The organism is Paenibacillus sp. NRS-1781 (genome assembly GCF_050467745.1).
GTDB classification, from domain to species: Bacteria; Bacillota; Bacilli; order Paenibacillales; family Paenibacillaceae; genus Paenibacillus; species Paenibacillus terrae_A.
Window position 1 is genome coordinate 1 of record NZ_JBITPI010000076.1, and the last position, 86,039, is coordinate 86,039.

At 47.2% G+C, this 86,039-nt stretch carries 72 protein-coding genes, 1 tRNA gene, 2 pseudogenes, 2 riboswitches and 1 other annotated feature; of the genes and pseudogenes, 64 read left to right on the forward strand and 11 right to left on the reverse strand.

The annotated features are described in order from the left end of the window. Nucleotides 1-676: 676 nt before the first annotated feature. The 3 genes from ACIFO6_RS22735 to ACIFO6_RS22745 all read left to right on the forward strand — a co-directional run bounded on the left by ACIFO6_RS22735 (nt 677) and on the right by ACIFO6_RS22745 (nt 1,717). The gene (locus tag ACIFO6_RS22735) at nt 677-1,084 is read left to right on the forward strand and encodes a hypothetical protein (RefSeq protein ID WP_430044164.1); all 408 of its coding nucleotides are present in this window, start codon (nt 677-679) and stop codon (nt 1,082-1,084) included. Nucleotides 1,085-1,296: 212 nt separating this feature from the next. Then, complete coding sequence (locus ACIFO6_RS22740; RefSeq protein ID WP_430044166.1) at nt 1,297-1,464, forward strand: aspartyl-phosphate phosphatase Spo0E family protein; 168 nt, start codon at nt 1,297-1,299, stop codon at nt 1,462-1,464. Nucleotides 1,465-1,522: 58 nt separating this feature from the next. After that, nucleotides 1,523-1,717 (forward strand): XRE family transcriptional regulator, encoded by a 195-nt coding sequence (locus ACIFO6_RS22745; protein ID WP_430044168.1) that lies wholly within the window; start codon nt 1,523-1,525, stop codon nt 1,715-1,717. Nucleotides 1,718-1,770: 53 nt separating this feature from the next. Here ACIFO6_RS22745 and ACIFO6_RS22750 read toward each other — a convergent pair. Both ACIFO6_RS22750 and ACIFO6_RS22755 read right to left on the reverse strand, forming a co-directional pair. Beyond that, nucleotides 1,771-1,902: pseudogene (locus ACIFO6_RS22750) on the reverse strand (AEC family transporter); the annotation flags it as partial. Nucleotides 1,903-2,110: 208 nt separating this feature from the next. Continuing rightward, nucleotides 2,111-3,832, reverse strand: coding sequence for an NAD-dependent malic enzyme (locus tag ACIFO6_RS22755; protein WP_430044170.1), 1,722 nt, complete (start codon nt 3,830-3,832; stop codon nt 2,111-2,113). Between the two features lie 399 nt (nt 3,833-4,231). Between ACIFO6_RS22755 and ACIFO6_RS22760 the strand changes: the two genes are divergently transcribed. Genes ACIFO6_RS22760 through ACIFO6_RS22775 form a run of 4 tightly spaced genes read left to right on the forward strand, consistent with a single transcriptional unit; the run spans nt 4,232 to nt 8,704 of the window. Then, the gene (locus tag ACIFO6_RS22760) at nt 4,232-5,353 is read left to right on the forward strand and encodes a glycosyltransferase family 2 protein (RefSeq protein WP_430044172.1); all 1,122 of its coding nucleotides are present in this window, start codon (nt 4,232-4,234) and stop codon (nt 5,351-5,353) included. Nucleotides 5,354-5,357: 4 nt separating this feature from the next. Continuing rightward, the gene (locus ACIFO6_RS22765; protein ID WP_430044174.1) at nt 5,358-6,623 is read left to right on the forward strand and encodes a transporter; all 1,266 of its coding nucleotides are present in this window, start codon (nt 5,358-5,360) and stop codon (nt 6,621-6,623) included. Beyond that, nucleotides 6,607-7,833 carry a glycosyltransferase family 4 protein gene (locus tag ACIFO6_RS22770; protein WP_430044175.1) on the forward strand — a complete coding sequence of 409 codons (1,227 nt, stop codon included), beginning with the start codon at nt 6,607-6,609 and terminating at the stop codon, nt 7,831-7,833. Before ACIFO6_RS22765 ends, ACIFO6_RS22770 begins: the two co-directional genes overlap by 17 nt. Beyond that, a complete protein-coding gene (locus ACIFO6_RS22775) occupies nt 7,793-8,704 on the forward strand; it encodes a glycosyltransferase family A protein (protein WP_430044177.1) in 912 nt (303 codons plus the stop codon). The genes ACIFO6_RS22770 and ACIFO6_RS22775 overlap by 41 nt, the downstream gene beginning before the upstream one ends. On the opposite strand, the gene ACIFO6_RS22780 is transcribed toward ACIFO6_RS22775, so the two are convergent. Next, nucleotides 8,672-9,376 carry a response regulator gene (locus tag ACIFO6_RS22780; protein ID WP_430044179.1) on the reverse strand — a complete coding sequence of 235 codons (705 nt, stop codon included), beginning with the start codon at nt 9,374-9,376 and terminating at the stop codon, nt 8,672-8,674. The two genes, ACIFO6_RS22775 and ACIFO6_RS22780, sit on opposite strands and share 33 nt — an antisense overlap. A gap of 45 nt (nt 9,377-9,421) precedes the next feature. Here ACIFO6_RS22780 and ACIFO6_RS22785 point away from each other — a divergent pair, with 45 nt between their 5' ends. Genes ACIFO6_RS22785 through ACIFO6_RS22795 form a run of 3 tightly spaced genes read left to right on the forward strand, consistent with a single transcriptional unit; the run spans nt 9,422 to nt 16,084 of the window. Next, a complete protein-coding gene (locus ACIFO6_RS22785) occupies nt 9,422-9,871 on the forward strand; it encodes a hypothetical protein (protein ID WP_430044181.1) in 450 nt (149 codons plus the stop codon). Then, complete coding sequence (locus tag ACIFO6_RS22790; protein WP_430044184.1) at nt 9,868-11,601, forward strand: ATP-binding protein; 1,734 nt, start codon at nt 9,868-9,870, stop codon at nt 11,599-11,601. The genes ACIFO6_RS22785 and ACIFO6_RS22790 overlap by 4 nt, the downstream gene beginning before the upstream one ends. Nucleotides 11,602-11,653: 52 nt before the next feature. Next, complete coding sequence (locus ACIFO6_RS22795) at nt 11,654-16,084, forward strand: hypothetical protein (protein ID WP_430044186.1); 4,431 nt, start codon at nt 11,654-11,656, stop codon at nt 16,082-16,084. A gap of 45 nt (nt 16,085-16,129) precedes the next feature. On the opposite strand, the gene ACIFO6_RS22800 is transcribed toward ACIFO6_RS22795, so the two are convergent. Continuing rightward, complete coding sequence (locus ACIFO6_RS22800; protein WP_430044188.1) at nt 16,130-16,825, reverse strand: response regulator transcription factor; 696 nt, start codon at nt 16,823-16,825, stop codon at nt 16,130-16,132. A 154-nt stretch (nt 16,826-16,979) separates the two neighbouring features. Between ACIFO6_RS22800 and ACIFO6_RS22805 the strand changes: the two genes are divergently transcribed. Continuing rightward, nucleotides 16,980-18,329: a sugar phosphate nucleotidyltransferase gene (locus ACIFO6_RS22805; protein WP_430044190.1), complete on the forward strand. Its 1,350-nt coding sequence runs from the start codon at nt 16,980-16,982 to the stop codon at nt 18,327-18,329. A 210-nt stretch (nt 18,330-18,539) separates the two neighbouring features. On the opposite strand, the gene ACIFO6_RS22810 is transcribed toward ACIFO6_RS22805, so the two are convergent. The 4 genes from ACIFO6_RS22810 to ACIFO6_RS22825 form a co-directional block, all read right to left on the reverse strand. Next, nucleotides 18,540-19,055, reverse strand: coding sequence for a thioredoxin family protein (locus tag ACIFO6_RS22810; RefSeq protein WP_430044191.1), 516 nt, complete (start codon nt 19,053-19,055; stop codon nt 18,540-18,542). 243 nt (nt 19,056-19,298) lie between these two features. Continuing rightward, nucleotides 19,299-21,155, reverse strand: coding sequence for a beta-glucoside-specific PTS transporter subunit IIABC (locus ACIFO6_RS22815; protein WP_430044193.1), 1,857 nt, complete (start codon nt 21,153-21,155; stop codon nt 19,299-19,301). 252 nt (nt 21,156-21,407) lie between these two features. After that, nucleotides 21,408-22,256 carry a BglG family transcription antiterminator LicT gene (licT, locus tag ACIFO6_RS22820; protein WP_430044195.1) on the reverse strand — a complete coding sequence of 283 codons (849 nt, stop codon included), beginning with the start codon at nt 22,254-22,256 and terminating at the stop codon, nt 21,408-21,410. A gap of 230 nt (nt 22,257-22,486) precedes the next feature. Further along, complete coding sequence (locus ACIFO6_RS22825; protein ID WP_430044197.1) at nt 22,487-23,458, reverse strand: LacI family DNA-binding transcriptional regulator; 972 nt, start codon at nt 23,456-23,458, stop codon at nt 22,487-22,489. A 127-nt stretch (nt 23,459-23,585) separates the two neighbouring features. Here ACIFO6_RS22825 and ACIFO6_RS22830 point away from each other — a divergent pair, with 127 nt between their 5' ends. The 6 genes and pseudogenes from ACIFO6_RS22830 to glpK all read left to right on the forward strand — a co-directional run bounded on the left by ACIFO6_RS22830 (nt 23,586) and on the right by glpK (nt 30,474). Next, complete coding sequence (locus tag ACIFO6_RS22830; protein ID WP_430044199.1) at nt 23,586-24,059, forward strand: Gfo/Idh/MocA family oxidoreductase; 474 nt, start codon at nt 23,586-23,588, stop codon at nt 24,057-24,059. 30 nt (nt 24,060-24,089) lie between these two features. Next, nucleotides 24,090-25,079 (forward strand): Gfo/Idh/MocA family protein, encoded by a 990-nt coding sequence (locus ACIFO6_RS22835; RefSeq protein WP_430044201.1) that lies wholly within the window; start codon nt 24,090-24,092, stop codon nt 25,077-25,079. A gap of 28 nt (nt 25,080-25,107) precedes the next feature. Further along, nucleotides 25,108-26,565 (forward strand): glycoside hydrolase family 1 protein, encoded by a 1,458-nt coding sequence (locus ACIFO6_RS22840; RefSeq protein WP_430044203.1) that lies wholly within the window; start codon nt 25,108-25,110, stop codon nt 26,563-26,565. Between the two features lie 190 nt (nt 26,566-26,755). After that, nucleotides 26,756-26,832: riboswitch (glycine riboswitch) on the forward strand. Between the two features lie 17 nt (nt 26,833-26,849). After that, a riboswitch (glycine riboswitch) is annotated at nt 26,850-26,944 on the forward strand. A 159-nt stretch (nt 26,945-27,103) separates the two neighbouring features. Beyond that, nucleotides 27,104-28,522 (forward strand): alanine/glycine:cation symporter family protein, encoded by a 1,419-nt coding sequence (locus tag ACIFO6_RS22845; protein ID WP_430044205.1) that lies wholly within the window; start codon nt 27,104-27,106, stop codon nt 28,520-28,522. A gap of 97 nt (nt 28,523-28,619) precedes the next feature. Beyond that, nucleotides 28,620-28,950, forward strand: a pseudogene (locus ACIFO6_RS22850) (aquaporin). 30 nt (nt 28,951-28,980) lie between these two features. After that, entirely contained in the window at nt 28,981-30,474 is a 1,494-nt protein-coding gene (gene glpK, locus ACIFO6_RS22855; protein WP_430044207.1) for a glycerol kinase GlpK, read from the forward strand. Nucleotides 30,475-30,732: 258 nt separating this feature from the next. Here the strand turns inward: glpK and ACIFO6_RS22860 are convergent, their stop codons facing one another. Then, nucleotides 30,733-31,773 (reverse strand): LacI family DNA-binding transcriptional regulator, encoded by a 1,041-nt coding sequence (locus ACIFO6_RS22860; RefSeq protein ID WP_430044210.1) that lies wholly within the window; start codon nt 31,771-31,773, stop codon nt 30,733-30,735. A gap of 283 nt (nt 31,774-32,056) precedes the next feature. Here ACIFO6_RS22860 and ACIFO6_RS22865 point away from each other — a divergent pair, with 283 nt between their 5' ends. The 4 genes from ACIFO6_RS22865 to ACIFO6_RS22880 all read left to right on the forward strand — a co-directional run bounded on the left by ACIFO6_RS22865 (nt 32,057) and on the right by ACIFO6_RS22880 (nt 36,539). Further along, nucleotides 32,057-33,385, forward strand: coding sequence for an ABC transporter substrate-binding protein (locus tag ACIFO6_RS22865; RefSeq protein ID WP_430044212.1), 1,329 nt, complete (start codon nt 32,057-32,059; stop codon nt 33,383-33,385). 72 nt (nt 33,386-33,457) lie between these two features. Continuing rightward, a complete protein-coding gene (locus ACIFO6_RS22870; RefSeq protein ID WP_430044214.1) occupies nt 33,458-34,351 on the forward strand; it encodes a carbohydrate ABC transporter permease in 894 nt (297 codons plus the stop codon). Continuing rightward, on the forward strand, nt 34,351-35,169 hold the full coding sequence (locus ACIFO6_RS22875) for a carbohydrate ABC transporter permease (protein ID WP_430044216.1): 819 nt from the start codon (nt 34,351-34,353) through the stop codon (nt 35,167-35,169). The genes ACIFO6_RS22870 and ACIFO6_RS22875 overlap by 1 nt, the downstream gene beginning before the upstream one ends. A gap of 23 nt (nt 35,170-35,192) precedes the next feature. Continuing rightward, nucleotides 35,193-36,539 (forward strand): GH1 family beta-glucosidase, encoded by a 1,347-nt coding sequence (locus tag ACIFO6_RS22880; protein ID WP_430044218.1) that lies wholly within the window; start codon nt 35,193-35,195, stop codon nt 36,537-36,539. Between the two features lie 89 nt (nt 36,540-36,628). On the opposite strand, the gene ACIFO6_RS22885 is transcribed toward ACIFO6_RS22880, so the two are convergent. Both ACIFO6_RS22885 and ACIFO6_RS22890 read right to left on the reverse strand, forming a co-directional pair. Further along, the gene (locus tag ACIFO6_RS22885) at nt 36,629-37,393 is read right to left on the reverse strand and encodes an exodeoxyribonuclease III (RefSeq protein ID WP_430044220.1); all 765 of its coding nucleotides are present in this window, start codon (nt 37,391-37,393) and stop codon (nt 36,629-36,631) included. Between the two features lie 306 nt (nt 37,394-37,699). Further along, nucleotides 37,700-37,773 (reverse strand) — tRNA-Arg (locus ACIFO6_RS22890). A 258-nt stretch (nt 37,774-38,031) separates the two neighbouring features. On the opposite strand from ACIFO6_RS22890, the gene ACIFO6_RS22895 reads away from it, so the two are divergent. The 43 genes from ACIFO6_RS22895 (at nt 38,032) to ACIFO6_RS23105 (ending at nt 85,665) form a co-directional block, all read left to right on the forward strand. Continuing rightward, entirely contained in the window at nt 38,032-38,943 is a 912-nt protein-coding gene (locus ACIFO6_RS22895) for a hypothetical protein (RefSeq protein ID WP_430044222.1), read from the forward strand. Nucleotides 38,944-39,085: 142 nt separating this feature from the next. Then, entirely contained in the window at nt 39,086-40,399 is a 1,314-nt protein-coding gene (tig, locus tag ACIFO6_RS22900; protein ID WP_430044224.1) for a trigger factor, read from the forward strand. Nucleotides 40,400-40,806: 407 nt separating this feature from the next. Then, the gene (clpP, locus tag ACIFO6_RS22905) at nt 40,807-41,397 is read left to right on the forward strand and encodes an ATP-dependent Clp endopeptidase proteolytic subunit ClpP (RefSeq protein WP_430044226.1); all 591 of its coding nucleotides are present in this window, start codon (nt 40,807-40,809) and stop codon (nt 41,395-41,397) included. 12 nt (nt 41,398-41,409) lie between these two features. Next, nucleotides 41,410-42,666, forward strand: coding sequence for an ATP-dependent protease ATP-binding subunit ClpX (clpX, locus tag ACIFO6_RS22910; protein WP_430044228.1), 1,257 nt, complete (start codon nt 41,410-41,412; stop codon nt 42,664-42,666). Between the two features lie 110 nt (nt 42,667-42,776). Next, nucleotides 42,777-43,895: a flavodoxin-dependent (E)-4-hydroxy-3-methylbut-2-enyl-diphosphate synthase gene (gene ispG / locus ACIFO6_RS22915; protein ID WP_430044230.1), complete on the forward strand. Its 1,119-nt coding sequence runs from the start codon at nt 42,777-42,779 to the stop codon at nt 43,893-43,895. A 228-nt stretch (nt 43,896-44,123) separates the two neighbouring features. Then, nucleotides 44,124-45,851, forward strand: coding sequence for an ATP-dependent protease LonB (gene lonB / locus ACIFO6_RS22920; RefSeq protein ID WP_430044232.1), 1,728 nt, complete (start codon nt 44,124-44,126; stop codon nt 45,849-45,851). Nucleotides 45,852-45,962: 111 nt separating this feature from the next. Further along, nucleotides 45,963-48,299 (forward strand): endopeptidase La, encoded by a 2,337-nt coding sequence (gene lon, locus ACIFO6_RS22925; RefSeq protein ID WP_430044284.1) that lies wholly within the window; start codon nt 45,963-45,965, stop codon nt 48,297-48,299. A gap of 18 nt (nt 48,300-48,317) precedes the next feature. Next, nucleotides 48,318-48,932, forward strand: coding sequence for a ribosome biogenesis GTP-binding protein YihA/YsxC (gene yihA, locus ACIFO6_RS22930; RefSeq protein WP_430044234.1), 615 nt, complete (start codon nt 48,318-48,320; stop codon nt 48,930-48,932). A gap of 263 nt (nt 48,933-49,195) precedes the next feature. Continuing rightward, nucleotides 49,196-50,590 (forward strand): glutamyl-tRNA reductase, encoded by a 1,395-nt coding sequence (gene hemA / locus ACIFO6_RS22935; protein WP_430044236.1) that lies wholly within the window; start codon nt 49,196-49,198, stop codon nt 50,588-50,590. A 16-nt stretch (nt 50,591-50,606) separates the two neighbouring features. Then, nucleotides 50,607-51,434 carry a cytochrome c biogenesis protein CcsA gene (gene ccsA / locus ACIFO6_RS22940; protein ID WP_430044238.1) on the forward strand — a complete coding sequence of 276 codons (828 nt, stop codon included), beginning with the start codon at nt 50,607-50,609 and terminating at the stop codon, nt 51,432-51,434. Nucleotides 51,435-51,442: 8 nt separating this feature from the next. Continuing rightward, entirely contained in the window at nt 51,443-52,090 is a 648-nt protein-coding gene (locus tag ACIFO6_RS22945) for a precorrin-2 dehydrogenase/sirohydrochlorin ferrochelatase family protein (RefSeq protein ID WP_430044286.1), read from the forward strand. A gap of 1 nt (nt 52,091) precedes the next feature. Continuing rightward, on the forward strand, nt 52,092-53,018 hold the full coding sequence (gene hemC, locus ACIFO6_RS22950; RefSeq protein ID WP_430044240.1) for a hydroxymethylbilane synthase: 927 nt from the start codon (nt 52,092-52,094) through the stop codon (nt 53,016-53,018). Between the two features lie 4 nt (nt 53,019-53,022). Beyond that, complete coding sequence (gene cobA / locus ACIFO6_RS22955; protein WP_430044243.1) at nt 53,023-54,576, forward strand: uroporphyrinogen-III C-methyltransferase; 1,554 nt, start codon at nt 53,023-53,025, stop codon at nt 54,574-54,576. A 45-nt stretch (nt 54,577-54,621) separates the two neighbouring features. Continuing rightward, nucleotides 54,622-55,620 (forward strand): porphobilinogen synthase, encoded by a 999-nt coding sequence (gene hemB / locus ACIFO6_RS22960; protein ID WP_430044245.1) that lies wholly within the window; start codon nt 54,622-54,624, stop codon nt 55,618-55,620. 31 nt (nt 55,621-55,651) lie between these two features. Then, nucleotides 55,652-56,956: a glutamate-1-semialdehyde 2,1-aminomutase gene (hemL, locus tag ACIFO6_RS22965; protein WP_430044247.1), complete on the forward strand. Its 1,305-nt coding sequence runs from the start codon at nt 55,652-55,654 to the stop codon at nt 56,954-56,956. Continuing rightward, nucleotides 56,953-57,864: an RluA family pseudouridine synthase gene (locus ACIFO6_RS22970; RefSeq protein WP_430044249.1), complete on the forward strand. Its 912-nt coding sequence runs from the start codon at nt 56,953-56,955 to the stop codon at nt 57,862-57,864. Before hemL ends, ACIFO6_RS22970 begins: the two co-directional genes overlap by 4 nt. A 125-nt stretch (nt 57,865-57,989) precedes the next feature. Further along, complete coding sequence (locus ACIFO6_RS22975) at nt 57,990-59,273, forward strand: LysM peptidoglycan-binding domain-containing protein (protein WP_430044251.1); 1,284 nt, start codon at nt 57,990-57,992, stop codon at nt 59,271-59,273. Between the two features lie 408 nt (nt 59,274-59,681). Then, the gene (locus ACIFO6_RS22980) at nt 59,682-62,348 is read left to right on the forward strand and encodes a valine--tRNA ligase (protein WP_430044253.1); all 2,667 of its coding nucleotides are present in this window, start codon (nt 59,682-59,684) and stop codon (nt 62,346-62,348) included. 36 nt (nt 62,349-62,384) lie between these two features. After that, nucleotides 62,385-63,761 carry a bifunctional folylpolyglutamate synthase/dihydrofolate synthase gene (locus ACIFO6_RS22985; protein WP_430044256.1) on the forward strand — a complete coding sequence of 459 codons (1,377 nt, stop codon included), beginning with the start codon at nt 62,385-62,387 and terminating at the stop codon, nt 63,759-63,761. A 6-nt stretch (nt 63,762-63,767) separates the two neighbouring features. Continuing rightward, entirely contained in the window at nt 63,768-65,147 is a 1,380-nt protein-coding gene (gene murC / locus ACIFO6_RS22990) for a UDP-N-acetylmuramate--L-alanine ligase (protein WP_430044258.1), read from the forward strand. Nucleotides 65,148-65,312: 165 nt separating this feature from the next. Further along, nucleotides 65,313-66,581, forward strand: coding sequence for an SPOR domain-containing protein (locus ACIFO6_RS22995; RefSeq protein WP_430044260.1), 1,269 nt, complete (start codon nt 65,313-65,315; stop codon nt 66,579-66,581). Between the two features lie 121 nt (nt 66,582-66,702). Further along, entirely contained in the window at nt 66,703-66,945 is a 243-nt protein-coding gene (locus ACIFO6_RS23000) for a DUF4321 domain-containing protein (protein ID WP_044645689.1), read from the forward strand. Between the two features lie 22 nt (nt 66,946-66,967). Beyond that, the gene (locus ACIFO6_RS23005) at nt 66,968-67,576 is read left to right on the forward strand and encodes a Maf family protein (protein WP_430044261.1); all 609 of its coding nucleotides are present in this window, start codon (nt 66,968-66,970) and stop codon (nt 67,574-67,576) included. Nucleotides 67,577-67,589: 13 nt separating this feature from the next. Beyond that, on the forward strand, nt 67,590-68,282 hold the full coding sequence (gene radC / locus ACIFO6_RS23010) for a RadC family protein (RefSeq protein WP_430044262.1): 693 nt from the start codon (nt 67,590-67,592) through the stop codon (nt 68,280-68,282). Nucleotides 68,283-68,388: 106 nt separating this feature from the next. Continuing rightward, the gene (locus ACIFO6_RS23015) at nt 68,389-69,423 is read left to right on the forward strand and encodes a rod shape-determining protein (protein ID WP_430044288.1); all 1,035 of its coding nucleotides are present in this window, start codon (nt 68,389-68,391) and stop codon (nt 69,421-69,423) included. Nucleotides 69,424-69,472: 49 nt separating this feature from the next. Further along, nucleotides 69,473-70,300, forward strand: coding sequence for a rod shape-determining protein MreC (gene mreC / locus ACIFO6_RS23020; protein WP_430044289.1), 828 nt, complete (start codon nt 69,473-69,475; stop codon nt 70,298-70,300). Then, complete coding sequence (gene mreD / locus ACIFO6_RS23025) at nt 70,300-70,830, forward strand: rod shape-determining protein MreD (protein WP_283652997.1); 531 nt, start codon at nt 70,300-70,302, stop codon at nt 70,828-70,830. The genes mreC and mreD overlap by 1 nt, the downstream gene beginning before the upstream one ends. Before the next feature lie 82 nt (nt 70,831-70,912). Continuing rightward, nucleotides 70,913-71,575 carry a septum site-determining protein MinC gene (gene minC / locus ACIFO6_RS23030; protein ID WP_430044264.1) on the forward strand — a complete coding sequence of 221 codons (663 nt, stop codon included), beginning with the start codon at nt 70,913-70,915 and terminating at the stop codon, nt 71,573-71,575. A gap of 3 nt (nt 71,576-71,578) precedes the next feature. Then, a complete protein-coding gene (minD, locus tag ACIFO6_RS23035; RefSeq protein WP_014277587.1) occupies nt 71,579-72,376 on the forward strand; it encodes a septum site-determining protein MinD in 798 nt (265 codons plus the stop codon). 443 nt (nt 72,377-72,819) lie between these two features. Beyond that, the gene (locus ACIFO6_RS23040; protein WP_430044266.1) at nt 72,820-73,665 is read left to right on the forward strand and encodes a peptidoglycan DD-metalloendopeptidase family protein; all 846 of its coding nucleotides are present in this window, start codon (nt 72,820-72,822) and stop codon (nt 73,663-73,665) included. Continuing rightward, nucleotides 73,658-74,536: a M50 family metallopeptidase gene (locus ACIFO6_RS23045; RefSeq protein WP_430044267.1), complete on the forward strand. Its 879-nt coding sequence runs from the start codon at nt 73,658-73,660 to the stop codon at nt 74,534-74,536. Before ACIFO6_RS23040 ends, ACIFO6_RS23045 begins: the two co-directional genes overlap by 8 nt. A gap of 60 nt (nt 74,537-74,596) precedes the next feature. Beyond that, the gene (locus ACIFO6_RS23050; protein ID WP_430044269.1) at nt 74,597-75,781 is read left to right on the forward strand and encodes an Rne/Rng family ribonuclease; all 1,185 of its coding nucleotides are present in this window, start codon (nt 74,597-74,599) and stop codon (nt 75,779-75,781) included. A gap of 96 nt (nt 75,782-75,877) precedes the next feature. Continuing rightward, nucleotides 75,878-75,965 (forward strand) — a sequence feature (ribosomal protein L21 leader region). A gap of 13 nt (nt 75,966-75,978) precedes the next feature. Then, complete coding sequence (gene rplU / locus ACIFO6_RS23055; protein WP_014277583.1) at nt 75,979-76,290, forward strand: 50S ribosomal protein L21; 312 nt, start codon at nt 75,979-75,981, stop codon at nt 76,288-76,290. Nucleotides 76,291-76,303: 13 nt separating this feature from the next. Continuing rightward, nucleotides 76,304-76,642, forward strand: a complete 339-nt coding sequence (locus ACIFO6_RS23060; protein ID WP_430044270.1) for a ribosomal-processing cysteine protease Prp — start codon at nt 76,304-76,306, stop codon at nt 76,640-76,642. 5 nt (nt 76,643-76,647) lie between these two features. Then, complete coding sequence (rpmA, locus tag ACIFO6_RS23065; protein WP_014277581.1) at nt 76,648-76,965, forward strand: 50S ribosomal protein L27; 318 nt, start codon at nt 76,648-76,650, stop codon at nt 76,963-76,965. A 147-nt stretch (nt 76,966-77,112) separates the two neighbouring features. Further along, nucleotides 77,113-77,850, forward strand: coding sequence for a Spo0B domain-containing protein (locus ACIFO6_RS23070; protein ID WP_430044272.1), 738 nt, complete (start codon nt 77,113-77,115; stop codon nt 77,848-77,850). A 13-nt stretch (nt 77,851-77,863) separates the two neighbouring features. Beyond that, a complete protein-coding gene (gene obgE / locus ACIFO6_RS23075; RefSeq protein ID WP_430044274.1) occupies nt 77,864-79,174 on the forward strand; it encodes a GTPase ObgE in 1,311 nt (436 codons plus the stop codon). 157 nt (nt 79,175-79,331) lie between these two features. Continuing rightward, on the forward strand, nt 79,332-79,769 hold the full coding sequence (locus ACIFO6_RS23080; RefSeq protein WP_007431685.1) for an ACT domain-containing protein: 438 nt from the start codon (nt 79,332-79,334) through the stop codon (nt 79,767-79,769). Nucleotides 79,770-79,813: 44 nt separating this feature from the next. Further along, nucleotides 79,814-81,100, forward strand: coding sequence for a homoserine dehydrogenase (locus ACIFO6_RS23085; protein WP_430044277.1), 1,287 nt, complete (start codon nt 79,814-79,816; stop codon nt 81,098-81,100). 27 nt (nt 81,101-81,127) lie between these two features. Further along, nucleotides 81,128-82,096, forward strand: coding sequence for a homoserine kinase (gene thrB, locus ACIFO6_RS23090; protein WP_430044279.1), 969 nt, complete (start codon nt 81,128-81,130; stop codon nt 82,094-82,096). Beyond that, nucleotides 82,093-82,992, forward strand: a complete 900-nt coding sequence (gene pheA / locus ACIFO6_RS23095; protein ID WP_430044280.1) for a prephenate dehydratase — start codon at nt 82,093-82,095, stop codon at nt 82,990-82,992. Before thrB ends, pheA begins: the two co-directional genes overlap by 4 nt. Nucleotides 82,993-83,010: 18 nt before the next feature. Then, the gene (ilvE, locus tag ACIFO6_RS23100; protein WP_014277575.1) at nt 83,011-83,895 is read left to right on the forward strand and encodes a branched-chain-amino-acid transaminase; all 885 of its coding nucleotides are present in this window, start codon (nt 83,011-83,013) and stop codon (nt 83,893-83,895) included. A gap of 162 nt (nt 83,896-84,057) precedes the next feature. After that, a complete protein-coding gene (locus ACIFO6_RS23105; protein ID WP_430044282.1) occupies nt 84,058-85,665 on the forward strand; it encodes a LysM peptidoglycan-binding domain-containing protein in 1,608 nt (535 codons plus the stop codon). The last annotated feature ends 374 nt before the right edge of the window (nt 85,666-86,039 follow it).

Consider the following 86,039-nt stretch of genomic DNA (forward strand, 5'->3'; position numbering starts at 1 on the left):
ACCAAAGGAACCTCTGTCCCCACTTTAGTAGTGGAGACGGAGGTTCTTTTGCGTGAAATTCGGCAACTTCCCAGTTTGTAAGAACTTTCCCAAAGAAATTGAACAATCCAAGAAGCTGGATGATCTGCTGAATCATTAGCAAACGGGCAGATCAGAAAACGTTTTGTACTACATACCATTTCCAGCCTCCAGATTGTCCAATCTTATTCACGGGACACGTAGGGCTACGAGATATAGAAAACAAGTATCTGAATGGCTTTGAATTGAAGAATAACGTATCTTTATCTATCTTGAAATGCTTCCGACTTTACATGTGATTTCAATAAAATCAATAATCTGCTGCTATAAAGTATTCTACTGGCAGAGTTTTTTGTCGTATTTTGACATTTTTAAGTGATATTTTATATAGGTATAAAGTTGCTAAATTAGTCCTCAGCTTAACTATGCAACTTTGTATCTCATTGACCTTATAGTGTTATCAAGGTTGTATACTAGTACTTTGTTACTTATTTTTCCATTTTCTTAAATTCCCCTTACTTCGACATGGTAATAATTATATATTAATGAATGAAATTAAAATTATTGTTGATAAAGGAAAAGCTGAAGGAGTGGGGCAGGTTGTAGAATGGCTCATAAAGTATGGAAGTAAAATTGTCCTTTAGAATAGAGGGGTAAAATGAACAACTTAGATGAGAAATACCTAAAAAAACGGATAGAAATTCTTCTGGAGTGGAAATCAGTGTTATTACGTCTTGCAGAAGATGAACTGTCACCATTTGTAAAATGGTGCGCTGAAAAAGAACTTAGTCAGGAAGATCAGCATTTTATAACAAACTTATGCTTGCTATTTCAAATTCATTTACATCCTGATCAGGGAGACCCTGAAGTTAAAAACATAATGAGAAATATTAAAGGTCATTTTAATGTTGATGTTGTTGAAATAAGCTGCGAATCCTTCCAAGGCTTTATTGAAAAATATCAACAAGACAAACAACCAATCCATGAATGGGACGCTAGAGAAGTACTTGAAAAGTTAGCTGAGAGTAACAGAAGTATTGAACTGAAAGAAAAGCTTCTTGGGTAGCTATGGATTGGAAAGACCCATTCAGGTTAACGGAGGCTTCTAATATAAACCTCTATCCCCACTTTAGTAGTGGAGACGGAGGTTCTTTTGCGTGAAATTCGGGGACTTCCCAGTTTATGCGAACTTTTGGAACGGTCCTTTTTTGGTAGGATCATCATTAAAAAACCCTTAAAACGTCTTTTTATTCTAAAATATGACATATAGGAGGGATCATGCTGATGAATCAAGGTGTGACTTTACTTCGTGTCGAGAGAGCTAGGAGGAAGCTGTATCAAGTCCAGAAAAAGTACGGATTTTTAACACATCCCAAAGTGATCGAACAATCCAAGAAGCTGGATGATCTGTTGAATCATTACCAAATGGGCAGATCATTAAGCTAATGTGTATTACGTGTTGCATCATATATGATTTCAAAAACTAGGCTTGGAGGTAATAAAATTGAACCGACGAAATGCTGTAACCCCCTTTGGGTGGGAGATCAAACAAAAATTGGTCGAGAAAAGAATGGATCAGAAAACGTTTTGTACTACATACCATATTCCAGCCTCCAGATTGTCCAATCTCATTCACGGGACACGTAGGGCTACGAGATATAGAAAACAAGTAGCTGAATTGCTTGAAATTGAAGAATAAATGTAATTTTATCTATTTATGGATAAAATAACTTCTATACTATACGCATGTATTCACACCAATAGCGAAATCAGTACAGGCAGTATAGCAAGAGAAATGACCGCACTAATGACGAAAGCAGAGACTGTTTCCGATTCCAGACTTTCAAAACGTGTAGCAATCATGGCAGCGACGGCTGAGCCGGGAAGGAAACCTTTACCGATTGCTTCACTGCAAACCGACCCACTAGCAGGAGGGCGGCATAAAAGCCGAAAATACCCATGAACAGAGCCAGCAAGAAAGGCCATTGCTCGATAAGCCTGCGAACCACCCTAAAATAATGACGAAGAAAATAGGCACCAAAATGTAAAAGATATGTCCGACACTCATGGATTGTTCCTCCTGAAAGCCCTCTTAATGCGGGTGGTGTATTACGTTTTCCACTGCTTTTACCTTCGCATATTCCGGCTTCCACATCGCATCCCGAACGGCTTGCTCGATATTAGCAATGCGTGCCTGAGCAACCTGATCCTGAATCGCGGCCTTCGCAACCGCAACCGCAACAGCGTATGAAACATCCCGTAATTTTCGGATATGAGGGAGCAGCGCACCGCCAGGCTTATTCGAATCTACGCCATTGGCAACAGCATCTGCTGCGGCTGTAAACATGGCAGGGGTGATCCTTTTGGCTTTGACTACAATTGCGCCCAGACCAAGTCCCGGGAAAACAAAGGCATTGTTTGCCTGTCCAATCTCAAATTCTGTATCGTTATAGGTGACGGGCTCAAAGGGACTTCCGGTAGCGATTAAGGCTTTACCCTCTGTCCACTGAAGCAAATCCTTAGGTACCGCTTCTGCAAGGTTTGTAGGATTGGACATAGGCATGATAATCGGGCGTTCTACATGCTTGGCCATTTCCTTGATGATCTCTTCGGTAAAGGCATCCGCTACGCCGGAGGTTCCGATCAATATCGTAGGCTTCACCTGACGGATGACCTCTAGCAGCGGTATTTTTTCGTCATCAGACCGGGTCCATGAGCTGACTTCATCTTTGTTCCGCACATACGGCTTCTGATAATCCAATACATCCTCCATATCGTCCGTTAGCAGACCACGATAATCAAAGGCCCAGAACGACTTGAAGGAATCCTTCTCTGCAAGGCCGTCCACGATCATGGCTCCGCGAATTTGGTCGGCGTTGCCGATTCCCGCTGCCCCCGGGCCGAACACAAGTACTTTTTGCTCACGCAGCGGAACCTTGGTGACGCCTACCGCCGAAAGAATTGCAGCCAGGGTGACCGCTCCTGTGCCTTGAATGTCATCGTTAAAGGTGAGAATGCTTTGACCGTATTTTCCGATAATATGGCGTGCGTTCACGCTGCCCACATCTTCCCAATGCAAAAGCGCTTTTGGGAATTGAGCTAACGTTTTGCTGATAAAGGTATCAATAAACTGGTTATAAGCCTCTCCGCGAACCCGTTTATGGCGATTGCCGATATACAGCGGATCATTCAGCAGCTTTTCATTATTCGTGCCCACATCCAGCACAATCGGCAGCACCCGCCCGGGATGAATACCAGCCGCAGCTGTATACACAGCCAGCTTGCCAATCGCAATATTAATGCCTCCCACACCCCAGTCACCAATCCCCAAAATACTTTCGGAATCCGTCACTACAATCAGATCTACATTCTCACCACTCAAGCCAGAATTATAGAATGCTTGTCCGATGCCGTTCGGGTCATCTATCGATAAATACACGCCTCCAGGGCGATTATACTCATGACTATATTCCTGAATCGCGGTCCCCACCGTAGGTGTGTAGACTACGGGCAGCATCTCACTCAAATGGTCGGTTAGCAGCCGATAGTACAGCACGACATTTCGATTGTGAAGGTCATTCAGGGAAGCGTTTTTGCGCAGCATGGTCGGTTGTGCCAAAAATTGCTGGTACGCCCGGACGCTCTGTTTCTCCAGAGAAAGGATGGTCGGCGGAAGAATGCCTTCAAGACCCAGTTCTTTGCGTTCCTCTTCGTTAAAAGCGACCCCCTTGTTCAAAAGGGGATTGGCTAATATATCCTTTCCCCGCAGCGGGGTGGATAATGACCCATCCTTATTCAGATAAAATGCTTCCATATAAATAACCTTCTTTCACTTCATATTGACGACCATTCATGACGAAAGATGACATGTTGTCCATAGTATGGACGTGTGAATCTGGTTTATTCGCCCTAATTTTATATGACAAAATAACCATAGTCTATTCTATTTTTGATCAAAAAGAACTATATATGAAAAATGAAGTGCAAGGTCTTTTTGCACGTATTTTACAGGGGGGAGTAGGTCTAAATGCTTGTTTTCTACTAAATGTTAAATATCAGTCTCACTTCGACATTATCCATATATATCAAGATGTGTGAGCTATTTTATTAAAAAAATATGAAGGATTAGCAGCTATGTTTAATCACTATAAGCAAACATTTTTAATTCCTTTTCAACAAAATAGAACTACCCGGAGGAAAAGGAGATGTTTATGTGCAGGGACCTATAGCCATTTTTAGCGATAACCACAGGGCTATTGATTATCCCAACGTGATTTATTTTTACGAGTATATACAGTGCGAGGATCAGGAAGCCACTTCAGTCTATGAAGACGCATGTTGCTGCCTGATTGATTACAGGGAGTCTGGACAGGCTGTACGGGTAGCGAATCAGATCCGTAGTCACTTTCCGCAGATGCCGCTGTTACTGGTGACGGATGTATCGCATCCTTTCAGTGATCAGCATATGGTGCAGATTACTGGAATAGGTCGTTTGCGCCTGCTTTTTTGGCAAGCCAATGACAACGAAGAGATGCTTTCTGAAATTCAAAGCTTGCTCTATCCCGAGTATTCGGCCAAAAGCCGGCATATTGCTTTTATCTTGTCTGTATATAACGAGGAGCAGCGTTTTGTTCATGTCAAGAAGTTTGCTGAACGGCTGCAAGCCTTTATCCGCAGTCATATTGTGGAGGGCTCTATTTATCTCATTGATGATGGCAGTCATGATGGCACGAATGCCTTGATCAAAGCGCTGGAGGCGGCGACAGACCTGTCCGTGAACCGGATTAATCAGAATCTGAGTCCGCTGCTTCAAACCAGGGAACTGGGACGCAATACTCGCAAGGCAGGAACGTATCTGGAAGGGATGCGCACCATCGGCGCGGATTACTACGTATTTGTGGACGCGGACGATTCCTTTTTTATTGAGGATATTGCCAGAATGATTAATGTCGTTCAGCAGGGCTACTATGATGTGGTGATTGGAACCAAGGACATGACGGCTGAAAACCGTTCCTTATTACGATCTGTAGTCAGCTTTGGCAAACGTGTCATTTCCCGGCCTTTTTTACCAACAGGCGTGGTGGATTCCCAGACAGGGCTTAAAGTGATGAGCTCGGTCGCTGTGAAGCGGATGTTCCCGCATTTGAAGGAACAGCTCGGGCTGGCGCTGGATCTGGAAATGATGTTTATCGCCAAGCGGCTCCAGCTTCGTGTGCTGCAATTACCCGTCAAGTGTATTGACCGAGATGGATCGCATATCCATGTCTGGAAGGATTCCATTCGTTTTTTGCGCTCGATCATTGATATTTGGTGGCTGGATCGGCGGGTGAGATAAGCACGTGACAAACCGCTTGCGAACGTTGATGTTTCCTCTATTTAATGTGCTGCTGAACGGATTTAATTTTTTCTTCCACATTGCAGCGAGCTGGTATCTTACCGGACAAGCTTATGGTCAGGCGAATGCGCTACTGGCCCTCTTTGCACTTTTGTCCGTTTTGGGCCTGTCTATTCAGCTATTAACAGCCAAGCTGGTCTCCAAGGGAGACAGGAAGCTTCCATTGCGTAGCCTGCCACTCGGTTCCCTATTGCTAAAAGCACCACTGTTGCTAACTGCGCTTGCCATGGTCATTTTGCTGGCATTTCATCCGCTGCTACGCTCGCTATTAGGTGTCCAATCCGGCCCGTTGTTCATGCTGTATGGCTTGGTAGGGCTGCATATTCTCGTCAGCTCGTGCCGTGGAGATCTACAGGGCAGGGAACGTATGCTGTCGCTGAATGTGAACTATTACATCGAGGTTTTAGGAAAGCTGAGCCTGTTTTTTATGCTGGCTGCATCAGGGCTTAAGCTGGAAGCCTTACTGCTGGCAAGCTGTGGGGGGATGCTGCTGTCGCTGCTTCACGGCTGGGCTGTTTCGGTTCGGGGCTTATCCTTACTCGGTCACACTAAGGAACGTATACCTTCCGGGCTATGGAAATCACTAGGCCAGGATTTTACGGATAGTCTGATTACGAATTTATTTATTTTGTTCTGCATCTCCATTGACATGCTGTATGTGCAGCATTACTTTCCCGAACAGGCCAGTGGCTATGCGATTGCACTGAAATACAGCCAGTTGGTCTACTACGTGTCGTACAGCCTGATTGCCGCCTTTATTCCAAAGCTCGGTGCGCAGGGTCATGATCGCCAAGCCCTGGGCAAGCTGGTTGCCGTCTATGCCGGATTAATGGCTGTTGCAGCGATCTGTGTATATGTGGGCACCACCTTTGTATTCCCGACCTCTATTCCCGTACTATTCGGGTCTTCATACCAGTCGGCAGAAGCCTATATTCCGCTGGGAGGATGGGTGTATTGGCTGTTTTCTATCGTGCTGTTCTTTGTTCATGTGCATGTGTTGGTGGGCAGACGTAAATTTATGTTCGGGCTGCTGGCCGGAGCTGCGACTTTATTGGCAGCCTTTCATATTGCACATCAAAATCCGTCTGACTTTCTGCTATCTGAATTGATTGTTTACGGCGTCATGTCTCTCTACTTTGTGGTAGATGCCTATGTATATTTGTTCAAAATAAAGATAAGGGGGGATTCAACCCGTGAATACAATACCTGAACAGGATGGTAAAACCGTAGTTTTGTTGCTCTCCTGGCGTGACATTCGTTCGCCTAAAAGCGGGGGAGCCGAAATTTTTACCCACGAAATGCTCAAACGCTCACAGCAAGACCGTTTTCAGTTTATTCATTTTTCGCCCAGGCTCAAGGGGATGCCCGAGGAAGAAATCATAGACGGAATTACGTATATCCGAAAAGGAAACATGTATAGCGTTATTTATTATGCCATGCGCTATTATCGCCATCATCGTAAGCATATTGATTATGTGATTAATCAGGCGAACACACATCAGTTTTTCACACGTTTCTGGGTAGAGGCACCCAAGCGTATTTTCTTTATACATCAGCTAACAAGGGAAATATGGTTTGAAAATGCCAGATTCCCGCTAAATCATATCGGATATCGCTTGGAGCCATTGATGCTCAAGCTTGCTCGTAAGGATCGGACAATGACCGTATCCCCATCTACCCGTTATGATCTGCTCAAGCTGGGCTTTCACCCGGATCGAGTTCATCTGTTGCCTGAAGGTATTGAGTTTGAACACTGGCCTCGGGAACAATTCTTAACTAAGGAGTCCCATCCGACCTTTATGTACGCCGGGCGCTTTGTGAAATATAAAGGTATTGATCTGGTGGTTGAAGCTTTTGGAGAGCTTAAGAAAAAATTCCCGCAGGCTATGTTATGGATCGCTGGAAAAACCGATAAAAACTATGTGGCAGAACAATTATTGCCGATTATGAAACGGTATGGATTGACCTACGGAGAACCGGATGAGCAGGGACAATCACAAGCGGATATTACCTTTTACGGATTCGTCTCAGCAGAGCATAAGCTGGAACTGATGAGCCGCGCCCATGCGCTCGTTTTCCCTTCCCTGCGTGAAGGCTGGGGCTTGACGATTACCGAAGCAGCGGCTGTGGGGACTCCCAGCATCGTAAGTAATTCACCCGGACTGGTGGACGCGACAGATTTTGGGAAAAGCGGATACCTGTGCTTCCACGGCGACGTCCGGGGATTATCTGAACAAATGGAAAGAGCAGCCAACGGCGGCGAGGACTATATGGCCATGCGTGAGCGGGCGTATCAGTATGCGCTGAGGTTTCATTTTGATCATACGGCGGCTGCATTTGAGCAGTTGATGGGAGATTGGGTAAAGGAGGCGGAACAGAGTGGACAAAGTGGTCATTCTCTTCTCCACGTACAACAATGAACGGTCAATAGAGCCTTGTTTGCGGAGCTGTATGTGGCAAAATTACAAGGATCTGCATATCGTGATTGCCGATGACGGCTCAGAGGATCAGACGGTGGAGACGATTCGTACGCTAGCCGCAGGGAGTCCAGTGCCCGTAACGATATTGGAGCTTCCTCATGGAGAGCGAGGAGTCGCGAGAGTCAAGGCGGTTGAGGAAGCCGGACGTTTGGGTGCCGAATACATACTTGTATTGGATTCCGATATGATTTTAGCCGAGCATTTGATTCAGCAGAGCATCGACTTTTTTGACCATCATCAGGACATCGGCGCATTGGTCGTTCCCGAGGAGGCCTATTCGGAAGCGACCAACTTTTTTTCCAAAGTCAAAGTCTTTGAGCGGAATGTGATTAACAATGCGGGTGACACCTTGGGAAAACGTTCGATTGAAGCAGCACGCTTCTGGCGAATGAGCGCTTATGAATCGACAGGCGGATTTAACGCAGAGCAGATTGCTTTTGAAGAAATACAGCCGACCCTGCGTTATATAGAGTCTGGCGGAGTCATCCGGCGGGCAGTGTTTACACGTGTATATCATGATGAAAAACAGGTCTATTTGCGTGATGTATTACGTAAAAAAGCTTACTACTTCTCGGTGATGGATCGTACGCTGTCGTCTGAGGAGGGGGGATTGCGGAAGGCGCTGGAACGGTGGTACTTTTTCCGTCCGGTGCTGTATACATGGAGCAATCTGAAAAGCTATATCTGTCACCCGTTGCTAACGGCAGGGATGCTATGGATGTATGCATGCCTGACCGTGATTGGGGCAGCCGCCGTGTTGAAGGGCGGCGCCCGTCACTCAGGCGATCTCGCTAAGGCGGATAAGGCGTAAGGATGAACGGCCCAGGGTCAGCGTATCCACCGTGTACAGCTCGAGATCGGAGGATTCCGACTCATCATACGGTATATACAGTGAGTGTGCAGTTAGCTGAATGCCTTCCTGTTCAGGATGACGAAGCGAGCTGCCGACAGGATATAGCTCAGTGAGTGCAACATGTACAGCGGTGACGATATCTTGCTCATTGAGCAGCACATAAGGTCGGTATGGAGCATTGAGAATACTGTCTAGAAATAGCGACAAGTTGGAAGTCGCGTTCTGGTCTGCATACAGTCGGTTTCGGTTGAGCTTGGCTTCATCAAGCGCCTTGTATAGGATTTTTTTCAGTGTGTCATCATCCAGCTCCAGTGGTTTTGTCAAAAAGCGGAATACGCCCACTTGATTAATCGCCGATAAAATGGTCTGCGTATGCAGGTGACCTGACAAAATGATCCGCACGATATGGGGATAATCCTCCTTGATCATGCGAAGGAAGGTAATCCCGTCCAGACCAGGCATAAGCAGATCGGAAACCACGACATCAATGGGGTGCTGCTCCAGTATCTGCAAGGCTTCTTTGGTGGTATGGGCGGTATATAAGGTGAAGCTTTCTTCCGACAATGTCCGTTCAAGCAGGGACAGAACCATAGGGCTGTCGTCAACAAATAGAATGTTTTGGGGTGTCATAAGAACTGCGCAACTCCAATCAGGAAGTAAGAAATGAGGAACTACATGTATAATATCAGCGTTTTGGCATTTTTGAAAGATGTCAATACAGAACGAGCGCTGCGTCTTTTTTGTGAACGATTCGACTCAGCGGAGCATGCGCTCTGGGAAAAAGGAATGCGTCTGCTTCACCAGTATCATGCTGCACAGCATGCGGGAGTAACCCTGACCGTCTCCAGCGCACTTCAGCATATGGACGATCGTCATGATATTTACATTGTTGATCTGCGAGAGTATAGCGAAGAAGAGCTGGATCGTTTATATATTGCAAAAACCTGCGAGTTGCTGCTGCTGACGGACGAGGCAATGGAAACCGCTGCTAGGTTTGCTGCACTCCAGCGCCGGACTCCCCGGCTGCTGTGCGCACGGTTGCCGCTAGTCAGCTACGAGCTGGAGTGTCTGATGCAGGCTATTCTGGGCCGACTTGAATCGAATGGAGGAGACAGTGAAGCATGAAGCGATGGGCTTTGTTGAAACCGGGTTGGCAAAAGCTGATCCTGTACCTGCTTGTTCTGGGCATGACCATGCTTCTGGCCATTGTGCTTCAGTGGTTTATCGTTCGGGAGTTCGGCAGTCAATTGGCAGATATTCAGGACAAGCAGCTCCGGTATGAAGTGCAGGAATTGTCCAGTCGTATATCCGAGCACTACGCGACATGGCAGGCTGAGCTGAATGAGCTTGCATCTGGCCTTGGCAAAAACATACTGAACCAGGAGACTCGTCAGTATACTGATGGCTTTAAGCGTGGAAGCGGGGCATTTTATGTGCTGGATGAACAGTATCGTGTCATCGCAGGACGTGACAACCGTGAGATGAAAAGCGCGATACAGCAAATTAAATTACTGCAAAACGGCTGCGCTGTAAGCCCCTTTGTGACAGAGGAGCATCAGCCTGCCCAGTATATCATATGCAGGATTCAAGGAGCGCAGACGGGCGGATTTATGGTGCGTACGATTGACTCCGGTATGCTCAGCGGCATGATCAAGAGTAAACCGGTCAATCAGCATGAGGTTTTATTTTATAATGATCAATTCAAGGTCGTAGCTTCCCTCAACACACCGGATATCAATCGGACAGACATTACGGGCGTGACCCGCAGGCTGCTGGAGGGCAATACGGGCGTTGTTGAAGATCAGGGAGTGAAGCATGGAATAGGGTTCAGCCGCATGGGGGAGGAGGCTCTTTATATTTCCGTTAAGGATGTCGGTCAGGACACTGCCCAACGGATAAGCTCTTTTCGCAAAAAGGTGTGGCTGGTCATGGTTGTGCTATTGTTTATGCTGTGGGCCATGCTCGTACAGTTTCGCAAACGGGTCGTGAAGGATGCGCTCGTGAATAATCAGGTGTGGGACCAACGACGGGATGAAGATATGCGTCAGCAGCAGGATACGTATTACTTGCCGTTAATGCAGACGATTGAGCAGCGGCTACAAGAGTTGCAAGAGCAGACTACACACCTGACAGGCGGTGACGATTTGAAGCTGTTAGGCTTTTATCATGATCTGGTGAACCGCTTTGAGGCAGCTTCCAGTCAGGGAAAGGGAGCAACCCATGAGGAATTGGAATATTTCCGTGAGCTGAATGAAAATTTCATTCAGGGACGTCTCAAACAGGAATCCTCGCTGGGAGGTCTGCTGACTGGAGTCCGCACCTTACGTGACGAACTGGAAGAGAAGATGCACGACAATAGCGGAATCCGTTTCACAGATATGAATGAAGTGTTGTCAGAATCGCTGAAATGGGCGAACCGTTCGTTGAACATGAAGGATATTCAGGTCATCTTGCGGCAAGAGCCAGTTCCATCCATTGCGGCCCAAGCACCCTTGCTGTACAAGACGATTCAGGGACTGCTGGAAAACGCGGTGCAGGCGATGGGACAAGCGGATGAGCTATCAGAGGATCAGCATCGAGGCCGAACGGGTCTGCGTACCAAGCGGAAGACGCAAGTGCTTAAGGTCAGCTCGCGGCTGGAAGAAGGAGAAATCGTTATTACCATTGAGGATACGGGCGGCGGTATTGATGACAAGATGCGTTGGAGCTATTTCCAGCCGGACTATTCCGAAAACTCGCAAGAGCATACGTTCAGCCTGTATCATATGGATGCCTATCTAAAGACGATCAGTGGCCGCTTGAAGCTGCGTAATACGGATCAAGGCTTGCAGGCAATCGTTCGTTTGAGAAGATAACGGAGAGATAAACCGAAAGATCATCGGAAATTTCAAGAGAGGGGGGCCAGGCATGGTAAGAAAATGGATATTTCGATACCGCTATGATATGGCAGCAATCTTGCTGATGCTGGCTGCGATTGGCGTATATCTTGCGCCTATCTATGGACCAGGGCAAATCGTATTTAGTGATATTGCCTTTGGAGCCACCTCTCATCGGTATCTGGAGGAAATTATGGGGGTATGGAACGAACGGTGGTCTACCTCTACCATGTTCAATGCTCCCCGTATCCTTTATATCTTGCCCTTCTATGGACTTTCGTTGCTATTCGGAGAAAGCGGCCCGGTCTTGCTGAAGTCGTTTATCACGGGTCTACTGTTTGTTTCGGCATTTTCGATGTATGCCTTTGCCAAGCGGCTGGTCAGTGTATATTATTCACCGAGCTTTACGAAAACTCGCATTTTTGCCATCATGATCGGCGCACTGTTTTATGCACTGAATCCGTGGGTTATATTCCGCATTCAGCATATCTATTTGCTCTGTGGATATAGCTTGTTCCCGTTAATGCTGCGTTTCTTTTTCAGCGCGGTTGATCCCAAATTTCAAATTCAGCAAATTAAAAACTATCATCCTCACAGGCTGTACCAGCGGAACTGGATAGACTTGTTTCTGTTGGCTGCGGTATTTACCGTCAGCGCCGCTGCGATTCATTATTTTTTCTTCGGCATGATTTATTTGGGCTTGTTCACCGTGCTTCTGCTGATCAAGCTGACCTGGACGCACCGCAAGTCTGGTCGCACCTATCTACAGCCGTTATACGGCAATTTTTTGCGTAAAGGGATCATTTTTGGCGTGTTCTTCGGACTACTCAGTTTTTACTGGTTGTCCCTGTATCTCGGCAGTATGGTGATGGATGCCCAGGCGTCGCAGCATAATATCAACGTCGTCGATACTTTGTCCCTGTTCAGTCGTAACAGCAGCTTAATCAATGTGGGTTATTTGCTGAGCTATTGGTGGCCTATGTTTTCCTTTTCCTCACTGCCTGCGATGTTTTATGTGGGAGGGGGGTTTTTACTGCTCTTGATTGGCTATGCGATGGTGACGCGCTCACACAAAAATCCGATCATTCTGATCTTTTCGTTGCTTACGCTCCTGTTTCTCGTTGCCGCCACCGGGACAACCTTCCCGTCCATTGCCAAGTGGTTTGTCATTCTGGTGACGAAGACCCCTGTGATTGGCTCGGTTTTCCGTGATCCCAACAAGTTTATCGGGCTGATTGCCCTTAACTTCGGGGTACTACTGACCTTCGGTGTGATTCAGATTATGGAATGGTTTGGATCATCGCCGCTGCAACGAATGTATAAAAGGCTGGTGCTGGTCATTGTCGTCCTGTGCCTTGGCGTGTATTTTGCACCCTTGCGTACCCAATTCATTGAGGGATATTACAAGCCTGTTCAAGTGCCAGAGGCTTATAGCCAAATGGCTGAAAAGCTGACAGACCCGGACCGCTTCGACAGCAAAGCCTTGTATTTTCCGATTGCCGACAATATGATTCAGAGCTTTAACGGCGTAGCCACGCCCAAATGGAATAAGGGGAAGACAGCAACCGAGAAGGCAACCGGGGATTTTCAGGTATACTCTTCTCCTAAAAATACAGTCTTCCACCATGAAGGCAATGACTCCGGTATTACATATTATATGAACTTTCTGGAGTATTTGCTGGACAACGGATTAAGCTCGCGGTTAGGCTGGCTATTCTCCACTTTTGGGGTCAATCAGCTGGTCTACCATGACGAATATGAGGGACAGGAGAAGCGGCAGGATTTCCACCTGTCTCAGCTGGAGGGTCAGACCGGGCTGAAACGCACATACAAGAACGGACTTTTTTCCATATTTAATCTGGATCAGCCGCCCCCTTACATGAACATATTAACGAGCAAAATTGTAACACCTTACGGGTTTAGCCGACTGGAGAGCTACAGCCATCTGCCTGGATTTGATTTTAGTCGCTTCGGCGTATTGTTCAGTGCGTTAAAGCCTGAGCTAAAAACCGTTCAGACGGTCAACAAGGGGGATTATGTGGAAGCGGCCTCCTTTAATGATTTGCTGTTGTCACAGCTTCCGGCAGAGGATTATTTGCGTCCGTTTGATGTCATTGAAGATGGTAATGCCTTTTTAAAATGGTCCAAAACCTTTGCCTCGACTAACGATTGGTTATGGTATTTATCGTCCCAAAATATACGGAATTTCCCGTTTGATATGGAAATGGACGCTGGAATTGCTGTCACCTTTGCCAGTAAGAAGCTGGATGTGGCCCCTTATCAGATGAGCAGCATTGAGGGGAAAACAGTCGTGGATTTTGATTCCATGCTGCGGACCGAAACCTTTTTCAAACCGGATAATCCGCAGTTGTTCAGTGTGGAGGCTAACCCGCGTGAGGAATTGAATAATGTGCCAACCCTGCACGGCGAGATTATGAAGGGGGACCCAAGTAATATATGGCAGGTCGCCAGATCCGGGTTGCTGGAAGCCAAGGAAAATAACCCGTACCAGTTTCAGATCACCGTCTCTGGACGCGGCACGAACAAAATGCATGTTAAAATGAGGTTTTATGATAAGCAGATGCGTGAGCTGGGGGTTAGCTATGTCGTTGCACCTTCGGAGGGATACAATTTTGACGGTGTGAAATTTTACGGGGAATATGTGTCCCCGCCGGGCAGCTACTGGATGCGAATGGATTTGTTAACCCTGCAACGCCCGCAGCAAAAGAACTACTGGTGGATTCATGATATCCAATTGCGTGATTTGGGACAATATAGCAAGCCTAACGCATTTACGATGCACAAAAAGCTGGAACAGCCGCAAACCTCGCATGTCTATGCAAGAGTGTTTATGAATAAGGCAGGCGGGAAGCTGCGAGTTACGCTGCCGGGCGGAGTGGTCGACATCAAGACCCATGATGAAGGCTTGAATCAGTTCCAATGGGTCGACTTGGGGGAGCATGCTTTTCCCAAAGGGGATACCCCGATTACGGTGAATAACCTGCAAGGCTTTAATGCGGTCAATCAATTTGCGATTGTGCCTGTAGACCAACTGGATGAGCTATCTTTTCCGGTGGAGCAGGCATTGAAGCGAGGCAAGCTCTTTTTCACGCTGGAGGCCGAGAACGATTTTAACGCCCAAGGAAATGTACAGTCAGAGCGTGCTCTGCCGAGGCTCAGCATGGGACGGGGAATCAGCTATCAGAAAGGTACATTAAGCAGGGATGTGGAGATCGCCAAAACCGGAACCTATTCCACAGCTATTCTGGCTGATTTACCTGCCGGGTATCATGGGGCATTGACGATGAAGTGGACGAATGAAGAGACAGGCAAGGTGCTGACAAGAACGATTCATACAGGTGAATCGTATACGCGGTTGTCCGTTGCCTCTTCATCCGAAAATCAGGTTATTGAAACGGTGCCGAATCAGGATGGCTTTGCCAAACAAATCATTCAAATTCCTGGTCTGTTGAACGATTATGGACGTGTAGAGTTCAAGAATCTGTTTTTAACCAAAGGGAAGTATCGCTTAACGCTGGTGTTGGACAGTCAGGTGCCGTCCACGAGCGGGTATGGAGATATTCATCGGATGGCTGCGCAGGAAGTGACGGTTATGCCAGAGGATAACACGAAGGAATCTTTAACCAATGATGTAGGCTGCGTGGCGGATATTCAGCCTGGCAAGACGAGTCTGTCATCAGGCGGCGAGGGGTTGTCCATTCGTTACGTACCGAGCTATTCATGTGATTGGAATATATATGCGTCGAAGAAGATGAAGGCTGAGCCGCTGCAAGAGTATGCCGTACAACTGGATGCGCGGTCAGATCAAATTGGAAGTCGGCATATGAAGGTTATTTTTTTGAATAAAGCCTCCCAAATCCTCCAGACCTCTTATATTAACGAGGTGGAGGAGCGAGATAAGGAGCAATGGAATCATTATGATCAGATTGTGAAGGCTCCGGCAGGAACCGCCTTTATGCAGTTTCAGATTTTGGCACATGCGCATAAGAAGCAGTCAGGCTTATTTCAAATGAAGCATTATTCCATCATTCCTTATCGGGCCATGATTACAGTGGATCAGCTTACGCTGTTTGAGGGGACGGATATGGAAACCTTTTTTACGGCTCCCCATGCTTCAGAAAGTATTCAGGCTACTCGTGAAAATTCCATGGAACGCAGCTTCACGCTGTATAATCCGATGAATCAGCAGGTGCTGATTCGGGAAACCGAGTCGCCCAATCCACTGTGGGAATTCAGACTGGGAAGTGAAACCCAGCGTGCCCGTCTGTCGGTGAACGGAGTGACTACCGGATTTATAACCAGTGGCAGCGGAAGCGGCAAGGTCGTCATTATTCTGGCTTCCGCCTACCGTTTTGGCTGGATACTGTTCATCATTGGGATTCTTGGTGGAGCAGCTTGCTTTCTTCCATATCGGCGATGGAAAAAGCGAAAGATTCCATAGAAGGAAGTTATCATGATGCAATTCAGTAGCCATTAGAGGGCACGGCTACATCTCGTATTTGTACCCTCGGCCCCAAACGGTGCGGATGTGCTGAGGATTTTTGGGATCACGTTCGATTTTTTTGCGGAGACTGGAGATATGTACGTCGATCGTGCGATCGAGATAGGCACCGTCTCCGCCTTTAATCCGATCCATCAGCTCGCTGCGGGTAAAGACTTTCCCCGGGTAGCAGGATAGCTCTTTTATAATGGAAAATTCAATTTGAGTTACTTCAACCTCCCGATCATCGACCAACAGGCTGTGACGGTAATCATTTACCCAGACCCGCACTTTTTTGAGTTTTTTGCTTATGGCTTGGGACTCGACAGGCATGTTGCGGCCACAGCGACGCAGTAAGGCTTTGATACGGGCGGTTAGCTCTCTCAGGTTGAATGGCTTGCATAAAAAATCATCCGCTCCGTCTTCCAGTGCTTTAATTCTTATATTCAGAAGGGTATTGTTGGAGATCACCAGCACAGGAACCGTCGTATATTGACGGATTTGGCCGATTAGTGCGCATTCGACCATACCGGAAAACATAAGATCGGTCACAATAATATCAGGCTTAAAACGCATAAGTGTCGGAAGTGCTTGTTTGAAATCGTAAATAAGTTCGGTATGATAACCTTCTTCCTGAAGATGAAGGGCGATCATATCTGCCAAACTTTTTTCATCTTCAATGATAAGTATTTTAATAGACATGACTGACAGCTCCTGTACAAACAAATATACAAATACATGATGTAATCATGCATAAATTGCGATTTATGCATACTTATGTAATCGGCATATTTATGAAAAACGAACAGTGCCAGGTGGCATGTGTTTATTAATTTAGAGGAAGAAGGTTGCATAAATGCGAATGATTTTATTATCTGGAGGTTCTGGTAAACGTCTCTGGCCTTTGTCCAATGAGAGTCGCCCCAAGCAGTTTCTTACCATTCTGCGTCATGACGAACGACCTGAAAGTATGCTGCAACGGATTTGGCGGCAGTTATCTGAAGCAAATTTGGCAGGGGAGGCCTATTTTTCAACGAGTGGAACTCAAGCTGAGCTGATCCGTGGGCAAATTGGGGCGGACGCTGTGGTAATTGAGGAGCCAACCCGGCGGGATACATTTCCGGCTATTTCCTTGGCTGCGGCCTACTTACATGACAAGGCAGGTGCGTCACGCGATGAGATTGTAGGGGTCATGCCGGTGGACGGATATGCGGGGGATGAGTTTTTCGAGCATTTACGCAGGCTCCCATCTATATTGGAGCAATCCGGGAGTGACATCGCACTCATGGGAGCTGTTCCAACGGAGCCTTCTGACAAATATGGCTATATTGTTCCTTCGTCATCTCCCTCCCCCAATCAGCCGTATCTCAGGGTTAGCTCATTTGTGGAAAAGCCGGATCTGATCCGTTCGGAGGCGCTGATCCGGGAGGGGGCACTATGGAATTGCGGTGTGTTTGCTTTCAGGCTTGGTTTTTTACTGGACACGCTGGAGCAAAAGGGTCTATCATCGAACTATGAATCTCTTTCGACAAATTATGCAGAATTGCCCAAAAACAGCTTCGATATTGCGGTGGTGGAGCAGACCCGTCAGCTTTCGGTGCTTCCATATCATGGGGAGTGGAGGGATTTAGGAACGTGGGATTCGCTGGTGCGGGAAATGAGCTCGGAGCTGAGCGGCCCGGGCTATATTTCGGAAGCTTCTCATGATTCGCATATTATCAATGAACTGGAGATTCCAGTTAGCATATGGAATGTCCCGGACATCATCGTCGTTGCCGGACCGGATGGTGTGCTGGTGACCGATCGACAGTCGTCCACCGGGATTAAGGATATGGTGACAGAAATTGAGATTGGCCCTCGCTTTGAGGAGCGTTTTTGGGGGAAACAAACGGTGTTGTCCCACCAACAAGCGACCAGCGGCTTACAGACAGTCACCAAACGGGTAGTCATCTCTGCTGGAAGATTTATCAGTTATCATGAGCATCTGTTCCGTAAAGAGGTTTGGACTATTGTGTCAGGGGTGGGAAGCGTCTGTATCGATGGAATTACGCAAACGGTCAACCCCGGTGAGGTTATCGTCGTAGAGTCGGGTACGAAGCATTATATAGGTGCTGTCGAGGGGGATTTGGAGTTCATCGAATCTCAAATGGGGCATATTGTGTCAGAAACCGATATTATTAGATACGAATTTCCCGACTCCATTTAACACTAGATATCGTATGAAGTAAATCTATAATAATAGGACCCAGCCGGTACAGACGATGCTATCATAAGGTAGTGAAGGCGAGTTAGGAACTGTTTTTCTTCAAAACCTTAAATCATCTGAAAATTCTCCAAAAAGGTATCCATGCGGTGAACGCGTGAATACCTTTTTCTGCATCGAAGCTTGTCCGTAAGACACGGTAAAGGACGATGCTTATAAAATCAGTTTCTTGGAAATCAGCCATTCTTTTACCACATCCGTACTGAGGTCCCCTTCAGGTGTCCATTCTACTTTATCTACCAGCTTGCCATGTCTGAATTCCGCAATGGTGGGGGTATACTTTATGTTGTATTCCTCTTTGAATTTATTCCACTGAGGCTTGTCCTTATGAATTTTGTGAACATTTAAAAAAGTGATTTTGGAGCCCAGATCATACTGCTCGATCATCTTATTAAAGTTAGGCTCAAATCGGTTGCAGTCACCGCAGCTCGGTCTGCCAACATAGACAAACACACTTTGATCCTGCTGGATCAGGTTTTTAAAACCATCAACTGTAACTGCATTCAAATGATCGTATATTTCGGGATAATTGCTTTTACTCACTTGAATCTCTTTGTCTTTTTGCTGAACAACCTGCTCCAGATCCTGAAACTTGAACACAGCCGAAATAGCGATAGCAATGACGAGCAGCACGATCACGCTTAAACCGATAATATATCCTTTTTTCACAGAAATCCTCCTTTATTTAACAGTCTTATACACACCATAAACAATTTTTCCGTTTTTCGCTGTAATACTTGTCTCATATTTACTTTTTTTCTACGAATCATGACATAAATATGAAAAGGATATATTTGTAAAGTACTTGACTGAGGGCAAACATAAGCTGTAGTGGGAGGAAACGCAAAAGAAGCTCCCCGCAAGGGAAGCTTCTTTTATACGTGAAGACAATGTTACTGTGTTCATTCATGATTAGATAACGACTGTCATCAAGTAGTCTTCACGTTTCACTTCAGATTCTGCTGTTTTCAGAACATCCAGGTACTTAGCAGAATTCGTCACAATGATCGGCGTAGTCGTCGGGTAACCTGCTGCTTTAATTTGCTCAATGTCAAATTCGAGCAGCAGTTGTCCTTGAGTAACGATGTCGCCTTCTTTTACGCGCTTGTCAAAAAATTGTCCCTTCAGCTTCACTGTATTCACGCCAACGTGGATCAAAATTTCTGCTCCGTCATTGGAAGTAATACCGATAGCATGTCCGGTCGGAAATACCGTCGTAATTGTTCCGTTTACAGGTGAAGTCAGTATGCCCTCTGTAGGTTCAATTAGAATTCCTTTACCCATAGCCCCTGAGGCAAATGCGACATCAGAAGATTCTTCGAGTGGCAACACTTTACCTTGCAGTGGACTTACGAGAATTTCCTTCTCGATCACAGTTTCTTTCTTCTCAGCTGTTGGTGCTGCTTGGACAGCTTCTTCTTTTGGATCATCAAAGCCCAATACCATAACTAGCACCATTGCAAGTACAAAGGCAACGACTAAGCCGATGATAACCCACAAAAATCCTGCTCCGAAGTAGGTCGGCAACGCCAGCAAACTAGGCAGTGAGAAGGATTTTGCAGTCGCTCCGCCGGAAGCGATAATAGCCCCGCCAATACCACCGGAAATACAAGCATAAATAAATGGCTTTTTCAATTTCAAAGTTATTCCATAAATCGTTGGTTCTGTAATCCCGAAAACAGCCGCCAGCGTAGAGGAACCTGCCAAAGCCTTCATTTGAGTATTTCGGGATTTCAGGAATACGCCGAATGTTGCACCAGCCTGAGAAAGTACGGCTGCTGTAAGCATCGGAAGCATCGTGTCATAACCCAATGTTGCAATATTCGACAGTATGACCGGAACGAAGCCCCAATGCACGCCGAAAATAACAAACACTTGCCAGAACGCCCCGGCAATAGCACCAGCGACCAGCGGGCTTAAATTGTATATCCAGGTAAAGCCGTTCGCCAAGCCTTGGCTGATCATGTTACCTATTGGACCAAAGGCCAGGAATGTCAACGGAATAACGACCAGCAAAACCAGCATCGGAACGATAATATTTTTCACCGATTGATGGATAAAGGAATTGAACCAGCGTTCCACGTAGGACTGAACCCAGACTGCGAGAATAATTGGAATAACACTGGAACTGTAATTAATCAGAATGATCGGAATACCCAGAAATGCCAATCTTTCCGGGTTGCTCACCGCCGCTATAACCGCCGGATAGACCAGAGCTCCGGCGATTGCGACCGATACAAAGGTGTTTGTCTTAAATCTACGGGACGATGTAACAGCCAGAAATACGGGCAGGAAATAAAATACGCTGTCCGAAGCAGCGCTTAGGATCAGATACGTACCGCTTTTATCATTAATCCAATGGAGTGACAAAATTAATGCCAGAATCCCTTTGAGCAAACCGGCTCCGGCAAGAGCGCCCAAGAGAGGCGAAAAAATGCTGGAAATGATATCGACGGCTTTACCAAGAAAGTTCGTTTTTTCGGAAGACTCTTCCTTTTTCTCGCCTTCATTTTCGGCATCCTGCAAATTCGTTTCTGCCATCATATGCTCAAATACTTGACCTACATTGTTGCCGATGACAACTTGAAACTGGCCGCTGCTTTCAACCACCGTAATGACACCGGGCGTTGCCTCCAATGCAGCTTTGTCTGCTTTGGTACGATCATTTAATTTAAATCTCAAGCGTGTAGCGCAATGGAATACCGAATTGACATTCTCTTCGCCGCCAACGAGGGTCACTATTTTTCTGGATAGCTCTTTATCGCTCATGTTCAGAACTCCTTATGGGTTATTCTTGTTATGGATAGGACTTTCTGTTTACTTCATGTTGCTAAGATGCGCCGGCGTGCATCTTTTTAACCTTGTAAACAAGAAAAACCTAAACTCGTGGTAAAAACAACGCACCCTCTCCATAGAGGAAACGCCGATTTCACCATCAGTTTAGGTTTTGCCTGCCTTACCAGTCACAATCCATGAACGATGAGGGTATGAAGTTTTTAGCCAGATTTATGATTCGACTTGTTACTTGGCAATGTTATTCCGCTCGGTCACTCGATGAATATGAATGGTCAGATATACATATTCGTCCTTGCTTAAATATTGATCGTATGTTTTTTCCAGATATTCATTGATCTTTTGCGCACAAGCGAAAGCTTCGGTATACGTCTGTTTTACCTGGTTGTACAAAAATTCTTCTCCACTGTGAATGACCTCTTTACGAATCACCCGCATCGCAAAATATTGCAAATGCGTCAAAAATCTCGAATAGCTAAAAGAGGACTCATCCAGCACAATACCGTAATGATACGTAATAATATTCAATATATGTTGAACAATCTCGGTCATTTTCAGCGTAGACTTCATTTCGTTACCGTCGATCCGAGCATTCACCATATGCAATGCGATAAAGCCCGCTTCGTCTTCGCCCAGTTTCACTCCAAGCGTATTTTCAATTTTTCGCAAAGCTTCCAGCCCAACCTCATATTCTTTCTTGTAAAAGCGCTTAATCTCATACAGCATCGCGTTTTGGAGCGCGAGCCCTTTTTCTTGACGCTGTATCGCAAAATGAATATGATCGGTCAGCGTTAAATAAATATTATCGCTTAATTCCGTATCGAGCACTTCCATTGCATGGGTTACGATTTCATTCACGACCTCCAGATGAGATACGGGAATATCGTTTAGCAGCTCGGTAAGCTTGGCCGTGAACTCGTTTTCATTTAACATGAAAATCTTATCTATTTTATCATCATCGACTTGGTCTCCAGCCACCTTTTTGAAGGAAATGCCTCTTCCCATCACGATGACCTCTTTGCCTTTGTCGTTTTTAGTCAACAGGACGTTGTTATTGAGTACTTTCTCAATAATCATTGAAGTTCCTCCTCCCATCCTTTAGCAATAAAAAATGCCTAAGCACAATTCAACACTATTGTTAGCAATAGCACTCAATTGAACTCAGGCATTGCCCGCATTACCGGTCACAATCCTTTATATAGTGCTATTGTAGCACAATATAAAGCGATTTCAACATATTTTATTCTTATTCGACAAAAAACATTACAAACACAGGTCATTTCGCCTAGCCCCAGGTAAGCGTTACGCTATGTAGTTGTGCGTTCAATGAGGCTGTATTGCAGGTGGTGCAGTTCCATTTGGCGACCTAGGAGCTGAGGGGAAAGCATGTAAAAGGCATTTTGTGCCTGAGCCTCAATTGGATTCTGAACGGTTGTAATCCCCATCGTATGCGAGAGCTCCGTGTTATCAAACCCGACGATCGCCAGATCTTCCGGCACGCTCAGCAGTTGTCTGCGGGCTTCGCAGAAAATACCAACCGCCACATAATCGTTGGAGCACAGAATAGCCTGTGGGAATTCGTCCCGATATTGTAACAAATCACGCACCACCTGTTCGCCATCACGGATGTTATAGATGGAAGATTGATTCCAATGCTGCAATACAGGAAGATTATGCTGCTCCATGATATACGCATAGGATCGTTGTCTGCTGTGGGTGTTGATGCTGCTTGGGCGGCCAAAGGCATTGGCTATACGAGTATAGCCTTTTTGTATCAAGTGTTTTAGCGCCAGCATGTACCCTTCGTACTGGTCCATGGCGACGGAGCGAATATCGGTATGATCCATTCGTTGCCACGACACAATCGGGCCATACTTGCAATAAGTGCTTAACAAATCGGTATCATTTACACAGGAAATGATGACCAGCGCATCAACTCTTTTTCTTTTTAGATCTTCGAAGGCCTGAAGCTCTTTCTTCTTATCTTCTTCCGAAGTATAAATAATCGTTTGAAATTCGTACTGGGCCGCTACCTCTACAAAGCTGTTCAGAAATGCGAGAACAATTTCATTAATGGTTGAAGTGATGATGCCAATTTGAAGGGTCTGACCCTTGGATAAGGAAACGGCGTTCCGATTGGGAACGTAATCCAGCTCCTGCATGATTTTCAAAATCTTGCTTCTCGTCTCCTGGCTCACATGGGGGGACTTGTTTAACACTCTGGATACCGTAGCTTTGGAAAAGCCCGCCAGTTTGGCAATTTGATCAAGATTCGACATGCTGCTTCTCCTCACATATGAAAAATATTTGACATGATACGCGTTACAACGTTTAGGATGCTTATGAGGGCATTACGTCTAGTTTATAGCATCTGTCGATGCATTTCAAAAAAACGTTCCTCATGTTGTGGTATTATTCTGGCAATACTTGCGATATACTCCTCATGGCGCTGATGATTACAATGAAACTATATTATATTACCCGGACAAAAAAGTGATTGTAAAAACTTCTCTGGTGGTGTGCCTGCCTTACCCGCAGTTTACTATTCACGGCACGAAGGGCAGCTTCGTCAAATGGGGAGATGATCAGCAGGAAACCTGGCTGAAAGCCGGCAAGACCCCGGATATGAAAGGTTTCGGACTGGATAATCCCGCTTCCTATGGCAAACTTAAATACGTGCCGCCCGGCAGTAGTGAAGCTATCGAGGAAACACTTGCTACGCCAGTAGGAGATTATGGGCAATTGTATGACTCGTTGTACGAGTCCATTGTCCACGGAGCACCCAAGCTGGTTAAGGACGAGGACATTTTGCTGACAATCGAAATATTGGAAAACGGCTTTAAGCAGCCTTCCCCGTCCATCGTTGATTTCCGGCGATAGGTTCGTTATCAAGAAAGGAGTTACGCTAATATGAAGCTTGGAATAATTGGAACAGGGTGGATCAGCACAGAATGGGTTAAAGCCGTGAAAGAAGCTGGCGGCTGGGAAATTACAGCACTCTTTGTTCGAAATAAGGACAAAGGCGCAGCTTTTGCCGCCGAGTGCCAGCTTGAAAACATTACGCTGTATGACAGTTTGGAAGAAATGGCTCAATCCGATATGGATGCCATTTATATTGCTACCCCCAATTCCTTGCACATGGCGCAAGCGCGTCTATTTTTGGAGCATGGCAAACATGCGATTGTCGAAAAACCGATTAGCCTGACAGAGCAGGAATTGCAGGAGGCTTACGAGTTGGCTAACCGAAATGGCTGCTACCTGCTGGAAGCGGTTCGTCATATCCATGAGCCTAATTTTTTGTGCCTTAAGGACAACTTGAAGCGCGTGGGCAATATCCAGGGTGGCACCTTGTACTCCATGCAATTTTCCTCCCGGTATGATCAGTTGCTGTCAGGAGATACTCCTAATATCTTTTCTCTGTCTTATGGCGGGGGTGCATTAATGGATTTGGGTGTGTATTCGCTGTATTTTGCCATTGATTTGCTCGGAGCCCCGACATCAGGCCTGTACTGTGCCAAAAAGCATGAGAATGGCGTGGATTTGGGCGGCCCGATCCTACTGTCGTATCCCGATTTTACACTGGTGATCCAACTGGCCAAAAATGCTGTAACCACCAACCGTGTTGAAATTTACGGGGACCAGGCCACTATGATCTCCAGTGGTGTCTCTGGTATCACGGACGTAACAGTTCTGGATGTTCGTACTCAGGAAACAGATACTGTAAGTGCTCTGGAAACGCATCATTTCATGTTTTACGAGGCTCAGGAGTTTTATCGGATCATTGCCGAAAAGGACAAGGACCGCTACGAAGAATTGAAGTCATTGAGCATTGAGGTTCAGAAGATCAGCAATGAGCTGCGTTATCAAAATGACATTTATTTTGAAGATGGACAAAAATAACTAAAAAAAGAAAAGAGGCTCTCATCCCATGACTAAGATATTAAAAGGATTTCCGAAAAACTTTCTGTGGGGCGGGGCAACCGCAGCCAACCAATTGGAAGGCGCCTTTGACGTAGATGGAAAAGGATTGTCCAGTGCGGACGTAATTGCCTATGTACCCAAAGCAGAGCGCACAAACGATCATGCTATAGAGATTTCGTCCGAGCGACTTGAAGACATTTTGGCTGGCAAGGTAAATGCCCGTTTTCCAAAGCGCGAAGGTGTGGACTTTTTTCATCATTACAAAGAAGATATCGCATTATTTGCGGAAATGGGCTTTAAGGTATTCCGCATGTCCATTAACTGGTCGCGGATTTTCCAAAATGGTGATGATGCGGAGCCGAATGAAGCAGGACTGCAATTTTACGATAATGTATTTGACGAGCTGCGTAAGTATGGGATAGAGCCACTGGTGACATTGTCCCATTACGAAACACCGCTAGGTCTGACACAGAAATATAATGGCTGGCTTGGTCGTGAAGTGGTACAACACTACGTCAATTATGCCGAAACGGTGTTTACACGTTATAAGGATAAAGTGAAGTACTGGCTGACTTTTAATGAGATCAATGTGATGACGATGAGTCCGTTCACAGGTGGTGGTGTGGTCATTGACCGTGTAGATAACAAGCAACAAGCCATCTATCAAGCCCTGCATCACCAGTTTGTGGCGAGCGCATTGGCGACAAAACGAGGACATGAGATTATTCCTGGCTCTCAAATCGGCTGTATGCTGGCTCGTATGGAAAGCTATGCACATACGTGTAACCCGGAGGATGTGCTGAAAAGTCAGCATGAAAACCAGATGAATCTGTTCTTTACGGATGTACATGCCCGTGGGGAATATTCAAATTATATGAACCGTTATTTTGAAGAAAATAATATTGTTTTGCACACAGAACCCGGCGATGCCGAGATTCTGAAAAACAACACGGTCGATTACATCTCATTCAGCTATTACATGACCTTGACTGTCTCGGCAGGTCCGGAAGGTGAGAAGGCAGCGGGGAACCTGATTGGAGGCGTGAAAAATCCGTATTTGCAATCCTCTGACTGGGGCTGGCAGATTGATCCGATCGGCCTGCGTGTTACGCTGAACACATTATATGACCGCTATCAAAAGCCGCTGTTCATCGTGGAAAACGGCTTGGGTGCATATGACAAGGTGGAAGAAGACGGCTCCATTCACGACACGTATCGCATTGATTATTTGCGCCAGCATATTGCCCAAATGAAGGAAGCGATTACGGACGGTGTGGATTTGATTGGTTACACCAGTTGGGGGCCTATCGACCTTGTGAGTATGTCTACTTCCGAAATGTCCAAGCGTTACGGATTTATTTATGTTGATATGGACGATGACGGTAACGGAACACTGAAGCGCTCCAAGAAGGACTCTTTTGACTGGTACAAAAATGTAATTGTCACTAACGGAGAAGAACTGTAATCCAAGTTAACTGAATATAACCCAATATGGTCTGGGGGTGGGTGCGGCTGAGAACATCATGAGGATGAATTCGGCCAAGTCCGCCCTTATTTTATAGGCTCGTCCTAAAAAAACGAAACACCTTCACAAATTTTTCACTTGTAAAAAGCTGAAAGTTTTCTGTATAATAAAAACAATTTCATATGTCTGGTTGATGTTTGCGGGAGATGGAACGTAAGTTCCGACCGAAGGGGCAAAACTCTCAGGTGCTTGGGCTGATTACAGCAACAAGCGGGACCGTAAACGGACAGAACTCTGGAGAGACCCTTAATTGGGCGCCGAAGGTGCACCGCAGATATCATCTGCTTAAACTCTCAGGCAAAAGGACAGAGACGCGAATAACCTGTGACAGGGGATGCCCTAGGCTTTTTTATGAGCTGTTAGTGGCTGAATCCTGCACAAGATGGTTGTATTTTTTCGTGCCTTTAACCTCTCCAGGAGTCGAATCAGCGGATTTGACTCTTTTTTGTTTTTTAATATGCTAGAGGAGCGGGTTGAAATGAATTTGGTACATGTGCTAGAAATGATTGACAGCTGGATGTGGGGAGCGCCGCTTCTAATTCTCGTCATGGGCACTGGGTTGTGGCTAACGATCCGTCTGAAGCTACTTCAGGTTGTTCGATTGCCCCTGGCGCTCAAGCTAATTGGTAAAGCGCCGGATGAAGGCAGCGGGGATGTCAGTAGCTTTGGAGCATTGAGTACAGCACTCGCAGCTACTGTAGGTACAGGAAGTATCGTTGGCGTTGCGACTGCGATCAAACTGGGTGGACCCGGCTCATTATTTTGGATGTTGGTTGCAGCTTTTTTCGGAATGGCAACCAAATACGCGGAAGGATTATTATCCGTTAAATACCGTGTTAAAGACCGGAACGGACAATTTTCGGGTGGACCCATGTATTATATTGAAAAAGGGCTTGGCCGCCGTTTCAAGCCGCTGGCGATGTTGTTTGCCTTTTCTGGTATTCTTGTAGCGCTATTTGGAATCGGTACTTTTCCGCAAGTAAAGGCTATCGTTTCTTCTACGGAAAGTAGCTTTGGAATACCAACAGTAGTTACAGCAATCGTTATTTCCGTGTTAACGGCTGTTGTAACGATTGGAGGACTCAAAAGTATTGCCAAGGTATCCACAAAGATCGTTCCATTCATGTCGGGGCTCTATATCGTAGTTTGTTTAATCGTTCTCATTAAGTTTGCAGGAGAGCTGCCTCATGCGATCGCTTTAGTATTGCAAGGGGCTTTCTCGACCACATCCGCGACTGGTGGTTTTGCCGGAGCCACGATTATGCTGGCGATGCGAAGCGGGGTAGCCAGAGGTATTTTTGCCAATGAGGCCGGACTGGGCAGTGCACCAATTGCAGCCGCAGCTGCCAAAACCAAATGGCCTGCGGAGCAAGGGCTAATATCCATGACAGGCGTATTTATCGATACGATGATTATTTGTAATCTGACAGGGTTTACGTTGCTAGTTACAGGAATATGGAGTGGAAATGATGATGGAGGTCTGATGACCCAGCATGCGTTTTCCAGTGCCTTTCCGGCTGGGGCAGAGCTCGTGACGATTAGCCTTATTTTATTTGCGTTCACAACGATACTTGGCTGGAACTACTACGGGGAGCGCTGCGTTGAATATTTGCTTGGGGTCAAGTGGATTAAACCGTATCGCTATCTATTCATCGCTCTGGTAGCAGGAGGCGCGTTCATCAAGCTGGAAGCCATTTGGCTGCTGGCAGATATCTTTAACGCCATGATGGCCTTCCCGAACTTGATTGCACTGCTTGGCTTGTCGGGAATTGTAGTTGCTGAGACCCGTACCTATATGGATTCCCTGTACCCCAACAAGAAAAAGGGAATGCTTGCCGGTGCCAGTGCCGGAGCAGCCATAGACATAGAAGAAAAAGGACAAACAGTCAACTCATAAAGGAGTGTCCCTCAGCCACTACAGGTTGGGAGGACACTTCTTTTTTTACTGTAAATATCGTCTTATTCAAGCTCTTTTGATGTTATTGTTGTGGGCTATGACTGGATTCCAAGGGCTTCGGCAAGGCGGGCGGCTAAAAGTCATTGTGGGTTTTCTGGTTGTCAGCATCGGCTTGTCCTTGGGCGGGACGACAGGTTATGCTATTAATCCGGCTAGAGATTTGGGGCCGCGTCTTGTGCATTGGTTGCTGCCGATTGTAGGGTCATTGTTTGGGGGCGCTTTCGAGGGTTGTTTTACCAGATCGTATTTAAAGGGAATATGACTCCAGCTTTTGGATTGTGCTGGGTATGATTGTAGTAGTGCTTATGGTTACCTTTCGTTTCAGCCGTACTTATAAAAGTGATAAAGCTCATAAAATGACAGCATAAAATGGTTTCATTACAGGGGGGAGATTAACGATGGAAAAATATATTTTGTCACTGGATCAGGGAACAACCAGCTCAAGAGCGATTTTGTTCAACAGTAAAGGGGATGTGGTGTACTCGGCTCAGCGGGAGTTTCCGCAATACTTTCCTCATCCCGGCTGGGTGGAACAGAATGCGAATGAAATCTGGAGCTCCATTCTGGGGGTCATTGCATCCTGTCTATCCGAATCCGGTGTAAAAGCGAAGCAGATTGCCGCCATCGGCATTACCAATCAGCGTGAGTCGGTAGCGGTGTGGGACAAAAATACAGGACTACCTGTGTATAACGTACTTGTATGGCAGTCACGCCAAACCTCGGAAATCTGCGAAGAACTGAAGCAGCAAGGGCATGAAGAGCTATTCCACAGTAAAACAGGGCTGTTGATTGACCCGTATTTCTCTGGCACAAAAGTGAAGTGGATACTGGACCATGTAGAAGGTGCGCGCGAAAAGGCGGAACGAGGCGACTTGCTGTTCGGTACGATTGATTCGTGGCTAATCTGGAAGCTGTCCGGCGGCAAGGCGCATGTGACCGACTATTCCAACGCAGCCAGAACGCTGATGTATAATATTTATGAGCTAAAGTGGGACGAAGAGCTATTGGACATTCTAGGTGTGCCAAAAAACATGCTGCCTGAGGTACGGCCTTCTTCCGAGGTATACGCGCACACCGTGGATTATCATTTCTTTGGTCAAAATATACCGATTGCTGGCGCAGCAGGTGACCAGCAGGCGGCTCTATTTGGTCAGGCTTGTTACGAAAAAGGGATGATCAAAAGTACTTACGGCACAGGTTGCTTCATGCTGATGAACACGGGCGATCAACCCGTGGAATCCAAGCACGGACTCATTACAACCATCGCTTGGGGGCTGGAGGAAGGCAAGGTGCAATATGCGCTGGAGGGGAGTGTCTTTGTAGCGGGCTCGGCGATCCAGTGGCTTCGTGACGGTCTGCGCATGTTCCGTGAAGCCAAAGACAGCGAAGCCTATGCAGCCCGCGTGTCCTCTTCGGAAGGGGTGTATCTGGTACCTGCTTTTGTCGGACTGGGCAGTCCGTACTGGGATAGTGAGGTGCGTGGAGCGATGTTTGGCCTGACACGGGGTACCACGAAAGAACATTTTATTCGTGCAACACTGGAGGCACTTGCTTACCAGACGAAAGACGTGCTTGCCGCGATGGAAATTGACTCCGGCATTGCCGTGAAGACGTTGCGAGTGGATGGGGGAGCCGTGCTGAACAATTTTCTGATGCAATTCCAGAGCGATATTCTGGATGCCACAGTAGAGCGGCCTGTGATCCATGAGACGACGGCACTGGGAGCCGCATGTCTGGCAGGCTTGGCGATTGGATATTGGAAGAGCATGGATGAACTGCGCAAGCGTGTGAGGGTGGAGCGATCTTTTGCCCCCGCTATGGATGAAGAAACGCGCAGCAGCTTGTATGAGGGCTGGAAAAAGGCCGTGAACGCGACGATGGCCTACAAGTAACAGCTTAAATGAAGGGTCTCTTCTGGAGCAACGCAATGTCTTTTTCGGTTACATGTAAGACAGTTGAATAGGGCGTTATATTTTATCCGCTCCACCACTGTTGTTTACTCTAAATAAAACTTAAATGCCCCGTAAGATGGATACTTTCTCTCAAAGTGTCCATCTTACGGGGCACAGGCATGTAACACGATGGTGACTCCCTTTTTTGCTAAAGAGTTATAGAAAGCTGACGCACTCTTTGAGATACGCATGGATATGCTAGCCCTGAACCATCGTATGGTTCCAATTTTGCATCGCTCCGCAGGAACTGCGAATGACTAGCTCCGGTTCTACTTTAATACATTTCGTTTCCATTTGTTTATTCATCAGGTCAAATAGCACCATAGCAGCTAGTCGGCCTATTTTTTGTTTATCTTGTTTTACAGTGGTCAGTGGAGGATCGGTGTAGCGACAGGCTTCTATATCATCACATCCCACCACAGCAATATCCTCGGGTACCCTCAAGCCGCTTTCCTTGAAAGCACGGATGGCACCAAAGGCAAGCAGGTCGGTAGCCGCAAAAATAGCCCTTGGCAAATTTCCTTGCTGTATCCACGCCTTCGCAATCTGGTATCCATCTTCCGCCGCGTAGTCCTTAGCATACACGATCCATTCGGGTCTGACATCAAGACTAAACCGTTTTAGTGAAGCAATAAAGGCTTCTTCTCTCTCCTTAATCACCAGGGAGGGGCGTTCGATGCCTATAAAACCCATATCGCGGTAGCCATTCATGTAAAAATGCTCAACAACCTTCATTGAGATCTTTTGATTATCGGACATAATATAGCAGGAACTGGCTCCGGTTAGTTCAATATCGACACCGATGCAGGGAATGGGGCTGGCATCGAGATCAAAAACGCTCTTCTCCACTTCATCTCCGGCAATAATAATGCACCCGTCCACTGAAAAATATTTTGAACGAGCCAAATAGTCCTCTCCATTGTCCAGAAATTTTTCATTCGAAAAAAACAGCAGGTCGTAACCGAGCAAGCCAATCTGTTTTTTGAAGACATTAATGATATCTACAAAAAAAGGATGGCTAAAATCGACATTCAGCTTGCCAGCGAATATAACGCCTACCACATTTGATTTTTTGGTAGCAAGCGTTTTAGCCGAGGAGGAGGGTCTGTAGCCTGTTTCCTCCATAATTTTAAGCACCCGCTGCCGGGTTTCCTCACTGATATCCGTGTAATTATTTATAATTTTCGAAACCGTTGCTACAGAAACGCCTGCCATATTTGCTATTGTTTTTATATTCATGAAATCCTCCAAAACTAAACTGGTTTAGTTGAATTGACCTTGTATTCTAAATCTAATGATTACTCGTATTCTATGCTACCTTATAGAGGAGAGTCAACAGTGCTTTTAGGATATGTTTTAATATATTATGGGAAAATAAGTTTAATTTAGCGGTGGTTCATGTTTTTTTTGATATTTCACAAATCTCTATTTACAAAAACAGATCATTCGTTACATAATGGTAAATGTAAATAACGAAACTGCTTTCGTAACGTATTCTAAAATGATATGGGGGGATTCTGCAATGCTAAAAAAGAGTTTATTTTTACTTCTTGTAACCGCTTTAATCTTGGTATTGGCCGCTTGCGGTAAAGGTAGCGGAACTGCACAGGAGGGGAATAAAAAGGTCACGTTAAAGATTATTCATTGGCAGCAGGAAAATATTAATAACTATATAAAGGAATTTAACAAAAAATTTGAAGAGAAGTATCCAGATGTTCAGGTGGAGTATACGACAGTTCCTGCTGACTCGACGTATGATCAATTGATGCAAACGCGTATGAATGCTGGTTCATCCGGTGATGCAGACATTATTCCTTTGAAATTCAGCTTCGTAGGCGCTCCGCAGGAATGGTCCAAGGGAGCAGCAGATCCGATGTGGAAGCAATGGATTGACGGAGGACTAATAGCCGATCTGTCGGATCAAGCTTTTATCAAAAACTATAATCCTACAGATGTCAAAAATGCCATGACCTATAAGGACAAGGTGTACGGTGTAAATATGGGTAAGGTGGCACTGACAGGTCTGTTCTACAACAAAGAGATTTTTGAAAAATATAATCTTGCTGTGCCCACAACTTGGGATGAGCTGGTACATGTGATGAAGGTACTCAAGGATAACGGCGTAGAACCGATTGGTTTCGGCGGTAAGGATGTATGGCCTATTAACCTTGCTGTCCAGGGGCTTCAAGCCTCTATCCATGATGATCAGCTGGAATATATTAAAGGGCTGTGGACAGGTAAGACAAAGCTGACAGACCCCGTCCAGCTTGAGGTGCTGGAAAAAACACAAATTTTGATGAACAACGCCATTGGTGGATTTATGGGGATTGACTATGGAACCCTGCCAAGCTTGTTTGCTACAGGGCGTGTAGCTATGATTGCGGATGGCACGTGGGATGCAACGACGATCCAGACAGCCAATCCAGAGATGAAATTTGGTTATTTCCCGATTCCAGGCAGCAATGATCCCGCCAAAAATAAAAACCTTGCAGGCAAGTATGATATGACATGGATGGTATTGGAAAAGTCGCCAAACAAGGATTATGCGATCAAATGGCTTGAAATGCTTTCCGAAAAACAGAACTATACGGATTTTGTGAACGCCGCCGGATTTTTGCCAACACAGCCTGATGTGAAGATAAGTAGTGAATTCGTTAATGAAATCCAGCCTTCACTGGAAAACTTCAAGCTCTCTTGGGATCAGCTGTTTATCAATCGTAAGAATGTTGGACAGTACATTAAGGATGCCAGCGTACATGCTGAATTTCTGACGCCTGCCGGTCCGCTAAAGACGCCTTTGGAACTTGCCCAAAAATCTCAGGCAGACTGGGATGCAGCAGCTCCTAAATAAATCAACAGGCTTTACATGAGCCCAGACAGGCAAGTGTAAAGCCCCATAATAATGTAAAAAGGTGTGAGGCCCATGTATCCCTTCGGAAAGGGTGCGGCCCGGTTAATGCCGTATCTTTTGCTGAGTATTCCGGTGCTGCTCTATTTGCTTCTTGGCTTTGGTCCCTCCATGGTAACTGTACTGTTTTCCTTTACAGATGCTACAGGGGTTCCGGGACAAACGTGGAATTTTGTTGGATTCGAGAATTATATGACCTTTTTTACCTCTTCCGATTCTGGAGATCGAATCGCATCTATGGGTCGTTCCCTATATTTCGCCGTAGCTGTGGTTGTGATTCAAAATGCAGTAGGGCTGTTCATGGCCGTCATTATTAATAAAAAGCTCAAGGGTGATGTGTTTTACCGCGCTATATTTTTCCTGCCCGTTGTGCTTGGGGTAACGGTATCCGGACTGATCTGGCAGCTGATTGCCAATCCGCTTGGCGGTCCTGCGCAAGCCATGATGAACTTTTTTGGAACCAGCTCCAACTTTTTCGGGGACTATGATATTGCATTTGAACTGATTATTTTTGTGCAAATTTGGATGTACATGGGTTACTCGATGACTATTTTCTTAGCCGGACTCCAATCCATTCCCAATGATTTATATGAAGCAGGGTATATGGATGGCGCTTCTGGGTGGAAAGCGTTCAAAAACATTACCTTTCCGATGATTGCGCCGTCTTTTACAGTCAATATGCTGCTGTCCATTATTGGAGCATTGCAAACCTTTGACATTATTTATGTGCTGACAGGTGGTAAATTCAACACGACGACACTTGCGTTTGATGTGTATGCAACAGCCTTCGGCTCCGGGACGTCGGATTACGGCCTTGCTTCCGCAGTAGCTATGATCCAGTTCCTGTTCGTATTTACGGTGTCGATGATTGCTCTATATTACTTGCGCAGAAGAGAGGTGGAAATGTAATGAGCAGTACCAAAGGAACCAAATTACTGAGCTACATCATCGTACTGCTCATGCTTTCGTTATATGTATTTCCGCTTTTCTACCTCTTTAATGTATCGATGAAGACTCAAAGTGAGTATCTGATGGATCCTGTGGCTATAGCCAAGAGTCTGCGCTTGGAGAATTTCATGGACGCTTGGGAAAAAGGAAATTTCTCTCAGTATATGTGGAACAGTATTTTGTATACGGGCGTATCTACGCTATTAACGTTGGTGATATCTGTGTTTGCAGCTTTTCCACTGGCGCGGGGATACGTTAAGTTCAGCACCTTCTTTTATGTGTTTTTCCTGATATCCATGTATCTTCCGAACCCGCTGATTCCGCAATTTGCTCTCATTAATAGTCTGGGACTTTACAATACCCAGCTTGGTTTTATTTTGCTAAAAACAACGGGTACTGGCATTGCCTTCCTGATGTTTGTGGGATATATCAAGTCTGTCTCCCGTGAGCTGGATGAAGCGGCTGCAATGGACGGGTGCGGATATTCCCGCTACTTGTTTACGATTCTTGTTCCGCTGATGAAGCCGGTGTTGGCGACAGGCATTATTTTGACAGCCATCGGGGCGTGGAACGACATTATCGGTCCTACCATTTATTTGTCTGATCCCGCGTATCAGCCAGTGACCAAGGGATTGTTCTCCTTCTATGGACAATACATGAACAACTGGCCGCTGCTTGCTTGCGGTATCCTGATTGTTACACTACCACTGGTCATTTTGTATATTTTCCTACAGCGCTTTATTGTCGGTGGTGCAATGGCCGGAGCTGTGAAGTCTTAAATCCTGAAAGGAAGATACCAAGTATGAGTGAGAATACCTTTTTATTTCCAGACACTTTTATGTGGGGAACCTCGACCTCTTCTTATCAAATTGAAGGTGGTGTAGCTGAGGGAGGAAGAACGCCTTCCATTTGGGATACTTTCTGTCAAGCACCCGGGAAGGTGATAGGCGGTGACAGCGGAGATATAGCTTGTGAACATTTTCACCGCTTTAAGGAAGACGTGCAATTAATGAAGCAGCTTGGCTTTTTACATTACCGTTTTTCCGTGGCCTGGCCGCGCATTATTCCCGCACCCGGCGTGGTTAACGAACAGGGATTACTCTTCTATGAGCGCCTGCTGGATGAGATTGAGTCGGCCGGGCTCATTCCGATGCTGACATTGTATCACTGGGATCTTCCGCAGTGGATCGAGGACGAGGGAGGTTGGACACATCGAGGGATTATCCAGCATTTTATGACGTATGCCTCTGTCATTATGGATCGCTTTGGACAGCGAATAAGCTGGTGGAATACAATCAATGAACCCTATTGCGCCTCTATTTTGGGCTATGGTACAGGAGAGCATGCCCCCGGCCATCAGAACTGGAAGGAAGCCTTTACTGCCGCCCATCATACTCTGCTGTGTCATGGGATAGCCATCAAATTACACAAGGAAAAAGGGCTGACGGGTAAGATCGGTATTACACTGAACATGGAGCATGTGGATGCCGCTTCTGAGCGACCTGAGGACGTAGCCGCTTCCGTCCGCCGGGATGGCTTTATCAATCGTTGGTTTGCCGATCCTTTGTTTAACGGGAAATATCCAGAGGATATGGTGGAATGGTATGGTGCGCATCTGAATGGCTTGGATTTTGTACAGTCTGGTGATATGGAGCTGATTCAGCAGCCGGGGGATTTTTTGGGCATCAATTACTACGCCCGCAGCGTCATCCGAGCGGCTACAGACGCTTCGTTGCTTCAGGTAGAGCAGGTTCGCTTCGAGGAACCGGTAACGGATATGGGATGGGAGATTCACCCCGAATCCTTTTATAAGCTGTTGACTCGGATTGAGAAGGATTTTACCAAGGGCTTGCCCATTCTGATTACGGAAAACGGAGCAGCGATGAAGGACGAACTGATGGATGGGAAGATTGAGGACACTGGACGTCAGCGCTACATTGAGGAGCATTTAAAGGCATGCCATCGCTTCATCGGGGAGGGAGGGCAGCTCAAGGGCTATTTTGTCTGGTCATTCCTTGATAACTTTGAATGGGCCTGGGGCTATAGCAAACGTTTCGGTATTGTACATATCAATTACGAAACGCAGGAACGGACACCCAAGCAAAGTGCGCTGTGGTTCAAGCAAGTGATGGCGAATAACGGGTTTTAAACAGATTATCATGATAATCCAAGCCGTCATGCTGCAATACAGCGCATGACGGTTTTTAAGACTGCATAAATCTTTGTGTAAGGGGGGGACTATGCTGAAATATCTTGCATGTCCAATATAACAGGGCAGTGATCGCTGCCCGTAATATGACAATCAATGCTTGCGTCTATCAACAGCGGACGAAGTCTGTTCGAGACGAGGAAGTAATCGATCCGCCAGCCGATGTTCCGTTCTCTCACCTTCGGCATGTAGGACCACCAGGAATAAACATCCGTCCTGTCAGGATAAAAGTATCTGAAGGTGTCTATAAATCCTGCTTCGAGCAGCTGTGACATTCGCCCCCGTTCCTCAGGCGTAAATCCGGCATTGCCGTAGTTGGCTTTTGCATTTTTTAAATCCATTTCCTGATGAGCCACGTTGAGATCACCACAAACAATGACAGGCTTCAATGCATCCAGTTGCTGCAGATAGCTGCGGAAACGGTCCTCCCATTCCAGTCTGTACGGCAATCGGGACAAATCCCGTTTGGTATTTGGAGTATATACATTAACCAGATAAAATTTCTCGAATTCCAAAGTAATGGTTCTGCCTTCAGGCTCTCCATTTTCTTCAAGTCCATAATGCACAGAAAGAGGTTTGATTTTGGTGAAGATCGCCGTGCCGGAATATCCTTTTTTCTCGGCATAATTCCAGTACTGTGTGTATTCCTCCATATTCTCCATCAGGATTTGTCCCTCTTGAAGCTTGGTTTCCTGTACGCAAAAAATATCAGCATTCGTTTCTTTTAGATAAGTATAAAATCCATTGGTCACACAGGCTCTTAAGCCATTAACATTCCAAGATATTAATTTCATTAATTATTTCTCCCTTGCCGTACCCAACATGTAAGCTTACTGCTTTATTTCTGAGGCACTTTGTTCAGTTCATGCTCCTCAGAAAATATTCAAAATTAAATCAGAAAATATTCGACATTATAGATGATGGTATTCACGATCTCAATTCAGCGCTATAGAGATCGAAACGGTTTAGTTTGTCTATCTATTGTACTTTCTAGCGTGGGGAATCAAATGATGCAAAATGCTGGAATTAAAATAGAATATATTTTTTGTGGGGGGTTGTAAAACACAAAAAAGCTCCCTTACGGAAGCTTCTCATCATAACGTCCCAGGAGGGATTCGAACCCCCGACCGACGGCTTAGAAGGCCGTTGCTCTATCCAGCTGAGCTACTGGGACATAAAATTCAAGCGAATATTAATATATCACATGGGAAAAAAAGATTCAAGTATTTTTTCATATTATTTGATTGTTTTAGTCTTTGTGCAGCATAAATTCAGAGTAGGTATGGTTTTTTTTGCCTTATAAAAGGGTATGTTAGAATACAGGTGAATATGTTGAAGACGAGAGGTTGGACTTCGGCCGCTGTTTCTCATATAATCTACAAATACTTTAGCTTACGGAGGAGAGGGGGTGCCTTGAATAAAGGACTCCAAGGTGACGACAAAAGAAAATAATATTGTATTGTTTCCTAAGACACTGGATTACTATCAAATTCAACTTACTGTAATGCTTGAAAATGAGCGTTACGGAGAGGCGATGGCGATGCTGCGTTTTTTGATGCAGTGTCAGGGACAGGAACAAAAGCAATACGAAGAGTGGGAGGCCCTTTTACAATGGCTGGAGGCCGCATTTCCACAGTATGCTGACAGAGGGGCGGACACGGACGCTACGGCAGAAGATGAGGTCAATGAAGCAGAGCTGGCCCGCCGACATGCGCGCTTCAAGCAGGAGCAGGATGCAGGCTACGGCAACAAGCTGCTACATATGGCTATGGATGAACCGTTGTCGGAACAGACGATTTTAGCGTTGGAACAACTGTCTTATCTGGATCTGCCAGAAATCGACGATGCGTTGCTTCACTGGATTAAGGAACGGGAAATCCACCCTCTGCTTCAATTCCGTGTTTTGCAGACACTGCGGCGACGCGGAATGGAAGGGACGATTGAAATCAGCCGGGGGGATGAAAAGGCGGAAATCGAGATTGAGTCGATTCCGCTGCAGCCGGATGAATTTCCTGAGCCGATTATGCGTATTCTGGAGCGGGTGGCCGATCAGACTGAGGTACATGAGCCTACGCTGTTCTATTTTGCGCAGGAGCTATGGTCGCAGTTTGTGATGGCAGTGTATGGTACAAAAGATTACAGGTCAATGCTGGTGGAGGAGGACGGGATGCCAGATATTTGGGCGGCAGCACTCCATCAGACGGTATCGGAGAGTCTGAGTGGGAACAAGGATGAGGAAGAAACCCGTGTTATATATGGCATTACTGATGCATTGCGCTTCCGTTTTGAGCAGGTATATCGGTCGATGCGTCTATTCGTAGCGGCGGGAATGAACACTCTATAATGGCCGGAAACGTTTACCTGTGAAGCATTCAAGGAGCTGCCCTTGAAAAAGATAGTAATGTTAGATATACTATAGTGGTTATTTTGTGTGCGTTGATCATATGAAAACTAAGTGAAGATTTTGTTGGAGGGGAAAGCATAAAATGAAAGCAACTTGGGAGAAAATAGAGAAGAACCTTGGGGTTCTTGAAGTTGAGGTTGACGCGGATCGTGTAGCCGCTGCACTCGACAAAGCTTTTAATAAAGTGGCTAAACAAGTAAGTGTACCAGGATTCCGTAAAGGTAAAGTACCACGTCCTATTTTTGAAAAACGTTACGGTATTGAAAGCTTGTATCAGGATGCAATTGACTTCCTGCTACCAGAAGCCTACAGCCAAGCTGTAGAAAAAACGGATATTTTCCCGGTAGACAGCCCTGACGTTGAAATTGATCAATTCGCTAAAGGCGAATCCTTCAAATTCAAAGCCAAGGTTACGGTTAAACCTGAAGTGACTTTGGGTGAGTACAAAGGCGTAGAAGTGTCTGTAAGCAAATTCGAAGTGACTGACGAAGAACAGGCTCAAGAGCTGGAGCGTTTGCAACAACGTCATGCCGAACTGGTTGTCGTTGATGAAGATGCTGCACAATCCGGCGATACGGCTATTATCGACTTCGACGGTTCCGTTGATGGTGTACCATTCGAAGGCGGACAAGCTGAGAAGTATTCTCTGGAGCTGGGCTCCAATACGTTCATTCCCGGCTTTGAAGAGCAAGTGATCGGTCTGCACACAGGCGATTCCAAGGACGTTGAAGTAACGTTCCCTGAGAACTACCATTCTGCTGATCTCGCTGGCAAACAAGCAGTGTTCAAAGTGAAAATTCATGAACTGAAACGCAAGGTTCTTCCTGAGCTGGATGATGAATTTGCAAAAGACGTAAGTGAATTTGATACACTGGCTGAATTCAAGGAAGACTTGAAAAAGCAACTGCTGGAGCGTAAGGAAAACGAAGCTAAAGCTGCCCGTGAGGGTGCGGTAGTGGAGAAGGTTGCTGAGAATGCAACAATCGACATTCCTGAAGCGATGATCAAAAGTGAAGTGCAAAACATGGTTCGCGATTTCGACAACCGTCTGCGTAGCCAAGGCATGAATCTTGAAATGTTCCTCGGATTCTCCGGCCAAAGCCAGGAAGATCTGGAAGCGCAAATGAAAGTGGATGCTGAGAAGCGTGTACGCAACAACCTTGTGCTGGAGCAAGTGGCTAAAGCGGAAAACATCGAAGTTTCCGAAGCGGAAATCGATGAAGAGCTGAAAAACATGGCTGAAGCTTACAAACGTTCGGTTGAAGAAATTCGCAGTATTCTGGAAGGTAACGGCTCGTTGGCAAACCTGAAAGAAGAAATTTCACTGCGTAAAACGATCGCTTTGTTGTTGGAAAACAGCAAAGAAGTTGAAGCGCCAGCTGAAGTTGCCGAGTAATTCGATAAAATATATGGAGTATGCCGAACAGGCTGCAACGTAGCAATTAGATAGGGATAAGGCACGTAGTGAAAGTTACGTGCCTTATTTTTAACTTAGGCAATCCATATTTTAGTCGTTTATGGAAAGTGCTGTGAGTTGCGCTTTCTTGTTGTACATAAGTCACTGCTGTACATTTGCACATACATACGAAACATGGTTAAATATGAGAAGGTCTCGGCTAAGCACGTTGTATAACAGCCCGCACTGCATATATGAGCGGATGCAAATATGACACGAGACTCTGAACATGTTAAAATATTTTGTAAGGTGTTCCCGTTTCATGCTTGCCGCTTTCGTTCCAATCGGACTTAAGGAAGTGGATGAATACTGGTGTTCATTTCAATAAAGAAAAGAGGTTGGTCGTGATGAGTCTCGTCCCTATGGTTGTGGAACAAACGAATCGAGGAGAACGATCTTACGATATTTACTCGCGGTTGCTTAAGGATCGCATTATTTTCCTGAGTGGCCCGATTGATGACGATGTCGCCAATCTCGTCATTGCACAGCTATTATTCCTTTCTGCGGAAGATCCGGAGAAGGATATCAATTTGTACATTAACTCGCCGGGCGGTTCTGTAACTGCGGGCATGGGTATATATGATACAATGCAATTCATTAAGCCAGACGTATCGACGATCTGTGTAGGCGTGGCTGCAAGTATGGGCTCTTTGCTGCTCACAGCAGGTGCGCCAGGTAAGAGATTTGCGCTTACCAACAGCGAAGTCATGATCCATCAGCCGTTGGGTGGCATTCAGGGGCAAGCCTCCGATATGCTGATCCATGCAGACTGGATTATCAAAACGCGTGCCAAGCTGAATCAAATCTATGTCGAGCGTACGGGTCAGCCCCTCGAAAAAATCGAACGTGATACTGACCGGGATTTCTTCATGGAAGCGGAAGAGGCAAAAGTATACGGTATCATTGACCAGGTGCTGTCTAGACCGATTAATCTGTAAAGGGGTGGCTCTATGTTTAAATTTAATGATGAAAAAGGACAACTGAAATGTTCCTTCTGCGGTAAATCTCAGGATCAGGTTCGCAAGCTAGTTGCTGGACCGGGCGTATATATATGTGACGAATGCATCGAGTTGTGCACAGAAATCGTGGAAGAGGAATTGGGTCATGAGGAAGAAGTAGATCTGAAAGACATTCCGAAACCGATGCAAATCCGTGACATTCTGGATCAATATGTAATTGGTCAGGATCAAGCGAAAAAATCATTGTCCGTAGCGGTATATAACCACTACAAACGTATTAATACGCAAAACAAAATTGATGATGTGGAACTGCAAAAAAGTAACATTTTGATGCTCGGACCTACAGGTTCAGGTAAAACGTTGCTTGCGCAAACCATGGCTAAAATCTTGAACGTTCCTTTTGCCATTGCAGATGCCACTTCCCTTACGGAAGCAGGTTATGTGGGCGAAGACGTTGAAAACATTTTGCTGAAATTGATTCAAGCTGCCGATTATGATGTGGAAAAAGCCGAACGCGGCATTATCTACATCGACGAAATTGATAAAGTAGCCCGCAAATCCGAAAACCCGTCCATTACGCGTGACGTATCGGGTGAAGGTGTGCAGCAGGCATTGCTTAAAATTTTGGAAGGCACGGTTGCTTCTGTACCTCCACAAGGTGGTCGTAAGCATCCGCATCAAGAGTTCATTCAAATTGATACCACGAACATTCTGTTCATTTGCGGTGGAGCCTTTGACGGTCTGGAGCAAATGATCAAACGTCGTGTCGGTAAGAAAGTGATTGGCTTCAATGCGACTACAGATCAAAAGGATTTGAAGCCGGGTGAATATACTTCTATGGTATTGCCTGAGGATCTGTTGAAATTCGGTCTGATTCCGGAGTTTGTAGGACGTTTGCCGGTTATTTCTACGCTGGAGCCGCTTGATGAGAACACATTGGTTCGTATTTTGTCTGAGCCGAAAAATGCGTTAGTCAAGCAGTATCAGAAGATGCTTGAACTGGATAATGTTACTTTGGAGTTTAAGCAAGATGCTCTGGAAGCCATTGCCCGTGAAGCCATCAAGCGTAACACGGGTGCCCGTGGTCTTCGTGCGATCATTGAAGGCATTATGCTGGATGTGATGTACGAGGTTCCTTCCCGTGATGATATCACGACTTGTGTCATCAATGAGCAGGTTGTAAAAGATAAAATCGCACCGGAGCTCGGTGGTACAAATAAGGATAAAAAACAAGAAGAGAGCGCCTAAGGATTGATACTTCGCGATCTCTAAAACATGAGAAGCCGGATCTCCACTTCACTAAACCCATATGAGGTTTTATGGGGTGGAGGTTTGGCGTTAATGGGAGAGAAAAGTACATGTTCTTAAGACAAGACACACGTCCCGTTAAAGTCGGGAATCTGACGATTGGCGGCAGCAATGAAGTCATCATCCAAAGCATGTGTACGACCAAAACAGCAGATGTGGAAGCTACCGTCGCTGAAATCCTCCGTTTGGAAGAGGCGGGTTGCCAAATTGTACGGGTCACCGTAAACAATGAGGAAGCTGCCGCAGCCATTAAAGAAATTAAAAAACAGATCCATATTCCGCTCGTAGCGGATATTCATTTTAATCATAAGCTGGCTCTACTGGCTATTGAAAACGGAATTGACAAGGTTCGTATCAATCCCGGCAACATTGGTCGTCGTGAAAAAGTCGAAGCTGTCGTCAAGGCGTGTAAAGAAAAGGGGATTCCGATTCGGATCGGTGTGAATGCCGGGTCATTGGAACAGCATTTGCTGGATAAGTACGGCTATCCTACGCCGGAAGCGATGGTAGAAAGCGCACTATTCCATATCGGTATACTGGAAGATCTTGATTTTCACGATATTATCGTGTCCCTGAAAGCATCTGATGTGCCTATGGCGATTGCAGCTTATACGAAGGCAGCCGAAATCATCAAATATCCGCTACACCTGGGTATTACCGAAGCGGGTACGCTTTTTACCGGAACCGTTAAGAGTGCAGCGGGGATGGGGGCTTTGCTGGCAGCAGGTATTGGTTCGACTATGCGTATTTCGCTGAGTGCCGATCCAGTGGAAGAAGTGAAGGTTGCGCGGGAACTGCTCAAAACCTTTGGGTTGATCACGAATGCAGCGACTTTGATTTCCTGTCCTACTTGTGGACGTCTGGATATTGATCTGTTCTCTATCGCCAACGAAGTCGAAGACTATATTGCCAAACTCAAGGTGCCGATTAAAGTGTCGGTACTGGGTTGCGCGGTGAACGGTCCGGGTGAAGCAAAGGAAGCTGATATCGGTATTGCCGGAGCGCGCGGGGAAGGACTTCTGTTCCGTTATGGAAAAATGATCCGCAAAGTTCCCGAGGCTGACATGGTTGACGAATTGAAAAAAGAAATTGACATCATCGTCAAGGCGTATGAAGAGACGGGTAAAATTCCGGGTCGCGAGGAACGTCATACAGCCGAGAAGGTATAAGCCAAATCGGTTCTCATAAAGAGGCATAATCATATTCTATTTGCCATCATGTAAACGCCGTGGAGGGCAGCTCTGCTACAGAACTGTTCTTCGCGGTGTTTTTGTATTTTCTCTCTGATCTTTTGGAAGACTGCCGTTTAGCTATTAGGGAAAAGGAAATACTGTTTTTCATAGACGGCATTTTAGCGGCATTTTCAAAATGCTGAGATGAGAAACGGAGGAAATACGATGGACTTTACTATGATTTTGTTGTTGGTGCAAATGTTTTTTGGGATTGTCATCGGTCTGTATTTCTGGAACCTTTTGCGGAGCCAAAAGACGAACCGCAGCGCAGTGGACCGGGAATCTCGCAAGGAACTGGATAAGCTGCGCAAACTGCGCTCCATTTCATTAACCAAACCGCTGGCTGAACGCACTCGTCCTGCCACATTACAGGATATTGTCGGTCAGAAGGACGGATTGCGAGCGCTCAAGGCAGCGTTATGCAGTGCGAATCCACAACATGTTATTATTTATGGCCCACCGGGAGTGGGCAAGACGGCTGCTGCACGTGTGGTGCTGGAAGAGGCCAAGAAAAACCTGTCCTCTCCGTTCAAGGGAGACGCCAAATTTACAGAGATTGATGCGACGACTGCCCGTTTTGACGAGCGGGGTATTGCAGACCCGTTGATTGGTTCGGTGCATGATCCAATTTATCAAGGTGCTGGAGCAATGGGAGTGGCGGGTATTCCACAGCCCAAGCCTGGAGCTGTAACGAAGGCGCATGGCGGTATGTTGTTCATTGATGAAATTGGCGAGCTGCATCCCACACAGATGAATAAGCTGTTGAAAGTATTAGAGGACCGAAAAGTATTTCTGGAGAGCGCGTACTACAACTCGGAGGATTCGAATACTCCTGCTTATATCCATGATATTTTCCAAAATGGTTTGCCTGCCGATTTCCGTTTGGTAGGTGCGACGACCCGTTCGCCGCACGAACTACCGCCTGCCATTCGTTCCCGCTGCATAGAAATTTATTTCCGTGCCCTTCAGCCGCAGGAAATTGCACGTATTGCTGAGGATGCTGTCCACAAGTTGGGCTTCGGTCCTTGCCCTGAGGCAGTTGAAGTCGTACAGCGCTACGCCACTAATGGCCGGGAGGCCGTCAATATGATTCAGCTTGCCGCTGGATTGGCACTTACGGAGAAACGGGAACGTCTAAACGCCTCGGATGTGGAATGGGTAGCAGGCAGCAGCCAAATTCAACCGCGTCCTGACCGGAAAATACCGGGTCTGCCACAAATCGGATTTGTTAACGGTTTGGCCGTATATGGCCCGAATATGGGCATGCTGCTGGAGATTGAGGTTACAGCAGTTCCGGTTCCTGCGGGAAAGGGAACTTATAATATTACGGGTGTGGTCGATGAGGAAGAGATTGGCGGCGGCTCCCGCACGCTGCGGCGTAAAAGTATGGCCAAAGGCTCTGTAGAAAATGTATTGACCGTTTTGCGTACGCTTGAGTTGTCCCCGTCAAATTACGATTTGCATATTAATTTTCCTGGGGGAACACCAGTAGATGGCCCGTCGGCAGGTATTGCAATGGCAACGGCTATTGCTTCCGCAATGCGGGGAATTCCGGTAGATCACGAAATTGCGATGACCGGAGAGGTCAGCATTCACGGTCGTGTCAAACCGATTGGCGGCGTATTAGCGAAAGTTGAGGCTGCTTTTCAGGCAGGAGCTAAAAAGGTGATCATTCCTCAGGACAACTGGCAGTCTCTTTTTGACAGTATTGAAGGCTTGAAAGTCATTCCGGTGCAGTCGGTTACGGAAGTATTCCGGCACGTATTTGGAGAAGAATTGACGCCAGATTTACCTGTGCACACACCAATTGAGACTTTTCGCCCATCCCAATCTTCCCTGTTGCAGGCCGATGGACCGCATAACGGGACGATATCGGACACAGGATCTTGCTAATGAACTACCCCTTCATTGGTTTTTTCATAAAACATTTGATAAAATATGAAAGATAACAACGTGAAGGATTGTAAAATCCGGAACCTGAGAATCACTGGAGGTGCGAAAGCGATGGGACCCAACAAGACAAAAGGTCGTCGTTTTCCTTTGCTGCCTTTAAGAGGACTTCTCGTCTACCCGAGCATGGTGCTGCATCTCGATGTGGGCCGGGAAAAATCGGTCAAGGCTTTGGAAAAAGCGATGGTTGAAGATAATTTGATTCTCCTGTGTTCTCAATCAGAAGTGAATATTGAAGAACCCGCACAAGAGGATATTTTTAGAGTCGGCACGGTAGCCAAAGTGCGCCAGATGCTCAAGCTTCCCAATGGAACGATTCGGGTGCTGGTGGAAGGGCTGGAACGTGCCGAAATTATTCAATATACGGAGAATGAGGAATATTACGAGGTACTGGCGAAGGAGCTGCATGAGGCAGAAAACGTGCATCCCGAGACAGATGCACTCATGCGCACGGTTCTGACCCAGTTCGAGCATTATATTAACTTGTCCAAAAAGGTAACCCCCGAAACTCTGGCTGCGGTATCCGACATTGAGGAGCCCGGACGGCTGGCTGACGTGATTACAAGCCATCTAACGCTCAAAATCAAGGAGAAGCAGGATATACTGGAGACGATCGACGTAACTCAACGTTTGGAGAAGCTTTTGGATATTTTGAATAACGAGCGTGAGGTATTGGAGCTGGAACGTAAAATTAACCAGCGCGTGAAGAAACAGATGGAGAAAACGCAGAAGGAGTATTACCTGCGTGAACAAATGAAGGCGATCCAGAAGGAGCTTGGCGAGAAGGAAGGTCGCGCGGGAGAAGTAGAAGAACTGCGCAATCAGCTAAGTGAACTGGAACTGCCCGCTCCTGTGAAGGAGAAGGTTGAGAAGGAAATCGACCGTCTGGAGAAAATGCCTGCAAGTTCTGCTGAGGGCGGGGTTATCCGTAATTATGTCGATTGGCTGTTAAGCTTGCCATGGAACAAGTTTACGGATGATGATCTGGATATCGTCAAGGCTGAAGAGGTACTGAATGATGACCACTATGGACTGGATAAGCCGAAGGAGCGGGTGCTGGAGTATCTGGCTGTACGCAAGCTGGTGAAGACCATTAAGGGGCCGATTCTGTGTCTCGTAGGCCCACCGGGGGTCGGCAAGACCTCGTTGGCTCGTTCCATCGCCAAATCCATGGGGAGGGAATTTGTCCGCATCTCGCTCGGAGGTGTGCGGGATGAAGCAGAAATTCGTGGTCATCGCCGCACTTATGTGGGCGCGATGCCAGGGCGTATCATTCAGGGGATGAAGACGGCAGGAACGTCTAATCCAGTCTTTTTGCTGGATGAGATTGATAAAATGGCTTCAGATTTTCGAGGTGACCCTTCGGCGGCGTTGCTGGAGGTGCTTGATCCCGAACAGAACAATACGTTCAGTGACCATTTTGTCGAGCTGCCCTTCGATTTGTCCAATGTGATGTTCGTGACGACAGCCAATGCTGCGCACAACATTCCGCGTCCGCTGATGGACCGGATGGAGACATTGTACATTCCGGGTTACACCGAGCTGGAAAAGCTCGAAATCGCCAATCGTTATCTACTGCCCAAGCAGAAGAGAGAGCATGGTTTGGAAGAGGAACGGCTGGACATCGGAGAGGATACGCTGCTGCGTGTTATTCGCGAATATACCCGTGAATCCGGTGTGCGGAATCTCGAACAGCAAATGGCTTCTCTGTGCCGTAAGGCTGCGAAGTCAGTGGTATCTGGAGGAGAAGGCCCGATTCGAATTACACCGGTTAATCTGAAAGATTATTTGGGCGTCGCCAAATTCCGTTACGGTGTAGCGGAGCTGGAAGACCAGATTGGTACAGTTACAGGCTTGGCGTGGACAGAGGTCGGCGGTGAAACGCTGATGATTGAAGTGACGGTCGTGCCCGGCAGCGGTAAGCTGATTCTTACAGGTAAGCTGGGAGACGTTATGAAAGAATCCGCGCAGGCAGCATTTAGCTATACTCGCTCCAAAGCGGTTGAGCTGGGCATTGCTACGGACTTTTATGAGAAAAATGATATTCATATCCACATTCCGGAGGGAGCGATTCCGAAGGATGGACCATCGGCGGGGATTACCATTGCGACAGCGTTGATTTCAGCGCTGACCAACCGTCATGTATCCAAGGATGTAGCTATGACGGGTGAAATTACCCTGCGCGGCCGCGTATTGCCTATTGGCGGGTTGAAAGAGAAGTCGCTGGCTGCCCACCGGGCAGGCTACAAAAAAATTCTGCTTCCCAAGGATAATGAACGGGATCTAAAAGATATTCCCGACAGTATTAGGCAGGATGTTGAATTTGTTCCCGTTGCCCATATGGATCAGGTGCTAGAGCATGCTTTGGTTGAGCAGGCAAGGGCACATTAGAGAGGAATTAAGGACATAATGAAAGTAACAAAAGCAGAATTTATTATTAGCGCGGTTGGCCCCGATCAGTTCCCTGTGGACGCTTTGCCGGAGATTGCTCTGGCGGGGCGTTCCAATGTAGGGAAGTCGTCACTGATTAATCGGTTGATTAGCCGTAAAAACTTGGCGCGGACCAGCTCTACGCCGGGGAAAACACAGCAGCTTAATTATTACCGGATTAATGATGATCTCTATTTCGTCGATTTTCCGGGTTACGGCTACGCAAAGGTATCCAAAACGTCCCGTAAAGCCTGGGGACAAATGATTGAGTCGTACTTGCTGGAACGGGAGCCGCTTAAGCTGGTGCTTCAAATGGTCGATTTGCGTCATCCACCGTCCAAGGATGATATCATGATGCACGACTGGCTGCGCCATCACGGGCTTCCGGTATGCGTTGTAGGCACGAAGGCAGATAAAATCTCCAAGACACGGCGGGAGAAGCATTATAAAGTAATCAAGCAGGAACTCGGAATACTTCCTGGGGGTTTGTTTATCCCCTTTTCATCTGAAGAAGGCATGGGTAAGGACGAGCTATGGTCGGTCATCTCCGGCTATATTGAGAACGACGAAGACGAAGAACAACCAGAAATCTAAGAAGAAGGACGTCCATGGAGGGCGCTCTATCGGAAAAGATATATGCGAAGAATAACCATGGATTTATTCCATGGTTATTTGTTTTAAGACTGGTTCAAACTATATCAAACGATAGAGAACATTTTGGATGTTGGAGTTTGCCATACAATTTTCATAAACAATTCATAAAACAGCCGGAGGACATTCGGACTTCTGTGATATAATTAACATAGTTTGTGATAACAGTAGTTATTCTTATTACAGTTTAGGCAGGTGAACTTGCAATGCACATCGTCGTTGTTGGGTTGAATTATCGTACGGCGCCTGTGGAAGTCAGAGAGCGTTTTACATTTGCGGAACAAGATTTGCCAAAAGCGCTGGAACAACTCAAACTCACCAAAAGTGTGCTGGAGGGCGTAATTGTCGCAACCTGCAATCGGACTGAAATATATGTCGTGGTGGACCGCCTTCACATGTGCGGTTATTTTATACGCAGTTTTATGGAGCAATGGTTCGGTATTCCTCGCGATCAATTTACACAGCATTTATATATATATGAGGACGAGCAGGCCATCCGGCATTTGTTCCGTGTGACTTGTGGCCTGGATTCTATGGTGATCGGAGAAACACAAATTTTGGGACAGGTGAAGAACGCTTTTCTTCAGGCTCAATCCCAGAAAATTACGGCAACGTGGTTTAATATGCTGTTTAAGCAGGCCGTCACATTGGGCAAGCGTGCCCATTCGGAGACGTCTATTGGAGAAAGCGCCGTATCCGTCAGCTATGCAGCAGTGGAGCTTGGCAAACGGATTTTCGGGATGTTTACCGATAAGAAGGTGCTGATTCTCGGTGCGGGTAAAATGAGCGAGCTTACCGTTAAGCATTTGTACAGTGGGGGAGCAGCCGAGGTCATTGTGGCGAACCGGACTTTATCCAGAGCGGAAGATTTGGCTTCCAAGTTTCACGGAACGCCGGTCACGATGGAGGAAGGCATGAATCGGTTGGCGGATGTGGACATTGTCATTAGCTCGACAGGTGCACAAGGATATATTCTGGATCGGGAGCGGGTTGAAGCCAGTATGAAACGCCGTCGGTCCCGTCCTTTGTTTATGATTGATATCGCGGTTCCACGTGATTTGGACCCGGCTATTGGCGAGTTGCAGAATGTTTTTCTTTATGATATTGATGATCTGGAAGGCATCGTGGAGAGTAATTTGGAAATGCGTCGTACCGAGGCTGCCAAAATTGAGCATATGATCGAAGGGGAACTTGGCGAGTTTTATCAATGGTTAAAAACGATGGGAGTGCGTCCGGTGATTCGTGCTTTACAGGAAAAAGCAGAGTCCGCGCATCAGGATACGCTGGAAAGCTTGTTCAACAAGCTTCCCGAGCTGGATGAACGACAACGCAAAGTGATTAGCCGTTTGACGAAAAGCATGCTGAATCAGATGATGCATGATCCGATCAATTCGGTGAAGGAACTGGCTGTCCAAAAGCAGGGGAATGAGGCGCTTGAACTATTTAGCCACATTTTTGCTCTGGAGGATCGTTTGGAGGACGCCGCTCAGAAAGTAGATAAAAGCGATGCATCCGCGTTAATGAAACCGGAGGTCGGTATTCATGAAAAATCCGGTCAGGCCCAAGCCTCGCCAGCGTCGTTTGCGCCGGCTGGCCTGTAAAGGCGGGTGAGTGGACGTGGCTTTAAGCACGCTTATATATGATTCGATGATTTATGTTTTTGCCCTGAGCCTTCTGTTTGTATTCTCGGATGGCATTCGCCGTAATGCGAGTGCCAAACGGACAGGTACAGGGCTTCTTGCTGTCGTTCTTGTGCTCCAGCTTATATATATGGGAATGAGAACCTGGAACGAAGGACATCTTCCTTTTTTCGTGACTTACGATTTTTTATTTCTGTTTTCATTTATTTTGGTCCTGATTTCTTTAATACTGTCACGTTATCAGCGGTCAGAATTTGCGGTATTGCTGCTTAACATTATTAGTTTTGCGGTTCTTGTGCTTAATAATATATGGATGGAGCCCACCAACAATCCGCTTGGGAGTTGGCATACGGTGCATGGGCTGCTTCTCATCCATATCGCTTTGGCCAATCTTGGCTTTGTAGCCATGACGGTAGCGGCTGTATTTTCGGGGCTCTATCTGTTTTTGCATCGTAAATTGAAAGTTAAAAAATGGAATGATACGATCCGGCGTCTGCCGAGTCTGGAAATGATGGATCGGTATACCCACATGGCGTTGTTGATCGGTACTCCTTTGCTTGGGGTCTCCATTGTAGTTGCCGTCATTTCTATTATTGCTGAAGAACGCTGGCGTCTGCTTCTGGATACTAAAGTATTGATGACAGCAATAGCCCTGTGCGTGTATATTGTATTTTTAGTGAGCAAAAGATTCAATCAGAAGTCGGGCCTCGTGATGGCAAAATGGGCATTGGTGGGCTACACGCTATTGATTCTTAACTTTTTGCTGAATTCCTGGTCTGTATTTCATCAGTGGACAGGAGAGTGAATGGCCATTTGCAGCATTTTGTGCCGATTTCGCTGAATTGTAAAAATAAGATCTGTTGTATTGTGGGCGGTGGAAGGATAGCGGAACGCAAGGTAAAGGGACTGATGGAAAGCGGGGCGTTCATTACCGTCATCAGTCCGAATATAACGCCGGATTTACAGGTTCTGGCCGATCATAAGCAGCTCCACTGGGTAAATCGCGTATACCGCGAGGGTGACCTCCAGGGAGCCTTTCTTGTATATGCGGCGACCGACCGGAGAGATGTGAACGATGCGGTTGCGCATGAGGCCAGACAAAGGGGTATACTGGTAAATGTGGCGGATCGTTCGGAAGAGGCGGACTTTATAACACCGGGCATCATCCGGCGGGGCAGGCTAACGATCAGCGTATCCACCGCAGGTGCGGGTCCGGCAGTTACATCCGAAATTACATCGGCTTTGGATACGCTGTTTGGTAGGGAATACGAACCGTATCTGGATTTCATGTACGATATGCGGCAAGCGATTAAACATACCGTATCTTCCCCGCAGCAAAGGGCGAAACTGCTGAGACGTTTGGCGAGTAGCGGAATTTTGGAGCAAATACGACGTCAGGAATTTACGGTATGGACTCAAGAAGAGATAGACACATGGATTGCGCAAAATCAGGAGGAATAGCATGCGAACAATTGTGGTAGGTAGCAGACAGAGCGCGCTTGCGCTAACTCAGACCGGGCATGTCATCGAGGATTTGAACGCGTTGTGCGCGGAGCATGGGCTGGATATGCAGTTTGTCGTAAAAAAAATATTGACCAAGGGCGACCGGATTTTGGATGTAACGTTGTCCAAGGTGGGTGGCAAAGGGCTGTTTGTCAAAGAAATTGAACAGGCCATGCTGGCTGGTGAAATTGATATGGCAGTACATAGTATGAAGGATATGCCGTCAGAATTGCCTGAAGGGCTAGTGAACGGCGCGGTACCGCGTCGGGAGGACCCGCGGGATTGTCTCGTTTCCCAGGGATTCAAGAGCCTGGAAAACCTGCCGCAAGGGGCAAAGGTCGGCACAAGCAGCCTGCGCAGAGCTAGCCAGATCAAGTCATTACGACCGGATCTTCAATTGGAGCCTGTGCGCGGTAATATTGATTCCCGTCTGAAAAAGCTGGAGACTGAAGGTTTTGACGCCATCATTTTGGCGGCTGCAGGTTTGAACCGGATGGGCTGGAAGGACCGAATCACGTCCTATATACCGGAGGAAGCCTGCTTGCCAGCAGTCGGACAAGGAGCGCTCGGTATTGAGTGCCGTGCAGACGATGAAGAGCTGCTGGCGTTGCTGCGCCTGTACAACGACGAGGATACCTCAGCTACGGTTGCGGCAGAACGAACCTTCCTGGGCGTGCTGAATGGGGGATGCCAGGTGCCAATCGGGGCTCACGCAGTCTGGGCTGACCAGGAAATCCGCCTCACGGGCATGGTAGGCTCGCCGGATGGCGAAGTTATTTTGAAGGAAACGCTCCAGGGAAATGATCCGCAAAAGCTGGGAGAAGCTGTGGCGGCCAGCTTGATCGCCAAAGGAGCGGAACAGATTCTGGCGCAGGTGAGGGGGTGATGAAATGGCAGGAAAGGTATATTTAGTAGGCGCAGGACCCGGAGACGCAAGACTGATTACGGTCAAGGGCTGGGAATGCATTCAACTGGGTGATGTTATTGTCTATGACAGACTGGCAAGCCCTCGCCTTTTGGGTTTGATGAAGCCAGGTGCCCAAAAAATATATGTTGGCAAGCTGCCGGATCGTCACACCATGAAGCAAGAGGAAATTAATCAGTTGCTGGTGGACTTGGCCTTGGAAGGAAAAACGGTTGTTCGGCTCAAAGGGGGAGACCCCACCATCTTTGGTCGGGTTGGAGAGGAAGCCGGACTGCTGCGTAAACACGGTATTTCCTATGAAATCATACCTGGCATCACTTCAGCAATCAGCGTACCCGCCTATGCGGGCATTCCGGTTACACATCGGGATATGGCCTCATCGCTGTCTATCATTACGGGGCATGAAAGTCCAGACAAGCTCGACAAGAGTATTCATTGGGATAAAGTAACGAACGCAACGGGCACACTGATCTTTATGATGGGTGTAGCGAAGATCGGCTATATCAGTGAGCAGCTGATGAAACACGGCAAATCGCCAAGCACCCCCGTTGCTTTAATCCGTTGGGGAACGCGGGCGGAGCAGGATACACTGGTGGGTACGCTAGCAGATATTGAGGCCAAGGTGAAAGCGGCGAATTTTCAGCCTCCCGCCGTTATCGTCGTCGGAGAAGTGGTTAATCAGCGTGAGCAGTTAAAATGGGCTGAGGATATGCCTTTGTTCGGCAAGCGGATTTTGGTTACACGTGCGCGCGCTCAGGCCAGCAGTCTGGTTCATCGGATTGAGGAGCTTGGTGGAGAGCCTTATGAATTTCCAGTCATCCAGACGGTTATCCCTTCGGACGAGCCGACACAACGGCAAATTAAAGAGGCGTTTGCGCGACTGCCTGAATACGACTGGGTGTTTTTTACCAGCGTTAACGGAGTGGAATACTTTTTCACTCATCTGAAGGAACAAGGCAAGGATGTGCGTTCGCTGTTTAAGGCGCGTATTGCCGCAGTCGGGCCAGCCACAGCGGCGGCATTGCGGTCACATGGAATTGAAGCGGAGCAGATCGAAGGTCCCTTTCAGGCAGAGGGCTTGCTCGAAGCGTTTAAGCAGGATTTGCAGGCGGGGCAGAGCGTATTTCTGCCAAGAGGCGATCTCGCTCGGTCCTGGCTGCCGGAGCAGCTGAGAGAGCTTGGACTTGAGGTGACCGAGGCCGATTTGTATCAAACCATGCTGGCGGCAAACGCACAGGATGATGAGCTGCTCAAGCTGCTTGAGGAACGTGCCATCCATGCGATTACTTTTACCAGTTCCTCAACCGTCACCTTTTTTCTGGAAGCACTCAGGCAGATGGGAGTCGAAGATCCGCTGTCGCTGCTGGAGGGAGTGACGATCGCTGTGATAGGCCCTCTCACCGGAGAAACAGCGACCCAAGCGGGCCTGAACGTCAGCTTCATGGCGGAAAAGGCAACCATTGAAAGCTTGGTCCAATCGCTATGTGACTGGAAACAATCAAGCTCTGTGACATCATAATTATATTTTACCAAATGGATCTATAAAAACTGGAGGTTTGCAATCATGAATGTTCCTTTTACCAGACATCGCCGTTTGCGTCAATCCGCTGCTATCCGCAGTATGGTGCGTGAGACGGTATTGAATCCAGCTGATTTTATCCAGCCGATCTATGTAACATTCGGTACAGGAGTGAAGCAGGAAATTAGCTCCATGCCCGGTGTGTACCGCTTTTCTCTGGATCAACTGGAAGAAGAACTGAAAGAAATTAGTGAGCTTGGCATTCCTGCCGTGCTCCTGTTTGGCATACCGGAGACGAAGGATAGCTTGGGTACTTCGGCTTTTGTGGACGATGGTATTGTTCAGGAAGCTACACGTCTGATCAAGTCGCGTTATCCCGAGCTGCTGGTTGTGGCTGACACTTGTTTGTGCGAGTTTACGGATCATGGGCATTGCGGTATGGTCCACATGCATGAGCATGATGGTGAGGCATGTGGTGAAGTGCTGAATGACGAATCGCTGGAGGTGCTTGTACGTACAGCCGTTTCCCAAGCCAGAGCGGGCGCTGATATTATCGCCCCATCCAATATGATGGACGGCTTTGTGCAGGCGATTCGACAAGGGCTGGATGAGGAAGGCTTTTCGCATATTCCGATTATGTCGTATTCCGTCAAATATGCGTCTGCTTTTTATGGGCCTTTCCGGGAAGCGGCAGATTCTGCACCGCAATTCGGTGACCGCAAATCCTATCAGATGGACCCTGCCAATGCGCGTGAAGCATTGCGAGAAGCAGAATCCGACGTGCTGGAAGGTGCGGATATGCTGATGGTGAAGCCGTCCCTTTCGTACCTGGATGTGATGCGCACGATTAAGGATCAATTTGATCTACCTATGGTAGCTTACAACGTCAGTGGTGAATATGCGATGGTCAAGGCGGCAGCTCTTCAAGGCTGGATTGATGAAAAAGCGATGGTGCTGGAGATTCTGACGAGCATGAAGCGCGCAGGTGCAGACATGATTATTACCTATTCCGCCAAGGATGCGGCAAGATGGTTGAAGCAATAAGCTTATTTTTCAGAAGATAGGAGTGATCAAAATGATCAACGAGCAACGAACAGTGCGCGAGGATGCGCGCTCCAAAGCAGCCTTCGACGAGGCAAAGCAATATATTCCGGGTGGCGTAAACAGTCCAGTAAGGGCTTTTAAATCCGTTGGCATTACACCTGTTTATATCGACCGTGGAGAAGGATCGCGGGTATATGATATCGACGGTCAATCCTATATTGACTATGTATGTTCATGGGGACCGCTCATTATGGGACATGCGCATCCTGAGGTCGTTAAGGCTATACAGGCTGCAGTTGTCAAAGGAACCAGTTTCGGAGCGCCAACGTTGGCGGAAACTGAAATGGCGAAGCTTGTGTGTGAGCGTGTTCCTTCCATGGATATCGTTCGTATGGTCAGCTCGGGAACCGAGGCGACGATGAGCGCGATTCGACTCGCACGCGGATTTACGAGCCGCAGCAAAATCCTTAAATTTGAAGGCTCTTATCATGGTCATGCGGACAGCTTGCTGATTAAAGCAGGCTCTGGTGTAGCAACACTGGGTCTGCCCGATAGCCCCGGTGTACCCGAGGTCGTGGCCAGACATACGTTAACCGTACCTTACAATGATTTGGCTTCGGTGAAACTGGCCTTTGAAAAATTCGGCGAGGAAATTGCCGCCATTATTGTCGAGCCAATAGCCGGAAATATGGGAGTCGTACCGCCACAACCCGGATTTTTGGAAGGACTGCGCGAAGTAACCCGACAGTACGGAAGCCTGCTGATTTTTGATGAAGTCATGACCGGATTCCGGGTAGGACTTCATTCAGCTCAAGGTCGTTTTAGTGTGACCCCGGATCTTACATGCCTGGGTAAAGTTATTGGCGGAGGACTGCCTGTCGGTGCTTATGGTGGACGCCGCGATATTATGGAGCAGATTGCACCGTCTGGTCCGATCTATCAGGCGGGTACGCTTAGCGGGAACCCACTTGCTATGGCAGCAGGCTATTCGACGCTTAAATTGTTGACACCAGAAGTATATGACCGACTGGAGGAACGGGCAGCACGGCTTGAGGCTGGATTCGAGCGTAATGCACGTGAGCTGGGCATACCTGTCACGATCAACCGTGTGGGTTCCATGGTTTGTCCATTTTTCACGGAAGAAAAGGTTGTCAATTTTGATACAGCCAAAACAAGTAATCAGAACCACTTCCGCCGTTACTTTACCGAATTGGTGAACGAGGGAGTCAGTGTGGCACCATCCCAATTTGAGGGCATGTTTGTGTCGGGTGTGCATACGGTGGAAGATATTGATGCTACCATTGAAGCGAACTATCGCGCGCTCAAACGTCTATGAGCTGGCAGGGCGGCTGGAAAAGACGGGGACCATGGCTGGAAATCACACCGGGACGGGAAATCACAGAGGGTGAGTATCGCACCGATGCTGTCGATCATTGGCTGCTGAACCGTTTGGATCTACCAGACAAGCTGTGGCGCAGACTGCGACATGAAAAGCAGATTGAACTTGCGGGGGACCGGCTGCGGCTGGCCCTTTTTCCTGTTACGAACCTTGGTGTGACCCCTCGCTGGTACGATTTGAAGGTGCTGTATGAGGATGATTTTTGCCTGGTCGTACACAAACCGGCGGGTATGGGGGTACATCCGGACGGAGCTGTAAAAGAGGGTCCGCTGACGTTGGATCATGCGGTCGCATCGTATTATGAAATGAATGGCATCCATGCGGCAGTACGGCATGTGCATCGTCTGGATACGGATACTACAGGCCCAGTGCTGTATGCCAAAAATGAATTCGCGTTGCTCAAGCTGGACGAGCAGATGCGGGCCAAAGATATCGGTCGCCGTTATGTGGCTTTGGTACGGGGGAAAGTACCTTCATCACTGCGGACGCTGGATTGGCCGATTGGCAAGGACAGGCATCACAAGCAGCGTCGCCGTGTTTCTCCGACCGGACAGAGCGCGGTTACCCATGTGGAACTTGGTGAATTGTTGGGGAGCGGTCAAAAGGCGGTTAGCCTCGTATATTTAACACTGGAAACAGGCCGAACGCACCAGATTCGCGTTCATCTTAGCCATGCGGGCTATCCGTTATTGGGGGATGTATTATACGGTGGACGGGCTGCTGATTTTGGCAGGCAGGCGCTGCACGGAGAGCGTCTTACCTTCCGTCATCCGCTGAGCGGTGAAACGATTACTGTGGAAGATGCTTGGCCGGATGATTTTCAAAAGCTACATCAACAGCTATAAAAGATGGCATGCCTTCTATTTTGGCGCATATACTTGAACCTAGAAACGGTTTGCAATATGGAGTTTCCGTGCGCCTGACAGGAGTCAGAGGATGTGCGGAGGCTGCCCAAAGGAGGATGCCATCCTTGAACAAACAACAGAATGATCAGCCGCAAGGCTTGCGTTTTGATATTTATGAACGCATTCATTTGACGGAGGAAACTGCTGGGATTGCTGAGTTGGAGGAAATTGAGCTTCTGCCACGCATTCAGGTTGTAACCCACGGCGACCATGCCGCTTTGCGAGGGCATTTGCTGCTGGAGGGCGTGTACCGCACACCTGAACAGGTAGCGAACGAGCTTCATCATTTGATCCCTGTGGAAATTACGATTCCACTGAATCGGGTAGGAAGACTGGAAGACATTTCAGTCGAGATTGAGAATTTCGATGTGGACCTGCTATCATTACGTAGTCTGAATATTACAGGTGTTCTCTCCCTGCACGGGGTGGAAAGCTCCCACGCGGAGGAGACAGCGGTTTGGCTGGATGAGGAATTTACGGTGGTGCACGCACCTGAACATCCTGCTCGCCCCTTTTCCGCGAATGCAGAGCAGCGTCAGGAAGAAACTTATGCCACCCAGAATTCTGTATCCGATCATACGACGGAGTCGGAATCTTCATACAGGGTGCCAGCTCAGCAGGATTACGCTTCCTGGGAACAGCCATCACAGGAGTATGGGGAGCACAAGTCATCACCGGAACACCAAGGTTATGAGCCTGCTGTAGACCCGAACCGGATCTATGAGCCTTGGACGGGTAAAGCTGTTGAAGACAGCACTTCCGAGGTAAAGTATGAGCATGAGACACCAGAAGTATGGGGATTTCAGCAAGAGGAAGCATGGACGGGAAGTGACCCGAAAATATCCTCCACCGCTCCCGATGTGGTCTATGATCCTTTGCCAGCTGAACCGCATCACGCGACGAAGCCAGAGATCTATCTGGAGCCGCAGCTGGAAGCAGGTCAGGTGGACGCTGTGTCCCATGACACTGTTGCAGACGATAAACCAGAGATGCGCGTGGCGCTGAACAGCAAAAAGGACGAAAAAGCAGACGAGCCGGACCCGGTGGTCTACTCATCATTGCTACAATCCAGTCGTTCGGTGAAGGAAGCGGAATACCAGCAGCAACTGGAGCAAGAACCGCAGGGGAAGGAAGCCCAAGAAGAGCGTGAGGATGCCAAATGGAAAAACCTTTTTTTCCATACACAGGATGAAACGCCGTTCCGCAAGGTCCGATTATGCATTGTGCAGCGTGAAGATACACTGGAAACGATCGCTGATCGCTATCAACTCAGTACACGGGAGCTTCAACTGTATAACAAGCTGGCAGAGCATCATGTAGAAGAAGGGCAGGTATTGTACATCCCTTAATTCGGTCATTGGAAAATGAGCAACGGGTGTTGACTATAGTCAATGGGAAATGTATGATGTGGTATAGCTATTGAAAGACTGAGATCGGGAAGAGTAGGCAGCAAGCCCTTCAGAGAGTGGAATTGCAGCGCTGTGAGGTTCCGCAGGAAGCTACTGGCCGAAGTCACCCGGGAGTCGCCTGTTCGAACGGTCCCTCATTTAATCCCAACGGAAGGTACGAGGTTCACGGTAGAATAAGGCCGGTCCGCAGCCGTTATCTGCATAAGTGTCACACCATGTGTAATGGATCAGTGGATACATACACTAGGGGTGAAACAAAGGTGGTACCGCGAGAGAACAGCCTTTCGTCCTTTGAGGATGAAGGGCTTTTTTTATTTGCCAATTGAAAAATCATGGAGGTATCCTGATATGTCAGAACAAGACAACAAGACAACCTTGGAAATGCCGACAACGTACGATCCAAAATCAGCCGAGAAAAAATGGTACAAAACGTGGATGGAGAAGGGGTATTTCCGCGCTGGACGACTTCCAGAGGCAGAGCCTTTTACAATCGTTATTCCACCACCGAATGTTACAGGCATGCTGCACATTGGACATGCTCTTGATTTTACTTTGCAGGACATTATTATCCGCACCAAGCGGATGCAGGGCTATGACGCATTGTGGCTGCCAGGGGCAGACCATGCGGGCATTGCCACCCAGACAAAGGTAGAGCAGAAGCTGCGTGAGGAAGGCTTGACGCGCTACGATCTGGGACGCGAGAAATTTTTGGAGAAGGTTTGGGAATGGAAGGATCTCTACCTGGACAACATTCATAATCAATGGGAAAAAATGGGGTTCTCTCTCGATTATTCGCGTGAGCGTTTTACGTTGGATGACGGGTTGTCTCAAGCCGTTCGCGAAGTATTCGTCAAGTTGTACAAGAAGGGCCTGATTTATCGCGGTAAACGCATCATTAACTGGGACCCTGCTGCACGTACGGCTCTGTCAGATATTGAAGTGGAATACAAAGAGGTAAACGGAAATCTGTATCACCTGCAATATCCGCTTCAAGATGGCAGTGGGTTTATCACTGTAGCCACCACGCGTCCTGAAACCATGCTGGGTGATACAGCGGTAGCCGTACATCCTGAGGATGAACGGTACAAGCATATGATCGGCAAAACACTCGTGCTTCCGATTATCGGACGGAAAATTCCGGTTATTGCGGACGACTACGTAGAAAAAGACTTCGGTAGCGGTGCGGTTAAAATTACACCTGCTCACGATCCGAATGACTTTGAAATGGGCCAACGTCACCAGTTGCCACAGATTACTGTTATGGACGAAACAGGTACGATGAACACCGAAGCAGGCAAATATCAGGGCCTTGACCGCAGTGATTGCCGCAAGCAAATCGTCGCTGATCTGAAAGAGCAGGGTGTGCTGATCCGTATCGAGGAGCATTTGCATCAGGTGGGCCACAGCGAACGTACAGGTGCGGTTGTAGAGCCTTATCTGTCTACACAATGGTTCGTGGAAATGAAGCCTCTGGCAGCCAAAGCGATTGAAGTGCAGAAGGCTGGCAATGGCGTAAACTTTGTCCCGGATCGCTTTGAGCGTACTTATCTGCACTGGATTGAAAATGTGCGTGACTGGTGTATTTCCCGTCAATTGTGGTGGGGACATCGTATTCCGGCTTGGTACGATGAAGAAACCGGAGAAGTTATTGTATCGGCAGAGGATCCTACAACCTTGCCTGAATATGCTGACAGAAAGCTGAAACAGGATGAGGACGTGCTGGATACATGGTTCAGCTCTGCCTTGTGGCCGTTTTCGACACTGGGCTGGCCTGAGCAGACTGAGGATCTCCAACGCTACTACCCGACCAATGTCTTGGTTACAGGCTATGACATTATTTATTTCTGGGTGTCGCGGATGATTTTTACAGCCCTGGAGTTCACAGAGGAAATTCCGTTCAAGGATGTATTGATGCACGGACTGGTTCGTGATGCGGATGGAAAGAAAATGTCCAAATCCCTCGGAAATGGTGTAGATCCGCTCGACGTAATCGACCAATATGGCACGGACGCCATGCGTTACATGGTTTCTACAGGCAGCACGCCTGGACAGGACCTTCGTTTCCGTTGGGAACGGGTAGAGCAGGCACGTAACTTTGCCAATAAAATCTGGAATGCGTCACGCTTTGCGCTGATGAATCTGGAAGGGGTCACCGCGGCGGATATCGACATTACCGGTGATTTGAGCACAGCGGATCGATGGATCCTTCACCGTTTGAACGAAACTTCACGCGATATCACGCGTCTAATAGATGCTTATGAATTTGGCGAGACAGGCCGTCTTCTGTATAACTTTATTTGGGATGACTTGTGCGACTGGTACATCGAGTTTGCGAAGCTTTCCCTGTATGGCGAGAACGCAGAGGCGAAAAAGAAAACACAGTCCGTACTGGCGTATGTGCTGGATCGGACACTGCGCATGATTCATCCGTTCATGCCGTTTATCTCCGAGGAAATATGGCAGCATCTTCCGCATGAAGGCGAAACGATTACACTGGCCGCTTGGCCTGTTTACGATTCGGCTTTCGAGGACAAGGATGCGGTAGCTGAAATGAATTTGCTGATCGACGTGATTCGCGCAGTGCGGAATATCCGTTCTGAAGTGAACGTACCGATGAGTAAAAAGATTGAATTGCTCGTAAAACCCGGCGATCAAGCCGTTCTCGATATCATTAACCGCAATGGGGAATATGTACGTCGATTCTGTAATACGTCTGAATTCGACACGGGATTGGAACTCTCTGTTCCAGATAAAGCCATGACTTCTGTAGTCAGCGGAGCAGAGCTATACCTGCCGTTAGCCGGGCTCCTTGATATTGCCCAGGAAATTAGCAGACTGGAAAAAGAGCTTCAACATTTGAACAGTGAAGTGGAGCGCGTGGAGAAAAAGCTGTCCAACCAAGGCTTCGTGGCGAAGGCACCAGCCAAAGTCATCGAGGAAGAGAAGGCCAAGCAAGCCGATTATTCGGATAAGCGCGCCAAAGTTATCGCACGGATTGAAGAACTCAAGGGATAATTCCACTAACTATAAAATGACCTGAAGGTGAAGAGGATGTCAGATACAATCAGGGGCGGGGGAGCGGCTCCTTTACAAAGCTATGATGAAGCAGTGGAATGGATTAACGGTCTGATTCCGTTCGGAATCAGACCCGGACTGGAACGGATTGAGAAGTTAATGAGCATGTTGGGGGATCCGCAACGGCATCTTAAATTTGTGCATATTGCGGGAACCAACGGCAAGGGCTCGACCTGTGCTTTCTTAACCTCTGTTCTGCTGAAATGCGGTTATGATGTGGGAACCTTTACGTCTCCGTATATCACCCGGTTTACGAACCGATTCCAATTCAACGGGACGGATATTCCCGATGATACACTGGTCTTACTTGCCAATCGTTTGTATCCGTTGGTCAAGGAAATCGCGGCGAGCGATTTGGGATCACCCACGATGTTTGAGGTATCGACAGCGTTGGCTATTTTATATTATGCAACAGTGACTTTTCCAGATGTTGTGGTATGGGAGACGGGCCTCGGGGGAAGGATGGATGTAACTAATATCGTGAGTCCTATCGTCTCGGTCATTACGAATGTAGGCTATGACCATACGGATATTTTAGGGGATACACTCGAACAGATCGCAGGCGAAAAGGCTGGAATTATCAAGCCAGGCGTACCTGTTGTTAGCTGTGTATCTCAGCCAGAGGCTATTCAGGTTATACGGGAAACGGCGGCAAAAAAGGGAACTACCTTGTATCTAGCAGGAGAACAGTTTACGTATGAACGGCTGAATGGGGACGAAACAGGACAGACTTTTTCGTTTGCGGGACCCTTCCGGCACATGGAAATCGGCATCACGTTGTTAGGCGAGCATCAATGTACTAATGCGGCAGGAGCTCTGATGACACTTGAGGTGCTTCGTCAGTATATGGCTTTTGTGCTGGATGACGCTGAACTACTGGAGGGCTTTAGAGAAGCAGCTTGGGCAGGTCGCCTGGAACAGGTCAGCAGTTCGCCGAAAATTGTTATTGACGGTGCTCATAATCCAGAAGGGGCGCAGACGCTGGCAAAGAGCCTTCCCCAACTGTATTCGTACCGAAAAATGGTTTTAATGATGGGTATGCTGTCAAACAAGCATCATGAAGCATACTTGCAGCATATACTGCCACTAGTGGATACGCTTATCCTGACCGAGCCCGATTTTCGCCGCAAAATGAATGCCGCTGAACTGGCTCATCTCGTGGAGAAGCTGCGGCCGTCCTATGCCAAAACGGATTTAAAAATTATTGTAGAAGGTGACTGGAAAAAGGCTCTTCGCCTGCTTCAGTCACATACGGAAGCGGAGGATCTGGGGGTGGTATCCGGAACACTGTATCTCATTGCGGATGTACGGGCTACCCTTATGTATCAAACCGATTCGGAAAAAGGTTGGTGAAATTTGTTGATTACTTCGGAACATGTTCATTTTATCGGTATCGGCGGTTACGGGATGAGCGCGATTGCTCGGGTCATGCTGGAGATGGGATATACCGTGACAGGCTCAGATGTGGCATCACAGGAGCTGACAGAAAAACTGGCGGCGAAAGGCGCAAAAATATATCTCGGGCACACTCCTGAGCACGTTTCAGGGGCGGACATCGTCGTTTATTCGACGGCACTGTCCCGCGACAATGTGGAGCGGGTGGCAGCAGAGGAGTTGAATATTCCGACCCTGCATCGTTCCCAGATGCTCGCACGGTTGCTTAATGAGCGTAAGGGAGTAGCTGTTGCGGGAGCGCACGGCAAAACGACAACCTCCTCGATGATTGCTCTGGTCATGGAGAGATGTAATGTCGATCCAACATACATTATTGGCGGCGAAATCACGAATTTGGGGACGAATGCCAAAGCAGGCAAAAGCGAGTTTGTCGTTGCCGAGGCGGATGAGAGCGATGGTTCTTTTCTGCAGTATCATCCTTGGCAAGGTATCGTGACCAACATAGAAGCCGATCATTTGGAAAATTATGATGGCGACTTTAATCGTCTGAAAAGTGCCTACGTACAGTTCTTGAGTCAAATCCGGCCGGATGGCGCGGCTATCGTATGTGCTGATGATCAGAATGTACGGGAAATGCTGCCTCAGATTCAGACTCGAGTCATTACCTATGGAGTCGAGCATGAAGCAGATTATACGGCAACGGATATCCAGTTGGGCGACCGTCGTTTAAGCTTTACCATGAATCGCAAAGGGGCGGCGCTTGGAACCATCGAATTGTCTGTACCGGGTAAACATAATCTATACAACGCTATGGCTAGTGTGATTTCTTGCTTGGAAGCAGGCATCCTATTTGAGCAAATTGCTGCGGCTATTGTGGAGTTTCACGGAGCAAAGCGTCGTTTTCAGGTGCTAGGCGAAAGCAATGACATTCTTGTTATTGATGACTATGCTCATCATCCAACAGAGATTGAGGCTACGATTAGTGCAGCTACAGTGACAGGCAAGCGTATTATTGCTGTGTTCCAGCCGCAACGCTACAGCCGTACTTTTTTCCTGCTGGATGCGTTCAGTCGTGCGTTCAGTGAGGCGAATGAAGTCATTATTACCGACATTTATTCTCCAGCGGGAGAAAAACAAATTGAAGGTGTGCATTCTTCGAAGCTCGTGGATTTAATCGTCCAGAACAGCAACGCGAATGCCATCTATCTGCCAACCAAGGAAGCTGTTATCGACGAGTTGAAGGATCGTCTTCAGCCGGGCGATCTTGTGCTGACCATGGGCGCGGGAGATATCTGGAAAGCAGGCGACGCGCTAGCACGTCATCTGCGTGAACAGCAAGTGTAACAAGCATGCATAAAGTGTTACGCTGATGAAATGCAACCATCAGGGTATTCCGAACACGAAACGTGTCTTCGGGATACCCTTTTTTGTAATGTCCGGGGCATATTTTCTCTTCCTGACTCATACAACAGACTATGAGGAAGTATGGGACAAGGAGGGAGTGCATCCGTGAACAAGGCAAAGATGACATTCCGGTTCGAGCAACAGACGCCGGAGACAAGCCGTGAGGAAAAGCTACAGGTGCTTCCATACAAAACCGGGCCGATAACTAGCCAGCAGCGTGAAACAAATAAAGAAGCGGAACGGTATGAAAGCGAGAAACAGTATCAAGCTGCTAACCAGCATGAAAGAGCGGAAAGAATTAACGGCATAGGTGCAAACAGCGGGACTGAACGAATTTCAGAAATTAACGAGCCTCTGGGCGTGAATAGACCTAGTACGAGGCGGCGTTTTGCTCCTGCCCCCATCGTGAAGGAAGGATGGGATGATCCGTTTGGGCGATCAGCAGCTTCCTGGTCAGATACGGATTTTCTGTCAGATCGTACGGAAGAGGATGAAGAAGAAACTCATCGTTCCAGTGAAGAGTACCGAAAGCGTCCGCCCCATCCCTCCAGATGGAAGCTGATTGGCTCAGTAGCCAGTGCGTTGATGACCGGGGGGGTGTTTGGATACATCATGTTGCTGCTTTTTAACGGAGGTGGGGCTGTTCCTGGATCAGATCCGTCAACAGAGGAGGCTATACCGGTTTTTAAAGAATCCGTTAGTACACATACACCATCTGTAAAAGAGAATTCCGCTCCTGTTACAGTTGTATCGGCTCAGGTCCCCCCACAAACCTATTACCTGCTGCAATACGGAGTATTCAGCACCCCTGAACGGGCTTTGCAAGCAAAGGAAGAGCTGTTGAAGGCAGGCATTGCCGCCGGTGGGGACACCGAGGATCAGAACCGAGTCTATGCAGGAATATCGCCAGACAGGGAACAGGCCAAGCTGCTCAGCAATCAACTGAAAACACAAGGAGTTGAGCTGTATGTCCGTGAGCTTCAACTGCCAGGATTCGAAAAAGCAGCTTATGGGGGCGATGGTGAAAAGCTCACTACCTTTTTTCAGCTAAGCAGCACTTTAGTCGGCAAGCTGAGCGGACTTTCCTCATCCTTGCTTGAAGCAGGCGGATCAGGTAAGGCAAATGCCGCCGAAATGAAGGAACTGAACGATCTGCATCAGCAGTGGACACAAAATATCGCTGCGCTTCCCTCCAGTCTGCCGAAGGAAGCGTCTGCTTCCGCATCCACGCTGGAAAAGGCGATGAACAGTGCAGTCTCGGCACTTGGAGAATATAACAAGAACACAGCCAAGGAGCACATTTGGGAAATTCAGTCTTCGATGATGGAATATGTTTTGCATGAGAAGGAATTTATACAATTCATAAAACAATAGATTCTCAATGTTTTCCGGCAAGGAACTGGAAATAGTTCCCCATGCCGGATTTCTGTTTGTATTGCAGTTGAAATCACCGTATAATAATGAAGGTGTCAAAAAATGGCGAGGGAAGATCAGGATGAAAAAAAATGTAGGAATGCTTATACTGTTTTTGTTGCTCGGTTGGCTCTTGGGTGCATGGATTGCCAAAGCCCTTCAATCGATCAAATTCCTTTCCTTTCTGACCCACCCCACTACGATATCCTGGTCGCCGAGAGCGGATCTGGATATTATCAGCTACAACATAACGATAAATTTTGAATTGAGCCTGCTTAGTCTGATCGGCATCATCGCCGCGTTCTGGCTGTACCGCAGGCTCTAACTGATGAAAAGGAGCTTCCCTTATGGACGGGAAAATTACGCCCCGCATTGTTCTGGCATCGACTTCACCGAGAAGGAAGGAATTGCTTTCATTTCTTAGACTGCCCTTTGACGTGATGCCAAGTCATGCGGATGAAAGCACGCCTGATAACTGGACGCCTCAGCAAATTGTGGAGACCCTTGCGGTACGCAAAGCCGAAGTGGTCGTGAACATTGCCAGCCAATCCGAAGAAGATGGATTAGTAATTGGCAGTGATACCATAGTCGTTCTGGATGGTTTGGTACTGGGTAAGCCTGCCGACCATGCAGATGCGGTTCGCATGCTTACAGCATTGCAGGGAAGAACCCACCTTGTATTCACTGGGGTGGCCTGCATACATACCTTAACCGGTAAAACGCTTGTCAGACACCGCCAAACGGAGGTTACGATGAAGCCTTTGAGCCATGAGCAAATTGTGGCATATGTGAATACGGGCGAACCGTCTGACAAAGCGGGGGCGTACGGCATTCAGGGTTTGGGTGCTACGTTGGTGGAATCTATTCAGGGTTGTTATTTTAACGTCGTAGGATTGCCGCTTTCACTGCTGTCGGACATGTTGTCCGAATTCGGAGTGAGCGTGTTGCAACCTTAAAGGGGATAAACATATGTTAGAGTCGCCAACACTGATGCTTCGCGACCTCCCTCAAGAAGAACGACCAAGAGAGCGCATGATGACATATGGGGCGGAAGCTTTAAGCAACGCGGAGTTGCTGGCAATATTGCTGCGTACGGGAACACAAAATGAGTCATCGGTGCATTTAGCGCAGCGTATTTTGCAGCAGGCGGGGAACTTGCGCCAACTGGTGGATATGAGTATGACCGAATTGACCCAGATTAAAGGCATTGGCAATGCCAAGGCGATACAGCTCAAAGCGAGTATCGAACTGGGGCGACGGTTGGCATTGTCACGCCATTTGGAGACCCCGGTGATCAGTTGCCCACGGGACGTGGCAGATTTGCTGTTTGAGCAGCTTCGTTATTTGCAGAAGGAGCATTTTGTATGCCTGTTCCTGAATACTAAAAATCATGTCATTGCCCAGGAAACGCTATCCATGGGCAGCCTGAATGCCGCCATCGTACATCCTCGTGAAGTATTTCGGGCAGCGATCAAATGCAGCAGTGCTTCGATTATTTGCGCTCATAACCATCCGAGCGGTGATCCGAAGCCAAGCCCGGAGGATGTCCAGTTGACCCGTCGCCTGATGGAAGCGGGCAACATCGTGGGCATCGACGTGCTCGATCATATCGTGATCGGGGACGGAACCTTCGTAAGTTTGAAGGAACAAGGTCTGATATAATATACTATTTAAATCAAACATTTAAATCCGACCGGCTAGGCCGGCCTGAATAAACCGTTTATACATGGATAACAGATTTCAGGGAAGAGAAAAGGAGATTAACATCATGCTGGGTGGCTTTACAAAAGATTTAGGAATTGACTTGGGGACGGCAAACACGCTGGTATTCGTAAGAGGAAAAGGGATTGTGGTTCGTGAACCTTCTGTAGTCGCAATACGTACAGACACAAAAACCATTGAAGCAGTTGGTGAATCTGCAAAAAAAATGATTGGTCGTACACCGGGGAATATCCGTGCGATCCGTCCGATGAAGGATGGCGTTATTGCGGATTTTGACACGACTGCAACGATGATTAAATATTTTATTCGTCAGGCGCAAGCCCAACGTTCTTTGTTTCCACGTCATCCGAACGTGATGGTTTGTGTACCTTCAGGCATAACTGCGGTGGAGCAGCGTGCTGTTGAAGATGCGACGAAGCAAGCGGGCGCGCGGGAAGCGTACACGATTGAGGAGCCGTTTGCAGCTGCAATCGGCGCTGATCTTCCCGTATGGGAGCCAACGGGTAGTATGGTTGTCGATATCGGCGGAGGTACAACCGAGGTAGCGGTTATTTCTCTGGGCGGGATTGTGACTAGCCGTTCCGTGCGTGTGGCTGGTGATGAAATGGACGACTCCATCATCCAATACGTGAAGCGTCAATACAATCTGATGATTGGTGAGCGGACTTCAGAACAGTTGAAAATGGAAGTTGGCTCCGCAATGCCGCTGGAACAAGTGGAGACGTCAGAAATTCGTGGACGTGATCTGGTAACAGGTTTGCCGAAGACAATTACGATTACGTCGGATGAAATCAGTGAAGCGTTGTCCGACACAGTGAATGCAATTGTGGAAGCAGTCAAAGTGACACTGGAAAAATGCCCTCCCGAGCTGGCGGCGGACATTATGGACAGAGGTATCGTATTGACTGGTGGCGGAGCACTTTTGCGTAACTTGGACAAGTTGTTGGCGGCTGAAACCGGGATGCCGGTTATCGTAGCGGAAAATCCTCTGGATTGCGTGGCAATCGGTACAGGCAGAGCGCTGGAAAATATTCATTTGTTCAAATCGCGCAGCAGTTCAGCCGTCCGTTCCAAACGTTGAATCGGGGGTGTAGGAACTGTTTAAGCTGTTTGGAAATAAAAGACTATTTATTCTATTGATCGGAATCGTTCTGTTTATTGCCCTTATGGGGATTACACTTGGACAGAGAAATTCCTTAACCTGGCCGGAAAAGTTCGCCAGAGATTCAATTGGCTTTGTACAAGGTATCTTCTACAGGCCCGCTTCAGCAATAGCGGGCTTCTTTGAAGATATAGGGAATATGCGGAGCATTTATAGTGAAAATGAACGGTTGAAAATTGCCGTAGCGCAGCTAACCGCCGAGCAGATTCAGACTTCTAACTTGAAAGAGACAAATGCCAGACTTGAGCAAGAACTGAAATTTACCCAAACGCAAAAATCCAAAAATCAATATGATTATCGGATTGCGCAGGTCAATAGCGTCAGTAATGACTCCAAAACGCTTGTCATTGATATTGGTGAAAAGGATGGGGCCAAGGTTGGTCAGGAAGTCAGATCACTTGAGGGGTTTGTAGGGGTTATTAGTCGCACAGCGAATTTCACTTCTACAGTTACGCTATTGACTACATTAGACCCTAAAAATCCAAATTCTTATGCTATTGCAGCGACAGCACTGGGCAAGGAAAATAATTCGTTTGGTATGATTGAAAGTTATGATCCGGCTACGAACAGATTTCAAATGACTCGCATTGAGGAAAATGATCCAATCGCAAAAGGTGATCAGATCATTACGTCCGGAGCAGGCGGGAAGTTCCGTAAAAATCTGTTGATCGGTACGGTAGAAAAAATCCAGGTTGGCGAGTTTGGACAAACACGTACAGCGATTATCCAACCGGCAGCCAGCTTCGTGGATTGGAAAGAGTTGCTCGTTCTTTACACTCCTGAGGTACCGGAATAATGAAGATACGCGGTCAGGTTTTAATACTGCTGCTGTTTGTACTGTTTATAGCTGAAGGAACGATTCTTCCGTGGCTTCTTCCGGATAGCTGGCATCCGAGAATGGTTCCGAATTTCGTGTATGTCGTCATTTTGTTCGTATCCGTATATTATAGTCGCCATACGGCATTGGTACTGGGTATTGTTTTTGGGCTTATTCATGACGTTGTGTATTACGGGTTTATTATCGGACCTTACTCTTTTGCAATGGGATTGTCGGCTTATTTGCTGGGGCTGGTATTTACAGCTCGACGTGCGCCAATGCCTATCATGATGGGAGCTGTACTGATCGGCAGTTTTCTGCTGGATTCCATGCTTTTTGCCATTGATCATCTGTTCCAGCTGAATCATCAGACTTTTGATTGGGCGCTGGCACAATATATGATTCCTGATTTATTTATCCATTTTCTGTTCGCCCTCATCATTTACGTCCCAGTTCGCAAGCAATTGCAGCGTTTGGATATCCGTGTGAAAAAGGAAGAGAAAGTCTAGGTCTTTTTACACACATTTTGTCCGGGTTAGCAGGGATTTCACGTTCCGGGGACGAAATGATTGAGATAGGAGGGACAGGCTAATGGCGGTGAAATCGAATCATGTCACGATTAAAGGCATCAAAGACGGCCTGGTATTCCTTCTGGACGATCAATGCGAGTTTGAGGATTTGCTGGGTGAGCTGCGTTTCAAGCTGGAGCACAGTCATCAAAATATTTTAACCGGCCCGATTATTCATGTAGACATTAAGCTGGGAAGCCGGGAAGTGACGGAGGAACAGAAGGAAAGCATTCTGGAGATTTTGAGACAGAAGGGGAATCTGCTCATTCGTTCTGTTGAATCACCCGGGCTGCCTTCAGAAGCGCAGGGGAAAGCTCCCATCCACACCGTGACAGGGATTATTCGTTCAGGTCAGGTGCTTCATCATAACGGGAATTTGCTCTTTTTGGGAGATGTGAACCCCGGTGGAATTATAACGTGTACCGGTGATATCTATGTCCTTGGTGCCCTGCGAGGTATGGCGCATGCGGGGATGGAGGGGAATGGCGAGGCAATTATCGCAGCCTCTTATTTTGCACCAACACAGCTGCGAATTTCCGAAATGATCAGTCGTCCACCCGATGAATGGGAGACGCGTGAATCCGGAATGGAATTTGCGTATCTCAAGGACGGCGCCATGCAAATAGATAAAATGAGTAATATTGTGCGTCTGGGCCGCGATTTTAACGTGTTCAAAGGGGTGTAGCACATGGGAGAGGCTATCGTCGTCACTTCAGGAAAAGGCGGCGTCGGCAAAACGACGACGTCAGCCAATATAGGAACAGCGCTGGCACTGCTCGGCAAAAAGGTGTGCTTGGTGGATACGGATATCGGCTTGCGTAATCTGGATGTTGTTATGGGTCTGGAAAACCGGATTATTTATGATCTGGTCGATGTAGCCGAAGGTCGTTGCCGTTTAAATCAAGCCTTGGTCAAGGATAAGCGCTTTGAGGAGTTGTATATGCTGCCTGCTGCTCAAACCAAGGATAAGAGTGCCGTAACGCCGGAGCAGGTTAAGGATATTATTTTGGAGCTTAAAAAGGATTTTGAATATATATTGATTGACTGTCCTGCGGGTATTGAGCAAGGCTTCAAAAATGCTATTGCCGGAGCGGATCAGGCCATTGTCGTAACGACACCGGAAAACGCTGCTGTGCGTGATGCTGACCGGGTTATCGGATTGCTGGAAAGCTCGCATGTGATCTCACCAAAACTGGTGGTTAACCGTATCCGTAACAGCATGGTCAAATCCGGGGATATGCTGGATATTGACGGCATTTTACAAGTGCTTAGCATAGATCTCATTGGGATTGTACCGGATGATGAAATGGTGATCAAGTCAGCCAATACAGGAGAGCCTACCGTCATGAATCCGGATTCACAGGCCGCGATTGCCTACCGTAACATTGCTAGACGGATTTTGGGTGACACAGTGCCACTCATGCAGTTGGATCAGAAGAAAAGTGTGATGACTCGGTTTAAGAAATTTTTTGGTATGGGTGGATGAAGAAAACGGTGAGTTATGGCTGGGAGACGGCTCCGCGTGTGATTTGATCTTACGATCGCTTCGCTTCTTCAGATTCAAATCACCGCTTCGCTACTGCCTACAAAATTCCTACACTGTTTTAAGTAAGAGTATGGATGTAGAGGAAAGATTCCTATGAAGAATTGCAGGCTTTTTTAAGCCGCGTAGTCCCTTCATCTTAATAATGAACACTTAAATAAGTAATGAACTTATTTAAGTGTTTTTGGTTTGTCTTTTTAAACTTCTATAAATCCTGAATCTTAATTTCAGACTCACTACATAACCGCCATATATTTACAGACCATCCGGTGCGCTTGCGTCGGATTTTTTCATTTTCAGATACGTAATCCCGAATCGGACAACATAAGTTGAAGCCCGTCCTCATAAGATGTACCAAACATACCTCGCTGGGGGGCTGGAACAGGATGAATAAAAACTCCGGAATCAAGCAGCGCAGAGAAGAACGCATACAGCAGCTGATCGCGAGAAACAAAGCGGAAGAGTATTCCTCAGGCATGAATCAGGACAGGTACAGGAACAAGGGAATGAAGCCGATGCCAGCAGTCAGTACCAACCGGCCCAGAGACCCGGAAACCGAATGGAAAAATGAACGACAACGCTGGCAGCAATCTTTTGGGGAGAACCGGCGTCCGTCTTTTTGGGTTTCTTTTTGGCGCAGATCTGTGTTCGCTACAATGCTATTTGGGTTGGTGTGGGGATTATTTCGCTGGGATGTTCCCTATGCCGTCAATTTGAGAATGTTTATCGCGGATGCCTTAAATAAGGATATGGATTTTGCAGCTGCCGGACAATGGTATGAAACTTATTTTGATGGGGCCCCGTCCTTTTTACCGATCTTTGGAGAGGAGCCTGAAACACACAAGGTGAATGCAGTCCGCAAAGGCTCGCCGCCAATTCAAGGGAATATAACACAGCCATTTGCGCTAAGTCTCAAAGGAGTGGAAATTGCACCCAATGCTGCTGGTAATGGGGAAATCGCTGTCAAAAGTATAGATGCTGGACGTGTGCTGGACATATTTAATCACCCGGAAAGTGGAATTACAATTACGATTCGTCACACAGGCGGTATTACGGTAATGTACGGACGTCTATCTCGCTCTACCTTAAAGGTAAATGATTGGGTCCAGGAGGGGGACGAGGTCGGTGTGCTGCCAGCAGGCCATAGCGGCAGTGAGACGGCGACTCTGTTTTTTGCGGTGCAGAGAGGAGATCAGTATATTGATCCGGCGGAAGTGGTAGCCCTTGATTAATGTCCGGGGTGTGACTTTGTCTCTGCATCCACTGTTCGTACTGGTGATGCTAAGCTCTGTTTTGACAGGACATTTTATCGAGATCATGACTTTGTTTACACTAGTATTCATTCATGAGCTGGGACATGCGACAACTGCCACGTTGTTGGGGGCGCGAGTACTGACCATACAAATGCTACCCTTTGGAGGAGTGGCCGTCATTGACGATCAGGGGAAGCTCAACGCGTGGAAGGAGATTGTCATTGCGTTGGCTGGCCCTTTGCAAAACGGAATTATGATTGTCATCCTTCTATTGCTTAGAAATGTGAGCGGGGGGGGGCATGAATATATAAATTACATGATTCAGGCAAATGCCGTTATTGCACTGTTCAATCTGCTCCCGATTTTACCACTGGATGGCGGGAAAATAATGCAGGCGCTGCTGAGCTTATTTATCCCATATCACCGTACTCTAGTTTGGACTTTTCGAGCCAGCATCGTGACCAGCCTGCTATTTTGTATCTATGGCATTTCACCGTTATTAAGGCAAAGTGGACCTGTGCATTTAAATCTGCTGGCGGTAGGGATTTTTTTGCTTTATTCTAATATTGTGGATTATCGTAATATCCCCTATCGTTTTATACGCTTTTTGCTGGGAAGGGACGAGCTCTTTTACCGCGAGGCGGCCAAGGGAAGTATTGCCTTGCCAATTGTATCCTTGCCTATGAAACATTTGGAGCCTGTTTTGCGTCTTTTCAAGAGGGACCGATACCATATGGTTTATGTCATGAATGAGCAGGGACGGATTGTAGCCGTATTGCCAGAGCAACGCCTTATTCGGTCTTATTTTGCAACGCGTCCGTCAGATGGCGGAAAATCTAAGCCTAAATAGAAAAGTTAGAAGTTTTTATGGATTGAGGAAAGAGGCTGTATCGAGAGAGGTTGAAAAACCATGAAGCAAATGATTGTACAATGCCAGCAGCAGATGACCCAAATGGCACTGTTAGAAGAGGGACGATTGGTAGAATATGCAGCTGAATTGCCGCGAAAGCGGGGAATTCTGGGATCCTTTTTCAAAGCTAGAGTCGTCAATATACTGCCGGGAATGCAAGCCGCCTTTGTTGATATTGGACAGCGAAAGAATGCCTTTTTATATGTGGATGACGTACTTCACGCCCATTTGGACAAGCAACCTGAGGTGAAGCCATCCATTTCCGAGCTGTTGAAGGTGGGACAGGAAATTGTAGTACAGGTACTGAAAGAGGCCGTGGGTAGCAAAGGGGCTAGAGTAACCACTCATTTTTCACTTCCAGGTCGCTGGATTGTATACATGCCTCGCGCCGATTATGTAGCTGTATCCAAAAAGATCGAGCGTGAGGGAGAACGGGCTCGTCTGAAAGCGATGGGAGAGCAGCTTCGAACAGGTGAAGAAGGAGTCATTATCCGTACAGTTTCGGAGGAAATGAGCAGAGAAGCGATTGAAAATGACCTGAACCAGTTGCGTCAGCAATGGGAAATCATTCAGCGTAAAGCTGCTGAACACTCGGCTCCATGTGAGCTGCACCGGGATTTGAGCATCGTCCAGCGTTTGATTCGGGATGTGTTTACACCGGAGCAGGATGAGCTGATTATTGACAGTGAGGAACAGGCAAAGGAAGCGGAAATATTACTACGTCAAATCAGTCCGCAGAAAGCTCATGTGCGTATATTTCGTGGTGTAGAAGAGACCATATTTAAAGCCTATGGCATCCATGAGCAAATGGAACGTGATTTTGCGCGAAAAGTATGGCTTCAGGGCGGCGGATATATCATCATCGACCATACAGAGGCACTGACTGTCATTGATGTGAACACAGGGAAATTTACGGGGGGCAGCAATCTGGAAGAGACGGTGACCCGGACTAACATCGAAGCGGCTGAAGAGATTGCCCGATTGGTGCGTGTGCGTGATATCGGGGGCATTATCGTCATTGATTTTATTGATATGGAACAAGAGGAGAACCGACGTGAAGTGTCCTCTATGCTGGAGTCTAGGCTGAAAAAAGACCGAACCAAATCATATGTCGTTGGCTGGACACGGCTAGGGCTTTTGGAAATGACTCGAAAAAAGGTACGTGAAGAGAAGACGATTTTATAAGGTGCTGCGTTTCCGAAATCATTTTAAACTAGAGGTTGAATGTGGACGAAGCTTATGCTACAATATTTTAGTATGTGTCATGCGTAAGATTGGCTGCACATGCTGTAACCGCTCCAATCAGGTACTGAAGTACAGCATCCTCAGGGAGGTTGTCACCTGCGATTAGGCGAGTCTGAGACATAAGGAGGTGCAAGCAAATGTACGCAATTATTGAAACAGGTGGTAAGCAATACAAAGTTCAAGAGGGCGATGTATTGTTCATTGAGAAGTTGGAAGCTACCGATGGTGAAACTGTAACGTTCAACCGTGTTCTGGCAGTATCTAGCGACAATGGCTTGACTACAGGTACACCGCTTCTTTCCGGAGCTACTGTAACAGCTACAGTTGAGAAACATGGTCAAGGCCAAAAGGTCATTGTATACAAATACAAACCTAAAAAGAACTACCATGTGAAGCAAGGTCATCGTCAACCGTACACGAAAGTGACGATTGGAAAAATCCAAGCGTAAGAGGGTGCGATAAGTGATTATCGTGCGTATTACACGACTGGAGGATGGCAGCATACAGGGATTTTCCATTAAAGGTCATGCGAATTACGCCAAATCTGGCGAGGATATCGTATGTGCTGGCGTATCAGCGGTAACTGTAGGGACGGTCAATTCGATTGAAGCTCTTACAAACGTTGATATGGAATCGGAAATGGAAAACGGCTTTTTGAGCGCGTATCTTCCCCCTGAAGTTCATCATGAGACGAACGCACAGGTACAACTGTTGCTGGAATCCATGGTAATCATGCTGACAAGCATTGCTGAATCATACGGTAAGTATATTCAAATAGAAAATAAACAAAGAAGGAGGTAGACATCATGTTGAAATTGACATTGGATCTTCAATTATTTGCATCGAAAAAAGGTGTAGGTTCCACAAAAAACGGACGTGACAGTCAATCGAAACGTCTTGGCGTGAAACGTGCTGACGGTCAAGCAGTTACTGGTGGTAGCATCTTGGTTCGTCAACGCGGAACGAAAATTCACCCAGGCACGAACGTGGGCATCGGTAAGGACGACACTCTGTTCGCGAAAGTGGACGGCGTTGTGAAGTTCGAACGTTGGGGCCGTGATCGCAAAAAGGTGAGCATCTACCCGATCGACGTTGCTCCAGTAGCAGCTACCGTAGAAGCTTAATAGCGGCTTAGACACGCTGAAAAACCTCCGGCAATTTTGTCGGAGGCTTTTTTGTATGATGGTAATGAACTGGAAAGTCAGTCTGTGCTATACTGGATTAAGGTTCTTTATTAATCCATTTTAATTATCGCAGAACGGAGAGAAGCCATGTTCCAGCGGATAAGAGCGCCTCATCTGGCGTTGGTTTCCATTCTGATTCCTTTGGTTTTTTCACTGCTCTATCCTGCAGCACTAACGATTATCATATTAGCCGTGTGGTCTGTTATTGCCGCCTGTTTTAGCATGTGGCATATACAGAGACAGGTTGAAGCTGAGCGGAAAGCTGCTTTGCGTTCTTTGGAGCGTACAGCTATCGCAGCTCTCAATCATCACCGGCATGACTGGATGAATGACTTGCAGGTGCTTTATGGCTATATTCGTATGAATAAGCATGATAAATCGGCTGCTTATGTGGAAACAATAAAAGGGCGCGTGGCAGAGGAAAGTAAAATATCCAAGCTCGGTATTCCCTCGCTGGTGTTTTATTTGCAATCTTTTCGCGTGAACGCCGGAAATTTACAGTTGATGGTTCAGGTTGAGGAGCATTTAAAGTTGGACGCTGTCATGTCTCCCGAAGACGGCGAGTCGCTTGCCTCGGCCGTCATAGAAACGGTACGTGCGTATCAATATGGCGGGGGCCGGTCGTCCTGGGGAGAAGTGCGCAGATTGACACTTTATTTCGGTATGGATCAGAATGATGTTATCGTCCGGTTTGAAGGTAGTGACGTACCTGCTGATTTGAATTTGTTAAAGCAGGTCAGATCCGGACACGGAAGTGAACGCATTCGAACAGAGAAGCTTCCTACGGGAGAAATGCTTCAAATTCGGATGCAGTGTCAGACATAAGGAAGGTGTAACCATGTTTGTAGATAAAGCGAAGATTTTTGTTAAGGGCGGCGACGGTGGTGACGGGCTGATTGCGTTTCGCCGTGAGAAATATGTTCCTGAAGGCGGCCCTGGTGGCGGTGACGGAGGTAACGGTGGAGATGTGATCTTCCGCGTCGATGAAGGCTTGCGTACCTTAATGGATTTTCGGTACCAGCGGCATTTTAAAGCTAAACGTGGAGAAAAAGGCCGCAACAAAAGCCAGCATGGAGCCAATGCGGATCATATGATCGTACGCATACCTCCGGGTACAGTCATCATGGATGATGATACGGGTGAAGTAGTGGCAGATATGACACGTCATGGTCAGCAGGTCATCGTAGCCAAAGGAGGACGTGGGGGGCGCGGAAATATCCGTTTTGCCACACCAAACAATCCAGCGCCTGAGCTGGCTGAGAACGGCGGAGAGGGACAGGAACGTTATATTACCCTTGAGCTTAAAGTAATGGCCGACGTAGGCTTGGTTGGTTTCCCTAGTGTAGGGAAATCTACATTGCTGTCAGTTGTCTCCTCTGCAAAACCAAAGATCGGCGCGTACCACTTTACAACGATTACCCCGAATTTGGGGGTTGTGGATGTAGGAGACCATCGCAACTTTGTTATGGCCGATCTGCCTGGATTGATTGAGGGAGCTCATGAAGGCATAGGATTGGGACATGAATTTCTGCGGCACATTGAACGGACACGTATTATTATTCACGTCGTGGATATGGCGGGTTCTGAGGGTCGTGATCCGTTTGAGGATTGGACTAAAATCAACGACGAATTAAAGCAATATAACGCGACATTAGCCGAGCGTCCACAAATTGTGGCGGCGAATAAAATGGATATGCCAGAATCGGAAGAAAATCTGGCTCAATTCAAGGAGCAAATCGCTTCTGTTCGTCCAGATCTCGAAATTATGCCCATTTCCTCGTTGACACGCCAAGGCGTAAAGGAATTGCTCTATCGAGCTGCTGATTTGTTGGATCAAATACCGGACGAGCCAGTTGTTGAGGAAGTAGCGGAAGTGAATGAACGTAAGGTGTTTAAGCTGGATAAGGCAGAGGATGAAGGTTTCACCATTGTACGTGAAAACGATACATTCGTGGTGCACAGTGTCAAAATCGAGCGCATGATGAAGCGTATGCAGCTGAATTCTCATGATGCGATTTTAAAGTTAGCAAGAACATTGCGCCACATGGGTGTGGATGCTGAGCTGCGCAAGCGTGGTGCCGTTGATGGAACGCTTGTACGCATTGCCGATTTCGAGTTTGAATTTGTGGAAGGCAGCAGCTATTATTAAAAATGAAATACTTGTCTGAAGTATGGACGGTTACTACGCTATAGGAAACCCTATAGACGGCAGTAGCCGTTTTTTGTACCGTTAGCTTGCCGATTGACAGGAGTTTCGATATAATGTCCTCTATACAAAAACATAAGTCTTTGAGGAGAGGACGTTCGTGAAAGAGCGCTATTACTTGGTACGGGAAGATATTTTGCCTGAAGCTATCGTTAAGACGATCCAGGTCAAGCTGCTGCTTGCTTCGGGAGATGTTAAAACCGTGCATGACGCCGTGGAGCAAGTTGGGCTAAGTCGAAGTGCCTTTTATAAATATAAGGATGGCATTCATTTGGTCAACCAGTTGGAGCGTGAGCGAATTGTCAATATCTCCATTGATTTGGAGCATCAATCGGGCATGCTGTCCAGAGTGCTTGGCAGGGTGGCAGATTACGGAGGCAATGTGCTAACGATCCAGCAGAGCATCCCGCTGCAAGGCAGAGCTAACGTAGTCATTTCGGTAGAAATGTCCAGACTCAGTGAAGAACTAGGGGTTCTGCTGGAGGGCCTGGAGACTATATCCGGTGTTAAGCGCGTTCGCCTGATCGGGCAAGGTTAAGAGCTATAAAGCTCATCAGATATAAGTTAGCAGGAGGGGAATGGATGAAACCGGTCAAAGTAGGATTGTTAGGGTTAGGAACGGTAGGAACGGGAGTCGTTCGAATCGTGGAAGGAAATCAGGAAGATTTGAGCAGACAAGTTGGTTCGCCGATCATTATTGAGAAAATAGCTGTGAAAAATATAGAGAAGTATCGTTCCATTGAAGTAGATCCCACCAAGCTTACAGAGGACCCGTGGGAGGTCATACGTGATCCCGAGATTGATGTTATTATCGAAGTCATGGGTGGCGTGGATCAGACGAAGAAGTACATTCTGGAAGCGCTGGAGCGCGGTAAGCATATCGTAACAGCGAACAAGGACTTAATGGCTCTGCACGGCTCTGAAGTGCTGGCGCAGGCGCAGGAAAAGCAGTGCGATATTTTTTATGAAGCTAGTGTAGCGGGCGGTATTCCGATTATTCGGACGTTGATTGAAGGCTTCTCCTCCGACCGCATTACTCGTATTATGGGGATTGTGAACGGTACAACTAACTTCATTTTAACCAAAATGAGTCAGGAGGGGGCTTCTTACGAAGAAGTTCTCAAGGAAGCGCAGGAGCTTGGATACGCGGAATCTGATCCGACTTCAGACGTGGAGGGGCTGGATGCTGCCCGTAAAATGGCTATCCTCGGTACGCTCGGCTTCCGTACGGATGTAGAGCTTAAGGACGTAAGCGTTACTGGTATTACAAAAGTATCCAGTGAAGATATCGCCTTTGCCAAAACACTGGGCTATGAAATGAAGCTGCTTGGCATTGCGGAGCGTCAGGGTGATGAATTTACGATCAATGTTCAGCCGACGATGGTACGCAAGCAGCATCCTTTGGCCTCGGTGAATGGGGTATTCAACGCGGTTTATGTACACGGTGAAGCCGTGGGTGAAACCATGTTCTACGGTGCGGGCGCAGGAGAAATGCCGACAGCAACATCGGTTGTGGCCGATCTGGTGGCTGTAGTGAAGAACCTCAAGCTCGGCGTGAATGGGCTTAAGGCCATCGTACCTTATAACCCTAAAAAAATCAGCAGTGACGAGGATGTGTATTTCAAAAACTTCGTACTTCTGCATGTAGATGATAAGGCTGGAGTATTGGCGCAGATTACACAGGTATTTGCTGAATTCGACGTCAGTCTGGCATCTGTGGTGCAGCAGCCGAATGAGGTCAATCCAGATGCTGAAATTATTATCGTTACCCATTTGGCTAGTAAGGCGAGTATGAAAAAGGTTCTGGAGCATTTTGAATCTCTGGATGTCATTCGCCGTATCAAGAGTGTGTATCGAGTTGAGGGATAGTTCAAAAAAGCAGGAGGAATTGCTTGTATGACTGTTTTAAAAACGGCAAGAGTGCGTGTGCCTGCAAGTACCGCCAATTTAGGCCCCGGTTTTGATACATTGGGCATGGCGTTGTCCTTGTATGCATGGGTTGAATTGAAAGAAGCCAGACAGACGGCTTTCCATTTATACGGGAACGAAATGAACGGCATACCCTGGGATAAAACGAATCTGATTTATAAAGTAGCACAAATGGTTTTTCAGGAGGCTGGAGTACTAGTTCCTGAGCTGGATATTTCAATGTATTCGGATATTCCACTTACCCGTGGTTTAGGCAGTAGTGCTTCAGCGATTGTGGGTGCGCTTGTAGCTGCAAATACGCTGATTGGCTCACCTCTGTCAGATTCCAAGCTGTTTGACATGGCAAGTGCTATTGAAAAGCATCCTGACAATGTGGGAGCCTCCTTGTTTGGCGGCATTATTACAGCGATGTGGGATGGCAAACATGCCAAGCATTTACGGCTTGAGCCGGATGAAAATCTGGAGGTTTTGGTAGTCATTCCAGATTTCCAATTGTCTACCTCCAAGGCCAGAGAGGTTCTACCCGCGCATGTATCCTTGAAAGATGCCGTATACAATGTGAGCCATGCTTCGATGCTCGTAGCGGCATTGGCATCTGGCCGAACTGATTTGATCGCCGAGGCGATGCAGGATCGGCTTCACCAGCCTTATCGGGCGGCGCTTGTACCGGGTATGACGGAGATTTTGCAGGAAGCGCATCATTATGGTGCTTTGGGGGTGGCTCTCAGCGGAGCTGGACCGACATTGCTGGCATTGGCGGATCGCCGGGAAAACCGGAGAGCGGAACTGGAACAGTATTTAACCGAAACGATGAGCAAGGAAGGAATCACTGCATCTGTTTTAAAATTGCGCCCAGAGAACGAAGGCGTTAAAGTATATACAGATGAGAAAGAGATTCCTTTTATGGACATGATCAAAGGGGAAGTTACGATATGAAACGAATTGCACTTCTTCCGGAGGGAACGGTTTCCCATGAAGCGATTCGGTATTTGATAGGGGATACGCCCTGTGAATTGCTATTTTATAAGTATATAGCAGATGTATTTCAGGCTGTGGACAAGGGAAAGGCTGACTACAGTGTAATTCCGATTGAGAATACAATTGATGGCTCTGTAAGTCTGCATATGGATTTGCTTGTACATGAGGTGGACATTCAGATGCAAGCGGAATGGGTGTACCCTTCTATTCAAAACCTCATTGGATATCGCAGTGAATTTACCAATGACCGGGGCGAGCTGGATTTGAGCAAAGTGGTCAAAATTATGTCTCATCCCGTGGCGCTTCCGCAGTGTAAGGAGTTCATACAGACTACAGCTGCTCAGGCTGAGTTGGAGAGTGCAGGAAGTACGGCGGAAGCCGTCGAAATTGTTAAACATAACCCGGGTAAAGGCTGGGCTGCTTTGGGAACCAAGCTTGCGGCTTCCAAGCACGGACTGGATATTTTGGCCAGCAAGGTGACCAATCACGATAATAATTTTACCCGCTTTGTCCTGATCGGACATCAGCCTATCAGCCTCCCGCGTAAACCTGAAGGTCAACGGACCAGTATTTTGGTGACACCACCGCAGGATTTTCCGGGAGGGTTGCATCAGGTATTATCTGCATTTGCATGGCGCAGGTTGAATCTGTCACGGATTGAATCGCGCCCGACCAAAAAGCAACTGGGGAACTACTATTTTTACATTGAAATTTTGGAATCCATAGATTCTGTCCTGCTTCCCGCGGCATTTGCTGAGATTGAGGCTTTGGGATGTCACGTGCGTATCCTTGGTTCCTATCCAAGCTACAAGTATGTTGAAGCAGCGATCGAACCTATTTTAGAAGAACAATAATCGGAGGTGCGGTTCTTAATGGCAGAGCAATGGATTTATCTAGATGGACAGCATGTAACTAAGGAAAATGCAAAGGTTTCCGTATATGATCATGGGTTTTTATACGGGGACGGGATATTTGAAGGCATTCGAATTTACAACGGTAATATTTTTAAATGCAAAGAGCACTTGGATCGTCTGTACGATTCTGCAAAATCAATTCAGTTAAACATTCCGCTGTCTCCTGATGAAATGCTGGAAGCGATGGCGGAAACAATCCGTCTTAACGAGATGCGTAATGGATACATTCGCCTGGTTGTATCGCGTGGTGCGGGAAATCTTGGGCTTGATCCTCTTCGCTGTCCGAAAGCAAGTGTTATTATTATCGTGGAGCAACTCGCCATCTACCCCGAGGAAGCTTATCTGACCGGGCTAAAGACGATTTCCGTCTCTCAGCGTCGCAACATTCCAGATGCTTTGAATCCGAAAATCAAATCGTTGAATTACCTCAACAACATCCTGGTGAAAATCCAGTCTAACTACGCTGGTGTGGGCGAGGCTATTATGCTAAATTCCCAAGGATATGTGACAGAGGGTTCCGCAGACAATATTTTTATCGTCAAAAACGGAGTATTGTATACGCCGCCTTGCTATCTGGGAGCGCTTGAGGGTATCACGCGTAATGCTATTATCGACTTGTGCGCCGAGCTCGGATATGCGCTCAAGGAGCAGCCTTTTACGCTGCATGATGTGTATGTCGCTGATGAGGTGTTCTTTACGGGAACTGCAGCAGAAGTTATTGCTGCTTATGAAGTAGATGGTCGTACGATTGGTTCTGGCGTTGCGGGTCCGGTGACTTTGGAGCTACTGGCCGAGTTCCGCAAGATCGTGGATCAAGACGGCTATAAAGTGTGGCAGGACTAAAAATAGTGAATCCTTTTGACTGGATGCCCGCAAGGGGATTCGGTTGAGAGGATTTTTTTGTTTGTATGGGGTCATTCGCCCGGGAAGTGCATAGGATGTAATAACAGAAGCCGGGCGTTTATCCTATCCTGCCCGAACGAATGTCTAGGAGGTTTGTGACCTGTGAAAATACACATCGTTAAGAAAGGCGACACACTGTATTTGCTTGCCCAGAAATATAATGTGTCGCTGGAAAAAGTGATTGCGGCCAATCCCCAATTGGCTGATCCGAATCAGTTAAGTATCGGCGAGAAAATCAAAATACCGGCAGACCCTGTTGCGATGCAAGAACAGCCATCAACGGTTTATCAGCACAAAGTCAAGCAGGGTGATTCATTGTGGAAGTTGTCCAAGGCATGGGGAGTCCCACTCAAGCTAATTATTGATGCTAATTCCCAACTTAAAAACCCGAATGCTCTACTGGTTGGGGAAACCGTCAATATTCCTCAATACAAAGGCGAGGCAAACAGTCCTGCTTCGAATCAAAAGAAGAACACAGGTGTCAAGCAAGAGTCAACAAAGCCTGAATCAGAGTCAGCAGCACCAACTGCAAATAATGAAAACGAAAACCTACCCCAGACCAAGACGGAACAGACTCAACCTAAAGCGGAGCTAACTCAGCCCAAGTCAGACAACACACCTATCCCTAAAGAGCAGGTGAACCAGCCTAAGGAAATAGTGAACGCTCCCAAGCTGCCTGAATTGAAACTGCCCGAAATTCCGATAGCGCCCATAAACCCACCTCCTCCTCAACCTATAGCCTCGCAACCAGTTCAACCAAAACCACAGCTGCCTGCAAATGTTGAACTTAAGCCTGTAACTGAGAAATTTTGCGGTTGCACGAACTTGGAGCCAACGACAAATTCCCAATGGCCGATGCAGCAGCCAACGCATGATTACAACTCACCAACAAATATGGGACCAAACTCATGGTACCCAGGCATCGGGGTTGCCCAGCCATGGGGGAATGCGCCAGTAAATACTTCCTTTGTAGAGCAATGGACCCCTTCGGTAGCCCCCAACCAGGGATATCAGCAAGACTGTGAGCACCCATGGAGTTGGGGAGCTGTACAAACAGCGCCTATAAATGTTCAACCGACACCATATCCTGTCTATCCGGACTGCATGTGCCCGGGGTATCATCCAAGCTGCGAAGCGGCTGAGAATACATCCTATCCTGTCTATCCTCCATTTATCCATCAAGGTTACCCGCAACATCCTGAGAGTGCAGTCCAAGGCAGTCAGTGGGGCCATGAATGGGGATCCCCCCATCACAGCTTGCCTATGGGCGGGTATGTATCGGACTATAGCCAGATACAAGGGCAACAATCCGCGAATCTCCCGCATCATCCGTTCGCCCATGAGAATGCACCTGTGAATCCATTAGAGGGGTATACCACTCCCTATATGTTTTTGCCTGACTGCGGCTGCCGGGAGGGGAAGAGGGAGTCAGAACCAGGTTTCTCCGGAACGCAGGGAAATGGCGACAATCTGAATATTGGATCTCAAAACGAAGTTAACTCTTCTCCCAAACATAAAGATAGCAATGCGCGTAAAGGCAAGGGGAAAGATAGCTCAGGCAATACAGCCAAAGAAGAGACATCCAAAGCCAAGGTTTCAGGTAAAAATGGTACTGCTAAAAATCAAAATTCTCGCAAGACGGTAACAACTGCTTCCTATTCCACTGCCCGTAGTTCCCGCTCTCGCAAAAATCCCTGGATTAAGGACTGACAAAACGGAATTAAAAGTGGAGGTAAACTCCATGAAGGTGAGATCAGCTTTTGATTGACCCAAAAGAGAAATGTAAAATAGTAAGGCTGTTATTCCTCGGAAACGGAATGACAGTCTTCTCTTTTCGTTTAGAGGTGAGGGCATAGAAAAATAAATTAAAAAAGATGTTGCTAAGTAACAGGAGAATATGATATATTCTTATAGCTGTCTTTTCTGAGATAGTTAGCAACACAAAGCAGAATGAAAATGCTTGAAAAATTATCTTAAAAAAGTATTGCAAAGCCTTGGGAAACATGATATATTATTTAAGTCGCCGCTGAGATGCGGTGTTGAAATGAAGAAAAAGAATATGAAGGTTTGATCTTTGAAAACTG

Excerpts from the sequence above, each read along its gene's own strand:
- ACIFO6_RS22735 (WP_430044164.1), top strand. The coding sequence starts at position 677 with ATGAACAACTTAGATGAGAAATACCTAAAAAAACGGATAGAAATTCTT.
- ACIFO6_RS22740 (WP_430044166.1), top strand. The coding sequence starts at position 1,297 with ATGCTGATGAATCAAGGTGTGACTTTACTTCGTGTCGAGAGAGCTAGG.
- ACIFO6_RS22755 (WP_430044170.1), bottom strand. The coding sequence starts at position 3,832 with ATGGAAGCATTTTATCTGAATAAGGATGGGTCATTATCCACCCCGCTG.
- ACIFO6_RS22780 (WP_430044179.1), bottom strand. The coding sequence starts at position 9,376 with ATGACACCCCAAAACATTCTATTTGTTGACGACAGCCCTATGGTTCTG.
- ACIFO6_RS22785 (WP_430044181.1), top strand. The coding sequence starts at position 9,422 with ATGTATAATATCAGCGTTTTGGCATTTTTGAAAGATGTCAATACAGAA.
- ACIFO6_RS22790 (WP_430044184.1), top strand. The coding sequence starts at position 9,868 with ATGAAGCGATGGGCTTTGTTGAAACCGGGTTGGCAAAAGCTGATCCTG.
- ACIFO6_RS22795 (WP_430044186.1), top strand. The coding sequence starts at position 11,654 with ATGGTAAGAAAATGGATATTTCGATACCGCTATGATATGGCAGCAATC.
- ACIFO6_RS22800 (WP_430044188.1), bottom strand. The coding sequence starts at position 16,825 with ATGTCTATTAAAATACTTATCATTGAAGATGAAAAAAGTTTGGCAGAT.
- ACIFO6_RS22805 (WP_430044190.1), top strand. The coding sequence starts at position 16,980 with ATGCGAATGATTTTATTATCTGGAGGTTCTGGTAAACGTCTCTGGCCT.
- ACIFO6_RS22815 (WP_430044193.1), bottom strand. The coding sequence starts at position 21,155 with ATGAGCGATAAAGAGCTATCCAGAAAAATAGTGACCCTCGTTGGCGGC.
- licT (WP_430044195.1), bottom strand. The coding sequence starts at position 22,256 with ATGATTATTGAGAAAGTACTCAATAACAACGTCCTGTTGACTAAAAAC.
- ACIFO6_RS22825 (WP_430044197.1), bottom strand. The coding sequence starts at position 23,458 with ATGTCGAATCTTGATCAAATTGCCAAACTGGCGGGCTTTTCCAAAGCT.
- ACIFO6_RS22835 (WP_430044201.1), top strand. The coding sequence starts at position 24,090 with ATGAAGCTTGGAATAATTGGAACAGGGTGGATCAGCACAGAATGGGTT.
- ACIFO6_RS22840 (WP_430044203.1), top strand. The coding sequence starts at position 25,108 with ATGACTAAGATATTAAAAGGATTTCCGAAAAACTTTCTGTGGGGCGGG.
- ACIFO6_RS22845 (WP_430044205.1), top strand. The coding sequence starts at position 27,104 with ATGAATTTGGTACATGTGCTAGAAATGATTGACAGCTGGATGTGGGGA.
- glpK (WP_430044207.1), top strand. The coding sequence starts at position 28,981 with ATGGAAAAATATATTTTGTCACTGGATCAGGGAACAACCAGCTCAAGA.
- ACIFO6_RS22860 (WP_430044210.1), bottom strand. The coding sequence starts at position 31,773 with ATGAATATAAAAACAATAGCAAATATGGCAGGCGTTTCTGTAGCAACG.
- ACIFO6_RS22865 (WP_430044212.1), top strand. The coding sequence starts at position 32,057 with ATGCTAAAAAAGAGTTTATTTTTACTTCTTGTAACCGCTTTAATCTTG.
- ACIFO6_RS22870 (WP_430044214.1), top strand. The coding sequence starts at position 33,458 with ATGTATCCCTTCGGAAAGGGTGCGGCCCGGTTAATGCCGTATCTTTTG.
- ACIFO6_RS22875 (WP_430044216.1), top strand. The coding sequence starts at position 34,351 with ATGAGCAGTACCAAAGGAACCAAATTACTGAGCTACATCATCGTACTG.
- ACIFO6_RS22880 (WP_430044218.1), top strand. The coding sequence starts at position 35,193 with ATGAGTGAGAATACCTTTTTATTTCCAGACACTTTTATGTGGGGAACC.
- ACIFO6_RS22885 (WP_430044220.1), bottom strand. The coding sequence starts at position 37,393 with ATGAAATTAATATCTTGGAATGTTAATGGCTTAAGAGCCTGTGTGACC.
- tig (WP_430044224.1), top strand. The coding sequence starts at position 39,086 with ATGAAAGCAACTTGGGAGAAAATAGAGAAGAACCTTGGGGTTCTTGAA.
- clpP (WP_430044226.1), top strand. The coding sequence starts at position 40,807 with ATGAGTCTCGTCCCTATGGTTGTGGAACAAACGAATCGAGGAGAACGA.
- clpX (WP_430044228.1), top strand. The coding sequence starts at position 41,410 with ATGTTTAAATTTAATGATGAAAAAGGACAACTGAAATGTTCCTTCTGC.
- ispG (WP_430044230.1), top strand. The coding sequence starts at position 42,777 with ATGTTCTTAAGACAAGACACACGTCCCGTTAAAGTCGGGAATCTGACG.
- lonB (WP_430044232.1), top strand. The coding sequence starts at position 44,124 with ATGGACTTTACTATGATTTTGTTGTTGGTGCAAATGTTTTTTGGGATT.
- lon (WP_430044284.1), top strand. The coding sequence starts at position 45,963 with ATGGGACCCAACAAGACAAAAGGTCGTCGTTTTCCTTTGCTGCCTTTA.
- yihA (WP_430044234.1), top strand. The coding sequence starts at position 48,318 with ATGAAAGTAACAAAAGCAGAATTTATTATTAGCGCGGTTGGCCCCGAT.
- hemA (WP_430044236.1), top strand. The coding sequence starts at position 49,196 with ATGCACATCGTCGTTGTTGGGTTGAATTATCGTACGGCGCCTGTGGAA.
- hemC (WP_430044240.1), top strand. The coding sequence starts at position 52,092 with ATGCGAACAATTGTGGTAGGTAGCAGACAGAGCGCGCTTGCGCTAACT.
- cobA (WP_430044243.1), top strand. The coding sequence starts at position 53,023 with ATGGCAGGAAAGGTATATTTAGTAGGCGCAGGACCCGGAGACGCAAGA.
- hemB (WP_430044245.1), top strand. The coding sequence starts at position 54,622 with ATGAATGTTCCTTTTACCAGACATCGCCGTTTGCGTCAATCCGCTGCT.
- hemL (WP_430044247.1), top strand. The coding sequence starts at position 55,652 with ATGATCAACGAGCAACGAACAGTGCGCGAGGATGCGCGCTCCAAAGCA.
- ACIFO6_RS22970 (WP_430044249.1), top strand. The coding sequence starts at position 56,953 with ATGAGCTGGCAGGGCGGCTGGAAAAGACGGGGACCATGGCTGGAAATC.
- ACIFO6_RS22980 (WP_430044253.1), top strand. The coding sequence starts at position 59,682 with ATGTCAGAACAAGACAACAAGACAACCTTGGAAATGCCGACAACGTAC.
- ACIFO6_RS22985 (WP_430044256.1), top strand. The coding sequence starts at position 62,385 with ATGTCAGATACAATCAGGGGCGGGGGAGCGGCTCCTTTACAAAGCTAT.
- ACIFO6_RS23000 (WP_044645689.1), top strand. The coding sequence starts at position 66,703 with ATGAAAAAAAATGTAGGAATGCTTATACTGTTTTTGTTGCTCGGTTGG.
- ACIFO6_RS23005 (WP_430044261.1), top strand. The coding sequence starts at position 66,968 with ATGGACGGGAAAATTACGCCCCGCATTGTTCTGGCATCGACTTCACCG.
- radC (WP_430044262.1), top strand. The coding sequence starts at position 67,590 with ATGTTAGAGTCGCCAACACTGATGCTTCGCGACCTCCCTCAAGAAGAA.
- ACIFO6_RS23015 (WP_430044288.1), top strand. The coding sequence starts at position 68,389 with ATGCTGGGTGGCTTTACAAAAGATTTAGGAATTGACTTGGGGACGGCA.
- mreD (WP_283652997.1), top strand. The coding sequence starts at position 70,300 with ATGAAGATACGCGGTCAGGTTTTAATACTGCTGCTGTTTGTACTGTTT.
- minC (WP_430044264.1), top strand. The coding sequence starts at position 70,913 with ATGGCGGTGAAATCGAATCATGTCACGATTAAAGGCATCAAAGACGGC.
- minD (WP_014277587.1), top strand. The coding sequence starts at position 71,579 with ATGGGAGAGGCTATCGTCGTCACTTCAGGAAAAGGCGGCGTCGGCAAA.
- ACIFO6_RS23040 (WP_430044266.1), top strand. The coding sequence starts at position 72,820 with ATGAATAAAAACTCCGGAATCAAGCAGCGCAGAGAAGAACGCATACAG.
- ACIFO6_RS23050 (WP_430044269.1), top strand. The coding sequence starts at position 74,597 with ATGAAGCAAATGATTGTACAATGCCAGCAGCAGATGACCCAAATGGCA.
- rplU (WP_014277583.1), top strand. The coding sequence starts at position 75,979 with ATGTACGCAATTATTGAAACAGGTGGTAAGCAATACAAAGTTCAAGAG.
- rpmA (WP_014277581.1), top strand. The coding sequence starts at position 76,648 with ATGTTGAAATTGACATTGGATCTTCAATTATTTGCATCGAAAAAAGGT.
- ACIFO6_RS23070 (WP_430044272.1), top strand. The coding sequence starts at position 77,113 with ATGTTCCAGCGGATAAGAGCGCCTCATCTGGCGTTGGTTTCCATTCTG.
- obgE (WP_430044274.1), top strand. The coding sequence starts at position 77,864 with ATGTTTGTAGATAAAGCGAAGATTTTTGTTAAGGGCGGCGACGGTGGT.
- ACIFO6_RS23085 (WP_430044277.1), top strand. The coding sequence starts at position 79,814 with ATGAAACCGGTCAAAGTAGGATTGTTAGGGTTAGGAACGGTAGGAACG.
- thrB (WP_430044279.1), top strand. The coding sequence starts at position 81,128 with ATGACTGTTTTAAAAACGGCAAGAGTGCGTGTGCCTGCAAGTACCGCC.
- pheA (WP_430044280.1), top strand. The coding sequence starts at position 82,093 with ATGAAACGAATTGCACTTCTTCCGGAGGGAACGGTTTCCCATGAAGCG.
- ilvE (WP_014277575.1), top strand. The coding sequence starts at position 83,011 with ATGGCAGAGCAATGGATTTATCTAGATGGACAGCATGTAACTAAGGAA.